At 41.5% G+C, this 115,343-nt stretch carries 121 protein-coding genes (2 of these 121 cut by a window edge); 102 read left to right on the top strand and 19 right to left on the bottom strand.

Annotated features, from left to right (window positions below; all coding sequences use genetic code 11):
• The 13 genes from yqiS to ACQCT8_RS13475 form a co-directional block, all read left to right on the top strand.
• Positions 1-41, top strand: partial view of a phosphate butyryltransferase gene (yqiS, locus tag ACQCT8_RS13535; protein ID WP_426871931.1) — the 3' end only. Its footprint begins 865 nt before the window's first position; only the last 41 of its 906 coding nucleotides appear in the window; its start codon lies beyond the left edge, outside the window; it ends in the stop codon at positions 39-41.
• Between the two features lie 28 nt (positions 42-69).
• Positions 70-1,164, top strand: coding sequence for a branched-chain amino acid dehydrogenase (gene bcd / locus ACQCT8_RS13530; protein WP_426871930.1), 1,095 nt, complete (start codon positions 70-72; stop codon positions 1,162-1,164).
• Positions 1,165-1,227: 63 nt separating this feature from the next.
• Positions 1,228-2,331, top strand: a complete 1,104-nt coding sequence (buk, locus tag ACQCT8_RS13525) for a butyrate kinase (protein ID WP_426871929.1) — start codon at positions 1,228-1,230, stop codon at positions 2,329-2,331.
• Between the two features lie 15 nt (positions 2,332-2,346).
• On the top strand, positions 2,347-3,771 hold the full coding sequence (gene lpdA / locus ACQCT8_RS13520) for a dihydrolipoyl dehydrogenase (RefSeq protein WP_426871928.1): 1,425 nt from the start codon (positions 2,347-2,349) through the stop codon (positions 3,769-3,771).
• A gap of 33 nt (positions 3,772-3,804) precedes the next feature.
• On the top strand, positions 3,805-4,803 hold the full coding sequence (locus ACQCT8_RS13515; protein ID WP_426871927.1) for a thiamine pyrophosphate-dependent dehydrogenase E1 component subunit alpha: 999 nt from the start codon (positions 3,805-3,807) through the stop codon (positions 4,801-4,803).
• Between the two features lie 15 nt (positions 4,804-4,818).
• Positions 4,819-5,802 carry an alpha-ketoacid dehydrogenase subunit beta gene (locus ACQCT8_RS13510; RefSeq protein WP_426871926.1) on the top strand — a complete coding sequence of 328 codons (984 nt, stop codon included), beginning with the start codon at positions 4,819-4,821 and terminating at the stop codon, positions 5,800-5,802.
• Between the two features lie 24 nt (positions 5,803-5,826).
• Positions 5,827-7,140: a dihydrolipoamide acetyltransferase family protein gene (locus ACQCT8_RS13505; protein WP_426871925.1), complete on the top strand. Its 1,314-nt coding sequence runs from the start codon at positions 5,827-5,829 to the stop codon at positions 7,138-7,140.
• 204 nt (positions 7,141-7,344) lie between these two features.
• On the top strand, positions 7,345-9,108 hold the full coding sequence (locus ACQCT8_RS13500; RefSeq protein WP_426871924.1) for a methylmalonyl-CoA mutase family protein: 1,764 nt from the start codon (positions 7,345-7,347) through the stop codon (positions 9,106-9,108).
• Entirely contained in the window at positions 9,092-11,251 is a 2,160-nt protein-coding gene (gene scpA / locus ACQCT8_RS13495; RefSeq protein ID WP_426871923.1) for a methylmalonyl-CoA mutase, read from the top strand. The genes ACQCT8_RS13500 and scpA overlap by 17 nt, the downstream gene beginning before the upstream one ends.
• On the top strand, positions 11,244-12,281 hold the full coding sequence (gene meaB / locus ACQCT8_RS13490; protein WP_426871922.1) for a methylmalonyl Co-A mutase-associated GTPase MeaB: 1,038 nt from the start codon (positions 11,244-11,246) through the stop codon (positions 12,279-12,281). Before scpA ends, meaB begins: the two co-directional genes overlap by 8 nt.
• A 193-nt stretch (positions 12,282-12,474) precedes the next feature.
• Positions 12,475-12,912 carry a BrxA/BrxB family bacilliredoxin gene (locus ACQCT8_RS13485; protein ID WP_426871921.1) on the top strand — a complete coding sequence of 146 codons (438 nt, stop codon included), beginning with the start codon at positions 12,475-12,477 and terminating at the stop codon, positions 12,910-12,912.
• Between the two features lie 104 nt (positions 12,913-13,016).
• Entirely contained in the window at positions 13,017-13,739 is a 723-nt protein-coding gene (locus ACQCT8_RS13480) for an amino acid ABC transporter ATP-binding protein (RefSeq protein ID WP_426871920.1), read from the top strand.
• Positions 13,740-13,795: 56 nt separating this feature from the next.
• Positions 13,796-14,773: an aromatic acid exporter family protein gene (locus tag ACQCT8_RS13475; RefSeq protein WP_426871919.1), complete on the top strand. Its 978-nt coding sequence runs from the start codon at positions 13,796-13,798 to the stop codon at positions 14,771-14,773.
• Between the two features lie 221 nt (positions 14,774-14,994).
• Here the strand turns inward: ACQCT8_RS13475 and ACQCT8_RS13470 are convergent, their stop codons facing one another.
• Positions 14,995-15,684: a GntR family transcriptional regulator gene (locus ACQCT8_RS13470; protein WP_426871918.1), complete on the bottom strand. Its 690-nt coding sequence runs from the start codon at positions 15,682-15,684 to the stop codon at positions 14,995-14,997.
• Positions 15,685-15,861: 177 nt separating this feature from the next.
• Between ACQCT8_RS13470 and ACQCT8_RS13465 the strand changes: the two genes are divergently transcribed.
• Positions 15,862-17,511 (top strand): SLC13 family permease, encoded by a 1,650-nt coding sequence (locus ACQCT8_RS13465; protein ID WP_426871917.1) that lies wholly within the window; start codon positions 15,862-15,864, stop codon positions 17,509-17,511.
• Positions 17,512-17,519: 8 nt separating this feature from the next.
• Positions 17,520-18,596, top strand: coding sequence for a tartrate dehydrogenase (locus tag ACQCT8_RS13460; protein WP_426871967.1), 1,077 nt, complete (start codon positions 17,520-17,522; stop codon positions 18,594-18,596).
• Positions 18,597-18,744: 148 nt separating this feature from the next.
• Here ACQCT8_RS13460 and prli42 read toward each other — a convergent pair whose 3' ends face one another.
• Positions 18,745-18,840 (bottom strand): stressosome-associated protein Prli42, encoded by a 96-nt coding sequence (prli42, locus tag ACQCT8_RS13455; protein ID WP_278239424.1) that lies wholly within the window; start codon positions 18,838-18,840, stop codon positions 18,745-18,747.
• Between the two features lie 132 nt (positions 18,841-18,972).
• Here prli42 and mce point away from each other — a divergent pair, with 132 nt between their 5' ends.
• The 7 genes from mce to ACQCT8_RS13420 all read left to right on the top strand — a co-directional run bounded on the left by mce (position 18,973) and on the right by ACQCT8_RS13420 (position 26,207).
• A complete protein-coding gene (gene mce, locus ACQCT8_RS13450; RefSeq protein WP_426871916.1) occupies positions 18,973-19,398 on the top strand; it encodes a methylmalonyl-CoA epimerase in 426 nt (141 codons plus the stop codon).
• The gene (locus tag ACQCT8_RS13445; RefSeq protein ID WP_426871915.1) at positions 19,391-20,941 is read left to right on the top strand and encodes an acyl-CoA carboxylase subunit beta; all 1,551 of its coding nucleotides are present in this window, start codon (positions 19,391-19,393) and stop codon (positions 20,939-20,941) included. The genes mce and ACQCT8_RS13445 overlap by 8 nt, the downstream gene beginning before the upstream one ends.
• A 72-nt stretch (positions 20,942-21,013) precedes the next feature.
• Positions 21,014-22,135: a M20/M25/M40 family metallo-hydrolase gene (locus tag ACQCT8_RS13440; protein ID WP_426871914.1), complete on the top strand. Its 1,122-nt coding sequence runs from the start codon at positions 21,014-21,016 to the stop codon at positions 22,133-22,135.
• Positions 22,136-22,215: 80 nt separating this feature from the next.
• Complete coding sequence (locus ACQCT8_RS13435; protein ID WP_426871913.1) at positions 22,216-22,704, top strand: chemotaxis protein CheW; 489 nt, start codon at positions 22,216-22,218, stop codon at positions 22,702-22,704.
• Between the two features lie 330 nt (positions 22,705-23,034).
• Entirely contained in the window at positions 23,035-24,273 is a 1,239-nt protein-coding gene (locus ACQCT8_RS13430; protein WP_426871912.1) for a DNA polymerase IV, read from the top strand.
• A 101-nt stretch (positions 24,274-24,374) separates the two neighbouring features.
• Entirely contained in the window at positions 24,375-25,784 is a 1,410-nt protein-coding gene (gene gndA, locus ACQCT8_RS13425; protein ID WP_426871911.1) for an NADP-dependent phosphogluconate dehydrogenase, read from the top strand.
• A gap of 60 nt (positions 25,785-25,844) precedes the next feature.
• Positions 25,845-26,207 carry a DoxX family protein gene (locus tag ACQCT8_RS13420; protein WP_426871910.1) on the top strand — a complete coding sequence of 121 codons (363 nt, stop codon included), beginning with the start codon at positions 25,845-25,847 and terminating at the stop codon, positions 26,205-26,207.
• Positions 26,208-26,396: 189 nt separating this feature from the next.
• On the opposite strand, the gene zwf is transcribed toward ACQCT8_RS13420, so the two are convergent.
• The gene (zwf, locus tag ACQCT8_RS13415; RefSeq protein WP_426871966.1) at positions 26,397-27,860 is read right to left on the bottom strand and encodes a glucose-6-phosphate dehydrogenase; all 1,464 of its coding nucleotides are present in this window, start codon (positions 27,858-27,860) and stop codon (positions 26,397-26,399) included.
• A 278-nt stretch (positions 27,861-28,138) separates the two neighbouring features.
• Here zwf and rnz point away from each other — a divergent pair, with 278 nt between their 5' ends.
• A complete protein-coding gene (gene rnz, locus ACQCT8_RS13410; protein WP_426871909.1) occupies positions 28,139-29,068 on the top strand; it encodes a ribonuclease Z in 930 nt (309 codons plus the stop codon).
• A 30-nt stretch (positions 29,069-29,098) separates the two neighbouring features.
• Here the strand turns inward: rnz and namA are convergent, their stop codons facing one another.
• From namA to proC, 3 genes are all read right to left on the bottom strand, one after another.
• Positions 29,099-30,121 carry an NADPH dehydrogenase NamA gene (namA, locus tag ACQCT8_RS13405; protein WP_426871908.1) on the bottom strand — a complete coding sequence of 341 codons (1,023 nt, stop codon included), beginning with the start codon at positions 30,119-30,121 and terminating at the stop codon, positions 29,099-29,101.
• Between the two features lie 68 nt (positions 30,122-30,189).
• The gene (locus ACQCT8_RS13400; RefSeq protein ID WP_426871907.1) at positions 30,190-31,335 is read right to left on the bottom strand and encodes a glycosyltransferase; all 1,146 of its coding nucleotides are present in this window, start codon (positions 31,333-31,335) and stop codon (positions 30,190-30,192) included.
• 63 nt (positions 31,336-31,398) lie between these two features.
• On the bottom strand, positions 31,399-32,220 hold the full coding sequence (gene proC / locus ACQCT8_RS13395) for a pyrroline-5-carboxylate reductase (RefSeq protein WP_426871906.1): 822 nt from the start codon (positions 32,218-32,220) through the stop codon (positions 31,399-31,401).
• A gap of 522 nt (positions 32,221-32,742) precedes the next feature.
• On the opposite strand from proC, the gene ACQCT8_RS13390 reads away from it, so the two are divergent.
• Both ACQCT8_RS13390 and ACQCT8_RS13385 read left to right on the top strand, forming a co-directional pair.
• A complete protein-coding gene (locus tag ACQCT8_RS13390; RefSeq protein WP_426871905.1) occupies positions 32,743-33,747 on the top strand; it encodes an MBL fold metallo-hydrolase in 1,005 nt (334 codons plus the stop codon).
• Positions 33,725-34,519, top strand: a complete 795-nt coding sequence (locus ACQCT8_RS13385) for an SDR family NAD(P)-dependent oxidoreductase (RefSeq protein ID WP_426871904.1) — start codon at positions 33,725-33,727, stop codon at positions 34,517-34,519. The genes ACQCT8_RS13390 and ACQCT8_RS13385 overlap by 23 nt, the downstream gene beginning before the upstream one ends.
• A gap of 9 nt (positions 34,520-34,528) precedes the next feature.
• Here ACQCT8_RS13385 and ACQCT8_RS13380 read toward each other — a convergent pair whose 3' ends face one another.
• Positions 34,529-34,741: a CDGSH iron-sulfur domain-containing protein gene (locus tag ACQCT8_RS13380; RefSeq protein ID WP_426871903.1), complete on the bottom strand. Its 213-nt coding sequence runs from the start codon at positions 34,739-34,741 to the stop codon at positions 34,529-34,531.
• 122 nt (positions 34,742-34,863) lie between these two features.
• On the opposite strand from ACQCT8_RS13380, the gene ACQCT8_RS13375 reads away from it, so the two are divergent.
• Positions 34,864-35,196, top strand: a complete 333-nt coding sequence (locus ACQCT8_RS13375) for an iron-sulfur cluster biosynthesis family protein (protein WP_426871902.1) — start codon at positions 34,864-34,866, stop codon at positions 35,194-35,196.
• A 195-nt stretch (positions 35,197-35,391) separates the two neighbouring features.
• Here the strand turns inward: ACQCT8_RS13375 and ACQCT8_RS13370 are convergent, their stop codons facing one another.
• Together ACQCT8_RS13370 and ACQCT8_RS13365 are read right to left on the bottom strand one after the other, a co-directional pair.
• Complete coding sequence (locus tag ACQCT8_RS13370; RefSeq protein WP_426871901.1) at positions 35,392-36,318, bottom strand: alpha/beta hydrolase; 927 nt, start codon at positions 36,316-36,318, stop codon at positions 35,392-35,394.
• 55 nt (positions 36,319-36,373) lie between these two features.
• Positions 36,374-37,276 (bottom strand): hydroxymethylglutaryl-CoA lyase, encoded by a 903-nt coding sequence (locus ACQCT8_RS13365; RefSeq protein ID WP_426871900.1) that lies wholly within the window; start codon positions 37,274-37,276, stop codon positions 36,374-36,376.
• 126 nt (positions 37,277-37,402) lie between these two features.
• Between ACQCT8_RS13365 and ACQCT8_RS13360 the strand changes: the two genes are divergently transcribed.
• The 4 genes from ACQCT8_RS13360 to ACQCT8_RS13345 are packed head-to-tail and all read left to right on the top strand — an operon-like array spanning position 37,403 to position 40,261.
• Positions 37,403-38,608, top strand: a complete 1,206-nt coding sequence (locus tag ACQCT8_RS13360) for an acetyl-CoA C-acetyltransferase (protein WP_426871899.1) — start codon at positions 37,403-37,405, stop codon at positions 38,606-38,608.
• Positions 38,605-39,297, top strand: coding sequence for a CoA transferase subunit A (locus ACQCT8_RS13355; protein ID WP_426871898.1), 693 nt, complete (start codon positions 38,605-38,607; stop codon positions 39,295-39,297). Before ACQCT8_RS13360 ends, ACQCT8_RS13355 begins: the two co-directional genes overlap by 4 nt.
• A gap of 29 nt (positions 39,298-39,326) precedes the next feature.
• Positions 39,327-39,989: a 3-oxoacid CoA-transferase subunit B gene (locus ACQCT8_RS13350; RefSeq protein ID WP_426871897.1), complete on the top strand. Its 663-nt coding sequence runs from the start codon at positions 39,327-39,329 to the stop codon at positions 39,987-39,989.
• A gap of 29 nt (positions 39,990-40,018) precedes the next feature.
• Positions 40,019-40,261 (top strand): YqkE family protein, encoded by a 243-nt coding sequence (locus ACQCT8_RS13345; RefSeq protein ID WP_426871896.1) that lies wholly within the window; start codon positions 40,019-40,021, stop codon positions 40,259-40,261.
• 57 nt (positions 40,262-40,318) lie between these two features.
• Here ACQCT8_RS13345 and ACQCT8_RS13340 read toward each other — a convergent pair whose 3' ends face one another.
• Positions 40,319-41,245, bottom strand: a complete 927-nt coding sequence (locus tag ACQCT8_RS13340; RefSeq protein ID WP_426871895.1) for an aldo/keto reductase — start codon at positions 41,243-41,245, stop codon at positions 40,319-40,321.
• 200 nt (positions 41,246-41,445) lie between these two features.
• Between ACQCT8_RS13340 and ACQCT8_RS13335 the strand changes: the two genes are divergently transcribed.
• The 15 genes from ACQCT8_RS13335 to ACQCT8_RS13265 all read left to right on the top strand — a co-directional run bounded on the left by ACQCT8_RS13335 (position 41,446) and on the right by ACQCT8_RS13265 (position 54,616).
• A complete protein-coding gene (locus tag ACQCT8_RS13335) occupies positions 41,446-42,009 on the top strand; it encodes an NUDIX hydrolase (protein ID WP_426871894.1) in 564 nt (187 codons plus the stop codon).
• A gap of 78 nt (positions 42,010-42,087) precedes the next feature.
• A complete protein-coding gene (gene spoIIM / locus ACQCT8_RS13330) occupies positions 42,088-42,726 on the top strand; it encodes a stage II sporulation protein M (RefSeq protein WP_426871893.1) in 639 nt (212 codons plus the stop codon).
• 112 nt (positions 42,727-42,838) lie between these two features.
• Entirely contained in the window at positions 42,839-43,309 is a 471-nt protein-coding gene (locus tag ACQCT8_RS13325) for a Fur family transcriptional regulator (RefSeq protein WP_426871892.1), read from the top strand.
• Positions 43,310-43,431: 122 nt separating this feature from the next.
• Entirely contained in the window at positions 43,432-44,319 is an 888-nt protein-coding gene (xerD, locus tag ACQCT8_RS13320) for a site-specific tyrosine recombinase XerD (protein ID WP_426871890.1), read from the top strand.
• A 102-nt stretch (positions 44,320-44,421) separates the two neighbouring features.
• Positions 44,422-45,606, top strand: a complete 1,185-nt coding sequence (gene deoB, locus ACQCT8_RS13315; RefSeq protein WP_426871888.1) for a phosphopentomutase — start codon at positions 44,422-44,424, stop codon at positions 45,604-45,606.
• Between the two features lie 28 nt (positions 45,607-45,634).
• Positions 45,635-46,948: a pyrimidine-nucleoside phosphorylase gene (locus tag ACQCT8_RS13310; protein ID WP_426871887.1), complete on the top strand. Its 1,314-nt coding sequence runs from the start codon at positions 45,635-45,637 to the stop codon at positions 46,946-46,948.
• A 313-nt stretch (positions 46,949-47,261) separates the two neighbouring features.
• Positions 47,262-48,422, top strand: coding sequence for a D-alanyl-D-alanine carboxypeptidase family protein (locus tag ACQCT8_RS13305; protein WP_426871885.1), 1,161 nt, complete (start codon positions 47,262-47,264; stop codon positions 48,420-48,422).
• A gap of 108 nt (positions 48,423-48,530) precedes the next feature.
• Positions 48,531-48,881, top strand: a complete 351-nt coding sequence (gene spoIIAA / locus ACQCT8_RS13300; RefSeq protein WP_426871883.1) for an anti-sigma F factor antagonist — start codon at positions 48,531-48,533, stop codon at positions 48,879-48,881.
• The gene (spoIIAB, locus tag ACQCT8_RS13295) at positions 48,881-49,321 is read left to right on the top strand and encodes an anti-sigma F factor (protein WP_426871881.1); all 441 of its coding nucleotides are present in this window, start codon (positions 48,881-48,883) and stop codon (positions 49,319-49,321) included. Before spoIIAA ends, spoIIAB begins: the two co-directional genes overlap by 1 nt.
• Positions 49,322-49,329: 8 nt before the next feature.
• A complete protein-coding gene (sigF, locus tag ACQCT8_RS13290) occupies positions 49,330-50,079 on the top strand; it encodes an RNA polymerase sporulation sigma factor SigF (protein WP_426871879.1) in 750 nt (249 codons plus the stop codon).
• 24 nt (positions 50,080-50,103) lie between these two features.
• Positions 50,104-50,721 carry a stage V sporulation protein AA gene (locus tag ACQCT8_RS13285; protein ID WP_426871877.1) on the top strand — a complete coding sequence of 206 codons (618 nt, stop codon included), beginning with the start codon at positions 50,104-50,106 and terminating at the stop codon, positions 50,719-50,721.
• Positions 50,711-51,142, top strand: a complete 432-nt coding sequence (locus ACQCT8_RS13280) for a stage V sporulation protein AB (RefSeq protein WP_426871875.1) — start codon at positions 50,711-50,713, stop codon at positions 51,140-51,142. Before ACQCT8_RS13285 ends, ACQCT8_RS13280 begins: the two co-directional genes overlap by 11 nt.
• Before the next feature lie 2 nt (positions 51,143-51,144).
• Positions 51,145-52,608: a spore germination protein gene (locus ACQCT8_RS13275; RefSeq protein WP_426871873.1), complete on the top strand. Its 1,464-nt coding sequence runs from the start codon at positions 51,145-51,147 to the stop codon at positions 52,606-52,608.
• Positions 52,609-52,689: 81 nt separating this feature from the next.
• Positions 52,690-54,003: a diaminopimelate decarboxylase gene (gene lysA / locus ACQCT8_RS13270; protein WP_426871871.1), complete on the top strand. Its 1,314-nt coding sequence runs from the start codon at positions 52,690-52,692 to the stop codon at positions 54,001-54,003.
• A 259-nt stretch (positions 54,004-54,262) separates the two neighbouring features.
• A complete protein-coding gene (locus ACQCT8_RS13265) occupies positions 54,263-54,616 on the top strand; it encodes a GNAT family N-acetyltransferase (RefSeq protein WP_426871869.1) in 354 nt (117 codons plus the stop codon).
• 50 nt (positions 54,617-54,666) lie between these two features.
• On the opposite strand, the gene ACQCT8_RS13260 is transcribed toward ACQCT8_RS13265, so the two are convergent.
• The 6 genes from ACQCT8_RS13260 to ACQCT8_RS13235 form a co-directional block, all read right to left on the bottom strand.
• Complete coding sequence (locus ACQCT8_RS13260) at positions 54,667-55,194, bottom strand: DUF309 domain-containing protein (protein WP_426871867.1); 528 nt, start codon at positions 55,192-55,194, stop codon at positions 54,667-54,669.
• A gap of 57 nt (positions 55,195-55,251) precedes the next feature.
• Positions 55,252-55,782 (bottom strand): spore maturation protein, encoded by a 531-nt coding sequence (locus ACQCT8_RS13255; RefSeq protein ID WP_426871865.1) that lies wholly within the window; start codon positions 55,780-55,782, stop codon positions 55,252-55,254.
• On the bottom strand, positions 55,782-56,381 hold the full coding sequence (locus tag ACQCT8_RS13250; protein ID WP_426871863.1) for a nucleoside recognition domain-containing protein: 600 nt from the start codon (positions 56,379-56,381) through the stop codon (positions 55,782-55,784). Before ACQCT8_RS13250 ends, ACQCT8_RS13255 begins: the two co-directional genes overlap by 1 nt.
• 6 nt (positions 56,382-56,387) lie before the next feature.
• Positions 56,388-57,476, bottom strand: a complete 1,089-nt coding sequence (locus ACQCT8_RS13245) for a D-alanyl-D-alanine carboxypeptidase family protein (RefSeq protein WP_426871861.1) — start codon at positions 57,474-57,476, stop codon at positions 56,388-56,390.
• A gap of 282 nt (positions 57,477-57,758) precedes the next feature.
• On the bottom strand, positions 57,759-58,367 hold the full coding sequence (gene scpB / locus ACQCT8_RS13240; protein WP_426871859.1) for an SMC-Scp complex subunit ScpB: 609 nt from the start codon (positions 58,365-58,367) through the stop codon (positions 57,759-57,761).
• Positions 58,354-59,118, bottom strand: coding sequence for a segregation/condensation protein A (locus ACQCT8_RS13235; RefSeq protein ID WP_426871857.1), 765 nt, complete (start codon positions 59,116-59,118; stop codon positions 58,354-58,356). Before ACQCT8_RS13235 ends, scpB begins: the two co-directional genes overlap by 14 nt.
• Positions 59,119-59,289: 171 nt before the next feature.
• Between ACQCT8_RS13235 and ACQCT8_RS13230 the strand changes: the two genes are divergently transcribed.
• From ACQCT8_RS13230 to ACQCT8_RS13195, 8 genes are all read left to right on the top strand, one after another.
• Complete coding sequence (locus ACQCT8_RS13230) at positions 59,290-60,018, top strand: pseudouridine synthase (protein WP_426871855.1); 729 nt, start codon at positions 59,290-59,292, stop codon at positions 60,016-60,018.
• Positions 60,019-60,181: 163 nt separating this feature from the next.
• A complete protein-coding gene (gene resA / locus ACQCT8_RS13225; RefSeq protein WP_426871853.1) occupies positions 60,182-60,745 on the top strand; it encodes a thiol-disulfide oxidoreductase ResA in 564 nt (187 codons plus the stop codon).
• A gap of 17 nt (positions 60,746-60,762) precedes the next feature.
• The gene (gene resB / locus ACQCT8_RS13220; RefSeq protein WP_426871851.1) at positions 60,763-62,439 is read left to right on the top strand and encodes a cytochrome c biogenesis protein ResB; all 1,677 of its coding nucleotides are present in this window, start codon (positions 60,763-60,765) and stop codon (positions 62,437-62,439) included.
• Entirely contained in the window at positions 62,423-63,610 is a 1,188-nt protein-coding gene (ccsB, locus tag ACQCT8_RS13215) for a c-type cytochrome biogenesis protein CcsB (protein ID WP_426871849.1), read from the top strand. Before resB ends, ccsB begins: the two co-directional genes overlap by 17 nt.
• Positions 63,611-63,877: 267 nt before the next feature.
• Entirely contained in the window at positions 63,878-64,594 is a 717-nt protein-coding gene (locus ACQCT8_RS13210; RefSeq protein ID WP_278239377.1) for a response regulator transcription factor, read from the top strand.
• Complete coding sequence (locus ACQCT8_RS13205) at positions 64,591-66,369, top strand: ATP-binding protein (protein WP_426871846.1); 1,779 nt, start codon at positions 64,591-64,593, stop codon at positions 66,367-66,369. Before ACQCT8_RS13210 ends, ACQCT8_RS13205 begins: the two co-directional genes overlap by 4 nt.
• Positions 66,370-66,649: 280 nt before the next feature.
• Positions 66,650-67,213, top strand: a complete 564-nt coding sequence (sigX, locus tag ACQCT8_RS13200) for an RNA polymerase sigma factor SigX (RefSeq protein WP_426871844.1) — start codon at positions 66,650-66,652, stop codon at positions 67,211-67,213.
• A complete protein-coding gene (locus ACQCT8_RS13195) occupies positions 67,191-68,519 on the top strand; it encodes a hypothetical protein (RefSeq protein WP_426871842.1) in 1,329 nt (442 codons plus the stop codon). Before sigX ends, ACQCT8_RS13195 begins: the two co-directional genes overlap by 23 nt.
• A gap of 57 nt (positions 68,520-68,576) precedes the next feature.
• Here ACQCT8_RS13195 and ACQCT8_RS13190 read toward each other — a convergent pair whose 3' ends face one another.
• On the bottom strand, positions 68,577-68,825 hold the full coding sequence (locus tag ACQCT8_RS13190) for a ferredoxin (protein ID WP_041058062.1): 249 nt from the start codon (positions 68,823-68,825) through the stop codon (positions 68,577-68,579).
• Between the two features lie 220 nt (positions 68,826-69,045).
• Between ACQCT8_RS13190 and ACQCT8_RS13185 the strand changes: the two genes are divergently transcribed.
• The 8 genes from ACQCT8_RS13185 (at position 69,046) to ACQCT8_RS13150 (ending at position 76,794) form a co-directional block, all read left to right on the top strand.
• Complete coding sequence (locus ACQCT8_RS13185; RefSeq protein WP_426871840.1) at positions 69,046-70,167, top strand: helix-turn-helix domain-containing protein; 1,122 nt, start codon at positions 69,046-69,048, stop codon at positions 70,165-70,167.
• Complete coding sequence (locus ACQCT8_RS13180; RefSeq protein WP_426871838.1) at positions 70,104-71,576, top strand: RecQ family ATP-dependent DNA helicase; 1,473 nt, start codon at positions 70,104-70,106, stop codon at positions 71,574-71,576. The genes ACQCT8_RS13185 and ACQCT8_RS13180 overlap by 64 nt, the downstream gene beginning before the upstream one ends.
• Positions 71,551-72,168, top strand: coding sequence for a CPBP family intramembrane glutamic endopeptidase (locus ACQCT8_RS13175; protein ID WP_426871836.1), 618 nt, complete (start codon positions 71,551-71,553; stop codon positions 72,166-72,168). Before ACQCT8_RS13180 ends, ACQCT8_RS13175 begins: the two co-directional genes overlap by 26 nt.
• Positions 72,146-72,889, top strand: a complete 744-nt coding sequence (locus ACQCT8_RS13170; protein ID WP_426871834.1) for a LysM peptidoglycan-binding domain-containing protein — start codon at positions 72,146-72,148, stop codon at positions 72,887-72,889. The genes ACQCT8_RS13175 and ACQCT8_RS13170 overlap by 23 nt, the downstream gene beginning before the upstream one ends.
• A gap of 85 nt (positions 72,890-72,974) precedes the next feature.
• Positions 72,975-73,607 carry a CBS domain-containing protein gene (locus ACQCT8_RS13165; protein WP_426871832.1) on the top strand — a complete coding sequence of 211 codons (633 nt, stop codon included), beginning with the start codon at positions 72,975-72,977 and terminating at the stop codon, positions 73,605-73,607.
• 287 nt (positions 73,608-73,894) lie between these two features.
• Positions 73,895-74,674 carry a metallophosphoesterase gene (locus ACQCT8_RS13160; RefSeq protein WP_426871830.1) on the top strand — a complete coding sequence of 260 codons (780 nt, stop codon included), beginning with the start codon at positions 73,895-73,897 and terminating at the stop codon, positions 74,672-74,674.
• 79 nt (positions 74,675-74,753) lie between these two features.
• A complete protein-coding gene (locus ACQCT8_RS13155; RefSeq protein ID WP_426871828.1) occupies positions 74,754-75,662 on the top strand; it encodes a MerR family transcriptional regulator in 909 nt (302 codons plus the stop codon).
• A gap of 148 nt (positions 75,663-75,810) precedes the next feature.
• Positions 75,811-76,794 carry a YpdA family putative bacillithiol disulfide reductase gene (locus tag ACQCT8_RS13150; RefSeq protein ID WP_426871826.1) on the top strand — a complete coding sequence of 328 codons (984 nt, stop codon included), beginning with the start codon at positions 75,811-75,813 and terminating at the stop codon, positions 76,792-76,794.
• 209 nt (positions 76,795-77,003) lie between these two features.
• On the opposite strand, the gene ACQCT8_RS13145 is transcribed toward ACQCT8_RS13150, so the two are convergent.
• A complete protein-coding gene (locus tag ACQCT8_RS13145; protein ID WP_426871824.1) occupies positions 77,004-77,975 on the bottom strand; it encodes an asparaginase in 972 nt (323 codons plus the stop codon).
• An 87-nt stretch (positions 77,976-78,062) separates the two neighbouring features.
• Between ACQCT8_RS13145 and prsW the strand changes: the two genes are divergently transcribed.
• From prsW to ACQCT8_RS12965, 36 genes are all read left to right on the top strand, one after another.
• On the top strand, positions 78,063-78,734 hold the full coding sequence (gene prsW / locus ACQCT8_RS13140; RefSeq protein ID WP_426871822.1) for a glutamic-type intramembrane protease PrsW: 672 nt from the start codon (positions 78,063-78,065) through the stop codon (positions 78,732-78,734).
• A gap of 112 nt (positions 78,735-78,846) precedes the next feature.
• The gene (gene sleB, locus ACQCT8_RS13135) at positions 78,847-79,626 is read left to right on the top strand and encodes a spore cortex-lytic enzyme (RefSeq protein WP_426871820.1); all 780 of its coding nucleotides are present in this window, start codon (positions 78,847-78,849) and stop codon (positions 79,624-79,626) included.
• A gap of 18 nt (positions 79,627-79,644) precedes the next feature.
• Positions 79,645-80,970, top strand: coding sequence for a germination protein YpeB (ypeB, locus tag ACQCT8_RS13130; RefSeq protein WP_426871818.1), 1,326 nt, complete (start codon positions 79,645-79,647; stop codon positions 80,968-80,970).
• 96 nt (positions 80,971-81,066) lie between these two features.
• Positions 81,067-81,714 (top strand): flagellar brake protein, encoded by a 648-nt coding sequence (locus ACQCT8_RS13125; RefSeq protein WP_426871816.1) that lies wholly within the window; start codon positions 81,067-81,069, stop codon positions 81,712-81,714.
• A 366-nt stretch (positions 81,715-82,080) separates the two neighbouring features.
• The gene (gene cmk / locus ACQCT8_RS13120) at positions 82,081-82,770 is read left to right on the top strand and encodes a (d)CMP kinase (protein ID WP_426871814.1); all 690 of its coding nucleotides are present in this window, start codon (positions 82,081-82,083) and stop codon (positions 82,768-82,770) included.
• Positions 82,767-83,348 (top strand): lysophospholipid acyltransferase family protein, encoded by a 582-nt coding sequence (locus ACQCT8_RS13115; protein ID WP_426871812.1) that lies wholly within the window; start codon positions 82,767-82,769, stop codon positions 83,346-83,348. The genes cmk and ACQCT8_RS13115 overlap by 4 nt, the downstream gene beginning before the upstream one ends.
• A 125-nt stretch (positions 83,349-83,473) precedes the next feature.
• Positions 83,474-84,625, top strand: a complete 1,152-nt coding sequence (gene rpsA / locus ACQCT8_RS13110; protein ID WP_426871810.1) for a 30S ribosomal protein S1 — start codon at positions 83,474-83,476, stop codon at positions 84,623-84,625.
• A gap of 14 nt (positions 84,626-84,639) precedes the next feature.
• Entirely contained in the window at positions 84,640-85,683 is a 1,044-nt protein-coding gene (gene fni / locus ACQCT8_RS13105; protein ID WP_426871808.1) for a type 2 isopentenyl-diphosphate Delta-isomerase, read from the top strand.
• 406 nt (positions 85,684-86,089) lie between these two features.
• Positions 86,090-87,400: a ribosome biogenesis GTPase Der gene (der, locus tag ACQCT8_RS13100; RefSeq protein ID WP_426871806.1), complete on the top strand. Its 1,311-nt coding sequence runs from the start codon at positions 86,090-86,092 to the stop codon at positions 87,398-87,400.
• 31 nt (positions 87,401-87,431) lie between these two features.
• Complete coding sequence (locus tag ACQCT8_RS13095) at positions 87,432-88,490, top strand: NAD(P)H-dependent glycerol-3-phosphate dehydrogenase (RefSeq protein WP_426871804.1); 1,059 nt, start codon at positions 87,432-87,434, stop codon at positions 88,488-88,490.
• A 139-nt stretch (positions 88,491-88,629) separates the two neighbouring features.
• The gene (locus ACQCT8_RS13090) at positions 88,630-88,827 is read left to right on the top strand and encodes a DUF2768 domain-containing protein (RefSeq protein WP_278239355.1); all 198 of its coding nucleotides are present in this window, start codon (positions 88,630-88,632) and stop codon (positions 88,825-88,827) included.
• Positions 88,828-88,851: 24 nt separating this feature from the next.
• On the top strand, positions 88,852-89,562 hold the full coding sequence (locus ACQCT8_RS13085; protein ID WP_426871801.1) for a hypothetical protein: 711 nt from the start codon (positions 88,852-88,854) through the stop codon (positions 89,560-89,562).
• A 123-nt stretch (positions 89,563-89,685) separates the two neighbouring features.
• On the top strand, positions 89,686-91,164 hold the full coding sequence (gene spoIVA, locus ACQCT8_RS13080; protein ID WP_426871799.1) for a stage IV sporulation protein A: 1,479 nt from the start codon (positions 89,686-89,688) through the stop codon (positions 91,162-91,164).
• A gap of 357 nt (positions 91,165-91,521) precedes the next feature.
• Positions 91,522-91,794 carry an HU family DNA-binding protein gene (locus tag ACQCT8_RS13075; RefSeq protein WP_278239352.1) on the top strand — a complete coding sequence of 91 codons (273 nt, stop codon included), beginning with the start codon at positions 91,522-91,524 and terminating at the stop codon, positions 91,792-91,794.
• A 477-nt stretch (positions 91,795-92,271) separates the two neighbouring features.
• The gene (folE, locus tag ACQCT8_RS13070) at positions 92,272-92,889 is read left to right on the top strand and encodes a GTP cyclohydrolase I FolE (RefSeq protein ID WP_426871797.1); all 618 of its coding nucleotides are present in this window, start codon (positions 92,272-92,274) and stop codon (positions 92,887-92,889) included.
• Between the two features lie 30 nt (positions 92,890-92,919).
• Positions 92,920-93,144, top strand: coding sequence for a trp RNA-binding attenuation protein MtrB (mtrB, locus tag ACQCT8_RS13065; RefSeq protein WP_278239351.1), 225 nt, complete (start codon positions 92,920-92,922; stop codon positions 93,142-93,144).
• A gap of 268 nt (positions 93,145-93,412) precedes the next feature.
• Positions 93,413-94,213, top strand: a complete 801-nt coding sequence (locus ACQCT8_RS13060; protein ID WP_426871795.1) for a heptaprenyl diphosphate synthase component 1 — start codon at positions 93,413-93,415, stop codon at positions 94,211-94,213.
• The gene (locus ACQCT8_RS13055; RefSeq protein WP_426871793.1) at positions 94,213-94,914 is read left to right on the top strand and encodes a demethylmenaquinone methyltransferase; all 702 of its coding nucleotides are present in this window, start codon (positions 94,213-94,215) and stop codon (positions 94,912-94,914) included. Before ACQCT8_RS13060 ends, ACQCT8_RS13055 begins: the two co-directional genes overlap by 1 nt.
• Positions 94,915-94,947: 33 nt before the next feature.
• Positions 94,948-95,910 carry a heptaprenyl diphosphate synthase component II gene (gene hepT / locus ACQCT8_RS13050; protein WP_426871791.1) on the top strand — a complete coding sequence of 321 codons (963 nt, stop codon included), beginning with the start codon at positions 94,948-94,950 and terminating at the stop codon, positions 95,908-95,910.
• Positions 95,911-96,003: 93 nt separating this feature from the next.
• Positions 96,004-96,450 carry a nucleoside-diphosphate kinase gene (gene ndk, locus ACQCT8_RS13045; RefSeq protein WP_426871789.1) on the top strand — a complete coding sequence of 149 codons (447 nt, stop codon included), beginning with the start codon at positions 96,004-96,006 and terminating at the stop codon, positions 96,448-96,450.
• A 172-nt stretch (positions 96,451-96,622) separates the two neighbouring features.
• Positions 96,623-97,402: a CheR family methyltransferase gene (locus ACQCT8_RS13040; protein WP_426871787.1), complete on the top strand. Its 780-nt coding sequence runs from the start codon at positions 96,623-96,625 to the stop codon at positions 97,400-97,402.
• A 281-nt stretch (positions 97,403-97,683) separates the two neighbouring features.
• On the top strand, positions 97,684-98,856 hold the full coding sequence (aroC, locus tag ACQCT8_RS13035) for a chorismate synthase (protein ID WP_426871785.1): 1,173 nt from the start codon (positions 97,684-97,686) through the stop codon (positions 98,854-98,856).
• Between the two features lies 1 nt (position 98,857).
• Positions 98,858-99,955, top strand: coding sequence for a 3-dehydroquinate synthase (gene aroB, locus ACQCT8_RS13030; RefSeq protein WP_426871783.1), 1,098 nt, complete (start codon positions 98,858-98,860; stop codon positions 99,953-99,955).
• Positions 99,952-100,326 (top strand): chorismate mutase, encoded by a 375-nt coding sequence (gene aroH / locus ACQCT8_RS13025; protein WP_426871781.1) that lies wholly within the window; start codon positions 99,952-99,954, stop codon positions 100,324-100,326. The genes aroB and aroH overlap by 4 nt, the downstream gene beginning before the upstream one ends.
• A gap of 54 nt (positions 100,327-100,380) precedes the next feature.
• The gene (gene hisC, locus ACQCT8_RS13020) at positions 100,381-101,466 is read left to right on the top strand and encodes a histidinol-phosphate transaminase (protein ID WP_426871780.1); all 1,086 of its coding nucleotides are present in this window, start codon (positions 100,381-100,383) and stop codon (positions 101,464-101,466) included.
• 91 nt (positions 101,467-101,557) lie between these two features.
• Positions 101,558-102,661, top strand: a complete 1,104-nt coding sequence (locus ACQCT8_RS13015; protein WP_426871778.1) for a prephenate dehydrogenase — start codon at positions 101,558-101,560, stop codon at positions 102,659-102,661.
• A 17-nt stretch (positions 102,662-102,678) separates the two neighbouring features.
• Positions 102,679-103,968, top strand: a complete 1,290-nt coding sequence (gene aroA / locus ACQCT8_RS13010) for a 3-phosphoshikimate 1-carboxyvinyltransferase (protein WP_426871776.1) — start codon at positions 102,679-102,681, stop codon at positions 103,966-103,968.
• 167 nt (positions 103,969-104,135) lie between these two features.
• On the top strand, positions 104,136-105,398 hold the full coding sequence (locus ACQCT8_RS13005) for a tetratricopeptide repeat protein (RefSeq protein WP_426871774.1): 1,263 nt from the start codon (positions 104,136-104,138) through the stop codon (positions 105,396-105,398).
• 43 nt (positions 105,399-105,441) lie between these two features.
• Complete coding sequence (locus ACQCT8_RS13000) at positions 105,442-105,987, top strand: ReoY family proteolytic degradation factor (RefSeq protein WP_426871772.1); 546 nt, start codon at positions 105,442-105,444, stop codon at positions 105,985-105,987.
• A gap of 284 nt (positions 105,988-106,271) precedes the next feature.
• Positions 106,272-106,730 (top strand): YpiF family protein, encoded by a 459-nt coding sequence (locus ACQCT8_RS12995; protein WP_426871770.1) that lies wholly within the window; start codon positions 106,272-106,274, stop codon positions 106,728-106,730.
• 150 nt (positions 106,731-106,880) lie between these two features.
• A complete protein-coding gene (locus ACQCT8_RS12990) occupies positions 106,881-107,390 on the top strand; it encodes a ubiquinol-cytochrome c reductase iron-sulfur subunit (RefSeq protein ID WP_426871768.1) in 510 nt (169 codons plus the stop codon).
• Between the two features lie 17 nt (positions 107,391-107,407).
• Positions 107,408-108,082: a menaquinol-cytochrome c reductase cytochrome b subunit gene (gene qcrB, locus ACQCT8_RS12985; protein ID WP_041057998.1), complete on the top strand. Its 675-nt coding sequence runs from the start codon at positions 107,408-107,410 to the stop codon at positions 108,080-108,082.
• A gap of 45 nt (positions 108,083-108,127) precedes the next feature.
• Positions 108,128-108,895, top strand: coding sequence for a c-type cytochrome (locus tag ACQCT8_RS12980; protein ID WP_426871765.1), 768 nt, complete (start codon positions 108,128-108,130; stop codon positions 108,893-108,895).
• Between the two features lie 63 nt (positions 108,896-108,958).
• Positions 108,959-109,567 (top strand): DUF1405 domain-containing protein, encoded by a 609-nt coding sequence (locus ACQCT8_RS12975; RefSeq protein ID WP_426871763.1) that lies wholly within the window; start codon positions 108,959-108,961, stop codon positions 109,565-109,567.
• A 40-nt stretch (positions 109,568-109,607) separates the two neighbouring features.
• On the top strand, positions 109,608-110,294 hold the full coding sequence (locus tag ACQCT8_RS12970) for a sporulation protein YpjB (protein WP_426871761.1): 687 nt from the start codon (positions 109,608-109,610) through the stop codon (positions 110,292-110,294).
• A 56-nt stretch (positions 110,295-110,350) separates the two neighbouring features.
• Entirely contained in the window at positions 110,351-111,028 is a 678-nt protein-coding gene (locus ACQCT8_RS12965) for a zinc metallopeptidase (protein WP_426871759.1), read from the top strand.
• A gap of 185 nt (positions 111,029-111,213) precedes the next feature.
• Here the strand turns inward: ACQCT8_RS12965 and ACQCT8_RS12960 are convergent, their stop codons facing one another.
• Positions 111,214-112,083, bottom strand: a complete 870-nt coding sequence (locus ACQCT8_RS12960; protein WP_426871757.1) for a YitT family protein — start codon at positions 112,081-112,083, stop codon at positions 111,214-111,216.
• Positions 112,084-112,164: 81 nt separating this feature from the next.
• Here ACQCT8_RS12960 and ACQCT8_RS12955 point away from each other — a divergent pair, with 81 nt between their 5' ends.
• The 5 genes in view from ACQCT8_RS12955 to bshA are tightly spaced (at most 21 nt apart) and all read left to right on the top strand, a layout consistent with a single transcriptional unit that may run on beyond the window.
• Positions 112,165-112,503, top strand: coding sequence for a nucleotide pyrophosphohydrolase (locus ACQCT8_RS12955; protein WP_426871755.1), 339 nt, complete (start codon positions 112,165-112,167; stop codon positions 112,501-112,503).
• 2 nt (positions 112,504-112,505) lie between these two features.
• The gene (gene dapB / locus ACQCT8_RS12950) at positions 112,506-113,315 is read left to right on the top strand and encodes a 4-hydroxy-tetrahydrodipicolinate reductase (RefSeq protein ID WP_426871753.1); all 810 of its coding nucleotides are present in this window, start codon (positions 112,506-112,508) and stop codon (positions 113,313-113,315) included.
• 21 nt (positions 113,316-113,336) lie between these two features.
• Positions 113,337-113,711 carry a methylglyoxal synthase gene (gene mgsA / locus ACQCT8_RS12945; RefSeq protein WP_426871750.1) on the top strand — a complete coding sequence of 125 codons (375 nt, stop codon included), beginning with the start codon at positions 113,337-113,339 and terminating at the stop codon, positions 113,709-113,711.
• Positions 113,712-113,728: 17 nt separating this feature from the next.
• Positions 113,729-114,427: a bacillithiol biosynthesis deacetylase BshB1 gene (bshB1, locus tag ACQCT8_RS12940; protein ID WP_426871965.1), complete on the top strand. Its 699-nt coding sequence runs from the start codon at positions 113,729-113,731 to the stop codon at positions 114,425-114,427.
• On the top strand, positions 114,427-115,343 hold the 5' portion of the coding sequence (gene bshA, locus ACQCT8_RS12935) for an N-acetyl-alpha-D-glucosaminyl L-malate synthase BshA (RefSeq protein WP_426871748.1). It continues 223 nt past the right edge of the window; 917 of the gene's 1,140 nt are visible here — the first part of the coding sequence; it begins with the start codon at positions 114,427-114,429; its stop codon lies off the right edge, out of view. The genes bshB1 and bshA overlap by 1 nt, the downstream gene beginning before the upstream one ends.

Below are 115,343 nucleotides of genomic sequence, written 5' to 3'. Positions count from 1 at the left end.
AACTGAATTCACTGGCAATGGCAATTTGTTCAGCTACTTAATACCAACATCCCTTAGGAGGAATTACAAATGGAACTATTTACTTATATGGAACAATACGATTATGAGCAGCTTGTTTTCTGTCAGGACAAGACATCTGGCTTAAAGGCCATCATTGCAATTCATGATACGACCCTTGGGCCAGCGCTTGGGGGAACTAGAATGTGGACTTATAACAATGAAGCAGCTGCTATTGAAGATGCACTGCGTCTTGCTAAGGGAATGACGTATAAAAATGCTGCTGCAGGCTTGAATCTTGGCGGCGGAAAAACAGTTATTATTGGAGATCCATTAAAAGATAAAAATGAAGAAATGTTTCGTGCCTTCGGAAGATATATACAGGGACTTGCAGGACGCTATATTACGGCTGAAGACGTAGGAACAACTGTAATGGATATGGATTTAATTCATGAAGAGACCGATTATGTAACAGGCATTTCTCCTGCATTTGGGTCGTCTGGTAATCCTTCACCTGTAACTGCTTACGGAGTTTACCGGGGAATTAAAGCGGCTGCGATGGAAGCCTTTGGTGATGATTCTCTTGAAGGAAAAACCATTGCCGTGCAAGGCGTTGGAAATGTTGCCTTTACCTTATGCCGCCATCTTCATGAAGAAGGCGCAAAGTTAATCGTTACAGATATCAATAAAACAGCAGTCATGCGGGCTGTAGAAGAATTTGGAGCAAAAGCAGTTGAACCGAATGAGATTTACGGAGTAGAATGTGATATTTTCACTCCTTGTGCGCTTGGTGCTGTAATCAATGATGACACGCTTGAGGTATTAAAAGCAAAAGTAGTTGCTGGTGCAGCAAACAATCAATTGAAAGAAACGCGTCATGGCGATATTCTGCATGAACGTGGAATTGTTTACGCACCGGATTATGTTATTAATGCCGGCGGAGTGATCAATGTGGCAGATGAATTGTACGGCTACAACCGTGAACGGGCAATGAAGAATGTAGAAAAAATTTACGATAACGTAGCTAAAGTGTTTGAGATCGCAAAACGCGATCATGTGCCAAGCTATGTTGCAGCTGACAGAATGGCGGAGGAGCGCATTTCAAGAATGAGCAAATCAAGAAGCCAGTTTCTACAACAGGGACATCATATTTTAAGCCGCAGATAAAAAGAGTTTTAGACTTATGCGCTAAAAAACAGCGCATAAGTCTGTTAGATTGGAGGAAATATCGTGCAGGAAACTCAATACCGTATTTTAGTCATTAACCCTGGCTCTACTTCTACAAAAATAGGGGTATTTGATGGAGAAACCGCTGTGCTTGAAAAAACAATTCGCCATGAAACGGTTCAGATTGAAACTTACTCAAAAATTATAGATCAATATGAATTCAGAAAAATGACGATATTAGAAGCGCTAGATGAAGAAGGCATCAACATTTCCAAATTAAATGCAGTATGTGGAAGAGGCGGTCTGCTCCGCCCGATAGAAGGCGGCACCTATGCAGTTAATGATGAAATGCTGAAGGATCTGCGTGCAGGGTATTCAGGTCAGCATGCTTCAAATTTAGGTGGGATTATTGCCTACGAAATTGCTGCAGGTCTGAATGTTCCAGCTTATATTGTGGACCCTGTAGTCGTGGATGAGCTTGATGATATTGCCCGAGTTTCAGGATTTTCACTGATTGAGAGAAAGAGTATTTTTCATGCACTGAATCAAAAAGCGGTGGCACGTCGTGTAGCAAAAGAGCTTGGCAGGAAATATGAGCAATCAACATTTCTTGTGACACATATGGGTGGCGGAATCACAGTAGGCGTTCATAAAAACGGCCGTGTGATTGATGTAAATAACGGACTGCACGGGGATGGGCCTTTCAGTCCTGAAAGAGCGGGAACAGTTCCAGCTGGCGACTTGGTTGAGCTGTGCTTTTCAGGAGATTATTATCGCGAAGAAATAATGAAAAAACTTGTAGGTCAAGGCGGGCTGGTAGGCTATCTTGGTACAAACGATGCTGTTCAAGTTGAAAAAATGATCAGTAAAGGCAATGAAGAAGCCAAAAAAGTTTATCATGCGATGGCCTATCAGGTAGCGAAAGAAATTGGCGGAGCAAGTGCAGTAGTTGCAGGAAAAGTGGATGCCATCATCCTCACTGGTGGACTGGCTTACGGCAAAGACTTTGTTCATGCGATCAGAGAAAAAATTGACTGGATTGCAGATGTAATTGTGCAGCCGGGTGAAAATGAACTTCAGGCTCTTGCTGAAGGCGCGTTGAGAGTGCTCAGAGAAGAGGAAGAAGCAAAAGAATATCCAAATGCTTTGCGGAAGGTACGTAATTAATTAGGAGGTTCATGTATGTCCAGAGAATATGATCTTGTGATTTTAGGCGGTGGAACCGGTGGATACGTTGCAGCGATCCGAGCTTCCCAGCTGGGTCTGACTACTGCAATCGTTGAAAAAGGAAAAATAGGCGGCACCTGTCTACATAGAGGCTGTATACCAAGTAAAGCTTTGCTCAGAAGCGCAGAAGTGTATGCAACTGCAAAACATGCTGATCAGTTTGGCGTACTGACAGGTGAGGTATCGCTGGATTTTAACAAAGTTCAGGAACGTAAGCAGGGAATTGTGGATCAGCTTCATAAAGGTGTGCAGCATTTGATGAAACAAGGAAAAATTGATGTTTACGACGGGTTTGGCCGGATTTTAGGCCCTTCCATCTTTTCTCCTATGCCGGGTACCGTTTCAGTAGAAATGACAGACGGAACGGAAAACGAAATGCTCATCCCAAAAAATGTAATTATTGCTACGGGCTCAAGACCAAAATCACTGCCAGGCCTTGAACTTGACGGCAATCAAATCCTGAGCTCTGATCAGACTCTTGAAATTGAACAGCTGCCTTCATCTATCATAATTGTCGGCGGAGGCGTTATTGGCATCGAGTGGGCTTCTATGATGAATGATTTTGGTGTAGACGTTACCGTACTGGAATATGCCGACCGTATTATTCCAACAGAAGATAGAGACGTTTCATCTGAAATGCTGAAGCTTTTAAAGAAAAAAGGAATTAAGATTGTAACAGGTGCTAAGGTTGATTCAGAAAGTGCGATGACAAAATCAGGCGAAGTATCGATTCAAGCTGAAGTAAAGGGGAAAGTTGAATCCTATACAGCGGAAAAAATGCTGGTTTCGGTTGGACGCCAGGCAAATGTTGAAGGAATCGGGCTGGAAAATACAGATATCCAGCTTGAAAATGGCTTTATAGCTGTAAATAAAGCGCTTCAAACCAAAGAGTCGCATATTTATGCCATTGGGGACGTGATTGGCGGTCTTCAGCTTGCTCATGTTGCTTCTCATGAAGGAATTCATGCTGTGGAGCATATCGCAAATATGGACGTTACACCAATTGATTATACACTGGTTTCTAAATGTATTTATTCAAGCCCTGAGGCTGCAAGTGTAGGATTGACCGAACAAGAAGCAAAGGATCAGGGATTTAATGTGAAAATCGGAAAATTTCCTTTTAAAGCGATTGGGAAAGCACTGGTATTCGGTGAATCAGACGGATTTGTTAAGATGATTGCAGACGCTAAAACCAACGATTTGCTCGGCGTACATATGATTGGTCCGCACGTAACAGATATGATATCAGAAGCAGGGCTTGCCCGTGTGCTCGATGCAACGCCGTGGGAAGTAGGACAAACTATCCATCCTCATCCTACGCTTAGTGAGGCGATAGGTGAAGCAGCGCTGGCAGTTGATGGAAAAGCAATCCATTCTTAAACGGCAAATGATAAAAAAAGGAGGTTCTAAACGATGACTAAAAATCGACATGAAGAGCTGGGTCTTACGAACGAAGAGGTAATTAAGATTTATGAAACCATGCTGATGGCCAGAAGAATAGATGAGCGGATGTGGCTTTTAAACCGTTCCGGTAAAATCCCATTTGTAATTTCCTGCCAAGGTCAGGAAGCTGCACAGGTTGGCGCTTCTTTTGCCTTAGATACCGAAAAGGATTTTGCTCTGCCATACTATCGTGATATGGGGGTAGTCCTGCATTTTGGCATGACAGCACGGGAGTTAATGCTTTCTGGTTTTGCAAAAGCAGAGGATCCAAATTCAGGCGGACGTCAAATGCCTGGGCATTTTGGTCAAAAGAAAAACCGGATCGTAACAGGTTCTTCTCCTGTAACGACGCAAGTCCCTCATGCAGTCGGCCTTGCTTTAGCCGGGAAGATGGAAAAGAAAGATCTGGTAACCTTTGTAACCTTTGGTGAGGGCTCTTCGAATCAGGGGGATTTTCATGAGGGAGCAAACTTTGCAGGGGTACATAAACTGCCGGTTATTTTTATGTGCGAAAACAATAAATACGCGATCTCAGTTCCAATTGAAAAGCAGCTGGCGTGTGAAAATGTATCTGACCGGGCGATTGGCTATGGCATGCCGGGTGTAACTGTAGATGGAAATGATCCGCTTGAAGTCTATCGAGTGGTAAAAGAAGCAGCAGAACGCGCCCGCCGCGGAGAAGGACCTACTCTAGTTGAAACGGTGTCCTATCGATTAACAGCTCATTCCTCTGATGATGATGACCGGGCATACCGTTCACCTGATGAAGTAGCAAAAGCTAAATCATTGGATCCAATTATTACATTCGGCGCGTATCTTAAAGAAGCCGGCGTAATGGATGATCAAACAGAAAAAGAAATTAATGACCGGATCATGAAAGAAGTGAATGAAGCCACAGACTACGCAGAAAAGGCACCATATGCAGAACCTGAGTCAGCCTTGAAATACGTGTATGCGGAAGAAAACTAAGGGAGGAACAAACCGATGCCGGTAATGTCTTATATTGACGCTGTTACATTAGCAATGAAAGAGGAAATGGAACGCGATGAGCGAGTGTTTGTTCTCGGAGAGGACGTTGGAAAAAAAGGCGGCGTATTCAAGGCCACACATGGTCTTTATGATCAATTTGGAGAAGAGCGGGTGATTGATACGCCTCTTGCTGAATCAGCTATAGCGGGTGTTGGAATCGGTGCTGCTATGTATGGAATGAGGCCGATTGCAGAAATGCAATTTGCGGACTTCATTATGCCGGCTATTAACCAGATCATTTCAGAAGCAGCGAAAATCAGATACCGCTCGAATAATGACTGGAGCTGTCCGATGGTGATTCGTGCTCCTTATGGAGGAGGCGTTCATGGAGCCCTTTATCATTCTCAATCGGTAGAAGCGATTTTTGCCAACCAGCCGGGTCTTAAGATTGTTATGCCTTCCACACCGTACGACGTGAAAGGGCTGCTGAAAGCGGCAATCCGCGATGAGGATCCTGTGCTGTTTTTTGAACATAAGCGTGCTTACCGCCTGATTAAAGGGGAAGTGCCTGAAGAGGATTATACGCTGGAAATCGGAAAAGCGGATGTGAAAAGAAAGGGAGAAGACATTACCGTTATTACTTACGGGTTATGTGTGCACTTCGCCCTCCAGGCAGCTGAACGACTGGCTCAGGATGGGTATGATGCTCATATCTTAGATCTTAGAACCGTGTATCCTCTGGATAAAGAAGCGATTATAGAAGCCGCTTCTAAAACGGGAAAAGTGCTGCTCTTAACCGAGGATACTAAAGAAGGCAGTATTATGGGTGAGGTTGCCGCAATTATTGCAGAAAACTGTTTGTTTGACCTTGACGCTCCAATAATGAGACTTTCCGGTCCTGATGTTCCGGCTATGCCTTATGCACCAACAATGGAAAAATATTTTATGGTGAATCCTGACAAAGTTGAAAAAGCAATGAAGGAATTAGCTGAATATTAATGAAGAATTAAGGAGGGCGTACGCGTGGCAGTTGAAAAAATGACGATGCCTCAGCTTGGAGAATCGGTTACAGAGGGCACAATTGAAAAGTGGCTGGTTTCCCCGGGGGATCACGTAAATAAATACGATCCAATTGCAGAGGTTAATACGGATAAAGTAAATGCTGAAGTACCTTCATCTTTTACAGGAATAATGAAAGAGCTTCTTGCGCAGGAGGGTGAGACGCTTGAAGTAGGGGAAGAAATCTGCACAATTGATGTAGAAGGAGAAGAGGGTTCTGAAAAACCGGCTGGGGATGAAGAAGAAACAGCTAAAGAAACACCCTCACCTGATTCAGGGAATTCAAAGACGGCTCAATCAAAGGAGTCCTCTTCATCTGTTCGTTATTCCCCCGCTGTTTTACGTTTATCACAAGAGCACAGTATAGATCTAACCCAAGTAACTGGTTCAGGAAAAGAAGGCCGAATAACGCGAAAAGACTTACAGAAGCTCATAGACAGCGGGGACATTCCACAGCCGAATGAAGCTCAAGACCGTGAGAAAAAAGAAAATAAACCTGCCCAAAAGGCAGCAAAATCAGACGAGGCTGCTGCAGCGAGAAAGAAAACCTCTCAGCCAGAGATTGCTTCTTCTGCCGGGGACATTGAAATACCTGTAACTGGAGTACGCAAAGCGATCGCAGCTAATATGCTGAAAAGCAAGCATGAAGCTCCTCACGCCTGGACGATGATGGAAGTAGATGTGACAAACTTAGTTGCATACCGGGATTCGTTGAAAGCTGAATTTAAAAGTAAAGAAGGATTTAATTTAACGTATTTTGCCTTCTTTGTGAAAGCTATTGCGCAGGCATTAAAGGAATCCCCGCAAATGAACAGTATGTGGGCAGGAGACAAAATTATTCAGAAGAAGGACATTAATATTTCAATTGCTGTGGCAACGGATGATGCCTTATTCGTTCCTGTGATTAAGCATGCTGATGAAAAAACAATAAAAGGGATCGGCAGAGAGATTAATGAACTTGCTCAAAAAGTTCGGGCTGGCAGATTAAAATCGGAAGAAATGCAAGGTGGTACTTTTACGGTAAATAATACTGGTTCATTTGGATCTGTTCAGTCTATGGGCATCATTAATCACCCGCAGGCGGCCATTTTGCAAGTAGAATCCATTGTAAAAAGACCAGTTGTTATGGACCATGGTATGATTGGAGTACGCGATATGGTGAATCTGTGCTTATCACTCGATCACCGTGTCCTTGATGGACTGGTTTGCGGGCGCTTCCTGCAAAGAGTAAAAGAAATACTCGAAACTATTTCGAAAGACAATACGTCAGTATACTAATAATCAGGGTGGACAGTTACGTGTTCATAAAAACCGGCTATCTTATGGATGCCGGTTTCTTCTTTTGTTTTAAAACGCAGCAAAGATTTGCGCCTGTCTATGATTATTCTTTTAAACCGCGCCGCTTTATACTAGAATGAGTATATATCAATCTGAAAACGATTACATATATATGAAGGAGGGAAGCTGCTGGGCAGCGATACGATGAGAGAACATGTGCAGTTTGAAAAGTATTCCGTTTCACAATGGCAGCAACTCGTGGAATCAACGTTAAAGGGACGCTCACTTCAGGATTTGCAAACTGAAACGTATGAAGGGTTGACTCTTGAACCCCTCTACACTGAACGTCCGTCTAGTGATGGGTTTCATCCTTCACGCGGCTGGAAATTAAACCATACATGGTATACAGCACAACAGGTATGGGCTAAAACACCGGAGGAAGCTTATAATGCTGTACAAAACGAGCTGATGAATGGTTCTGAAGTGATCGCTTTAAAAGAAGACGTGGAGGGGCAATGGTCCACAAAACAAATTAAAGAGTTATTATCTCTTCAGGAAAAACCTCATCTTTTCATTTTGGATAGCGAGGTGAGAAAAAAATGGCTTCCTTCTTTAATAGCGTTTAAAGATTCATGTCCGATAGAAGGTGTATTCGGCTATGATTTTATTTCCGGTGAAGCTCAATTGGGACGACTGGTAAATGAGCAGTTTTTAACTAATTGGGTGGAAGAAATCAACGAGCTATCGCATGCGCAGCCTTCCTTAAAATCGATTGTGGTTTCCACTGTACCTTACCACCATTCTGGCGCTTCAGCTGTTCAGGAATTAGCTGCCGCACTGTCTGAATCATCCTGGATTATTAATCATTTGGCTCAGGAAGGCTGGAAAGTGGAAGATATTGTTGAAAAAATGCATATCCAATTTGCAGCGGGATCAACATTTTTTCTTGAAATAGCTAAAATCAGAGCGTTTCGTGCCCTTTGGAGTCATTTTGCAGAGTGCTATCAGGTTGGAGATCTGCCCGTTTCGGTTGGAAGTCAAAGCTCTCCTCTGACCAAGACCATTCAGGATCCACAGGTTAATATCCTGCGCGCTGGCAATGAAGCATTTGCTGCAGCACTTGGCGGAGTTAATTATCAGCACGTCGAACCCTATGACTCGTTAAATAGCATACCCTCATCACTGGCAGTAAGAGTGGCCAGAAATATCCAGCTGCTTCTGAAAGAAGAGACCTTTTTAACTGGAATAGCTGACCCTGGCGGCGGCTCTTATTACATTGAAACGATCACAAAACAGCTTGCTGAAAAAGCCTGGACGTTTTTTCTTGAAATTGAGGAATTAGGCGGAGTGCAGGATGCCTTAAGTGAAGGCTTTATTCAAAACAAAATTAATGAAGTGTGGGAACAAAGAGTGATGGATACAGCTGTTAGAAAAGCCACAATCGTTGGTACAAACAAATATGCTCCTGTAAACAAATTACATGCAGAGCCGCAAAATAAAACAGATCAAGGAGGAGCAATTAAACCCCTCCAAAAACATAGATTAAGTGAGCAGTGGGAGGCGCTGTTATTCAGTCTGCAGGGCGAGACGCTGTCAGAAAACATGAGGCCCGTTGAGATCGTCTGCTTAGGTGAAGTAAAGGAGCATAAAGAAAGAATGGATTTTGTTACAGGCATCCTTAATACGGTCGGATTGCCCTATCAAATGACAACCGTTTTAAAGGGGTCTCCTGTTCAAATTATCTGCGGTACAAACGAAGCCTACACACTCGAATTAGACCGGCTTCTGTCTGAAAAACAAGTCAATCAATCCGTTTATGTTGCTGGGAAATTGCAGCCTGAACAAGTAGAAAAGTGGAAAAATTCAGGACTAACCGACTCGATATGTAACGGTAAAAACATCATTTCATTTTTGAAGAATGTTGTAAAACAGCTTAAAGAGGTGAGTTCAGATGAAACCAGTCTTTAGCCAGCATCCATTTCAATGGGAATCATTAAAACAAACTTCTATTCCTAAAGGGACTCCTGTAGAAACAAATGAAGGAATCCCATTGAAAAATGTATACCATCAAGATGATGTAGCATCCTTACAGCATCTTAACGATTTACCCGGACTAGCACCATTTACGCGCGGACCCTATCCGAGTATGTATGTTAACCGCCCGTGGACGATCAGACAATATGCAGGCTTTTCAACTGCAGAAGAAAGCAACAGCTTTTACAGAAGAAACCTTGAGATGGGTCAAAAAGGGCTTTCTGTCGCTTTTGATCTGGCTACGCACAGAGGGTATGATTCTGACCACTCACGGGTGGCAGGAGACGTGGGAAAAGCAGGGGTGGCAATTGACTCTGTAGAAGACATGAAGATTTTATTTGATGGAATCCCGCTTGATAAGATGTCTGTGTCTATGACGATGAATGGTGCAGTATTGCCCATTCTCGCATTTTATATAGTAGCTGCAGAAGAACAGGGAGTTTCTCCTGAAAAACTCTCAGGTACCATTCAAAATGACATTTTAAAAGAATATATGGTAAGAAATACATATATCTATCCCCCTGAAGTATCCATGAAAATTATAGCTGATATATTTTCTTTTACCGCTTCCCGGATGCCAAAATTCAACTCAATCTCCATATCAGGCTATCATATGCAGGAAGCAGGTGCTCCAGCTGATTTGGAGCTTGCTTATACACTGGCAGATGGCCTGGAATATGTTAAAACCGGTTTGAAAGCCGGCATCAATATAGATGAGTTCGCACCGAGGCTGTCTTTTTTTTGGGGAATTGGGATGAATTATTTTATGGAAGTAGCCAAAATGCGGGCAGCAAGAAGAATGTGGGCAGTACTGATGAAAGAATTTCAACCGCAGAATCAGAAATCACTCGCGCTGAGAACCCATTCCCAAACTTCAGGCTGGTCGCTGACTGAGCAAGATCCCTATAACAATGTAATGCGAACACTTATAGAGGCCCATGCGGCTGTGATGGGGCATACTCAATCACTTCATACCAATGCACTTGATGAAGCGATCGCCCTCCCAACTGATTTTTCAGCGAGAATTGCAAGAAATACACAGCTGTTTTTACAGGAAGAAGCAGGGTTAACTCCGGTTATAGATCCATGGGGCGGTTCCTATTATGTTGAGAAGCTTACAAACCAGCTAATGGAAAAGGCATGGAAGCATATTAATGAGATTGAAGAACTTGGCGGCATGACAAAGGCTATCGAAACCGGTCTGCCGAAAATGAAAATCGAAGAGGCGGCGGCTAAACGCCAGGCAAAAATCGATTCAGCCAAAGAAATTATTATCGGGGTGAATAAGTTCCGTCTAAAGCAGGAAGATCAAATTGAAATTTTATCAATCGATAATGAAACCGTTCGAAATAACCAGATTAAGCGTCTGAATGATTTAAAAAGAGAAAGGAACAGCCAGGAAGTACAAAATAGATTAGATCAATTAACAAAAGCGGTTGAAAGCGGTGAGGAGAATCTCTTGGAACTCGCCGTTCATGCAGCAAGAGCGAGAGCTACCCTTGGAGAAATTTCAAAAGCGGTTGAACATGTAAAAGGGAGGCACCGTGCTGTCATTCGCTCCATTAGCGGAGTTTACAGCCAGTCGTATTCTGAAGGAGGCAGTGACATTCAGCACGTGAAGGACATGGCAGATGAATTTCTGGAAGCGGAAGGAAGACGGCCGAGGATTTTAATTGCAAAAATGGGACAGGATGGACATGACAGAGGAGCAAAAGTAATTGCTACTGCTTTTGCAGATCTTGGATTTGATGTGGATATTGGTCCGCTGTTTCAAACGCCTGAAGAAACTGCCGCCCAGGCTGTGGAAAATGATGTCCATGTTATTGGAGTCAGTTCACTCGCAGCAGGTCATAAGACGCTATTGCCGCAATTGATGAAAGCGCTTAAAAAATGGGGGAAAGAAGATATTATTGTAGTCATCGGCGGTGTCATTCCGGCTCAGGATTATCCGTTTCTGCTGCAAAATGGAGCAACAGCTATTTTTGGACCGGGTACGGTTATACCTGCTGCCGCAGAAAAAGTGATTGAAGAAATATACAAGCGTCTTGGCTATGAGGAAGTGGAGCAAAATGAGTGACTCAAAGGGTCATGAAACGGGGCCAGGAAAGAAGAAACGTGTTTTCAGAAAAAAGGGATTATCCCTAGTGCAGGTGGATGATCTTGTAGCGAAACTGCGCACCGGAGATCGAAAGGCACTGGCGCAGAGCATCACATTGGTTGAAAGCCGCTCGCCTGATCATCGCAGTCAGGCAGCTGAACTCATTCAGCGAGTTTTACCGTTTACGGGTGAAAGTATTCGAATTGGCATTACAGGTGTACCCGGCGCCGGGAAAAGTACATGGATCGAAGCGCTGGGAAAAAAACTGATCAAAAAAGATTATGCTATAGCCATACTCGCCGTTGACCCGAGCTCGACTTTATCAGGCGGAAGCATCCTGGGAGATAAAACTAGAATGGAACAGCTTGCTCATGAACCAGATGTGTTTATTAGACCGTCACCAGCAGCAGGTACACTCGGAGGCGTCCACAGAATGACTCGTGAAACCATTTTACTATGTGAAGCAGCAGGTTACGATGTAATTATAGTAGAAACAGTGGGTGTCGGGCAAAGTGAAAGTACAGTAAGGGGAATGGTGGATTTTTTTATGCTGCTTGCTTTAACAGGAGGCGGAGACGAACTGCAGGGCATGAAAAAAGGAATTTTGGAACTGGTCGATGGCATTGTCATTAATAAAGCAGATGGGGATAATGTATGGAAAGCCGAACAGGCAAAAGGAGATTACCGTCAACTCCTTCATTTTCTGCAGCCTGCCACAGAAGGCTGGAAAACGCCGTCTTTTACATCCTCAGCGATTACTGGAGCAGGAATTGATGATATATGGAAGACCATTCTGCAATTTAAAAAAGAAACGCAGGAAAACGGAATATTTGAAAGACGGAGGTCATCACAGGCAATAGAGTGGATGAATCAAATGATGATGGATAGGCTAATGAATGAGTTCATGGAAAAAGAGGGTAGAAAAGAGCAGCTTGAACATTTAAAACAGCAGGTGCGTTCAAAAAATATCTCTCCTGCAGATGCGATAGAACAGCTTTTTACCGAATAAGAAAAGGGATGACCTCTAAAAGAAGTCATCCAATCATCTAGGGAGTTTTGGGGTTAAAGCTAGATTCTTTTTCAGTTTACCCAAGTTTTTAACTCACAAACCTTTTTTTATAAAAAATTCAATTAGTTGATTCAGTCTGAAATTTCTACTATTATAAATAGGCAGATACCTTTTTAAAAGGAGAGAACGTATTATGAGCATGGATTTTAATATTTTTATGAATGACGTCGTACGTCAGGCGCGGGAAGAAATTGAATCAGCAGGGTACACGCAGCTGACGACTCCTGAAGAAGTGGAAGCCGCTGTCGAAGAAAAAGGTACAACACTTGTGATGGTTAATTCAGTTTGTGGTTGTGCCGGGGGCATTGCAAGACCGGCAGCTGCACATTCTATTCATTATGATAAACGTCCAGACAGACTGGTTACCGTTTTTGCAGGCCAGGATAAAGAAGCAACTGCAAAGGCGCGGAGTTATTTTGAAGGATACCCGCCATCTTCACCATCATTTGCTCTTTTAAAAGACGGAAAAATCTTATCTATGGTAGAGCGTCATGAAATTGAAGGGCATGATCCTATGTCCGTTATCACACATCTTCAGGGATTGTTTGAAGTACACTGTGAGGAAATTTAAATAAGCGTAAAAAACGTATGCAAACGCATACGTTTTTTATATTGAATTTATATTCACATATAAAACTATGAGCTAACCATGTTTGATCGGAAAGGAATACGTATATGATTAAAATAGAGGGATTAACTAAACAATTTGGGGAACACAAGGTATTATCGAGTATACATACTGCTGTGCACGCAGGAGAGGCTGCGGTTGTGATTGGTCCTTCAGGCTCAGGCAAATCAACGCTTCTAAGGTGCATGAACCTGCTCGAAACGCCGTCTTCCGGATTTATTCAAATTAACGGAAACGATATAACAGCCAAAGGGTTTAATCCACTAAAACTCAGATCTGAAGCAGGCATGGTTTTTCAGCACTTTCACTTATTTCCTCATATGACGGCACTGGAAAATGTTGCATATGGACCAAGAAAGGTAAAAAAATATAAAAAACCAGAAGCTGAGCAAAAAGCGATGGAGCTCTTAAAAAAAGTAGGATTAAGTGAAAAAGCAAAAGAGTATCCAAACCGGCTGTCAGGCGGGCAGAAGCAGCGTGTTGCCATAGCTAGAGCCCTTGCAATGGAGCCTTCTCTGCTGCTTTTTGATGAACCTACATCTGCCCTTGATCCTGAAATGGTAAAGGAAGTTCTCGATGTTATTAAAGCCCTCTCCGTTACGGGAATAACGATGGTTATTGTGACACACGAGATGGGGTTTGCTAAAGAAGTAGGGGACAGAATACTTTTTATGGATGAAGGGAAATTGATTGAAGAAGGAAAACCTGCTGAGTTTTTTTCTGCACCAAAAAGTGAAAGGGCAAGAGCTTTCCTGCAGAAAGTACTTTAACAAAATCCTGCTTGTAGATACTGATGGCGAGAAGGATGAATGAAGGGAGGAAGAAAATGCTTAAAATCGGATACCGTACATTAAAAACAGCAATTGGGACCGCTATTGCCATTATGATTGCACAGTTTTTTGATTTAAATAATTTCGCTTCAGCCGGTATTATAACCATCCTTTGTATTCAAAGCACAAAAAGAAAATCAGTAGATGCTTCGTGGAGCAGGTTTGCAGCCTGCATGCTGGCGATGGTTTTTTCATCTGTCTTTTTTGAAGGAATAGGCTATCACCCCATCGTAATAGGGCTGATGCTTTTGCTTTTTATACCAGTCACTGTGTCGCTAAATATAAAAGAGGGAATTGTGACCAGCAGCGTAATCATTCTTCATATTTTTATGGACGGCCGCGTGACAATTGATTCTCTTCTGAATGAGTTTCTTTTGATCATAATAGGAATTGGAATTGCCCTAATTATGAATTTATATATGCCAAGTGTAGACGCAAAGCTGATAAAATTTCAGCAAAAGATTGAAGCCAACTTTCACACAATTTTTTTGCAAATGGCGGCTTATTTAAAAGATGAAAACGCAGAATGGAGCGGCAGGGAAATTACTTCTACAGATCAGATGATTAAAGAAGCAAAGACACTGGCTTTCCAGGATGTAGAAAATCATTTTTTACGGAATGAAAATCACTATTATTTATATTTCTCAATGAGACAAAAGCAATTTGAGCTGATAGAGAGAATGCTCCCGCTTATATCTTCACTTTCTTCCTCTGTTGAACAGCGTGAAATGATTGGAGATTTTGTAGAGGACCTGAGTGAGCATATTCACCCAGGGAATACAGCGATTTTATATTTAAAGAAACTATATGATATGAAAATTCGTTTTGAAGACATGGAAATGCCAAAAAATCGTGAGGAATTTGAAACGAGAGCAGCTTTGTATCAATTTATACGTGAAATGGAAGAATATTTGCAATTAAAGCAGTCTTTTAGAGGAATCCCTTCTAAAAAAATGAATAAACAGTTTGTATGAGTTAATCACACAAACTGTTTTTATTTTGTTCTCTAAAAAAGACTGGTTTAAACCACATCGGTGAGCTTCAGGCAGTCGATTTCAGTTTGGACCGCACAGAGCTTTTAAGGTGAATTGCCCTCAAAATCTCAAAACAACTATCTTTTACTGTTGCTGCTGATGTCCTCTCCGCTCTCACCTTACAACAGGATACCTACCGCCTCCCGCTTTCTACTTTTTAGTTAATTTTCATCTTCATTTTCACTTATCTCCTTAAACATAGTCATCAAGAAGTGTTTGTCACGGATGATGTGGTTCTTCATCATCAAAGATGCCTGCTCCGAATCCCTGTTCATTAAAACTTCAGCCATTTGAATATGCTGATCGGCAATTTCTTTTCTTCTGCTGAAATCGCTCATATTCATTCTCCTGTAAACAAACGTCAGCGTTCTTAAGTCATCGAGCTGTTTTACGAGCCGTTTATTTTGACTTGAGCGAATAATTAAATCGTGGAACAAACTATTCAGTTCAATTAATCGATGCATGTCTTTCTCCCGGCTTGAGTGGACGAACTGCAGAGAAATAACGGCTGTATCGAGAATTTCTTTAAGCTCTTTTTTTTCAGCTTTTTTTGCACATAGAGAGACAGCCAGTGATTCAAGCACTTCTCTGCATTGATAGATTTGCTCCACATCTTCGATACTCGGGGAGTAAACAAAGAGCATGGATTGTTCATTTTGAGTAATCAGACTTTCCTGTTCAAGCATTCGTATCGCTTCTCTTACGGGACTTCTGCTGACAGAGAATTCCCTTGCCAATTGTGCCTCAAATAGACGTTGATTAGGCCTGTATTCTCCTTTAATGATCCGTTCTTTTAAAAGAGAATAGACTTGTTCGTGAATCGTTTTATATTTTTTAATTGGATTATCCATTTGCCCCCACCTTTATACGTGCTAAAAAAGCTAAACAATGAGAATATTGTCGGAATTTTAAATTAATTATTGACGTAACGGATTTGAATTTGTATCCTTGAACATATACCTGTCGACAGTCGACAGTTTTTATTTCATTATATATGTAAGCGCTTTAAAAACAAAGGGGGTAATCTTTTGTTCTATCAGAATTTGTCAGATTCACTTTGGCGTGCACACAGAAAAACGAAAAATTTATTGTTCTTCTCACTGGATGGAAAAGAAAACGTAAATGAAGAGCCTTCACAAGCAAAAACAAAAAATGGAAACACACAGCCATCACAAAATGGACCCAGCTATACGACTCCACAGCGGACCGGGTTAATTCTGGGGCCACTTTTATTTTTCCTTACCGTCCTGTTTTTTCAGCCGGAAACTCTCTCCCTGGGCGGAGTCATGGTGCTTGCGACCACATTATGGGTAGCAACGTGGTGGATTACAGAAGCCATCCCCATCCCGGCAGCTTCTCTCCTTCCTATCGTCCTTTTGCCAGTGACTGGGGCTCTTGATGGATCCGCTGTCACAGCAAGCTATGGAGATCCCATCGTATTTTTATTTCTGGGCGGCTTTATGATTGCATTAGCAATGGAAAGATGGGACCTGCACAAGAGAATTGCTTTAAATATTATCTCTGTAGTAGGTACATCCACCTCCAATATCATCCTTGGATTCATGATTGCAACAGGTTTCCTGTCCATGTGGGTTTCAAATACAGCTGCAGTCATGATGATGGTGCCTATTGCAACCGCGATAACCTATCAGGTCTCGCAAAGCTTAAAAAATTCTGATCAGGACTATTCTGGTGAAGAGGAGAAATTCTCTAAAGCACTGCTGTTCGCTGTTGGGTACGCAGGAACAATTGGTGGGCTCGGGACCCTAATCGGAACACCGCCAAACCTTCTCCTTGCCGGCATCGTAAGTGAACTATATGATATTCAGATATCTTTTGCGATGTGGCTGTTATTTGCTGCCCCGGTCGTGATTATTTTGCTGTTTTGTACGTGGCTATACTTAACAAGAGTGGCGCATCCGATAAAGCTTAAGCAATTACCGGGAGGAAAAGAGCTGATCCAATCGGAGAAAAAGAAACTTGGCCAAACATCGTATGAGGAGAAAATGGTAGCAGCCGTTTTTGCTTTTGCCGCATTTATGTGGATTACCCGATCTTTTTTATGGGAAAATGAAAACTTTTTTGTTATCCCTGGCATCAATGATACCATGATCGCGATAACAGCAGGAATTCTGCTATTTTTAATCCCAGCAAAATCAGGGAGCGGAAAGCTGCTTGACTGGTCTGTAACTAAAGACATCCCATGGGGAATACTACTTTTATTTGGAGGCGGCTTGGCCATAGCAGCAGGTTTCAGGGAAACCGGGCTTGCAAGCTGGATCGGGGAACAGCTCACTGTTCTTGAAGGTGTAAGTTTTATTTTAATGATTGTCATCACCGCAGCGCTTGTCCTTTTCCTTACTGAAATCACTTCAAATACTGCAACGGCGACGATGATCCTTCCTGTTTTAGCATCATTAGCAGTCGCGATAAATGTGCATCCTTACGCTTTAATGGTACCGGCTGCAATGGCTGCGAATTGTGCGTTTATGCTTCCGGTTGGGACACCTCCCAATGCAATTATTTTTGCTACCGGGAAGCTCAAAATCATTGAAATGGTTAAAAACGGATTTTGGGTCAATATAGCGTGCGTCATTTTTATTACGATTGCGGTGTATTTTTATCTGCCAATCATATTTGATATCGATCTTACAGTGTTTCCGGAAAGCTTTAGATAAACGGAGGGATTTTATTGTCTACTAAAACCATTGCATGCCTGCCAGGAGATGGAATCGGGCTGGAAGTTATGGCTTCAGCGAAAGAAGTTATACAATCATGGGTACACACTCAGGATGATTGTAAGATTGAAATGCAGGACTTTTATTGGGGATCGGATCATTATGTTAAAACCGGCCAGATGATGCCTGAAGATGCAATCAGCAAGCTGAAAGAGTTTGATGCGGTATTTCTAGGAGCAGTTGGAAATCCGGCTATCGTACCCGACCATATATCATTATGGGGCATGTTAATTAAAATTAGACGTGAATTAGAGCTTTCCCTGAACATCCGGCCTGCACGGGTAATCGACGGAATCCAATCTCCTTTACACTCACCTGAAAATTTCGATTTTGTTGTCGTGCGTGAAAACAGCGAGGGTGAATACAGTGAATCAGGCGGGGTGATTCACAACGGCAAGGATGAAATTGCAGTACAGAATGCTATATTTACTAGAAAGGCTACTGAACGGACCATTCGCTATGCTTTTGAACTTGCCAGGAAAAGAAATTCAAAGGTAACGAGCGCCACCAAATCAAATGGCATTGTTCACTCTATGCCCTTTTGGGATCGGATCTTTCAGGAGACTGCGGCTGATTATCCCGATGTTAAAACAGAATCCGTGCATATAGATGCACTGGCTGCGTTCCTGGTTACAAAACCACAAACCTTTGATGTCATTGTGGCTTCAAATTTGTTTGGAGATATTTTGACAGATATCGGAGGAGCCGTGATGGGAAGCATTGGCATTGCACCTTCTGCTAATTTAAATCCTGAAGGCAGATTCCCGTCCATGTTTGAACCGGTTCATGGTTCAGCTCCAGATATAGCCGGACAGGAAAAAGCGAACCCAATCGGACAAATATGGACAGCCGCCTTGATGCTTGATCATCTTGGCTATTCAAATGGGGCTGAATCTATCATTCAAGCGATTAATGAAGTGACTCGTCAGGAAATTAAAACCGCTGACGTCGGGGGCTCTTATTCAACAAAAGAAGTGACTCAGGCAGTCTGTCATCATCTTCAATCCATTTCAACTGAAAAATAGAAATGGAAAAAAACAAGATAAAAAAGAGGGTGGGACAAATATGTCTCACCCTCTTTTAACCGGTTTACTGCACATAAGGCTGGCAGCTTTGCAGTGCTCAAGTCACACCCTGCAGGAGTGACTTGAGCTGTCCTCACATTTACTTAAATTATAATACCATTGATAATCCAATTGCCAGAGTGGATGCCAGCATGGCAAAGATCATTAAATAAACAACAATTTTTCTGAAAGTACGATTACGCAAGAAGCTCTCTCCTTATTAATAGGCATTGTAATTCTATTTTATCTTCCTATCGGAAAAACTGCAAGCAGGTAGTCAATAGATAAAGATAACGGTATCATAAGAGAAGAGAAGAAAAAAGCAGGAGGGAAAGGCATGAAAAAAGTAGATCATATTGGGATTGCTGTGCAGTCAATTACAGAATCACTTCCTTTTTACACCGGAATGTTAGCGCTTACTTTTATTAAAGAAGAGATCATTGCAAATCAGGGAGTTAAAGTGGCATTTATTGATGCAGGCAATATCAAGCTTGAACTTCTCGAGCCACTGACCGCCGAGTCGCCTGTTGCAAAATTTTTAACAAAAAAAGGAGAGGGCATTCATCATATTGCATTTCAGGTGGAGGGAATTGAACAAAGGATAGAAGAACTTAACGAAAAAGGACTGATCTTCATCTCAGATAAACCCAAAAAAGGAGCTGGAGGAGCTGATGTAGCTTTTCTGCATCCTAAACAGGCGCATGGCGTTCTTTTTGAATTATGTGAGCATACAGGAGAAAAGGGAGAGTCGAATCATGAGTGATATGTTTGAAAAAATAAATGAGCTTTATGACAGAAGAAGAGAGATTGAATTGGGCGGCGGAGATGAGCGTATTGCCCGCCAGCATGACAAAGGAAAGCTCACAGCTAGGGAACGAATCGACCTTTTAGTGGATGAAGGAACGTTTATGGAGCTGAATCCGTTCATTGAGCACAGGTCAGCTGATTTCGGCATGGCAGGAATTAAAGGTCACGGAGACGGTGTAGTCACAGGGTATGGAAAAGTAAACGGAAGGCCGATTTATCTATTTTCACAGGATTTCACCGTGTTTGGCGGGGCGCTGGGTGAAATGCATGCTGAAAAAATTGCAAATGTAATGGATCTTGCTGCAAAAAATGGTGCACCTTTTATTGGGTTAAATGATTCCGGGGGTGCACGCATTCAGGAGGGCGTCGTTTCTCTTGATGGCTATGGACATATCTTTTACCGGAATGCCGTCTATTCTGGTGTCGTGCCGCAAATTTCTGTGATAATGGGACCTTGTGCGGGCGGAGCCGTTTATTCGCCAGCGATTACTGATTTTGTTTTTATGGTCGACAAAACGAGCCAAATGTTTATTACAGGTCCTAAAGTAATTGAAACCGTTACGGGTGAAAAGATTTCCTCTGAAGATCTTGGAGGTTCCAAAATACATAATTCCATTAGCGGAAATGCTCATTTCAGAGCCCAAACCGAAAAGGAAACACTAGAGCAGGTAAGAAAACTGTTAAGCTATCTTCCTCAATCTAATGAAGAAAAGCCGCCGAGAGAGGCTGCTGCATCCGCATCAGATGACAGACCGGACCTTGCCGATTCTATTCCATTCGATCCCGTACGCCCGTATGATGTACGGACCGTCATTGAACAAGTAACTGATGAAGATTCATTTATGGAAATACAAAAGGAGTTTGCGCGAAACATTGTTATTGGGCTTGCCCGTATTAAAGGCGAAGTGGTCGGCCTCGTCTGTAATCAGCCGAAGGTAATGGCTGGAGGGCTGGATATAGATTCAAGTGACAAAGCATCAAGATTTATCCGATTTTGCGATTCCTTTAATATTCCCATTATCACCTTTGAAGATGTAACGGGCTTTTTCCCTGGCATCAAGCAGGAGCATGGCGGAATCATCAGGCACGGCGCTAAAATCCTTTATGCTTATTCAGAAGCAACAGTACCCAAATTAACTGTCATACTGCGAAAAGCTTACGGAGGAGCTTATGTTGCTTTAAACAGTAAATCAATTGGAGCGGATTTGGTTTTTGCCTGGCCTAATGCTGAAATTGCCGTAATGGGTCCTCAAGGCGCAGCAAATATTATATTTGCAAAAGAAATTGCACAAAGTGAAAATCCTGAAGAGACAAGAGCCAAAAAAATTGAAGAATACCGGGAAAAATTCGCAAACCCATTTGTAGCAGCAGCAAGGGGGATGGTCGATGATGTAATTGATCCCCGTGAAACAAGGATCAAATTAATACAATCGCTTGAAATGCTCAGAAATAAGAAGGAAGATCGCCCTAAAAAGAAGCACGGAAATATCCCTCTTTAAGAGCAAGGCTTTGTGAATCACCGGGTTTCACGGTATACTAAGCACCGTGAATACATAATTGGAGGGAATAACATGATTAATGAGAAAAGATTGTTAGATGAATTTTTAGAGCTTGTTCAAGTGGACTCTGAGACGAAGTTTGAAGCTGAAATTGCGGAGCTACTGAAGAAGAAGTTCAGCGGTCTTGGGGTGCATGTGGAAGAGGACAGCAGTATGGGCGAAACCGGCCACGGAGCCAATAATTTGATTTGCACGCTTGAAGGAACGAAACAAGGGGCCGATCCGATCTATTTTACTTCCCATATGGATACTGTAACTCCAGGAAAAGGAATTAAGCCAGTCGTAAAAGATGGATATGTTCATTCTGACGGCACCACGATTCTCGGTGCCGACGATAAAGCCGGCATCGCAGCTATGATTGAATTAGTTCACCAGCTAAAAGAAAATCAGGTACCCCACGGCACCATCCAATTCATTATTACAGCAGGAGAAGAATCTGGTCTTGTCGGAGCTAAAGCCCTGGATCCTTCTTATGTAAAAGCGAAATACGGATTTGCTGTTGATAGTGACGGAGATGTTGGAGGCATCATCGTAGCAGCCCCAACACAGGCGAAAGTAAGAGCCGTGATTCACGGCAAAACAGCGCATGCGGGAGTTGCTCCTGAAAAAGGTATATCTGCTATTACGATTGCCTCTAAAGCAATTGCCTCCATGCCGCTTGGACGCATCGATGAAGAAACAACAGCGAATATCGGACGCTTTGAGGGAAGCAGTGCAACAAATATCGTTTGCGACAGAGTTGATATTTTGGCAGAAGCACGGTCTCTAGTTCCAGAGAAAATGGAAGCTCAGGCAGCTAAAATGAAAGAAGCGTTTGAAAACGCAGCAAATGAAATGGGCGGCAAGGCAGAAGTTGAAATTGAAATCATGTATCCAGGCTTTAAATTTGAAGAGCAGGACGAAGTGGTGCAAATTGCCTTAGCCGCAGTCGAAGCAATTGGCAGAACCTCATCTTTATTAACCAGCGGAGGCGGCAGCGATGCCAATGTCATTGCCGGAATGGGCGTGCCGACAGTGAACTTGGCGGTCGGATATGAAGAGATTCACACTAAAAATGAAAAAATGCCGATTAAAGAGCTGAATAAATTAGCTGAACTCCTGGTTTCAATTGTAAAAGAAGTTTCAAACCGCTAAGTTGCAAAAAAAGGTATCCTTCTCTTGGCAAGAATATGGTACATTAGACTTATCTATTCTAATCGGAGGGAAGTTCACACATGAATGACAGTCAAAAATATGTAGTATTTGCAAGTGGCAATGAAGAATATGCGGTTAAAATTGAATCCATACTTTCAATTGAGAAAGACGAACATCGCACTCCTCTTCCGCATCTGCCCTCGTATATGATCGGCATTACAAATGTGCGGGGAGATCTCCTTCCTGTTCTGGACTTTGAAAAAATTCTGGGTCAGCCTGAAGGAAATGAATTAACTCAAGCAAAAATTCTTGTGTTAAAAACGGATAATCTGCTGCTGGCACTTCGTGTAACAGAAGCCAGAGAAATTCTGGATATTCCTGCTGCTTCCATAAAGGAATTGGGTCTTATCGCGTATTCCAAAGCTAAGTATTTTACAGGAATTGCACAAGCAGGGGACCGGTTAATTACTGTTGTGGACCCGGGGGCTATGGCTCACAGTCTGGAAGGCATCAAAGAAATATTCGATTATATGGTTGAGGTTAAAGCTGAAATAAACGCACCGCAATAAATTTAATAGAGTTGGACATATACCGGAGAGCGACCGCTAAAGGCGTATTAATCCGGTCAAAGAGCCAGAGACGTTCATTTAGTCTCAGGCTCTTTTTATTTATGATCATGCTTCATAATAGATCCTAATCTCTACCTGTAGAAGGATTTTACTTTGATCAATAAAGACTCATGTCTGCAGCTTTAACAATAAAATGGCGAGAACGCCACCACTTTAAGCGACAAGTTATAGCCCGGTAAAAGAGGGGTGCTCAATGTATTGGTAGGTCCGATTCTTCTTCATTTAAGAACAAAAAAAATTGTTGTACAATAAGATGAAGGGGGTGCCGGTATGAAAAAAAGGGGAAAAATCATTTTGCATGTTGATATGAACAGTTTTTATGCATCTGTTGAAGCAGCGCATGATCCTTCTTTAAAAGGAAAACCCTTGGCCATTGCGGGCAACCCGGAAGAAAGAAAAGGAATTGTAGTGACGTGCAGCTATGAAGCACGATCGTATGGTGTGAAAACGACAATGCCGCTTTGGGAAGCAAAAAAGCTTTGCCCTTCTTTAATTGTGATGAGACCTAACTTTGACCGATACAGGGAAGCGTCTAAAGCCATGTTTGCCATCCTTTGCTCTTATACAGAACTCGTAGAGCCAGTATCTATCGATGAAGGGTATATGGACATGTCAGAGCTAATCGATCAAGACCCGATTGAGCTTATACAAACCATTCAGGAGCGAATACTGCGGGAACTTGATCTGCCATGCAGCATCGGTGTTGCGCCAAGTAAGTTTTTAGCTAAAATGGCTTCAAATATGAAAAAACCACTCGGTATTACCGTCCTTCGAAAAAGAGATGTCCCCCTCATTATGTGGCCCATGGATGTCCGTGCCATGCATGGAATTGGTGAAAAAACAGCCCAAAAGCTATACGGCATCGGAGTAAAGACCATAGGGGATCTTGCGAATGGAGAAGAGGTCCAGCTCAAAGCCCTGCTTGGCATAAACGGCAAAAGATTAAAGGACAGGGCAAATGGAGTGGATGAAAGAAAAGTAGATCCTGAAAGCGTCTATGATTTTAAAAGTGTAGGCAATTCGATGACCCTGCCAAAGGATGTTTCAAATCAATCTGAATTGATTTCTGTCTTATTTAAACTATCCCAAAAGGTGAGTCAGCGGCTTAAAGCGAAAGGAATGCTTTGCTACAGTCTATCTGTAATGATCCGCTTTAAAGATCGTAAAACCATTACCAGAAGCTGTACGCTGAATAGTCCGATTGATCATCAGGATGATTTGCTTGCTGCTGCAAAATCCCTGTTTTTGTCTCACTGGGATGGAACATCGATCAGGCTGCTTGGTGTAACAGGTCAGGAATTAGTGGAACGAAGGCAGGCTGTCAAGCAGCTGGATCTTTTTTCGTATGAAGAAGATGCCAGGCATGAACCTGTAGATAAAGTATTGGATGAGATTAAGAAACGGTATGGCACCGGTAAATTAAGCAGGGGAATGATGGTCAAAAAAAATAATCACTTTCCTGCTGCAGAAACGAGTTTCAGTAAAGATTTTCTAAAGGATCATGAATGAAGGCATTTTTTTCGCCTTTAGCTGAAATAGTGTTACAATAGTGATTGATTATTTGGATGCTTGTAAAAGCAATACATCTTGTAATAGAAAGGACGTTAAACATGTCAAAACAACAAATTGGTGTAGTGGGTCTTGCAGTTATGGGGAAAAACCTTGCCTGGAATATTGAAAGCAGAGGATTTTCAGTAGCTGTGTATAACCGTTCATCCTCCAAAGTGGATGATATGATTTCAGAATCCCAAGGAAAACAGATATATGGTACATACAGCCTTGAGGAATTTGTTGAATCACTTGAATCCCCAAGAAAAATTCTGTTAATGGTAAAAGCGGGTGCTGCAACGGATGCTACAATTAACAGCTTGCTGCCTTTGCTTGATCAAGGTGATATTTTAATAGATGGAGGAAACACGTTCTATAAAGATACCATCCGCCGCAATCAGGAATTGAGCGAGCATGGTGTTCATTTTATTGGAACTGGCGTGTCCGGCGGAGAAGAAGGAGCGCTGACCGGTCCATCTATTATGCCTGGCGGTCAAAAAGAAGCATACGATTTAGTGGCTCCTATTTTTGAACAGATTTCAGCTAAAGTAAACGGTGAAGCATGCAGCACATATATTGGACCGGACGGCGCAGGACATTACGTAAAAATGGTTCATAATGGCATAGAATACGCTGATATGCAGCTGATTGCAGAATCTTATTTCCTTATGAAAAATGTTCTGGGTCTTTCCGCAGAAGATCTGCACGAAGTTTTTGCAGATTGGAATAAAGGAGAGCTCGACAGTTATTTAATCGAGATTACTGCGGACATTTTCAGGAAAAAAGATGAAGAAACCGGTAAACCAATGGTCGATGTGATCTTGGATAAAGCAGGTCAAAAAGGAACAGGAAAATGGACAAGCCAAAGCGCTCTTGATCTGGGAACGCCGCTGCCTATTATTACTGAATCTGTTTTTGCCCGTTTTATATCAGCCATAAAAGAAGAGAGGGTTCATGCTAGCAAAGTGCTAAGCGGTCCAGCAGCTGTTGCTCCTCAAAAAGATAAAAAAGAAGTAATTGAAGCGATTCGTCGTGCCCTTTATATGTCTAAAATTGCTTCCTATGCTCAAGGCTTCGCTCAGATGAAAGCAGCATCAGAGGAGTACAACTGGGATCTTAAATTTGGAGATATTGCCATGATTTTCAGAGGTGGCTGCATTATTCGCGCTCAATTCCTTCAAAAAATCAAAGAGGCCTATGACCGTGAACCGGGATTAACTAACTTAATGCTGGATGAATATTTCAAAGAGATTGTTGAATCTTATCAGTCTGCTCTGCGTGAAGTGATTTCCCTTGCCGTTCAAAACGGAGTTCCTGTTCCAGGATTCTCAACGGCATTGGCATACTACGACAGCTACCGCACCGAAACTCTGCCTGCAAACCTGATTCAGGCTCAGCGTGATTACTTTGGTGCCCACACGTATCAGCGAGTAGATAAAGAAGGCACTTTCCACACAGAGTGGATGGAATAAAAAGTTCAGGATCAGACCTCTTTCACAGGAAAGAGGTCTTTTTACAAAGGAGATGTTGATATGACATTTTTGTCAAGAGTGTTCGGTGCCTTTATGGGATATGCCGGAATTATGCATTTTAAAAAACCAAAGATGTTTATGAGAATTGTTCCGCCTTTTCTGCCATTTAAAAAAATGCTTGTGATCGTATCAGGCATTGCAGAAGTTATGATCGGCTTATTACTCGTTATAAACAAAGGATCGAGGATGGCGGGTAAAATGCTGACTTGGCTGCTGCTAGCTGTATGGCCGGCCAACGTCTATATGGCAATTCAAAACAAACCATTGAAAAAGGGACATAAACCTATGCCTCTTCTGCTTTGGATAAGAGTGCTTCTTCAGTGGCCAATGATTCAGTGGGCAAGAAAAATAGGAGAGAAGTAAATTTTGACGTTATTTAAATAAAAATAAGCCTGAGACATATGTCTCAGGCTCTTTGTTTTTCTGCGCTTCAGGCGGGATCTTTTTGCAGGTTAGGCACTGAGACTTTCAAGGCCTTTACCTGCATAAGTCTCAAGCAGCTGTCATGTACTGCTGAATTGTGTCCCTTAGTCTTTTAGGGGCTTAAAATGGCTACTTGTTGTCGAGTTCTCCAACAGACCACCATTCATAGCCATCATCTTCAAGTAATTTAAAGCTTTTATCCGGCCCCATAGAACCAGGTGCATAATTAGGGAATGATTCTTCTTTTGTGGACTCCCAGTGATCTGAAATTTTGTCAACAAAACTCCACGATCTCCGCACTTCATCCCAGTGGGTGAAATTCGTGGCATCTCCCATAATACAGTCATAAAGCAGTTTTTCGTAAGCTTCAGGTGTATTGATGCCATCCACGCTGCTGGCTGAGTAACTAAGCTTTACAGGCTTAGTATTTACGCCCTCGCTTGTTTTCTTAGCATTTAAATGCAGCGTTACACCCTCATCTGGCTGAATGTGTATCACAAGCAGATTAGGGTCGAGAGAGTGTTCTTTATTATAGTAAAGATTCATTGGTATGTCCTTAAATTGAACGACAATTTTTGTAGATTTTACAGCCATCCTTTTTCCTGTGCGAATGAAAAATGGCACTCCTGCCCATCTGAAATTGTCAATTAACACTTTACCTGCAACAAAGGTTTCTGTATTGGACAATGAATCCACATTTTCTCCGTCACGGTATCCATCTACCGGTTCATCATTTACTGTGCCTCTGCCATACTGCCCCCGCACGAAATAATCATCTACTTCTTTGCCTTCTACCGGACGCATTGCCCGAAGCACACGAACTTTTTCACTTCTGATTTCATCGGTGCTGAGGCTGATTGGCGGCTCCATGGCAAGAAGGGCAACCATTTGCAGCATGTGATTCTGCACCATATCCCTAAGTGCGCCGCTTGTTTCGTAATATCTGCCTCGCTCCTCCACGCCGAGTGTTTCGGATGATGTAATCTGGATATTTGATATAAATCGGTTATTCCATAACGGTTCAAAGATTGCATTGGCAAATCGGATCACTTCAATATTTTGCACCATTTCCTTGCCAAGATAGTGGTCAATCCGGTAAATCTGCTCTTCAGAAAATGACTGACGGATTTGTTTATTCAGGGCTGATGCTGACGGCAGGTCATGACCAAATGGCTTTTCGATGACCAGGCGGCAGAATCCCTTCGTATCTGTCAGACCGTCCTGCTTTAGATGATCTGTTATGGTGCCGAAAAATTCCGGAGCCATTGCAAGATAAAAAATCCGGTTTCCGTTCAGCGCAAAGGTTTCATCAAGCTGATCTGCGAGTGTTTTTAGTTGTATGTAGGAGTCGGAATCAGAAACATCATGAGACTGATAAAAACTGTGCTCAATAAAGGTTTCAATATGCTCTTTTGAGTGGGAAGAGGCTTCAAGCGATTCCCGCACATGCTCTTTAAAGCGGTCATGCGACCATTCTCTTCTGCCGACGCCAAGCAGTGCGAAGCTGTTAGACAAGCTTCCTTTTAAATACAGCTGATAAAGAGATGGAAACAGTTTTCGTTTCGCAAGGTCGCCTGTTGCACCAAAAATCATAATTAATGTAGGTTGTGTTTTTTCTTGTGTCACGTTCAGGACCTCACTTTTATAGTTATCATACTTCGTTCAGCTAATCAAACTAACTGCAAAAATTACAATATCTAAATTGTATAGATGGAGGCGAGGATATGCAACCGTTTTGCAATGAGCGTAAGCAATTCATAGTCATTTACTAATAATTAACAAAATAATTCATAATAATATTATGTAAACTTACTAATTCTTCACAGAAAAATAAATCTTATGGTATGATATTGCTCGAACGGAGGTGCAGCATGCAATTATTATTTTTAGGAACTGGGGCAGGGGTGCCTGCAAAGCATCGAAATGTATCTGCTATTGCCTTAAAACGGCTGAATAAAAAAGGAGCCATTTGGCTTTTTGACTGCGGGGAAGCGACCCAGCATCAAATTTTACATACAGTGATAAAACCAAGGAGAATTGAAAAAATTTTTATTACACACCTCCATGGCGATCACCTTTTCGGGTTGCCGGGATTTCTTTCCAGCCGGTCCTTTCAGGGTGGCGAAGACCCGCTGACAGTATATGGTCCTAAAGGAATCAAAGCTTTTATCGAAACATCTCTTCAAGTCAGTTCAACTCATCTGAAGTACCAAGTAGAAATAGTTGAAGTGCATGACGGAATGATTATTGAGGATGATGAGACTCAAATAGAAGTGGGAGAACTTGATCATGCAATCCAATCATTCGGCTACCGCATTGCAGAAAAAGACCGGCCTGGGGAGTTGCAGGCAGATCGCTTGATGAAACTTGGTATACATCCAGGACCGATTTATAAAAAGCTGAAAGAAAAACAGATTGTTGAATGGAATGGAATGAAACTGAATGGCTCCGATTTTCTTGGTGAGGATAAAAAGGGGCTTATTATAACTGTTCTTGGAGACACCCGCTTGTGCAATCGTTCGATAGAACTGGCAAAAGATGCGAATCTTTTAGTCCATGAAGCGACGTTTGAACGCTCAAGTGAAAAGATGGCGCATGAATATTATCATTCAACCACTGCCCAGGCAGCCTTTGTTGCTCAAGAAGCTGGTGCTCATGAATTGTGGATTTCCCACATCAGTTCCCGCTATACTGAGGACGACTGCGAAAGGCTGGCAGAAGAAGCAAAAGCCATTTTCCCCAATAGCCATCTTGCTCATGATTTTAGTGAAACCTCCATTGTTACACGTAAAAACACCTGAAGCCGCATAAAAGCAGCTCCAGGTGTTTTATTAGTTGTTCCAGCCTCGTTCATATTGAACCGGCGACTTGATTTCAGTTTTTAGCTCTTTTGCGGCAGTTCTCGGCCAATATGGGTCACGCAGCAGTTCACGTGCAAGAAAAATAAGATCAGCTCTCTCGTTTTGAAGAATTTCTTCTGCTTGAATCCCGCTTGTAATCAGGCCGACAGCCCCAACGGGAATCCCGGCACCCTGACGGATGGTTTCAGCCATTTTCACCTGGTAACCAGGGTACACCTGAATTCTCGCAGGCACCACTGCCCCGGAGCTGACATCGACTAAATCCACACCCTGTTCTTTCATCCACTGTGCATAAGGAATATAATCTTCAGCAGATAAACCGCGATCATCCCAGTCGCTGGCTGAAACACGAACAAGTAATGGACCGGTCCACACCTCTTTAACAGCATCAATAATTTCTCTTAAAAAGCGATATTGATTTTCCTTAGATCCGCCATACTGATCCGTTCTATGGTTGGATAGGGGGGATAAAAATTCATTAATCAAATAACCGTGGGCTGCATGAATTTCGATGATGTCAAATCCAGCTTCAGCCGCTCTTCTTGCGCCTTGTTTAAAAGCTTCCACCGTCTCCTGAATATCCTCAATCGACATTTCAACCGGTGTTTTCATTTGATCGTTAAAAGGAATGCTGCTTGGAGCGATACTGTCTCCGTCAGCCATGGATTTTCTTCCCGCATGAGCAATTTGAATCGCGGTTTTAGAGCCAAGCTCCTTGATAAGAGAAACAAGCTCCTTCAAACCTTCAACATGATCATCGCTCCAGATCCCAAGGTCTTCATTGGAGATTCTCCCCTGCGGCGTAACTGCTGAAGCTTCCAGCATAATCAGTCCGACCTGTCCTGCTGCCCGGCTGCTGTAATGTATTTTATGCCAGTTTTCAACTTTTCCATCCTGATTATGGCTCGAATACATACACATAGGCGCCATGACGATTCGATTTTTTAATGTTACATTTTTGATTGTATAAGGTGAAAATAGAGCGGTTGTCATTTTTATGCCTCCTGCACTGTTTAGAGTTCCTAAGTAGTATACCAAGCAGGCCTGGCAGAACCAAAAGATTAGCTTTTTTTCAGCTGTTTTTTGATTTCCTTAATCGGATAAGTAGTATCTCGCCATTTAATCCCGCCCCTAATCAGTGTTAGAAAAACTGCTCTGCTTATCGCATAGATAAATAAGAGAACGGAAAGCGGAAACATCGCTACTGTCCAGGGTGAAAATAAAGTGAGTTTTTTTGTAATCGCCAGGCTTATAGCGGCTAGTAAAAGGATCGTTAAAATGCTCATCATTCGAACTGGGAGCGCACTGTGGAATAAAGTGATAAAAGGAAGAAATTGTGAAGCAAACACACCTGTGACTGCGGCTGCAGCTAGCAGATAGCTGTAATGTAGACCTGCAAAAGTATTTTTCTCTAAGCCACGGATCGCTTCTTTAAGTGAAGGATACCATTCAACATGAAGGAGCGACAGACCCGTCACCATCCGCTGTTTGAGCCTGTGTCTTTTTACAAGCATCCCCAGCTGTAAATCGTCATCCGGACGCATTCTGATTTTCTGATGACCGCCTAGTTCCTGATACGCTTTCCGGCTCAGCATATTAAAAGCACCAATTCCCATCCCCGTTTTCTTATGATCTTGGTTTGCAGACCATGGACGCTTAAAATAGGAAAAACCGAATAGAAAAAAAGAAATAAATCCTTGTAATACAAAAGTCTTTGCTACCAAATTTGGTGAAATAGTTAAATGATGAAGTGCATTTCTTGAAAAAAAAGCAACTGCCTTCGCAAGCAGGTCCGGTTCATATCGAACATCAGCATCGGTAAAAACCAGCAGATTGCCTGCAGACTTTCTGGCTCCTGTGTGAAGAGCGTAATTTTTGCCAAGCCAGCCCTCAGGGAGTTTTTCAATATGCACGACATGAATTCTGGAATCATGCTGAGCGAGCCTTTCCATTATTCTTCCGGTTGCATCTGTTGACCGGTCATTCACTAAAATCCATTCCACAGGCTGATACGTTTGTTCAAGCTGAGAGCGGATGCTTTTTTCAATGGTATGTTCTTCATTTCTCGCGGCTATGACAAAGCTGACCATTCCTGCTGAAACCGTTGGAGATTCATTTGAGAGGTCCTGCAGCTGTGAAAGCCCCTTAAATGTATCAATCGCAACAAAAAGCCAGAAAAGCGTAATAAGACTTAATAATATAAACATCGCGATTTCTTCCTTTTTAATTAATGGTACCGGAATAAAAGACCGGCTTGCAAATGTAAGTGCTTAATCAGCCTGCTCGAATAAAGTACGCAGCCTTCCTGAATGTTCAGTGGCTTCTTTAATACAGGCTTTAAATGCTTCTTTCACATGATGTTTTTCAAGCTCCCTGATTCCAGCTTCTGTTGTTCCGCCTTCACTTGTAATGGCTTTTCTTAGATGTGATGGGGACTGGTTTGTCATTATCAGCATTTTAGATGCCCCTTCAAGTGTCTGAAGAATAAACGGTTTGGCTTCTTCCGGCGAGAGGCCAAGTTCAACAGCAGCTTGTTCCATTGCTTCGACTACATAATAAATGTAAGCAGGACCGCTTCCGGATAATCCCGTCACAAGATCAAGTCTGCTTTCTTCCACGATTGTCACGGTGCCTACAGCAGAAAAAACAGAAATAGCCAGTCCCTGCTGTCTTGGGGAAACATGATTATTAAAAGCCAGGCCTGTTGCTGATTGCTGAATGGAAGCGGAAGTGTTAGGCATAGCTCTTGCAATTGGTACGGAATAAGTAAGCCGGTCTGAAATAAACTCAATCGATAATCCCGCAAGAACCGAGATAATCAGCTGATCCTGCGTGACATAAGATCGAATACTCTCAAGAGCTGCTTTGGCATCTTTAGGTTTCATTGCCAGTAGAATGACTTCTGCCCCTTTCATCATTTCACCCAGATCGTAGCTGATATTAACCCGGTACAAATCTTTCATTTTCTGAAGACGTGCAAAGTCAGAGCGGTTTGTTACCCAAAGATTAATATCTTTTAAATTTGGTGCTTGAACCATTCCCTGAATCAGTGATTCTGCCATCGAACCGGCTCCGAGAAAAACAACTTTCATGTTTATTCCTCCTTATATTAGTCTTATCCAATGTGCAAATTAAGAGTGTTCCATATGGTTTTATTCTCTGCCTTTCATGTGCATGTTCTTAATTGCATGAAAAATAAAGCCTAAATAAAAGTAATGATCACACTTTTCGAAATGCAAAAAAGCCCATTCATCCCATATAAAAGGACGAAAGAGCTGCTTCCGTGGTACCACCTTAGTTTGCCGGATCTTAAAGATTCGGCACTCTCTAATTCCCGTAACGAGGGAGAACGGACAGGTTTTCCTGTCACTCAAAGGCAGGTTCGATAATGTGATAAACGTCGAAGTTTTTCAGCCTGTGAACTCCGGTCTCTTTCGCTTCAGCATTATCTACTAGTCCTTGTCATTGCATTAGCAGATGATTTGATTATAAGTGATTATGCGCACCATCCATCTTTCTGTCAAGCCTTTTTAGGAAGAAGATGACTTTTCTTAAAATAAGGGATAAACTAGAGAAGAAGTGAATGACTATTCATTTAATTAGGGAGGCACCAGATGACCATTTTTAACCATGAGATTGCTCAGTTAACCATCCCTACTCCGTTTGCTGTAGGAGATGTTCATGTATATGTGTTAAGAGGAGAGTGTATCACTTTAGTCGATACAGGACCCAAGACAAAGGAGGCCTGGGAAGAAGTCCAAAGACAGCTCTCAGAAATTGGTCTTGCTGCTGATGATATTGATCAGATTGTCCTGACGCATCATCATCCTGACCACGCAGGCTTAATCGAGAAGTTTCCGAAGGCAGAAATTATTGGATCCAGGCAGGGAGAAAGGTTTTTAGTTCGCAATGATGATTTTTTTACTCTTCATGATGCTTTTTATAATGAGTTTTTCCGGTCGATGGGGCTCCCCGACTCGTATTTAGTGCTCATTGAAAAAATGAAGGAACCGCTGCTCACACTGGGAAACAGAGGACTTGATAGAGCCGTATCAGAAGGGGACGTGCTGAAAGGTTTACCTAAGTGGAAAATTATTGAGACACCCGGCCATTCACAAGGACATATCTCTTTATATCGAGAAAATGATGGCTTGTTAATTGGAGGGGATGTATTGCTTGCTAAAGTCTCATCCAACCCCTTAATCGAACCTCCATTTACTTCTTTTGAGAAAAGGCCATTCCCTCAGCTGCAATATAATGAATCGCTGAAACGACTTCAAAAGATGAAGCTTTCTGCCGTGCTTCCTGGTCATGGTTCGCTGGTGACAGATGTTGTTTCACTGATTTCTCACAGGCTGAAAAAACAGCATGAACGGGCTATGTATGTGAAAGGGCTGATTCTGCTTAAAGAGTTAACAGCATTTGATATATGCAGGCAATTGTTTCCTTCAGTTTACCGCAGGCAGCTGGGGTTAACACTTTCTGAAACGATGGGTCAAATTGATTATTTAATGGCAATTGGGGAAATAGAAACAGTAGACCGCCGGGGGGATGCGTATCTTTACCGGGCGTTGACAAAAATGAAGGAGCCAGTAAATGAACCGCAAATTGGAAGGTAAAAAGATTATAATCACTGGCGCATCGAGCGGACTTGGAGGTGAAATTGCCAAAAAATGCGCTGAGCAGGGATCCATCCTTTTTTTGGTTGGAAGAAATCAAGAAAGGCTTGAGGCGATTGTACAGGAAACCTCTTTGCTTGGCTCCCCTGAAGTTCAGGCTTATGCTTTGGACCTGAAAGAAACGAAAAACATTCAAACACTGATCGAATCAATTGATCAGCAAGCTGGCGGAATCGATGTATTAATCAATAACGCAGGTTTTGGACTTTTTGAAAAGCTTGAGCAAACCTCAATCGAAATCATACAAGACATGTTTAATGTTAACGTTCTTTCTATGATTGCACTAACTAAATCCATTCTTCCCTTAATGAAACGGGGAAGTGAAGGGCATATCATTAATATTGCTTCTCAGGCAGGTAAACTTGCCACACCTAAATCTAGCATTTATTCTGCCACCAAGTTTGCAGTGATCGGTTTTTCCAACAGTCTTCGAATGGAATTGGCAGATGAAAATATAAGAGTGACAGTTATTAATCCCGGGCCGATCAATACTTCCTTTTTTGATCAGGCAGATTCATCAGGTACATATGCGCAAAGCGTCAAGCGGTGGATGCTTGATCCTGAAAAAGTTGCAGCTAAAACCGTCAGCTCTATTTATACAAATAAGAGGGAAATTAATATGCCGGTATGGATGAATGCCCTGTCTGTCATCCATACCCTGTTTCCTTCTATAGTGGAAACGGTCGGCAAAAAAGGTTTTCATACAAAATAACCATGCTAATTATTCGTCGAGAATTTTTTCAGCACGGACGCAGGATTCAAACTTCCCTTTATGAGACGCATCACAAAAAGGCATATTCCCGGATAGACCGCATCTGCAAAGCGAAAACACTTTTTTTGTTTGATACAGATTTCCTTCTGCATCGATAAGCTCGACATCACCGGTTACTTTTAATGAACCATTGTCCATCACTTTAATTTGCGCTTTTTCCATTGATCAAACCTCCATTTTAGTATCCATTTTCACTTAAATCATGAGGCAAATTAGGTTAAAAAGCAAGTTGCTCTTAAAGTGGCCCAACAGGTGATATACTAAAAAAATAGGAGGGATCGATGATGAAAATTGAAATAACAGAACGAGCTGCTGAAAAGATTCGTGAAAAGATGATAAATAAAAATGGCTTTGTAAAATTAAAATATGATACGGAAGGAACCGGATGTGTGATGAATGGAGTGCCGGTGCTTTGGTATGTGGATGAGGCAGAAGAAGGGGATGTATCGATTGAAACGAATCTCTTTCCGATCCTTGTGGAAAAGCCCAAGATGGTCTTTTACGATAAAGAATTAAAGATTGACTATTCGGAAGGCTCTAAAATGTTTCAGTTAAAGAGTCCTGGTCAGACGATTAACGGCCGAATGGGCTTTAAAAATCAATCATCATTAACTTGAAAATTTGTTTAAAGCATGAAATAAGAACCGTAAATGAAGCCTGATAGAGACAGCCTCTCAGGTTTTTTTACGGTTCAATGTTTTTTATGATGGGATTTTTGCAGAGACAGAAGCTTGAACCTTCCCAAAACCCGCCTCAGACTTAATCTGCCCATCCATCAAGAGAATCTGTTTTTCCTCTCTTACAAGACGTTCCTACAAACCATTCTCGGCCAGAAAATCATCTATACATCTGCTGTATTCTTCTTCATTAGCGACATAGGACTGAGCATGGTCCCCGTTTTCAGCAATAAAAAGCTTTTTAGGGCCTATTTTTATTTCATATAATTGTTCTGTCATATGAGAGGGTATAAATCCGTCATTTTTACTGTGAATAAACAGGACCGGTTTTTTTATGCTGGCAGTGGCTTCTTTAGGAGAAACAGAATGGATGCTGTAGCCGTCTCTGAGCCTGATAAAAAAAGCGGCCAGCGAGATAGCAAGCCTTGGGGAGCCAACCACTTCTCTATCTTTTTGAATCATAAAGGCCAGTTGTTCTCTGAAATCGGAGAAGGGGCAGTCTGCAATATAAAAATCGGCACGGTCTTCTACAGATCCTGCATACAGCAGCGCAGTAGCTGCTCCCATGGACTCGCCATGAATGCCAAAAATAACATCCTCTCCTTCCCGTTGGATTAAAGTGTCTACAACTGCTTTTAAATCAAGCTTTTCATAAAAGCCATAGCTTGTCGTTCTTCCCCCGGACTCACCATGCCGCCTGTGATCGAAAATGATGGCGTTGAACCCTTTGGACAAAAAAAGGTTCATGTATTTAATAGAGTTTACTTTATTTTCAGTTACGCCATGGCAAAAAATTACGTACCTTTTTGAAGGGTGAGGATGGACGATAATAGTTTTAATTTGATAGCCCTGAGGAGATTGAATCCATATTTCTTCTTTAGGGAGAGAATCATACTCCTTTAGAATAAGACGCTTAGCGGAGACCTCACGCTCAAGAATGACAGTATCTTCTTTTATCGCCATATACATGATCCGGTTTGATAAATAGAAGCCAAGACCTGCAGTTAATGCTCCGGCTGCTCCGGCGACTGCACTGCCAATCAATAGTGCCCTCTTTTTCATCCGATCACCTCAAACGCTGTATTTTTATATATGCTGAAAAGGTCACCTTACATATTCAAGTCCCTTTTTCAATTGTACTGCTAATATAATACCCGCTTAGGATGGGTCTGGATACATAAGGCTTTACGATTGAGATTGCTTCTACAAGCACGTCGGGATTAATGCCGGTTTGAATCCCCATATTCTCCAGCATATAGACCACATCCTCTGTAGCTACGTTGCCGCTCGCTCCAGGTGCAAACGGGCAGCCTCCAAGCCCCCCGGCTGAACTGTCAAAACGGTCAATTCCAGCAAGCAGTGATGCATAGATATTGGCCAGGGCCATTTTTTTCGTATCATGAAAGTGAGCAGTCAGCAGCATTTCAGGCAGCCTGCTTTTCAACAGGGAAAAAAGCTCGAAAGCTTCCTTAGGAGTTGCCCTGCCGATGGTATCAGCTACACTAAGCTCATCTGCACCCGCTTCAGCGAATTGACGGCATAGATCCAGTGTGCTCTGTGGCTCAATCCGGCCTTCATAGGGGCAATAAAAAGCGGTGGAGATACAAGCTCTTACAAAAACACCTTTCGTTTTCAAAATTTTTATTTGGGGGATGAGATCTTCCATCGCTTCTTTAGTGGATTTATTTATATTTTTCTGATTAAAGGTAGAACTGACTCCAAGAAAAACGGCGATTGATTTTGCTCCGGAAGATAAAGCAGCCTCAATTCCTTTTTTATTCGGGGCGAGGACAATGGTTCCTTTTTGATTGCCCGCTAGATGCATTATTTCTTTTGAATCCATCATTTGAGGAACCCACTTTGGTGAGACAAAAGAAGTTACCTCCATCTCTTTAAAACCTGCAGACCATAAATGCCGGATAAACGCCAATTTCGTGTCCGTTGGCACAAATTGTGCTTCATTTTGCAGACCATCACGTGGACCCACTTCGATTAAAGTAACAGAGTCAGGCAGCTTCATTGTTTTTCCCCCTTGTTTAATCGGTACTAAATTTATCGTAACAGAAAGTTTTATAGCGAAAAAGAAGGAATTAAAGCGTTTTCATAGAAACTTATATAATGAGATTCTATTTAAGGAGGGTGCTGCATGTCAAGAGAAGCAGTTATTGTAAGTGCAACCAGAACCGCAATCGGAACCTTTAATGGAGCGCTTAAGGAAGTGAGCGCTGTAACACTTGGAGCAATTGTGATTAAAGAAGCGATATCAAGAGCGGGAATTCAGCCAGAACAAGTAAATGAAGTCATCATGGGCAATGTGTTGCAGGCCGGACTGGGGCAAAATCCTGCACGACAGGCAGCAGTTAAGGCTGGACTGCCTAACCATGTTTCTGCTATGACCATCAACAAAGTATGCGGATCCGGTTTGAAATCAGTGCATCTGGCTGCTCAAGCTATTTTTTCAGGTGATGCGGATATTATCGTTGCAGGCGGCATGGAAAATATGAGCAGAGCCCCCTACCTGATCGAGAATGGCAGAGAAGGCTTTAAAATGGGCGATCAAACCATCAAAGACAGTATGATTAAAGACGGCTTGTGGTGTGCTTTTAATGATTATCATATGGGTCAGACAGCTGAAAATTTATGCGACCGATACTCAGTAAGCAGAGATGAGCAAGATGAATTTGCTGCTGCGAGCCAGCAAAAAGCAGCAGATGCGATTCAGAGCGGAAGATTTGAAGATGAGATTACACCTGTCAGCATTCCTCAGAAAAAAGGAGATCCGATTCTTTTTAACGTGGATGAATACCCCCGAAAAGGAACGACAGCAGAATCACTCGGAAAGCTTCGTCCTGCATTTAAAAAGGATGGAACTGTAACAGCCGGAAATTCATCAGGCATTAATGACGGGGCAGCAGCCGTTGTGGTAATGGCAAGAGAAACAGCAGACAGGCTGGGAATTGTTCCGCTTGTAACCATTCAAGCAAATGCAAGCTCTGGAGTAGATCCTGCAGTCATGGGTCTTGGTCCTGTGGAAGCGGTAAACAAAGCTCTGCAAAAAGCCTCTCTATCATTGCAGGATATTGAACTGATCGAAGCAAACGAAGCATTTGCTGCACAGTCATTGGCGGTCGATCGGGAACTTTCATTTAATAAGGAAATTTTAAATGTAAATGGCGGTGCCATCGCTCTCGGACATCCAATCGGAGCAAGCGGAGCGAGGATCTTAGTTACACTGATACACGAAATGATCAAACGTGATGCAAAATCAGGTCTTGCTGCTCTATGTATAGGCGGGGGACAGGGAGTGGCGACTGTTGTATCGAGAGCCGAGTCAAAGGAGGAATCCCATTGAAAACAATCTATGAAACTGCAAGTGAAGCAGCGCTGCATGTAAAAGACGGAGATACCATCATGGTTGGGGGATTTGGTTTGTGCGGAATCCCTGAAAATTTAATTCTCGCTTTGCGTGACAGCGGAGTGAAGGATTTAACAGTGATTTCAAATAATTGCGGTGTAGATGACTGGGGATTAGGCTTATTGCTGCATAATAAGCAAATAAAAAAGATGATCGGCTCTTATGTAGGTGAAAATAAAGAGTTTGAACGGCAGGTTCTTTCAGGAGAGCTTGAGGTTGAACTGGTTCCACAGGGAACGCTTGCTGAAAAAATTCGAGCAGGAGGTGCTGGTATTCCCGCTTTTTATACACCAGCAGGCGTCGGAACACCGGTTGCAGAAGGAAAAGAAACGAGAGAATTTGATGGAAAAGAGTATGTACTCGAAGAGGCATTAGCAGCGGATGTGAGCTTTGTCAGGGCATGGAAAGGAGATCGTATGGGTAATTTAATTTACCGCAAAACCGCGAGAAACTTCAATCCTATGATGGCTGCTGCAGGGAAAATCACTGTAGCTGAAGTAGAAGAGCTTCTAGATAAAGGCGCGTTTGATCCGAATGAAGTACATACCCCGAGTATTTATATCCAATATTTGTTCGAGGGAAATCAGGAAAAGAGAATTGAAAGAAGAACGATTACTAACAAATGAAATAACTTGATTACGAGGGGGCAGCATGTATGGATAAAGCAAAAATCCGGGAGACGATAGCAAAAAGAGCTGAAAAAGAGATTAATGACGGAGACTATGTGAATTTAGGGATTGGCATGCCTACGCTGGTCGCAAATCATTTATCACCCCAAAAAGAGGTTGTACTGCAATCGGAAAACGGACTCCTCGGCATCGGTCGTTATCCAACAGAAGAAGAGGTGGATGCCGATCTTATTAATGCTGGAAAAGAAACTGTGACAGCGGTTAGCGGCGCCTCTTATTTTGACAGTGCCGAATCCTTTGGAATGATACGGGGAGGTCATGTTGATATTGCCATATTAGGTGGAATGGAAGTATCCGAACAAGGGGATCTCGCAAATTGGATGATTCCCGGCAAAATGATTAAAGGAATGGGCGGTGCTATGGATCTCGTTCACGGCGCCAGAAAAATCATTGTAATAATGGATCATGTTAACCGTGAAGGACAGTCGAAAATTTTAAAAACCTGTTCTCTTCCATTGACAGGGAAAAGTGTAGTGGACCGAATCATTACGGAGCGTGCGGTGATAGATGTCACAGAAAACGGATTACGTTTGACGGAAGTTGCAAAGGGTTATACGATTGAAGAAGTTGTGCAGTCCACTGAACCTGAACTGGATGTTTCAGGTGTTATTAAATTAGATGCGTTTTAACAGCAAACACAAATTAGAGGGGGAGCGGAATGAAGCGAAAAGGGAAAGCGAGTGAGCGTGAAGACCGGACTCCAACCCTGAGAGACTCCCTGAATGAGGAAATGCTCTCAAAGCTGAAAGAAACAAAGAAAAATCTTGCCGATCTTGAAGCAGTGAGGGAAGAGGAAAAACAGAAGGAACGAGAAAAAGCACGTCTTCTCAGAGAACAAAACAAGTCATTTGAAGAATTACTGGAAGAAAGTCAGATGAACTGGCAGGATTACAAAAAATAGAAAAAAAGTCCACTTACGAAGGCTTACAGCATCCGTAAGAGGACTTTTTTAATCATGTTACAAACGATGTTCCGTATAGCCTTTATTGTTTGTTATTTCTTTCAGCAGTTCATATTCAGCTTCTGTAAGCGGATCTCCAGCTATTGCTTCAATATTGGATCTTACCTGATCAGGAGAACTGGCTCCTGCTATAATTGATGCCACTAGAGGATTAGCAGCATTGAATTTTAAAGCGACTTCATTCATTGACCGGCTGTCCTTAAATTTTTGATGCAGCGTGTCAAGAGTGTATTCCAACGCTTCATATGTATAATGAAGATATCCATCCTCTTTGATTTTTTCACTGGCTTTAGACAGCAATTTTTCACTCAGCAGCCCCTTTGCCAGCGGTCCTCTTGTTATGGCTGACACAGAATGCTCATTTAAGATCGGGAAAGCCTGTTCCTCAGGACGGCGGTCAAGTAAACTGTATTGCATCATATTTGAAACCATTCCTGATTTTTCAGCATATTCTTTTATCACATTTGGCCGAATAGAGGAAATCCCATATTCTTTTATATATCCTTGCGATTTTAACTGTTCAAATGCCTCAATGGTTTCATCGATTGGATCTTCCAAAGTGCCGCCATGGAGCTGATAAAGATCTATATAATCCACTTCAAGCCTCTTTAAACTGTTTTTCACTTGTTCGGTTATATACTCTTTGGAAGGATCCCATGTCCAGTCATCCCTTCCATCCTCCCAGCGGTTTCCAACTTTTGAGGCGATCACTACCTCGTCCCGGACACCTTTTAACGTTTTTCCTACCAGTTTTTCATTTACCCCGAAATCATAAAGATCGGCGGTATCAAAATATGTAATCCCGCCTTCAAGTGCTGCTTCTATGATAGACTGGGCTTTGTAATCGTCCTTGCCAATCGACATACAGCCAAGCCCTAATATGGAACTTTCAAGCTGGGATGAACCGATTTTCCGTTTCTCCACTTAAACCAACTCCTCAATTTGTCTTATTATAGTATATACTCCTTCTCGTACCGCTTTAAACAAGATTTAAAAAGGGGTGGATAAGGGTAAGGAAGCAAAGGAAGCAAAATGTTATTGAGTTTGTTAAAGCTGTCGCTGTACTTTAATAAGAGCTGATGGTTTCATTAAAAAGATGCGTGAATTAATCAGGAGGGTAAATAATGAAAAAATTTGAAGAAAAAACGATCGAAAAACAAGTGCTTTACGAAGGGAAAATTATAAATCTGCAAGTAGAGAAAGTGGAATTGCCTAATGGCAAGCAATCATCAAGAGAAATTATCAAACATCCTGGTGCAGTTTGTGTAATTGCCGTTACTGATGAAGGAAAGCTGGTCATGGTTGAACAATACAGAAAAGCACTTGAGCGCTCAATACTAGAAATTCCTGCAGGCAAGCTTGAGGAGGGAGAGGAACCTATTATTACTGCAGCAAGGGAGCTTGAAGAAGAAACAGGCTATGGCAGTGAGCAGCTCGTTCACCTGATATCTTTTTATACATCTCCCGGTTTTGCAGATGAACTGGTTCATGTCTTTGTTGCAAAAAATCTTTATAAGATTGAGAATGCAAGAGGTGCAGATGAAGATGAATTTGTGGAACTCGAGGAAATTACACTCGAAGAGGCAGAGCGCTATGTGGCTGAGCAAAGAATATTTGATGCAAAGACAGCCTATGCCGTTCAATATCTTCGCTTACAGCAGACGCTTGAAGAGGCAAAGCGGGCTTAATAGGTACGAAAATGTTATTCATGTTCCCTGAGTACCCATCATACAATGAGGAGAATTTATCCTTCTGGGGGGCATAACATGAAAAAATCCATTGCACGTTCCATACTGAACCATATCCAGCAGAATGCATCCCTTTACATTTTCGTGATGGCACTTTTAGGTGGAGGCGTCGTCACCGGCGCACTGCTCGTCAACCGCCTGCCGGAAGAACAGCTTCAAAAGCTGCTTCTCCCATTTCTTTCTTTCGAGTCAGAAGGCAAGCTTCAGGCACTGTCGCTGCTAAGTGAGCAGGTCCGCGGATATATGCTAATCGATATCGCTCTAATATCCATTATTTGGTGTACTGGTTTTATGCTCATCGGCATCCCGGCAGCCTGGCTGATTGTATTTTTAAAAGGAATGATGTTTGGATTCACTACAGGTTTATTTATTTCAGAGTTCGGGTGGGAAGGTCTGTGGATTGCAGTTGGCGTGGTGCTGCCTCATAACCTGCTGTTGATTCCGGTATATGTAATCATTTGCGTTCATGCAATTAAAATTACTCTCCACTTATGGAGGCGTGTATTGACCAGGCAGTCGTTCTCACCTGCTTTCCGCACAGCCAGCTTAAACTATACTGTTTTATTTGGCTGCCTGCTCGTCTTTGTTTGCATCGGAGGTCTGATAGAAGCTTTTGTACCGCCATATTGGATAAAATGGTTCCATCCAGCGAGTTAAATATAATGATTATTATATAATAATATTTACAATTTCTTTATTGGAATGATTATTGTTTGCAATCATCCCTCCTTTTGATATAATGTTGTTGACAGGCGAGGGAGGGCAAAAAATGGAAAGCAGAATTGACCGAATCAAAAAACAACTGCATTCAGCCAGCTACAAATTGACTCCTCAGCGTGAAGCCACCGTAAGAGTACTTCTTGAAAATGAGGCTGATCACTTAAGTGCTGAAGATGTATACCTCCTCGTAAAGGAAAAAGCACCTGAAATAGGCCTTGCTACCGTTTATCGAACGCTTGAATTGCTGACTGAATTAAAAGTAGTCGATAAAATAAATTTTGGAGACGGCGTATCACGTTACGATCTTAGAAAAGAAGGGGCAGCTCATTTTCATCACCACCTTATTTGTATAGAATGCGGTTCTGTTGATGAAATTCAGGAAGACTTGCTTGAGGACGTAGAAGATATAGTTGAAAGAGACTGGAAGTTTAAAATAAAAGACCACCGCCTTACATTTCATGGGATTTGTTACAGGTGTCAGGAATTGTCTGATGATGACAGATCATCCAATAAAAGCTAAAACCATGCAGAATAGCATGGTTTTTTGCATGTGAATTTTTCTTTCACTTTCCTTTAAAACAGATGACTTTAAAATGAAAGCGTACTACAATAGATTCATAGGAATGAACAGGGGTGGAAGGGATGAAGGATCAGCTTCTTGACTTTATACAGTTCATGATCGTAGAAAAGGGCCTATCTGAAAATACAGTCCAGTCATATGAGAGAGACTTAAAAAACTATCTGAATTACATTGAAAAAGTGGAACAAATTGAGTCAGTTTGTGATGTGAAAAGAACACATATTCTTCAATTCTTCTCTCATCTTAAATCTCAAGGAAAGTCTGCCAAAACGATCGCCAGGCATACTTCTTCTATTCGTTCTTTTCACCATTTTCTTATAAGAAATAGAAGATGTGATGGGGATCCGACTGAACATCTTGACACACCTAAATCAGAAAAAACGCTGCCAAAAGTGCTAAACATTGAAGAAGTGGAACAGCTTTTGCAGGCTGCGGATTTATCAAAAGCAAGCGGGTACCGGGATCGTGCGATGATGGAGGTTTTATACGCCACCGGAATGCGTGTAAGTGAGCTGACTGGCCTGCAGCTTGATGATGTCAATTTGGATATGGGTTTTATTCGCTGTATAGGAAAAGGCAATAAAGAACGTATTATTCCGGTGGGTAAAACAGCGACAGAAATCCTCGAAGTGTACATAAGACAATCCAGAAGCAAGTTTGTCCGTACTTCAACAAACGCTTTATTTCTGAACCAGAAAGGAAATTCGTTAACGAGACAGGGGTTCTGGAAAATTTTAAAGGCTCTTGCTGTGAAAGCGAATATTCAAAAAGAATTAACACCGCATACGTTAAGACACTCCTTCGCGACGCATTTAATTGAAAATGGTGCAGATCTCAGGGCCGTACAGGAAATGCTTGGCCACGCAGATATTTCCACCACTCAAATCTATACCCACGTTTCCACCAGAAGGATTAGGGAAGTGTATGCTAAGTTTCACCCGAGAGCTTAAATCTCGGTGTAATTTAAGTTGTCAGACTTCAGACCATTCTCTTGTTTAAAATGATCAATTAAAGGTAGAATAAAGACGTATAAATGAGGAGGACAAGGACTAATGACAAATAACAGCTATAAAAGAATCCATTTAGTTGTAATGGATTCAGTTGGAATCGGAGAAGCACCTGATGCTATCGAATATCATGATGAAGGCTCAAATACTTTGGGCCACATCGCTGAACATATGAACGGATTACACATGCCGAATATGGCCAAGCTGGGTCTTTCAAACATTGAAGAAATTCAAGGGATTGCAACAGCGGAAAATCCAAAGGCATTTTACACAAAAATGGCAGAGGCATCTGTTGGAAAAGATACGATGACAGGCCATTGGGAACTAATGGGGTTAAATATTAAAACTCCTTTCAAGGTCTATCCTGAAGGATTCCCGGAAGAATTGATTTCACTGCTTGAAGAAAAAACAGGCAGAAAAGTAATTGGAAATAAGCCTGCAAGCGGTACTGCGATCCTGGAAGAGCTGGGAGAAGAACATATGCAAAGCGGGGCTCTAATCGTTTATACTTCTGCAGATCCTGTTCTTCAAATCGCTGCTCATGAAGACATTATTCCCATTGATGAACTCTACCGTATATGTGAAATAGCGAGAGAAATTACGCTGGATGAAAAATTTTTAGTTGGACGAATTATCGCTCGGCCTTTTATAGGGGAGCCTGGACAATTTAAAAGGACCTCAAACCGTCACGATTATGCTCTCAAACCATTTGAGCGAACGGTTATGAATGAATTAAAAGATGAGAATCTTGACGTAATTGCCATTGGCAAAATATCAGATATCTTCAACGGTGAAGGGGTAACTGAATCCATAAGAACCACTGATAATATGGATGGAATGGATAAGTTTATTGACACGTTTGATAAAAAATTTACCGGCCTCAGCTTTTTAAATCTTGTAGACTTTGATGCACTTTATGGTCACAGGCGGGATCCTGCAGGATATGGAAAAGCTCTCGAGGACTTTGATGCGCGGCTGTCGGAGGTCTTTGAAAAAATGACAGAGGACGATCTTCTTATTTTAACTGCAGACCATGGGAACGATCCTGTTCATGAAGGCACAGACCATACTCGTGAATTTGTTCCTTTGCTTGTATACACGACAAGAAAAGAACAGGGAAAAAAGCTTGAGGTCCGCGATACTTTTGCAGATGTCGGAGCCACTATTGCCGATAATTTCAATGTAAAAAAACCTGTCTACGGTAAAAGCTTTTTAACGGACTTAAACTAAAACAAGTGATGAAAAGAGGTACAGCATTATGAGAATGGTAGACCTAATTGAAAAAAAGAGGGACGGCAAGCCGTTGAGCACGGAAGAAATTCAATTCGTTGTAAATGGCTACACAACAGGGGAGATTCCGGATTATCAAGTAAGTGCGCTCCTGATGGCAATTTACTTCCAGGGTATGACTGAACAGGAACGTGCAGATTTAACGCTGTCTATGGTAGAGTCCGGTGATCAGATTGATTTATCCGCCATTGAGGGAATAAAAGTCGACAAGCACTCTACAGGCGGTGTAGGCGACACAACTACACTAATACTTGGTCCTCTTGTTGCAGCAGTGGATGTTCCCGTAGCTAAGATGAGCGGCAGAGGTCTTGGGCATACAGGAGGTACGATTGATAAACTGGAGGCAGTTCCCGGGTTTAACGTGGAATTGACAAGCGATGAGTTTACAAAGCTGGTCAATGAAATTAAAGTCGCCGTAATGGGGCAAAGCGGAAATCTTACGCCTGCCGATAAAAAACTGTATGCACTTCGGGATGTGACAGCGACAGTCAACAGCATTCCGCTTATCGCCTCTTCCATTATGAGCAAGAAAATTGCGGCCGGTGCAGATGCAATTGTTTTAGATGTTAAAACAGGAGCAGGAGCATTCATGAAGGATGAAGAGCAGGCACGCGAACTGGCTCAGGCGATGGTCCGCATCGGAAACAACGTAGGACGCAAAACGATGGCAGTCATTTCAGACATGAGCCAGCCGCTAGGTCTTGCAATCGGAAATGCATTGGAAATTAAAGAAGCAATAGATACATTAAAAGGGGAAGGGCCTGAAGATCTGACTGAGCTTTGTTTAGTGCTCGGCAGTTATATGGTCTACCTGGCAGAAAAAGCATCCTCTTTGCAGGAAGCGCGTGAAAAATTAGAAGAAGCGATTGCGAATGGCAAAGCACTCGAACGCTTTAAGGGATTTTTAGCAGGTCAAGGCGGGGATGCAAGTGTCGTAGACGATCCAGCGAAGCTGCCGCAGGCGGAACATAAAATTGATCTTCCTTCTCAACATAGCGGGACAGTGTATGACATTGTAGCAGACGACGTGGGTACTGCAGCCATGTGGCTTGGAGCAGGAAGAGCTACAAAAGATTCACAGATTGACCTGGCTGTGGGCTTAATGCTTAATAAAAAGGTCGGTGATGAAGTTCAAGCTGGTGAAACACTTGTGACCATTTATGCAAATGATCTTTCACAACTGGAAAAAGTGAAAGAAAAGCTTTTGGAAAGTATTAAAGTATCAAAAGATAAAGTGGATGCTCCCACTTTAATTGTGGGCCAAATTACTGGAGAAGAATAAGAGACCGGGTTAAAGTAAATAAAGATAAAACATATCTTGATTATTCGACTTCAGAACATATATTTCTATAGCAAAGAGCGCCTCATGAATGCAATGGCATTTATGAGGCGCTCTTTTTGTTGTATTCAGGCTGGCGGTATATTTCTGACAAGTAAATGACATGACGAGAGAATAAATTCCGCTCTTTTTCCTTCCTAGGCTCATTATGAAAGAAGAGTAAAAATGTTTTTTTATTGTAAGTTACATCCTTTGCGTATAAAAACGGCTCACAAGGAAAAAATAAACAAAAAGAATTTGAAAGGTGTGAGCTATCATGAAAACCCTGATTCAAACAACTTTATGCATATTGTTAGTATTTTCAATCTTTCCATCTATGAGCACACAGGCGAACGAAGAAACAAAATTACCGCTAGACGAAGTGAAATCAGCGATTTTAATTGACCAGCATACAGGCATGATTGTACTGGATAAAAACAGCAAAGAATCACTTTCTCCTGCGTCCATGACGAAAATTGCCACGATGCTGTTAATTATGGAAGCGATTGACGATAAAAAAATAACATGGGATGACAAAGTTAAAACAAGTGAGTATGCAGCTTCCATGGGTGGATCTCAAATTTTCCTGAAGGCAGGAGAAGAAATGACCGTAAGAGATATGGTGAAGGGAATCGCAGTGGCATCAGCTAATGATGCTTCCGTTGCCATGGCAGAACATCTGGCAGGTTCTGAGAAGGATTTTGTCCGGTTGATGAATGACAAGGTTAGGGAACTTGGTTTAAAAAATACTGTTTTCCACAATCCAACCGGTCTGCCGGCTGATGGCCACGTCAGTTCAGCCTATGATATGGCTCAACTTGCAAAAGAGCTGCTGAAACATGAAGAAATTATTGAATTCACAGGCACCTATGAAGATTACTTGAGAAAAGACAGCGAAGACCCATTTTGGCTTGTGAATACTAACAAACTGGTTCGTTTTTATAAAGGAGCAGATGGCTTAAAAACAGGCTTTACAAAAGAAGCGATGTATTGCTTAACAGCTACTGCACAAAAGAAAGACATGCGTTTTATTGCGGTTGTTTTTGGTGCGCCAACCTCAAAAGCAAGAAATGAGATTGTCAGCTCCATGCTGGACTTTGGTTTTTCCCAGTATAAAAGCAAAACTCTTGCCAAAGAGGGAGATAAAGTCGTAAAAATACGGGTGGAAAAAGGTTCTCCATTTACCATGTCGGGTGTATTGAGTGAACCGTTAAAATGGCTGTCACCTGTTCAGGGTTCGGAACAGCAGGTGAAAAAAAATGTAACGATTGACCGTGAATTAACTGCTCCAGTTAAAAAAGGAGAGAAAATTGGGGAAATGTCCTTAATTGTGGATGGAAAAGAGCTCTCTTCAGTACCGATAGTGGCAGAAAGCGACAGTGTGAAAGCTTCTTGGGGAGAATTGCTTGTCAGATCCATGAATGAAATGGCCAGATAAGGAAAAGCAGTCGAATAAACACTAGTTTCTTCTATTATTGTCACCATGCAGGAATAAAGAAAAACGATCATGAATACTCCCTTTGTATGAAAAAAAGGAGGGAGTCATATGGCTTTTACTGTTCAGGCTGAGATAAAAAAGAATGTGCTTTTGCTTCGTATGCAGGGAGAGCTTGATCACCACGCAACTGAAAAAATCAGAGAAGAATTGCTGAATCTAATGGAAGAGCACGACATAGCTCATCTTGTGCTGAACCTTGAAGAGTTGGAATTTATGGATAGTTCAGGACTCGGTCTTATGCTCGGAAGATACAAGCATCTTCAAAAAAAGAACGGAAGTATGATTATCTGTGCTATTTCAGAACCGGTCAAGCGGCTTTTTGAAATGTCGGGATTATTTCGCATCATGATTATTGAATCCTCTGAAGATCAGGCATTAATGAGATTGGGGGTGGCGTAATGAATAATGAAGCGGTATTTAAATTCCGTTCAATTAGTGAAAATGAAGCGTTTGCGCGCATGGTGGTCGCCTCTTTTATTGCTCCATACGATCCGACTATAGGTGAATTAACAGATTTAAAAACGGTTGTGTCTGAAGCTGTGACGAATGCCATCATCCACGGCTATGATGGGAAAAATGATCAGTGGGTATACATGACACTGATGATGGAAGAGAATGTTTTAACTATTGAGGTAAGAGATGAAGGCATTGGAATGAGTGATATTGAAGAAGCCATGCAGCCTCTTTACACAACCAAACCTGAAATGGAACGATCCGGTATGGGATTTACGATTATGGAGCATTTTATGGATGCGGTTGAAGTGACGTCAGTTTCCTCACAGGGGACAACAATTCGAATGAGCAAACATTTAGCCTCTGTCCAGGCTGAGTGTCATTAGGTGCTCATATGAGTGCGAAAACGACGACGAGCCATGAAACGGTCAGGGAATGGATCCGGTTAAGTCAGGCGGGAGATCAGGAAGCAAGAAGCCGTATGGTCGAGACAAATGTCCGGTTAGTCTGGTCAGTAGTCCAGCGCTTCTTAAACCGGGGGCATGATCCGGATGACTTGTTTCAAATAGGATCAATCGGTTTGCTGAAGGCAGTGGATAAATTTGACCTTAGCTACAGCGTAAAGTTTTCGACCTATGCAGTTCCGATGATTATCGGGGAAATACAACGTTTTTTAAGAGATGACGGGGCAATTAAAGTAAGCCGGTCTGTAAAAGAGCTCGCGATCAAAGTGAGGCGTGCCAGAGAAAAGCTAAGCAGTCAGTATGGCAGACTTCCCACTTTATCAGAGATTGCAGAGGAGCTTGACGTAACTGTAGATGATATCGTGCTGTCACAGGAAGCATCCAAATCTCCTGCATCCATCCATGAGACGGTTTATGAAAATGAAGGGGATCCAATCACGCTTCTCGATCAGATGGCTTCTAAAGATGAAGAGCAGTGGTTTCAGCAGCTCGCGCTGAAAGAAGCGCTGCTGACGCTTGAAAAACGTGACAGAGTGATTATTTTCCTAAGGTATTACAAAGACTATACACAGTCGGAAGTAGCCGAAAAGCTTGGCATTTCGCAAGTGCAGGTATCGAGAATTGAAAAAAGAGTTTTGCAGTCCATCAGAGAATGGATGGATGACGTAAAAGAGGCATGAGAAATCAGAAAGGAGGAAGAGAGCATGTCACAAACTGTGTATATAAGGCTGAGGCGGAAAATTAATATCCAAAAAGGAAAACCGATCTTCGTTAAAGATGTAGCAGACATTCAAGCTCCTCATATTAAAATGGATCGATTCTTAAAAATGAAAGTAGTGGAAACAGATGTTAGTTCGTCTGAAACCTACGTTCTGATCGATCAGCTGGATATGATTGAGCTTATGAGAAAACATATGCCGAGTGCAGAAATTGAGCTTCTCGGGGCCTCTGCTACGCTTGTAGAATTAAGGAATGTTGAAAAAAAAGGCTCTCTTCCTCTTTTTCTTTTTGTTTGGAGTCTGTTATTTGTCGGTGCAGGTCTGACGATTATGTATTTTCATGAAGACGTCAGCATGAAGGAAACACAGATCACAATGGTTCAGATGATGACCGGCAAAAGACTTGAGCATCCGTTATGGTTTCAGATACCCTATTCGTTCGGCCTTGGCATTGGAATGATTTTATTTTTTAATCATATTTTTCAGAAAAAGTTTAATGAAGAACCAAGTCCTCTTGATGTTGAAGTGTATAACTATGAGCAATCGCTGGAAGATTATATTGTAGATCAGGAAAGAAAGAAAGCCGCACAATATGATCATTAATCTTTTCGTGATTTTTGTCGGCCTTGCTTCAGGGCTCGCTGTAGGCGGAGGATTTGTTGCTTTTTTAAGTGTTCTTGGAATTGTTCCGCGGCTTATTCAATTGACAAAAAATAAAAACCATTTAAGGGCCCTTGAATGGGCAGTCATATTAGGTGCCCTGACAGGACTTGCAGGCAGCTTGTATGAAGTAAAGACTCTTTATGGGTTTCTATTTGTCCCATATGTCGGTTTGCTGGCCGGGGCTTTTATTGGAATGCTGGCAGCGGCTTTAACGGAAGTGCTCGACGTCATACCTTTAGTTACAAGAAGGCTTGGCATGGCTGCAAAGCTGCAGTCCATCATGTTTGCGATTGTGTTAGGAAAGGTTTCAGGATCACTATTTTACTGGTTGTTTTTTATTCCATATCATAAAGGAGATTAACTATGCAGTCCCTACCTTTAAAAGCAGGACAATTAGATGAGATATTAACAGCACGAGCTGGATTAGGTGAAAGCTTCGACTTTATGGTAAGAAAGTTTGTTATCTCAGACATACCCGTTCATCTGTACGCAGTCAATGGGTTATGTGAGACAAGATTCATCATGCCGCTGCTGGAAGAAATTGTGGAAATTGACATTCCGAAAAATGACAGGTCTCATCTTTCTTCACTCATACATAATCGCTTAATTCATCAATCGGTTGAAACTGTTGACACAGTTGAGGATTTAATCCGTCAGGTTTTTTCTGGACTTATTGCCATTAAGGTTGAAGGGGACAGGCATGCCTATATTGTGGATGTCCGAAGTTATCCGGGAAGACAGCCGGAAGAACCTGATACTGAAAAAGTAGTACGTGGCTCCCGTGATGGATTTGTTGAAAATATTATTGTAAATACAGCATTGACGAGAAGGCGTATAAGGGATGAAAGAATCCGTTTCGATATGATGGAGGTAGGGCAAAGATCCAAAGCTGATGTGGCGGTAGGCTACATTAAGGACTTGGCGAATCAGGACTTAATCGATGCAATAAAAAAAGAATTAAAAGGCATTGATGTGGACGGCCTGACGATGACAGATAAATCGCTCGAAGAATATATTGTTAAACAGGGATTCAACCCTTATCCATTAGTGAGGTTTACTGAAAGGGCAGATATTGCAGCCACTCATCTGCTAGAAGGACATGTATGTATATATGTTGATACCTCGCCTAGCGTAATGATAACGCCGACTACTTATTTTCACCATGTGCAGCATGCTGAAGAATTCCGCCAGTCTCCTGCTGTAGGTACATTTATAAGATGGATTCGTCTCATGGGAATCATTGCATCCCTGATTCTATTGCCTCTATGGTACCTGCTTGCCATTGACCCTGCTCTCAGACCGGATTCACTGGATTTTCTAGGTATGAAAGAAGATACGAATGTGCCGCTGATTCTTCAGCTTCTAATAGCGGATATAGGAATTGAATTTTTACGAATCGCTGCTATCCATACGCCTACACCGCTGTCAACCGCCATGGGTTTAATTGCTGCCGTTCTGATCGGTCAAATCGCAATCGATGTGGGGTTATTCGTACCAGAGGTCATTTTATACGTAGCGATTGCCGCTATTGGTACATTCGCAACCCCGAGTTATGAGCTGAGTGTTGCGAATAAAATGGTAAGGGTTATGCTGCTGCTGCTGGTTTGGATCTTTCATATAGATGGTCTGGTTGTAGGATTGACTATTTATATATTATACCTTATGAATATAAAATCGTTTTCAACCCCATATCTTTGGCCGCTTGTCCCGTTCAGACCTAAGGCTATGCTTAGAATAATTATGAGGCTTCCTATGACCAGCGCCATGCTGAGACCTATGATTGTCAAAACAAAAGACCGTGTAAGACAAAAGCCTACAGGAGAATGAAATTGATTTATAATGCGTGGTTATGGTACAGTTCAACTATTCAGTAAAGGATATTTTGTCCGGAAAGAAAGGAACTGTATTATGCATTATTATGGCACATCTGGTACAAATGAAAACGGTCACTTAACCATTGGCGGGGTGGATACCATTGAACTTGCAAAAGAGTACGGCACTCCTCTTTATGTATACGATATTGCGCTTATTCGTGAGCGCGCAAAAGGATTTAAACAGACTTTTGACGATTTAGGTGTAACATCCCAGGTGGCTTATGCCAGCAAGGCGTTTTCATCTATTGCAATGATTCAAATTATTGAAGAAGAAGGATTGAGCTTAGACGTAGTTTCAGGCGGGGAGCTTTTCACGGCTATTCAGGCAGGGTTTAATCCGGACCGCATTCATTTTCATGGCAATAATAAAAGTAAAGAAGAAATTGAAATGGCCATTGACTACGGGATTGGTTGTTTTGTTGTGGATAATTTTCTCGAGCTGGAGATGTTAGCGGAAGTCTGCCGATCTAAAAAAGCACAAGCTTCCATCCTGCTGCGCGTAACCCCTGGCATTGAAGCGCATACCCATGATTATATTCTGACAGGGCAGGAAGATTCGAAATTTGGATTTGATCTTCAAAACGGTCAGGCAGAAGAAGCGTTGAAGCTGGCTTTGGAAAAAAGTGAACTGCATGTTCTCGGATTGCACTGCCATATCGGATCGCAAATTTTTGAAACAACAGGCTTTAAAAAAGCAGCGCAGAAAATGATTGAAAAACTTGCTTCCTGGAAAGCAAAGTACAAGTACACCTCTCAAGTGCTTAATTTAGGCGGCGGGTTTGGGATCCGCTACACAAAGGAAGATACTCCGATCGCTCCATCTGAATATGTGCAGGATATAATATCTGAAGTAAAAGCGCTGATGAAGAATGCATCGCTTTCCATGCCTGAGATTTGGATAGAGCCTGGCCGTTCTCTCGTAGGAGATGCAGGTACGACACTTTACACAGTTGGATCATCTAAAATTGTACCGGATATCAGGAAATATTTGGCGGTTGATGGCGGAATGAGTGATAACATAAGACCTGCATTGTACGATGCCAGGTACGAAGCTGTGATTGCAAACCGTCCGGAAGCTGATTATGAAGAAACTGTAGCCATTGCAGGTAAATGCTGTGAATCAGGGGATATGCTGATCTGGGATCTGCCGATTGCTAAGGCACAGCCCGGGGATATTTTAGCTGTTTTCTGTACAGGAGCATACGGATACGCGATGGCAAACAATTACAACCGAATCCCGAGACCAGCAGTGGTGTTTGCAGAAAATGGAAAGGCTTCACTGGTGATTAAAAGGGAATCTTACGCTGATTTAGTTCGGCAGGATCTGCCCCTCTACGCACACAAATAAGCGGCAGTTATTGATTTAGGGACGCTTATGACGTAAGGGAGTGATGAAGTTGAAATCAAAGAATGGCTTGCTGTTTGGAGTATTAGTAGCAGGTGGAATCGTTTGGGGAATTATTTATTGGGCGTTTATCGTTTAGGGGATTTGGGTCTATAGTTGAATTACCTCTCTTTTTTTAGTATGATTAAGTACGGTTGCAGAGGAAGTGCGGATCCCTGCTTGTAATGAATGTATACTATCACGACCACAATGAGGGGTAACTATGCTAATCAGATACAAAAAATCCTTTGAAAAGATTGCCATGGGCTTAATGTCCTTTATGCCAACAGAAAAGGATATTAAACAATTGCAGTTATCGATGAAAATGTATGAAGAAGACAAGGCGAATCGGCTTTTCTTATGGAAAGAAGAAGATATAATCGGCTTAGTCGGCATAAAAGCGGAAGAAGATAAAATTCTTGTTCAGCATATATCAGTCAGTCCTTCCCATCGAAACGAAGGGATTGGCAAAAAGATGATCTCAACGCTGCGGGAAATGCACCCGGACAAGCGGTTTGAAAGTACGGATTACACTGAGCGATTTCTGTCCAAGTGTATGTATGAAGAAACTGAATAATCGGCAAGGCAGCAGAAGCGAAAAAACAGGTCAGCATCTTATTCAGATGCTTACCTGTTTTTTCGTTTGATTAATTCTTTTTCTCTTAACAGAATGACATCCTGCCGATCTCTGAGTCTGTGGCGATCGGTTATCATTTGATTGCTCAGATCACTTTCTTTGCCCCACTGAAACCCTTTTTCAGCACTTCTATGCAGACATATTTGATTTAATTCATGATCCGTAATAGGCAGCTGCAAGCTTGTATAGGGAGTATGAGCTTGAATAGCGGCTTTTAGTTCCTGCAATTGCTCCATAAAATAGCTGCTGTCGACTCCAAACGTCTTGAGTTCTTCATAATGAAGCCTGAATTTCTCAAGTGCTTTATTAATCATTCGACCGGCTCCGGAGAAATTATTTCTTCTCTGATGGTATAGGGCCACAGCCAGCTGGATCCAGCCAACCCAAATCGAATCTCTTCTCATGGGTGTATTTTCTTTCCAATACTCTTCAAGTATTTCATGGCATTCAAAATAGTCCCGATCACCATGGAAATGAACCAGGTAGTCAATATAGGATTGAGGATATTGATAAATCACCCTTACACCTCCAATCTTCCTACCATAGTAGCACATAAGTTCAAGAATCAAAAAGATTTAAGCAAAATACCAAATAGTGATCAGGATCGCTACAGTCATGCCCGCTAGATCTGCCAGTAAACCGATTGTCAGCGCCCGTCCCATCTTCTTAATGCCAACAGCACCAAAATAAACCGTTAATACATAAAGAGTCGTGTCTGTGCTTCCCTGAATGACAGCAGCCGCTCTTGAAATAAAATGTTCCGTCCCGTATGTAGCAGTTAAGTCTGCAACCATGCCAAGTGACGCTGACCCGGATATAGGTCTTATAAACAAAAGAGGAAGTAAATCCGGCGGAATCGAAAGCCAGATTAAAACAGGTGACAGCGCCTGATTCATTGCATCCAAAAATCCCGAAGCCCTTAATATATTGATTGCTACAAGCATCCCCAGTAAAAAAGGAAGAAGTGAAACGGATAGCCGGATGCCTTCTTTGCCTCCTTCAGTAAAGGCTCCGTAAGCATCTGTTTTTTTAATAAGGGCATAAAGCAGGATTCCGCCTACCAAAACCGGGAGAAAAAAGGTGGATATAGCTGCTATGGTATTCATTATCTCCTCCTACGGCTGCGTTTCACTGTGAAAATATAAAATAACCGGTCTAATGTTATCGCAATGACACAGGAAAAGCAGGTTGCTAAAAAAGCGGGTACAACAATGTCCATTGGATCAGGCGCTCCATGCGTCATTCGCAAAGAAATGACAGTTGTGGGAAACAAAGTAAGAGCAGCTGTATTCAGGCATAAAAAAGTAATCATAGATCTCGTTGGCACTGCAGGATCAGGATTATTTGCCTGCAGGGCAGTCATCGCTTTTAACCCGAAAGGTGTAGCTGCATTTCCAAGACCAAAAAAATTAGCTGTCATATTTGACATAATAAATCCGAGAGCAGGATCTTTAGGAGAAAGATCAGGGAAAAGCTTTAATAGAATGGGTCGTGAAAAGGCAGTCAGCTTATCTAATAGTCCGGACTGCTTGGCAATTTCCATCATGCCAAGCCAGAAAGTAAAAACCGCTATAAACCCAATTACCAGCTGAACAGCCTGAGTAGAAGCATCAAACATGGCTGTATTGACCTTTGAGGTTGTGCCATTCACAACACTATAAACAAGACCGACCACGATCATTCCGATCCAAATTAAATTAACCATCAGCTGTCACTGCCAAAAGATCACCTTCTCGAGAAATTTCTCCCAATTTGAAAAAAAGGAGGTGCGTGTTTCCCTTATAAGCTCCTGTTCATGAATGACCTCTTCATCCAGTTTTACGGTTACAACTGGGGGAGAAGTTCTGCTGTAAGGAATTTTCCCTTCAATGGTTACGAGCGGCTTTTCTTTGTCTGACAAAGGATATTCAAAGGGTTCCACAAGCGAGTAAAATTCATTTTTATTTTGACCGGGAAAAGGGGGTAGTGTGTCCGGGTGAAGAATGGCTGTTTTCTTATAATTCGCAAATCCGTATTCAAACAGATTCATGTGATCGTTCCAATCATTTGATGCCCGGATCGTGACAACAATCAGCGTCATGCCATCTCTTTTTGCTGTGGTTACGAGCGTACGTCCAGCCTGTTTAGTAAAACCTGTTTTCCCTCCTGTGGCGTGGGGATACATTCCTGTAATAAGCCGGTGTTTATTATTCCAGACAGGGGAAGGATCAAGGGATTCTGCTTTATGACTTTTAGTGCCGAAGATTTCCGCAAATAAGTCGTCTTTCATTGCCTCCTTTGTTAGCAAAGCCATATCGTAGGATGAGGAATAGTGCTCGTTGTCCAGGTCTAGTCCATGAGGGTTAGTAAAATGAGAGTTCTTCATCCCGATTTTTTTTGCTTCTTCATTCATCAGCTTTGAAAAGTCTTCAATACTTCCACTGATATGTTCTGCAATTGCCACGGCTGAGTCATTTCCTGAGCGAAGAAGCAGTCCATAGACCAGGTCAGAAAGAGAGACTTTTTGCCCTGCCTTAAGATAGAGGCTTGACCCTTCCGTAACAGAAGCTTCGGGACTGATCTTTACTAATGAAGCAGGGTCGCCATGCTTTAAAGCCAAGTGTGCAGTCATGATTTTAGTTATGCTCGCGATCTTTTGCTCCCTGTGTGCATTTTTTTCAAACAGAACCCGTCCGCTTTCTGCTTCTATCAGGATGGCCTGATCAGCTGAAGCAGAAGGAGCAGGGGAAGCGTGTGCATTGAATGAGATGGACGGAAAACAAAAAACGAATATCAGGAGTAATTTGCCAATTTGCTTCACTATTTTCACCATCCAACATTAATGTATAGAATAGCGTATGTGCAAACTTGTCCTTCATGACAAAAAAGAGGCTGTGCCATGATCAGGATAAAGATCAGCAAATAGTATATGCAGCCAGAATTTTATAGACATTAGTGCGCTCTAATAGAACACATTTTTACGTTATGTTGGAAACATGTTCGATAAAATGAAAATAAAAAAGAATGTTTTTAGAACGATGAACAAACATTCAATCATTCTTAAAAACATTCTTCTATTAAGCATTTTACAGTATGAGTATACTTATTCTTTATTCTCTATTGGCTCTTCTCCTAAGCTGTTTTGCAAAGATCTGAAAAATAAATCGGTTTCTTCTTCACCATCTGCACCATCTAAATCCTCTGTCAGCGGGGGGAGCTGCGATAAGTCGTTTAAGCCAAAATAATCTAAAAATTCGTGTGTAGTGCCATACAGAATAGCTCGTCCTGCACCCTCAGCACGGCCGGCATCTTTAATCAGTCCTTTTGAAACGAGTGTCTGCAAAGGTCTGTCCGTTTTTACGCCCCTGATTTCTTCAATGCTGATTCTCGTAATAGGCTGTCTGTAGGCTACGATGGCCAATGTTTCAAGAGCTGCTTGTGACAGGGTGGAAGTTGCCGGACTTTCAACAAGTTTTTTTATGTAAGGTGTCATCTCTCTTTTGGTAGCCAGCTGATAGGTGCCCGCTAATTCTACAAGATGAATGCCTCGGTTTTTTTGATCAGAATAGGACTCTTTTAATGTATTGATCTCGATTTCCGCTTCCTGCATGGAAATATCCAGTACAGCGGACAATTGGGAGATGCTTAACCCTTCATCGCCGGCAGCAAAAAGAAGACTTTCAATGACGGCGTCAAATTTATGGTTGTGCAACTAAGTTCACTCCTTCAAATGCTTCCACTAAAATAGCAGAAAAATTACCTTCCTGTTTAATCGTAATTTCATTTCGTTTCATAAGCTCCAGCACCGCTAAAAAAGAAACAACCATATGCGGTTTCTCTGTGACGGGGAACATTTCATGAAACAATGAAGGTGTTCTGCGGCTTCTTAAATCTGATAAAATTTCTTCCATTCTTTTTTCAATCGATATCTCCTGTCTGGAGATTCTGGCTGACATGGGTTTTTTTAATTTCTTTCTTCTTAATAATTTATTAAAGGCACCCAGCAGATCATGAAGGTCAATCTGCATATCCTCAAGTGTATCTTGTTTTTGTGTTTCAAATTGAGAAAGATCAACCGGAGCTTTCGTGTAGAAGCTTCCTCGTTCCTGTTCTTTTTCCTTTAATTCTGCGGCTGCTTGCTTATATTTTCTGTACTCAATTAATCTTTCCACTAGTTCATCACGAGGATCCTCTTCGTCAAAGGCCTCTTCATCCTGTTCCCATGATTCTTCGTGCTTGGGAAGAAGCATACGGCTTTTAATAGCCAGCAGTGTGGAAGCCATGACAAGATATTCACTCGCAAGATTTAATTCAAGCACCTTCATTGCACGGATATAGAGCATGTATTGTTCAGAAATATCCGCCATCGGGATATCATAAATATCAATTTCAAGTCCCTGAATAAGATGAAGCAATAAGTCCAGTGGACCTTCAAACGCATCTACTTTTACGCTGTATTCCATTTTAACCACCATTTCCTTTAATCATCTTCACTTTAGTATAAAACATCCCAGCGGAGGTTCCAATAGGAGAAAACCTTCAATTAGCCTATATAAATTGACAGAGAGTTTGCTTTTAAGACGTTATGTGCCATAATGCACTAAGGACGACAACAAGTAAAATGAGGTGCACGAATGGAACGTTTACAAAAAGTAATTGCTCACGCGGGAATCGCGTCACGAAGAAAAGCAGAAGACATGATTTCATCTGGAAAAGTTAAAGTCAACGGCAAAGTCATTACTGAACTTGGCACAAGAGTTACTCCTTCGGATGTAATTGAAGTTGAAGGTATAAAAATTGAACGTGAAAATAAAGTTTATTTTCTCTTATATAAACCAACAGGGGTCATTTCAGCTGTAAGTGATGATAAGAATCGAAAAGTAGTTACAGATTTTCTTCCATATGTAGATGAGCGTATTTATCCAGTGGGAAGACTGGACTATGACACATCAGGTCTTTTGCTTCTTACAAACGATGGGGAGTTTGCTAATCTGCTGACTCACCCGAAGTACGAAGTGCATAAAACGTATATTGCACGAGTAAAAGGTCTTGTGTCAAGGGAATCCCTCAGAAAGCTTGAGAAGGGTATAAAGCTTGAGGATGGGATGACAGCACCTGCAAAAGCCAAAGTGGTTTCAGCAGACAAAGCAAAAAACAAAACCATTGTGGAACTAACCATCCATGAAGGGAGAAATCGACAGGTAAGAAGAATGTTTGATGCAATCGGCCACCCTGTGCAAAAGCTGAAGCGGGAGCGATATGCTTTTCTTCATTTAGGCGGACTAAGCACGGGGGATTCTAGAGAATTGACTCCGCACGAAGTTAAGCAGCTGCGTGCTCTGGCAGAAAGCGGCACAAAATAATGAACGGCTGAATCTGCAATCCTTCATCGGGATTGTGGTTTTATCTTGTATTTAGGGTCAATACTGACTATATAAGACTAGTTTTCACAGTTCATTCAAATACTGAACCCTTAAGCTCCTTAAACAAGTGCTATAATGGCTAGGAATCTATCCGAGCTTTGAAATGAACTATGCTGTATCAGGAGGTCTAACATTGAATAAACGCAAAAAGAAACGCCTGCTTATACGGGTGTCCATTTTGTCAGTATTAATTGCAGCAGTTGTTTATACACTGTACTCAACTTTAACAGATGACGAAAAAATGCTGGTAAAGGCAGGAGACGCCGCACCGGACTTTGAACTGACAGATATTAACGGGGAAACTCATCGTCTATCCGATTATAAAGGTCAGGGAGTTTTTCTGAATTTTTGGGGCACTTGGTGTAAACCGTGTGAAAAAGAGATGCCATATATGGAGAATCAGTATCAAAAGTATGAAGATGAAGGGGTTCAGATTCTTGCCGTTAATGTGGGGGAATCAGAATTTCAGGTTGCTAATTTTGTGAATGAGTATAACTTATCATTTCCTGTAGTCCGCGATGCCCAAAAAGATGTTATGGATGCCTATTCAATCGGACCGCTGCCTACAACCCTGCTGGTGAATCCGGATGGTGAGGTAGTGAAGGTGGTTACAGGTGAAATGACAGAGGAAACGATAGCTGAATACATGGAAATGATTAAGCCATAAGGTAAGGGGTCTTACGCATGAATGAAATAACCTGCAAGTGCGGTCATGTGAATCCGGAAGGAACAGAGCTATGCTTATCATGTGGGCGCGCTTTAACAAAAAATGCAGAAAACAAAAAAACAGCAGATGTAATGCGGTATGAAGGCATGGCAAGAAGGTCTCAAACATACAACCTTTCTGTTATAGATAAAATTTGGAATTTTTTCTCATCCGTTAAAGTAGGTGTATGGCTTATTGTCATTACGTTAATTGCCTCTTCACTCGGAACCATTTTCCCGCAGGCACTGTTTATTCCAGATGGAACAGAAAATGTTTACTACGAAGAACGATACGGATTAGCCGGAAAAATCTATTACGTGCTCGGTTTTCACGACTTATACAGTTCATGGTGGTATCTTCTGTTAATAGGAGCAATTGGGACATCTATTATTATTGCTAGTCTTGACCGCGTTATACCTCTTTATAAAGCACTGAAACATCAGCGGATTAACCGCCATGAATCATTTATGAAAAGACAAAGGGTTTTTTCAGACTACTCAACAGAATCGCCTGAAAAATCGATTGCTCAAATAAAAGAACGCCTTCAAAAAAAGCGCTATCGCATTCGTGAAGAAGAAGGCCACCTGCTTGCTGAAAAAGGAAGATTCGCAAGATGGGGTCCGTATATAAATCACATTGGTCTTATTATCTTTTTAATCGGTGGAATGCTGCGTTTTGTTCCCGGAATGTATGTGGATGAAAATATGTGGATCCGCGAAGGTGAAACAGTGGCAATTCCCGGTACAGGGCAGGAATACTTTTTAAAAAGCGACGGATTTACAGTTGAGACATACCAGCAGGGGGAAGATTCTGAGGTATTTAACAATACGATCGAGCGTGAAGGTGCCATTGCAAAAAACTATCAGACTGACGCCCATCTTTATAAAAGAGAAGAAGGCAGTATTGCCGGACAGCAGGGAGAACTGGTTGAAGTTCAGCAGGGAGCCATTCAGGTTAACCAGCCATTTAAGTTTGATCAATTTGCTCTTTATCAGGTTGACTTCCGGCAGGATGAATACTTATCTATGAGTTTTAATATGACAGAGAAAGCTTCAGAGGAATCAGTCGGGTCCTTTACGATACGATTCGATAACCCGGAAAAAGTATATGAATTGGATAATGGCTACAGCGTCGAACTTACTGAGTATTACCCTGACTTTTCGGGGTTTGAAGATGGTGAACCTCAGTCCGTTTCACCGATCCCCAATAACCCCGCTTTTCTGGTCAAATTATATTCACCTGAAAACCCGGATGGAGAAGTAGCGTTTATCGGCATCCAGCGGAACTTGGAACCTCTTGGTGAAAATGACTATGCTTTGGAATTTGCGGGGGTTGAAACAAGAGATGTATCCGGGTTAACCGTTCGGAAAGATTTAACACTTTGGATCTTAGGTCTTGGAGGAGCAGTCTTTATGATCGGAGTTGTCCAGGGCGCTTATTGGAACCATAGAAGATTGTGGCTGAAAAAGACGGCTGATGGAAGACTTTTAGCTGCAGGCCATACGAACAAAAACTGGTTTGGGTTCCGGAAAGATCTCGAATTTGCATTTGAAGCTACCGGTTTAGAAAAGCCGAAAGACCACCAGGAAGAAAACCTGAATAAAAAAGAATCCGCTGACGCAAAGGAGGAAAATAACCGTGACTCAACTAGTTAGTATTAGCAGTACCTTGCTTTACGCAGCGTTCGTGCTGTATTTAATCGCTACTGTTTTTTTCGCTGGTTCGATTAAATCAAAAAAGCATACAAACCAGACGGGGAAAAATAAATGGGCATCCATTGCCATTATTATTACCATTACGGGATTCATTTCACAGCTCGGCTATTTTATTACAAGATGGATTGCAGCCGGACATGCCCCTGTAAGTAATTTATTTGAATTTATCACATTTTTCGGCATGATGCTTGTTGCAGCTTTCATCATCATTTATTTCATTTACCGCACCCATGTTTTAGGGGTTTTTGCTCTGCCAATTGCGCTTCTCGTTATAGCGTATTCGAGCATGTTTCCACGGGATGTGTCTCCGCTGATCCCCGCACTGCAGAGTGACTGGCTGGCTATACATGTTTCTACAGTCGCTGCGGGTGAAGCGATTCTTGCTGTGAGTTTTGTGGCCGGGTTAATTTATCTTTTAAAAGATGTGGATTTAACCAGAAGAGGAAAACAAAGATTTTGGCTGGAGGCCGTTCTATTCAGCTTAGTGATAGTGGTTGGGTTTATTGTGTCAACGACTGCAGGATCTCTTGCAGGTTATGAAACAGAATTCTCTTATATAAATCCAGAAGAGCAAACGGAAACAGCTCAGTTTGCTCTCCCTGCTCTTGTAGTTCCGCATCAGGCGGAGCTGCTGACAGAAGGGCAGTTTGCCACTTCGCTCGAAATGCCGGCTATTGTCAATGCAAGCAGACTGAATACAGTGTTATGGTCCATTCTTACAGGTACAGCTCTTTACGTAATACTGCGGTTAGTAACAAGAAAAAGTATTTCAGCGTTGCTTCAGCCGCTTGTTAAACGTGTAAACTTAAATCTGATGGACGAAATAGGCTACCGTTCAATTCTTATTGGATTTCCTGTATTTACGTTAGGCGGTCTTGTGTTCGCTATGATTTGGGCGCAAATTGCCTGGACACGATTCTGGGGCTGGGACCCCAAAGAGGTATGGGCATTAATTACCTGGCTTTTTTACGCCGCATTCCTTCATTTAAGATTATCAAAGGGCTGGGAAGGAAACCGTTCTGCTTGGCTTGCTGTTATAGGATTTGCTATTATTATGTTTAATCTGGTCGCAGTTAATTTAATCATTGCCGGTTTGCATTCCTACGCGTAAAACATATAAGGCTGTTGCAAAACTAAAAAAGATTGAAGAATAAAGATGTATTTTTGAATAGAAAGAGGAGAGCGGAACGGAAGGTGGCGACTCCAGCAGGATTTGACGGCAAGCTGAGACTTACAGGGCATAGCTCTGGAAAGGCTCAGCGCCGTCCCTGCGGAAAGCGTCCGCCTGAAGCGCAGCGAACCGGTTAAAGAGCTTGAGACACATTTGTCCCAAGCTCTCTATTTAAATGACCGGACAACGTCATAAGGAGGCAACAAAATGAGTGAAATGGGCCATATTCTAGTTGTGGATGATGAGGAAAGAATCAGACGCCTTTTAAAAATGTATCTTGAGCGCGAGGGCTATTCAATCGTTGAAGCAGAAGACGGGGACCAGGCACTTTCTCTTGCCCTTGAAGAAAACTTTGATTGCATTTTACTTGATTTAATGATGCCCGGTAAAGATGGCATCCAGGTATGCAGCGAATTAAGAGAAGTGAAAGCGACACCAGTGATTATGCTGACAGCCAAGGGAGAAGAGGGAAACCGGGTGCAGGGGTTTGAGGTTGGAACAGACGACTATATTGTTAAACCATTCAGCCCAAGGGAAGTAGTGCTCAGAGTGAAAGCTTTGCTTCGCAGATCTTCTACTACAAACTATCTTCAAACAGATACAAAAGCGAAAGATATGATTGCCTACCCGCATCTCGTCATCGATAATGATGCACATCGCGTCACAGCTGACGGACATGAAGTAACCCTTACGCCAAAAGAGTATGAGTTATTGTTGTTTCTTGCGAAAAGTCCCGACAAAGTATATGACAGAGAGCAATTGTTGAAAGAAGTATGGCACTATGAATTTTTTGGCGATTTGAGAACGGTGGATACCCATGTTAAGCGTTTGCGTGAAAAATTAAACAGGGTGTCTGAACAAGCCGGAAAAATGATTGTTACTGTGTGGGGAGTAGGATATAAATTCGAGGTACTTGATGAATGAGAATATGGAGAAGTGTGGTTGGCAAGCTATGGATGACAATTCTATTGCTTGTCTGCTTTGTCCTGTTCATTTTAACTATACTGCTGCTTGAATTCTTTCAAAATTACCATGTGGAAGAAGTTGAGCAGTCATTGCAGTTTGAAGCTCAGAAAATATCCAGGATTTTAGAAGACCACAGTGATATGGATCTCAGCCTTCAAATTATCTCTGAGATTGTAGATGAGCCTGTTTATGCGCTGGTCACAATCGATAATGTTGGTACATTTGCTTCAGGTGGGAATACGGAATATCAGCAGGACGTTAGAGAGCTTATTGAAGAAAACAGGGTGTTTGCTGCTGTAACCGAGCAGCAGAAGTCTGTTCAGCAGGAGCTTTCAGTGGAGTCAGATACATCTACAAACCGGTATGATAACGTTATTATTACAGGTGTACCATTTACATTTACAGATGGAAGCACCGGGGCTGTTTACGTTTACCAATCGTTAGAAGCCATTCAGCAGACTACTGAGCAAACGACAAGAATCATTGTTCTTGCTGCAGGTATTGCTATAATTCTTACAACTATTTTCGCCTTTTTTCTTTCCACCAGAATTACCGCTCCCCTGAGAAGAATGCGGGAAGGAGCATTTGAAGTAGCAAGAGGTAAATTTGATACAAAGGTTCCCATTCTTACTCAGGATGAAATCGGAGAGCTTGCCACTGCTTTTAATCAAATGGGCAGACAGCTTAAGCATCATCTGGATGCATTGAGTCAGGAAAAAGAGCAGCTCTCGAGTATATTGAGTTCAATGGCAGATGGAGTCATTACGTTTAACAGGGATGGTACTATTTTAATTTCTAACCCGCCAGCTGACCGCTTTCTTCAATATTGGTATCAAGAGCAGGAATCAGGCAGAAATGAAGCTCTTCCTCCACAGCTCCAGGACCTTCTTGAGCGGGTAATGGAGACGGATGAAGAACAGGTGGGCGAAGTGTCTATTTTAGGAAGAACATTTGTGACGATTCTCAGCCCTCTCTACAGCGGAAATGCCGTTCGCGGCGCGGTAGCGGTTATACGGGATATGACAGAAGAAAGAGGGCTTGAGAAGCTGCGTAAAGATTTTATTGCAAATGTATCTCATGAGCTCCGGACCCCTATTTCAATGCTCCAGGGATACAGCGAAGCCATCGTGGACGATATTCCTCAGTCAGATGAAGAGAGGAAGGAAATCGCTCGAATTATTTACGATGAATCTCTGAGAATGGGACGTCTCGTAAATGAACTTCTTGATCTTGCCAGAATTGAAGCAGGTCATATTACCTTGCGTTATGAGACACTACCCGTGCTCCCTTTTATGGAGAGAATTATTAATAAATTTAATGTGGTATCAAAAGAAAAAGATATCAGGCTTACGATCAGCTCTGAACTTTCCAGCGAAGAGGAATGGAATTTTGACCCGGATCGAATGGAGCAGGTACTAACGAATCTTTTAGACAATGCACTTCGTCACACACATGATGGTGGACTGATTCAGCTTGCTTTATCCACTGATGCGCGGAGTTTAACCATTGAAGTAAGCGACTCTGGTATCGGAATTCCGGAAGAAGATCTGCCTTATATCTTTGAACGATTTTACAAAGCCGATAAGGCAAGGACGCGTGGACGTGCGGGTACAGGTCTTGGTCTTGCCATTGTAAAAAATCTGATTGAAGCACATAATGGTTCAATCGAAGTAGAAAGCAATGTAAATCAGGGTACAACGTTCAGATTTCGTTTACCTTACAAACAGCTGTAAAAAAAGAAAAAATTAGATTCAATAGCAAGATAGTAAGGAGAAAAATCCTTTGCGGCCTGGAAACAGCAAGCAAAGGATTTTTTCTTTCAGATCAACCCATCTTTCTTAAAAGCTCCCCAAGCAATATAAGATAGGTATTTTGGCAGGCTTTCCAACCTTTTAATGCAATCACCTAGCTTTCATTCACCGACTGGCAGTCTGTCCCCATTCATCTGTTTAATCGTTTGCACTTATAGTACACTAGATGTGAAACTTTTTTATTGTTCATACGACTAATGAATTGAACGGGGAGGAGACTGATATGGACTCCGTTTTTAAACGATTATATACGGATTATCATCAGGATGTTTTTCAATTCTTAATCTATCTTGTGAAAAATAGAGATATAGCAGAAGATCTTATGCAGGAGGTCTTTATACGTGTAATGAAATCCTATGAAGGGTTTCAGGGGAAGAGTTCTGAAAAAACCTGGCTGTTTTCCATTGCAAAAAACGTAGCCATAGATCATTTCAGAAAGCAGTCGACCATAAGAAAAAGGATCATGAGCAGTTTTGACGCGTCTAAAAAAGAGCAAGCTGCTGATTCCCTCTTACCATCTGAGATAGCTGAATTAAATGAAAGTATGAGAGAGTTGTATGCGTGTCTGGATCAATGCACGACCGATCAGAGGATGGTGGTCATTATGCGGTATATTCAAGAGTTGAGTATAGCTGAAACGGCACAGATTTTAGGATGGACAGAAGGAAAAGTGAAGACTACACAACATCGTGCGATAAAAAGCTTGAGAGATAAAATGTCTAAAAGAGAGGGGGAAGAAGGCAGTGAGCGGTTCAAAGTGGAATGAGAAGGAAATTGAAAAGATGCTGAATAAAATGCCTGTTATTAAAAGCAGTCAATCTGCCCAAGCAATGTACGAAAATATCAAAATAAACGAACGCAAGAAGGATAAAAAAAGAACACCCCTGATTCCCGTTGCAGCCAGTTTAGCTGCTGTACTGCTTCTCCTTCTTTTAATTCCTCCGTTTTTTGACAGCAGTGACCAGTATAACCTTTCTTCTGGCAATGAAGGGTCTGATTCTGCCGCTGATCGTTACGATGAGGAACAGGCAGAAAATTTTTCAGCGAACTCGATTGAAGAAGATCAAGAGGAACTTAATCTAGATGAAAGGGCAGCACAAGAACCTGAAGACCATACTAGCACTCAGGACCGGGAAGAAGACTTTTCAGAAGAAGATTCCAGCGGCAGCGGTGATTTTAAAGCTGATTCTTATACAGAGCCCAAAAGTGAGGAAGAGCAGTCAGAGGAAAATCAAGATGCAGCGGTTCAAACTCCCGCTGAAGAAGATCCTTCTCAAAGAACTTCGTTATTTCCTGCCGAAGCGGCCGGGCACACTTATTTAAAAACAGCTTTGGTAACGGAGGAAGGGTACGTCATCCCTTTCACTTTTCTCCTGCCGGATAAAGTAAATGAAGACAATGCTGTTAACTTGTATAACAGATGGGCAAATGAAATTGATGAAGAAGGAATGGGTTTTATTAATTACCATCCTGTAGCAAATCATTTGACAGAAACAGAGCAAAACGGCATCAATGGTGTAATCGATTCGAACATACAGAATTCTTTTTCTCCCGATTTAACGGAACAAGTGTTGTCGCAGACGTTTGGAAGCGAAAACTACACTGGATTTACTTTTGTTAATGAAGAGGGTGATAAGATCAATTTTGATGAGGAAGTGGAACAGGAAATTCCGTTGAATAATGACAATAAAGGTTATTATTTATTCAAAGATGAGCGTAATTCCCAAATTTATTTCGTTCAATCTGAAAAATCATTTGAGACAATTGAAGACGCTTTTATGGAAATGCAGCAAGACAATCCTAATAAAGATTTTAAGAAAGCTCTACCTGAAGATCTGACAATAGAAACGGCACATGAAAACGACTCGTTAACCGTAACTCCAAGTGAACAAATTAATGAATATTCAGTTGAAGAGAAGAATCGTTTTATAGAAGCAGTCCTCCTGACGGCTGAATCATTTGGGGTTCAAGAGGTACTGTTTGAAAATATAACAGACAGGGACGATCTTGGATTTGATCTTGAAAAACCACTCACAGTTCCAGTTGGCCCCAATAAGTACATGATCAAATAAAAAACTGCATCTAATAAAAAACTGCGAAAACCCATGGTTTTCGCAGTTTTTTACGATCTATTCGAACTTAAGCGCATCTCCATTAAATGGCTCATCGGCAACTTTAATGGAATCAGTAGGACAACCTTCAAAAGCATCCAGCATGTCGTCAAATAAAACGTCCGGGACTTCCACGGTACCCTCATTGTCATCGAGTGTGACAAAAGCGATCCCTTCATCATCATAATCATAAATATCTGGAGCGGCAGCCCCACATGCGCCGCAGGCTATGCATGTATCTTTGTCAACAATTGTATATTTCGCCAATTAAATTCCCTCCTAATTCAGTAAATCCTCTGAAAACAAGAAAAAAGTATCATGTATCATTCTAAACATGTCATTGGAGATTTTCAATAGAAAGATGTTTAATCTTAGATGGAAATCACCTTTATACGTAAATTTTACCCGATTCGACAAAAAGAAAACGGACAATGATCGACAAAAACATGGTAAAATGAAGCAATGACTTCTTGAAAGGAGAGCTTTTATGACGTATCTGGATGCGATCTTACTAGTCGGTTTTCGATTGTTCAATGGGGATCGAAGCCGCTCTGCAATTTTTCATTTGGTATCCGGAAAAAAAACCTCTCAAACGATTCAAGACGCTCATTTATATGGAGCGCAGGATTTTTTTCAACTTTTCCCGGGCATAACCAGAGAAGCGTTTGATGACAGCTGTTCACAGTTGGCGCAGAGAAACTATTTAATACAACTGGATGAACAAAGATGGAATGTTTCAAAAGAAGGGGATAAAGCGCTTATAAACTATTTTAATTTTCATCGTTTTCCTATTTATTTAAAAGGCTGGCTGTATCATGATCGTGCAGCGGTTTTCTGGAAGAGGCTCCTGCTTCTCACGCAGTCCCTGTCTAATTATGCTTACAGGGAAAATCGTTTCTATCCTGTTCAGCGTGATCCGGACGTTCAGCATTGGGTTAAATCGATGTTTTTAAAATGGGGAAACGATCGAATTGATTATACTAAAAGATTGCTTTCAGAACTTACAGACTTATGTTCGGATAAGAAATTCCCAGACCATCCTGATTTTATCATTCAGCAGATGACTGGTTATCAGCTAATTGGAATGACTTCGAACCAGCTGGCTGACTATTTCTCCATTGATGATTGGGAAGTACATATTCGTTTTTTAAACAGTCTTCATTTTATTTTTAGTGAAATCCAGAATCAGAATAAATATCCCATTCTTTACTCGATGCAGGACGATATTACACAAAAGGAATTTGTTCTGACCGTTTCCACGGAAAAAACGATGACGTACATTAACCAGGCGTATTCAGTGGAACAAATTGCGCAAATTCGTAATCTAAAGAACAGCACAATAGAAGATCATATAATTGAAATTGCCTTAATGATTCAATCTTTTTCTATAGACCGTTATGTACAGCGAAGGATGCAGGATGAAATTTGGCAGGCAGCTTCTCAGCTGAACCATAAAAGGATGAAAGAAATTAAAGAAATGGTGCCCGACGCAAGCTTTTTTCAAATCAGGCTGGTTCTTGTATCAAAAGGAAGGATGGACAGCGAATGGAAGAAACCTTATATAAACACTTTGGGTTCAGGTCTTTCAGAGATGGTCAAAAAGAAATAATCGAGAGCATAATGGCAGGAAAGGATACAGTAGCTATGCTGCCGACAGGCTCAGGTAAATCTTTGTGCTATCAATTTCCTTCTTATCTTTCACAATCACAGGTCCTCATCGTTTCCCCTTTACTTTCCCTCATGCAGGATCAGGTTGAGCAGATTAAATACAGAGGGGAAAAAAATGTAATCGCGCTTAATTCATTTTTAGCTTTTAAAGAAAGAAAACGGGCGCTGAAAAATCTCCGTTCTTACAGATTCATTTTTATATCACCAGAGATGTTGAATATTGCCGAAATTACAGAAGCGTTATCTTCCTGCAGCATTAAATTATTTGTAGTGGATGAGGCTCACTGCATTTCTCAATGGGGACCTGATTTCAGACCTGATTACCTCACTCTTGGGAAAATAAAAGAAGAATTAGGCAGTCCGGTTACACTCGCTTTAACCGCAACCGCTACAGTCAAGATCCGGGCTGACATCTGTCAAACCTTAAAAATGGATAACCCTGATGAATGGGTTTATTCAGTCAATCGCCCCAATATTGCGTTGAAGGTTGAGCAGCTTTCAACTTTTAAGGAAAAGGTTCTAAAATTAAAGGACTATATAGAATCTCTTGCTTCACCGGGTATTGTGTATTTTTCAAGTAAAAAATTAGCGGATGAACTTTCCGAAGAGCTGAATCAAACCACCACTAAAAAAATTTCAAGCTACCATGCAGGACTTGAGCAGGATCAGCGAATTCTTATCCAGCAGCAATTTATCACAGATCAGCTGGACTGGATTTTTGCTACAAGTGCCTTTGGAATGGGCGTTAACAAAGAGAATATCCGGACGGTCATCCATTTTCACATGCCCTCGAGCATGGAAGCGTTCGTTCAGGAAATTGGCAGAGCCGGCCGCGACGGTAATAAAAGTTTGTCAATCCTGTTATACTTATCTAAGGATGAACAAATTACGACAAATTTACTGGAACTTGAAAGACCTTCCATACGTCAAATAGGCGAGTTTGAAAAAATGTTTACTACAGCCTCTGATTTCAAGAAGATTGAAGAACAAGTAGGCTTATCAGAAATTCAAAACAGAGTTCTACATTATTACGCTAAAAATGACAGCATGAGAAATAATTGGGTTAATCGTGTTGATCAGCAGATTTCAACTCGGATTTTAGAAAAAAAAAGCAAAATGATTCAAATGACTGAATATGTGACTGCAGATGCCTGCAGGAGACATAAGATTACCCAGTGTTTTGATGAAGAGCAGCCTGCTCCTCAGCTGCTTTGCTGTGATCAATGCGGTTTGCCGCTTGATCCATTTAAAAGAAAATCGGAATCTTTGAATACGTATTTAACCTGGCAGGAGAGGCTGTCAACAATCTTTAAGGAGAGTGAAAATGTCCGGTCAACAAAAAACTCTTGATCGTATTACGCACAAGCAGCTGCTGAACTCAGTTGTAGGAACTCAGCTTTTCTTTTTAACAGCTGCATTTTTACTCGGAACCTTTTTATTTAAAATGGATCACATCTTTACCGGGATAGGAGCCCTTTCACCTTCTATCATTCTGATTGGTCTTGCAGCAGGCCTGATTATTGTTTTCATCGACATCTGGCTGATGAAACTCCTTCCCCGAAGGTATTATGACGATGGGGGAATCAATGAAAAATTGTTTTCAAATGCGAGCATTGCTCAGCTTCTTTGGCTGGCAATGATTGTCGCGCTGTCAGAAGAACTGCTGTTTCGCGGAATTATTCAAACCAACACGAATTGGTTTTTTGCCAGTGTCCTTTTTGCCATTGTTCATTTTCGTTACTTAAATCATTGGTACCTCACCCTCAATATAGTGATTCTCAGTTTCATCATTGGGGGAATATATGAGTGGACTAATAATATATGGTCAACCATCTGTCTTCATTTTATTGTCAATTTACTATTAGGATTGTATATTCAGCAATCCGCAAAACATAAAAAAAGAAAAGAAGGGGAATTACATGAAACGAGATCCTTATCGTGATCAGGCAAATAAAACACGACAGGAAATTAGCGCAGTGGATCAACATAATCAATCGGAAATAGACGGGGGAGCTGAGACATCCAGGCTGTCACTGCATGGAAAAAAAAGAGAAGAAAAAGCTGCACAAAAAAAACCTTTTCCGCTTATTAGGGTGCTTGTTGGCTTGTTCGTACTTCTTCCCGTTACCGTTGCGATAGTATCTTTAATATTGAATAATTCGGAAAGTGGAATGACTAATGCGACAATGGACCGGGATAACACGGTTCAAGTTGAGCGGGCTCAAGGCACTGGGGAAAACCAGAACGCTCAGACTGAGGACCCTTCTCCATCATCTGCATCTGCTGCGGAGGATGAAGAAGAGGAAGAAGCTGATGAAACACCTGCGAGTGCGGAAACACCTGAGGAAAGTATAGAAGGTGAAAACAATGCAGCCCAGGCAGATGAAGCAGATGATGATTCCAGTGAAACGGCAGAAACAGTTCAGGAGACTCAAGAAGAACCTGAAGAAGAACCAGCAGTAGAACAAGAGGAGCCTGCTGCTGAAACGGAAGAGGAAACGACATCTTCTGCTACCCACACAGTTCAGTCAAGCGAAACGTTGTACCGGATTTCCGTTAATTATTTTGGAAACGGGGACTGGGTTGAAAAAATCAAAGAAATAAATGGACTCAGCAGCAACGAAATTTCAGAAGGACAGGTGCTGAAAATTCCTGCTCAATAATCTATTTAGGGAATCTATGATAAAAAGAAGGACTTAATCGTATTTAAAGCGAAGAAAGTACTATAAATTAAAAGAGGTGAAGTCAATGTTTGTTAAAAGTGCAATGGTGCCTGCAACTAAATGCTACACAGTTCAATCAACTGACTCGATTGAAAAAGTAATAACGCTTCTAGAAGAGCACGGGATTGACGGAGTCCCGGTTTTAAACGGATCTCAATACGAGGGCATAGCCACTAGATATCATATTTATAAGGCATTTTTTGAATCCGGAAGAGCCAGGCAGGAATTTAATACTTCTTTTACTGCACTGGATGTAGCAACACATCAGGATACATATTTAAAAGGGGACGAAATCTTTGAGACCACTCTATTTGAATTAAACGACTTTCCTTTATTATCCGTTGTAGACGAAGCAGGTGATTTTAAAGGAATTGTTACACGTTATGATGTTTTTAACCAGTTTCGGAGTGCTTTTGGAATGCACAGAAAAGGGATCAGGATTGCGTTTACTTCTGTTGAAACGGAGGGCAGGATCTCACGTCTGGCAGATATCATCCAGCAGTTCCACGAATCCGTCATTTCTCTGGTCACGTTCGATGAAACGGATAAGCTTGTGAGAAGAATTGTATTAAAAATCGAAAAAAAGGATAATATAGATCGTTTCCTGAAAAAATTAGAGAAATCCGGCTTCAGAATTTTAGATATTAAAGAAGACTAAAAACTTGAACTAGCTTTGTAATCGTTTGTTCCGTTATGTTTACAGCAGAGGAGGGCAGCTTGAGACCTTGCCGGGCAAGTCCCTAAGAAATCTCAGCTTCCGTTCCTGCAGAAAAGTATTCGCTTAAAATCAAAGAAACGGCCCAGGAGCCTGAGACACTATGTCCCAGGCTTCTATTATGTGCAGCTTTATGAAGTTGAAAGGCCGGATTTTCAGAAAAATGCAATTTGCTATCTAAGCCTCCTCATCTTATCGAGCAGCAGGCTTTTTTAGAATGGAGGAATTTTTTGTTGAAGTATATGGCAGCGACCCTTCTGTCCTTCCTGTTACTGGCTGGATGGATGGTAAAAAGAGCATTTGAAAATAATGTTACCTATATAAACATTCCATTAAAAACCTATACGTCCGAAAAAGACTTTTCGATTTTCTTTATTTCTGATATTCATCGCAGAATACTGGATATTAATTGGATAAAAACAATTCCCTCAGCCGACGCAGTCATCATAGGCGGAGATTTAATTGAAAAAGGAGTTCCTTTTTCAAGAGTGGAGAAAAACATTCAACTTTTATCAAAGCTTGGACCAGTTTATTTTGTATACGGCAATAATGATGAGGAAGTTGATTTGAAAAAGCTTAATAAGTTATTAAGGGAAAATGATGTAACGATCCTTGACAATAAAGCAGTAAAGCTGCAAATTGAAAACGATCATATCCTTTGGATTGCGGGAGTTGGTGATATCAGTTATCAAAAAGACGATGTCCAAAAAGCTCTGCAAATGGTTCATTCATCATATCCTGTTGTTTTAGTAAGTCATGAACCAGTCATCATTCATAAGCTGGCAAATATAAACAAAAAAGTTGATTTAATTCTAAGCGGTCATACGCATGGAGGACAAATACGCTTTTTTGGAGCCGGCCCTTACGAACCTGGAACTCTGAAAAAAATAAATACAACCTATCAGCTGATTAGTAACGGGTTTGGAACAACCTTCATCCCTTTGCGGCTGGGCGCCAGGTCTGAAACTCATTATATCTCTCTTTCTAAAAAGAACGGAAGCGTTGTATAAAACCTATACAAAGTTTACACAAAATTAATTGAGAGATATAATTTGGAAGAACGATCATAGCCGCAGGAGGACAAATGTAATGAATAATGAAGAAGGCAAGTACAATATTAAAGCTGTCTCCACAATGGTCGGCATACAGCCAGGCACTATGCGTGCGTGGGAAAGAAGATATAAAATTATCGAACCTGTCCGAAATGATTCCGGTCACAGGCTTTATACGGATGAACACGTAAAAAAATTAAAGTGGCTTGTTCAAAAGATAAACTCAGGCTTTACCATCAGCCAGGCAGTTACTCTGCTTGAAAAACAGGATGTTAAACAGCCTAAAGAAACGTTTGAAGGTCCTGTAGATAGAATCCAGAATTTCCAGGACGAGTTGGTTGCAGCCCTTTTAAATTTTGAAGAAAATAAGGCTCATGATTTGATAAATCAGGCTTTTTCACTTTATACAATTGATAAAGTACTTATCGACATTTTAGGCACCGTTCTTATCAGAATTGGAGAACAGTGGGAAACCGGTCAGATCACAACGGCTCATGAGCATTTTGCGACTTCCATTCTCCGCTCTAGAATAGGAATTTTAATGCACTCTTTTCCACATAATGAGCTTCTTCCAAAAGTGGTGGCTGTTTGTGCACCAGGAGAATGGCATGAGCTGGGATTATTAATCTTTACGTTATATGTTCGAAGGAAAGGATTTGAAGTCATTTATCTTGGTGCAAGCATAAAAAAAGGCGATATTGAGGTTGTTCTGGATACAGTAGAACCAAAATTTTTGTTTCTTTCATGTACACTTCAGGAAAACCTGAAGGCTGCGTTTGAATTAATCAGCAGGCTCTCTGCTTATCGCCCGGATTTATATGTGGGGATTGGAGGTCATGCTGTAGATTTTCTATCTCAAGATGACCAGCTGACATACAGAGACCACCTCGTTGGAAGATCAAAAGAAGAATGGGACAACTGGCTTTCAACAAAAATTCACATGTAGTCCGGGGTTCATGTCTTTAATCAGGAAAAAACAAACTGTACTATTGAATAAAATCAGGATCATTGAAAAGCGCTTCAAAATCCCCTATCATGAATTAAGATATGGGGTTTTTTAATTAAGATCGTAACATGGGCAGGAGTGACGCATAATGGAGCATAGGGAAGTCATTATTGTTGGGGGAGGCCCGTGCGGCCTGGCCGCTTCAATTGCATTGCATAAGAACGGCATTGATGCGCTTATCATTGAAAAAGGTAATATAGTGAATACGATTTATCATTATCCGACGCACCAAACCTTTTTTTCATCCAGTGAAAAACTGGCAATAGGCGAAGTGCCATTTATTATTGAGGATCATAAACCTAAAAGAAACCAGGCGCTCGTATATTACAGAGAAGTCGTTAAGCAAATGGATCTTCCGGTTAACCGGTTTGAAGAAGTAAAGTCGATAGAAAAAACGAGCGGAAGATTCCTCGTAACGACTGCAAAGCAGTCCTACACTGCTGAACATATTGTGATTGCAACCGGTTATTATGACCACCCGAATGAGCTTAAGGTGCCTGGAGCGAAACTCCCTAAAGTTCACCATTATTTTAAAGAGGCACATCCTTACTTTGATATGGACGTGGCAATTATCGGAGGGAAGAATTCTGCTGTGGATGCTGCCATCGAACTTGAAAAAGCGGGAGCGAGAGTTTCGGTATTTTATAGAGGGAGTGATTATTCTCCCAGCATTAAACCGTGGATACTGCCGCAGTTTGAAGGCTTAGTTAAAAATCAGTCCGTGGATATGCATTTTGATGCATCGGTTACTAAGATCAATGAAGAATCGATTGAATACATCAAAAATGGTGAACTTTTCACTGTTAAAAATGACTTTGTCTTTGCAATGATCGGGTATCACCCGGATCATGCCTTTTTGAAAAACATAGGCGTACGAATAGATGAATGCTCGGGCAGACCTATTTATCATCCGGAAACGATGGAAACGAACATCGAAAGCATTTATATCGCGGGTGTAATTGCAGCAGGAAATAATGCCAATGAAATTTTCATCGAAAATGGACGCTTTCATGGAGAACAAATAGCCAAAGCGGTTATCGAAAAAAAGAATCATGATCAGGGTAGAACATAACAAAACAAGATGAAAAATGAGTCATTAAATATCAGTAATATGAGGTGAGCGGAGCGAAAAGCTGCGGCTTCTGCAGAAGATGACGACGGCTTGAGACTTTAGAGGGCAGAGCGCTGAAAAAGCTCAAGCCACCTGTCCTGCAGAAAGCTTCTTTCCAGTGCGCAGTGAACCTCTCAAAAAGCCTGAGACACGTCGTCCCAGGCTTTTCTTCATTTAAACATATTGGAGATAAACTGATGATCACACGATTGTGCTAATCCAATCATTAATTTAATTCGTGCCTTTTGACCGTTTAAACCGTTTGAAAAAATGACACCCATTTCCTTTAAGTGTCTGCCGCCGCCTTCATACCCGTATACATCCTGAGCGATGCCGTTGAAACATCTGGAAACGAGCACGATGGGGATGTTTTCTTTGATCAAACTCTGGATTCCTTCCACAGTGCCAGGCGGTAGATTACCTTGTCCCAGTGCTTCTATTACTACCCCGTCAAATCCCAATTCCGACAAGCTTGTAAAAAGCCTTGAATCCATTCCAGCATATGCTTTTATGATGACGACTTTTTTAGATGGCTCCTGTAGTGAATACTTAAGATCAAGTTTTGGGGTGTGGTGAAAAACGACACCTCCTTTTGTTACGATTCCAATTGGACCATATTGAGGACTTTGAAAGGTGGATACGTTGCTTGCATGTGTTTTCGTAACATTAACAGCCGTGTGTATTTCATCATTTAATACAACGAGAACACCTTTTCCGTATGCCTCATCACAGCAGGCTGTGCGAATTGAACTGATTAGATTATAAAGACCGTCCGATCCGATTTCATTCGAAGATCTCATCGCACCTGTTAAAACCACTGGGATGGAAAGGCGCAAGGTCAAATCAAGGAAATAAGCAGTTTCCTCAAGCGTATCCGTGCCATGGGTGATGACCACACCTTCAATACCTGAATCAAGGTAGTATTTTTCAATGAGCTTCTTTATCTGCAGCATATGCTCCGGTGTGATATGCGGAGAAGGAAGTGTAAAAGGAGACTCCACAATCAGATTTGCGTAGTCACTCACTTGAGCAGATTGTTCTGCTATTGGATTTTCTTTCCCTGGTATAACGGCCCCAGTCTGATCCTGCGCCATCGAAATGGTTCCACCTGTATGTATCAGTAAAATAAGTTTTTTTGCCATTTCCTTTCCCTCCAAGCCCTTTTCACTATGTAAAACACGTCTTCTACATGATACGATGAGTAAAACAGATTGAAAAGAGGCACTTTTATGTTTGCCATTATCTCAGCCGCAATTGCACCTGGTCTGGCTCTTTTAAGTTACTTTTATTTAAGAGACCAATATGACACAGAGCCTGTCCAAACGGTGTTCCGGGCCTTTATTTTAGGAATATCTATTACATTTCCGATCATGTTTGTTCAGTATGTTATTGAAACTGAGCAGATTTTTTCGTCGGCTTTGCTCAAATCCATTGTATCCTATGGTTTATTAGAAGAATTTTTTAAATGGTTTATTTTATATTTTTTTATTTTTCATCTTATTGAGTTTGATGAGCCATATGATGGAATCGTCTATGGAGCAGCAGTTTCGTTAGGCTTTGCAACGCTTGAAAATGTTCTGTTTCTTGCAGTAAATGGACTTGAAACAGCGTTTGGCAGGGCATTGCTTCCAGTTTCGAGTCATGCATTATTTGGTGTAGTTATGGGGTTTTATATTGGAAAAGCTAAATTTTCTTTACCCCCTGCCAGAAAAAAAATATTATGTTTATCAATCGTCATTCCAGTAGCTTTACATAGTTTTTATGATTTTATCTTATTAAGTTTTCACAACTGGATCTATTTTATAATCCCATTCATGCTCTTTTTATGGTGGCTGGGTCTTTGGAAAGTTAAAAAAGCACATATCTTAACACATCTTCACCATAAGCAGTTCAAAATATAAAGCTGGTTCTTTTTTAATAAAAAAAGAGCCGGCTTTTTGTTTTATGTATAGCAGACAAATGAATCGCTAAAACTAACTTCGATCAATTACTCGTTTAGAACGGAGGCAGTGTATGAAAAGGTGTGGATTGTTAATCGTGTGTTTGTTAATCTTTCAGGGTGTTTTCCCAAGTGCAGAGAGCGGCGCGTTCAGCGGACAAACGATTCAGCGCGGGGCTTATGGAGATGATGTCATTGAACTTCAGGCAAGACTTCAATATATAGGCTACTATGAAGGGCAGATTGATGGTGATTTCGGCTGGGGCACTTATTGGGCCTTGAGAAACTTTCAACAGGACTATGGTCTGGATATTGACGGTCTTGCCGGAGAAACCACTAGAACAAAACTTGTAAATAATACAGACTACGATGAAAACTATGTGCGTACAAATATCGAAAAAGGAAATCGCTTTACATACTATGGCGGTGTTCCTCTTGACCAGCAGGTGAAAAAAGAAGAATCAGTCCCGAAAAAGGCTCCAAAGTATCCATCAGGATACTCTGAAAATGACATTCAGCTGATGGCTAATGCCGTTTATGGAGAAGCAAGAGGTGAGCCATATATAGGTCAGGTGGCAGTAGCGGCCGTTATTTTAAATCGGATTGAGGATGAGGATTTTCCGAATACTGTATCCGGGGTTATTTTTGAACCACTTGCCTTTACGGCAGTAGCAGATGGCCAAATCTGGCTTGAACCGAATGAACAGGCTAAAGAAGCTGTAATAGATGCAATTAATGGGTGGGATCCATCTGAAAATGCGCTGTATTATTTTAATCCTGATACAGCGACAAGCGGCTGGATTTGGACAAGACCGCAAATAAAACAAATAGGTGAGCATATTTTCTGCCTATAACAGAGGGAGTGAGTTCCAATGATGAAAAAAACAATACTCTTTTCACTAATCTTCATCGGTATCTTCTCTGCTGTCACATGGGGAGCATATCAAAAGCAGGAGAAAGAAGTTTTAAGAAGCCATATGGAAAATGAATACCAGAGAGCATTTCATGAGATAAATTATCAAATGGATTTGCTTCATGACCAGATTGGTTCTGCACTGGCAATGAATGCAGGAAAGAATTTGACACCTGCGCTAACAGAAGTATGGAGATTAACCTCTTTAATTCACGCAGATATCGGCCAGCTTCCATTGGGGCTGCTTCCTTTTAATGAAATGGAAGGTTTCCTTACAAGCATCGGAAACTTCAGTTATCAGACGGCTGTAAGAGATCTGAATTCTGCACCTATGACCGAAGAAGAATATGAAAAACTTGAAACATTATATAGTCAGTCTGAACAGCTGCAAAATGAGTTGAGAGGAATACAGGAAAAAGTACTTGCGGATAACCTGGAATGGCTGGAACTCGAGAGCCTGCTTGCTTCAGGTGACGACATTAAAAATAATTCAGTGATTGATGGATTTAAAAAAGTGGATAAGTCAGTGAAGGGGTACGCGATTGAAACGTTTGTGATGACGGAGCAGGAAACGACAGAGATTCGAAAAAAACAGCTGAAACATATAAAAGGAGATAACTTAACAGAAGAAGAAGCTGTCAAAAAGGTAAAAGACTTCACTTCAGTTAATAAAGATCAAGAAATGCAAGTCTCCAAAAGTTTAGATGGAGCAGATTATCCGTTTTACTCAGTTTCATGGGAATCAGAGGATGGAAACCAGTCAAATATGGACGTAACAGTTAAAGGCGGATATCCTTTATACTATCTGAATAATCGCAAGGTAGGAAAAGAAACCTTAAGTTTATATGATGCAGGAGAAAAAGCAGCAAAATTTTTAAAAGAACAAGGGTTTGAGGACGTAGTTCTTGAAAACAGCCGTCAGGATAACGGCATTGCCATGCTGACTTTCATCCGTTTGATTGAGCCGGAGCAGGTGTATGTGAACTCAGATTCCATTCATATTAAAGTGGCATTAGATAATGGGGACGTCATCGGGTTTTTAGGCGTAGATTATCTTCAAAATGGTGAGGACAGGGACGTTGGAGAGCCAAGCATCTCTGAAGATGAAGCAATCGAACTCCTGCATTCAAAGTTCACTGTACAGGAATCAAGACTCGCGATTATACGAAATGAAATGGGTGAAGAAGTACTGTGCAGAGAATTTATCGGGACGCTGGGAGAAGACACGTATCGAATATTTATAAATGGTGAAACAGGCCAGGAAGAAAAAGTAGAGAAACTGTAAAATCTTTTTATCAAAAAAATAAAATATTGGAACTGCTTTCAAATCGTGGCATAATAGAAATCAGAAATGAAAGAATACGATTGGAAGTGCTTAGGGATGCTGACTATAGGAATGCCATTGACGCTTGAACCTTTATACAGCCGGAACAGCGACGAATATAGAAGCAAGGTTGTAGAAATGTCTGCCACGTCTATTTATATTGATTATCCTGTTAATTCTGCTACTGATAAAACAACTTTTCTGGTTAACGGCACTCGTCTCAAAGTCACTTTCACTCTTGATAACCGTGATTCGTTTACTTTTGAGACTGAGGTGAAAGGGAGAGTCAAAGGAGAAATCCCAATGATTTCATTGTTCTTTCCTGAAGCTGATGCTATTTTTAAAATTCAGCGCAGACAGTATGTACGAGTTGAAGCAGCTGTGGATATAGCAGTAAAAAAGAACAATCAGTTTTATCATTTTATCAGTGTGGATTTAAGTGCCGGAGGACTTTCATTTATTCTCCGCCAAAGGGCGGTTTTTGAAAAAGACGAAGAGATGGATCTATTTCTGGTGCTGCCGATGAAAAGCGGAGAAAATCAGTATGTAAAAGTAAGAGGGAAATTTATCCGGACGAAAGACAGAAATGGAGCTCAGATTGCTTCTGTTAATTTTATTGAAGCAACCAGCATGCAGCAGCAGCAGATCATGCGGTATACTTTCGAGCGTCAGCTTTCATTGAAACAAAAGGATCGTGTTATGTAAATTTGTGATGTATCTAAAGCTGAGAGGCAGCGACAAAACTCAAAAAAGTTTAAAAAACGAGGCAGTATTTATAATTAGTAAGAGGTGAGCGTAGCGAATGGCGGCTCCCTGCAGGAGATAACGGAAAGCTGAGTCTTTATGGGCACCGCCCTGAAAAAGGCTCAAGCCCCCTCCCTGCGGAAAGCGTCTTCCTGAAGTGCAGCGAACCGGTCAAAGAGGCTGAGACACTTGTCCCAGGCTCTTTTTTTATTTAAAAATTCATGCTGAAGAGCTGGTTATTGCTGGTGCAAGAATAAGGTCAAAACTCATTTTCAACACGAATTATGGTACAATATTTTTGAATAAGGAAATGAAGGAGAATGTTTGGTGAAAGAGAAAAGAAAGAACATAAGGATTGCGCTTGACGGTCCTGCAGCAGCAGGGAAAAGCACCATTGCTAAAAAGCTGGCAGAAAAACTCGGCTTTATTTATATAGATACGGGTGCGATGTACAGAACACTGACCTACAAAGCAATTCAGCAGAAAATAGATGTTGAGGATGAGGAGGAATTATCCAAACTTCTATTGAATACACTTATAGAGCTCATTCCAGGCGAAACTGGACAAAGAGTGTTCCTTGATGGACAGGAAGTTACGGAAAAAATCCGGTCTAACGAAGTTACCAGCCAGGTATCATTCGTAGCAAAGCATAAATCTGTCCGCGCAGAAATGGTTAGAAGACAGCAAATGCTTGTAGAAGACGGCGGAATTGTAATGGATGGCAGAGATATCGGAACCCATGTTATACCTGATGCAGAAGTAAAAGTGTTTATGGTTGCATCAGTTGAGGAACGTGCCCGCAGGAGATTTGAGGATCATAAAGATCAAGGGATCAAATCAAGTCTTGAAGGGCTGAAAAAAGAAATAGCAGAACGCGATCATCTGGACTCTACCAGAGCTGAATCGCCTTTACGAAAAGCACAAGATGCAGTTGAACTTGATACTACTTCCATGAAAATTGACGAGGTAGTAGAAAAGATTATGCACATGGTTAATACACGCGGAGGTTTACTATGAATTTATATCATTTTGCAAGATCATTGGTAAAAACGGTTTTGACGCCTATTTACCGATTTAAAATAATTGGAAGAGAAAATTTCCCCAAAGACGGTGGAGTGCTTTTGTGTGCCAACCACATCAAGCTTCTGGATCCTCCTGTTGTGGGCGTTACGGCTCCGAGACCTGTTTCCTTTATGGCAAAGGAAGAATTGTTTCGAATGCCCGTTTTAAAAAGGCTGCTGCCTAATTTAAGGGCTTTCCCGGTAAAGCGCGGCATGAGTGATCGGGAGGCTTTGCGAAAAGGTTTATCAATTTTAAAAGAAAATAATGTTATAGGACTGTTCCCAGAGGGTACACGTAGTAAAGACGGGGAATTAAAAAAAGGACTCGCAGGAGCAGGATTTTTTGCTCTCCGCTCCCAGGCTGCAGTGGTGCCCTGTGCTATTATCGGCCCCTATAAGAGGTTTCGAAGATTAAAAGTCGTCTATGGCAAGCCAATTCCGATGGAAGATTTAAGAAGCCGCAGAGCTTCAGCAGAAGAAGCAACCGAAGTAATCATGAGCCATATTCAGCAGCTCATAAATGATCATCGCTAAAAGTTCCCGCTTGACAAACTGATCAGTTTATTAGAAGTTAGTAGTATATTCTGAATTTTAATTATAATGTGATAATATTCACATTAAATACTATTTCAGTAGTCATGGATTAAGGAGGAGTACATATGGCAGAAGACATGAATCATATCGAAGTAAACTCTCTCGAGGTGGGAGACCGTGTGACCGGTACCGTAACGAAAGTGGAGGAAAAGCAGGTTCTTGTTGATGTCAAGGACAGTAAAGTAGATGGAATTATCCCCATCAGTGAACTGTCGAGCCTCCATGTAGAAAAAGCTTCCGATGTAGTGAAAGAAGGAGACAGCCTGGATCTGGTCGTCACTAAAGTAGAGGATGAACTGCTTGTTCTTTCAAAAAGGAAAGTGGAAGCTGAAAAAGCCTGGGACGAGATGAAGCGCCGCTATGAAGCTGAAGAAGTTTTTGATGCAGAAGTTAAAGACGTCGTCAAAGGCGGCCTTGTAGTTGACCTTGGGGTAAGGGGGTTTGTTCCCGCGTCTTTAGTTGAAGATTTTTATGTAGAGGATTTTGAGGATTATAGAGGCAAAAGCCTGGCATTTAAAATTGTTGAGCTTGATGAAGAAAAAAACAGGCTGATCCTTTCTCATCGTGCGGTGGTGGAAGGTGAAAAAGCCGAAAAGAAAAAAGCTCTGCTTGAAAACATTAAATCAGGTGACGTTTTAGACGGCACAGTTCAACGGATCACTGATTTTGGAGCATTTGTAGATATTGGCGGTGTAGATGGACTCGTTCATATTTCCCAGCTTTCCCATCAGCATGTAGAAAAGCCTTCTGATGTAGTGGAGGAAGGCCAGGAGGTGCAGGTGAAAGTTCTTTCCGTAGACCGTGACAATGAAAGAATATCCCTGTCAATTAAAGAAACACTGCCCGGACCCTGGTCAGATATAGAAGAAAAAGCTCCGAAGGGTTCAACACTTGAAGGAAAAGTGCGCCGGCTTGTATCATACGGTGCCTTTGTAGAGGTATTTCCAGGAGTGGAGGGTCTTGTCCATATTTCACAAATTTCTCACCAGCATATCGGCACTCCGCATGAAGTTCTCGATGAAGGCCAGGATGTAAAAGTAAAAGTGCTTGATGTTAATGTGAGTGATCAGCGCCTTTCTCTTTCCATAAAAGAACTCGAAGAAAATAAAAATGAATATAAGAAAGAACAATCATATGATCTGCCGGAGGAATCAAAAGGATTTCAGCTCGGTGAAATGATCGGAGATAAATTAAAAAATCTAAAAAATAATTCATAATAAAGGTGAGAGTTTTGAGCAGAGCAGACAGAAAAATTGATCATATAAATTATGCGCTGTCTACAGCTGCTGCTAGTGGAGCGGGCTTTGAGGATGTAAAATTCGTGCATCAAAGTCTTCCCAACAGCGCTGTAGATGACATCTCACTTCAAACCAACATGGGCGAGCTGACTTTGAGTTCGCCTTTTTTTATTAATGCGATGACTGGCGGAGGCGGAGAGCAGACTAAAACTCTTAATGAAGGTTTTGCTATTGCTGCCCGGGAAACCGGATTAATGCTGTCAGTAGGTTCTCAAATGGCAGCAGTTAAAGAGCCTGGTGAGAGAGATACGTATACAGTTACAAGAAAAGTTAATCCCAACGGAATGATCGCAGGAAACCTTGGAAGCGAGGCGTCTCTTGATCAGGCTAAGTACGCAGTGGATATGATTGAAGCCAATGCTCTTCAAATTCATTTGAACGTGGTTCAAGAGCTTGCGATGCCGGAAGGGGACAGAGCATTCACAGGAGCATTAAAGCGCATTGAAGCGATTGTGAACGGGCTGGATGTTCCGGTGATCGTAAAGGAAACCGGATTTGGCATGAGCAAAGAAACAGCCCGCAAATTAAAAGAAGCCGGTGTTTCGGTGATTGATGTAGGCGGTTATGGGGGAACCAATTTTTCAAAAATTGAAAACCACCGCCAAAAGCGACAGTTGACGTTTTTTAACGATTGGGGCATCCCGACGGTTCCATCCATTGTGGAAGCAGGAGAAGCATTTTCTTCCGTCATTGCTTCAGGCGGAATCAGTCAGAGCATTGACGTTATTAAAGCTTTAAGCCTCGGCGCCAGTGCTGCAGGTATAGCAGGATCATTTCTGAAAATTTTAACTGAGAATGGAACTGAAGGATTGATTGAAGAAATTAATGCCATGAAAATGGAGCAAAAAATTCTTATGACAGCACTCGGTGCAAAAAACGTAGAAGAACTACGGAAGCTTCCTCTTATTATCAGCGGTCAAACCTACCATTGGCTTCACATGCGGGATATGCAGCCTGAAAGATTTGCCAGAAGGTAGTAGCTGAGAGGTTGGGCAAAAAATCATGCATAATTTATTATTAATATTAGGTTAGCGGAGCGAAAGGGCGGGGGCTCCTGCAGGATATAATGGTGCCTGAGCCTTTACAGGGATGAACCCTGAAACGGCTTAAAGAACTGACTCTGCAGAAAGTGCCCGAGTGAAACGCAGTGAACCGGTCAGAGAGCCTGAGACACCTTGTCTCAGGCTCTCTTTAAATGACTTTCCATTTATTCAGCCATACAGTCAGGAATTCGGATTGTTTTTATGATGATTTATTGGTACAATTATGCGAGTCATTTTAGAAAAGGCAGAACCAACTTGCTGTCTTTTTACGGTAGTCTTATGTGGAAACGAACGGTTTGATATACTATAGATAAGTTGGATATAAGAAAGGGTGAACGTCATGGCAAAGCCAGTCGTTGCAATAGTAGGGCGTCCGAATGTTGGGAAGTCCACTATTTTTAACAGGATTGTAGGAGAAAGAATTTCCATCGTAGAAGATATACCCGGGATTACAAGGGATCGAATTTATAGCTCAGCAGAATGGTTAACGCATGATTTTAATATTATTGACACAGGTGGAATAGAAATCGGGGATGAACCATTTCTCGAACAAATTCGTCAGCAGGCGGAAATTGCGATCGATGAGGCTGATGTAATTATTTTCATGACAAATGGGCGTGAAGGAGTTACGTCTGCTGATGAGCAGGTGGCAAAAATCCTATACCGGTCAAGCAAACCCGTTGTTTTAGCGGTGAATAAAGTAGACAACCCGGATATGAAGGATCAGATTTATGATTTTTATTCACTGGGATTTGGCGAGCCCTATCCTATTTCCGGTTCTCACGGTCTTGGGTTGGGAGACATGCTCGATGCTGTGGCTGCCAGCTTTAACCCTCAGGAAGAAATAAAATATGGTGAGGAAGTTATTAAGTTTTCTCTGATTGGAAGACCAAATGTTGGTAAATCTTCCCTTGTTAATTCCCTTCTAGGTGAAGACCGGGTCATTGTATCCAACATAGCAGGAACGACCAGAGATGCGATTGATTCCCCTTATAAATATGATGGACAGGAATATGTCATTATTGACACAGCAGGTATGCGAAAAAAGGGTAAAGTATATGAAACAACCGAAAAATACAGTGTGTTAAGAGCTCTTAGAGCAATAGAGCGTTCAGATGTTGTACTAGTGGTCCTGGATGCCGATGAAGGCATTATTGAGCAGGACAAAAAAATTGCAGGCTATGCACATGATGCGGGACGGGCTGTCATTATTGTAGTAAACAAATGGGATGCAATAGAAAAAGATGAAAAGACAATGGATCGATTTGAAAAAAAGATACGGGATCATTTTCAATTTTTAGATTACGCACCAGTTGTTTTTCTTTCTGCTATGACTAAAAAACGTATCCATACACTTCTTCCTGTCATAAATATGGCAAGTGAAAATCATGCCATGCGTGTTCAGTCAAGCGTATTGAACGAAGTAGTAATGGATGCTGTTGCAATGAACCCGACACCAACTGACCATGGTAAGCGCCTAAAAATCTTCTATGCTACTCAGGTAGCAGTAAAACCGCCTACATTTGTGGTCTTTGTAAACGAGCCTGAATTGATGCATTTTTCTTATGAACGATTCTTGGAAAACCGTATAAGGGAAGCCTTTGGATTTGAAGGAACACCAATCCGTTTAATAGCGAGAGCCAGAAAGTAATGCTGCTTTAATATAAGGGAGGAGCCCAATTATGGTGAAATCAAGGCGAGTTGCAGTACTAGGTGCCGGAAGCTGGGGAACAGCTTTAGCCCTTGTTCTGGGAGACAATGCTCATGAGGTAAGGCTGTGGACGCACAATCCGTCTCAGTCAGATTTGATCAACCAGACAAGAAAAAATGACCGGTATCTTCCGGATACGATTCTTCCGGATGCCATTACCGCTTATTCAGATCTGTCTGCAGCCATTAAGGGAACAGACTGTATTATTTTTGCTGTACCAACCAAAGCGATTAGAGAAGTTGCCCATAAAGTAGAAGAAGTGAATCAGGGTCCTAAGACAATCGTTCATGTCAGTAAAGGAATTGAGCCGGATACACATCTGCGCATCTCTCAGATTCTGGACGAATTATTATCTTCTGAGACCATGAAGGATCTCGTGGTTTTATCTGGCCCCAGTCATGCTGAAGAAGTTGTAAAAAGACACCCGACAACAGTCACTTCTTCCTCTTACAATATAGAAGCAGCTGAGAACATTCAGGATTTATTTATGAATCAGCACTTCAGGGTGTATACAAATTCGGATGTGGTCGGGGTTGAAATTGGAGGAGCACTCAAGAATATTATCGCGCTGGCAGCAGGAATAACAGATGGCCTTGGATATGGGGACAATGCAAAAGCAGCTTTGATCACAAGAGGGCTTGCGGAGATAGCCAGATTAGGAACTACTCTTGGAGCCAATCCGTTAACATTCTCGGGACTGACGGGGATTGGGGACTTAATTGTAACATGTACAAGTGTTCACTCGCGAAACTGGCGGGCAGGGAATATGCTCGGAAAAGGCAAAAAGCTGGATGAAGTGCTGGACGAAATGGGAATGGTTGTGGAAGGAGTGCGAACCACAAAAGCTGCCTACCAATTGGCGCATAAGCATGAGGTTTCGATGCCGATCACTCAAGCACTGCACCGGGTGTTATTTAACGATGTCGAGCCTAAAGAAGCAGTAGATCAGCTCATGTCCAGAATGAAAACGCATGAAATGGAAGATTTAGTTGATATATTAGGCGAACAGCAGGAAACTGAGGGAAATTGACTCTCAGTTTTTCTTATGAAGATTATGAACGTTTTAAGAAAAATTGCCCTTCGCAGCCAGTTTAATGTTTTATCTATGCTATAATTCTGAGCAAATGACTGTTTTATAGCTGTGTCTCGCAGCTGGAGGAGTGAAATGAATGTCTGCCTTAACTAAGATGTGGATTTCTTTTGGATCCATGGGCTTTATGTTTTTTTCAATTATCACCATCTATTTCAGCCGGTATAAACTATCCAATAAGTTTTTAAAATTTTTTACGGCTCTTATTGCTTATGTTCTAATGATCCTGGCTGGATTGATTATGATTTTTGTGGTTTTCAGCGGTCCTACTTTATAGAGCCATTAAGAAGGAGAGTGCTTCATGAAAAAGGGTGTACGAACAGCATCCATTTTTCTTGTCTTTTTGCTTCAGGGATGTATGTATCCTTCTCAGCAAAAGTCTGAGAATGAAATTCCGTATGAAGATCAAATTCAGAATGTGCAAGAAGCTGTGGATAGGTTTCAAGAAGATTCTGGCGGATTGCTGCCTATAAAAACTTTGGAAGAAGATACACCAATTTATCAAAAGTATTTAATTGATTTTTCCAAGATCAAACCAAGATATATGGATCAGCTGCCGGGAAATGCATATGAAAATGGAGGCGTCTTTCAATATCTTCTTTTAGATGTGGAAGAAGATCCTACTGTTCATATTTTTGATTTGCGTATTGCTGAAGAAATCAGATCCCTTCAAATTAAAATTCAGGCTAATCGGGGAATTCCATTTGAATCTTCGCTTGGCGGAAAATATTACTCCATAAATTTTGAAAAACTTGGATACAAAGAGGATCCTAAGGTTCTGAGTCCATTTACCAATAAGGAGCTTCCAATTATCGCCGATGGAGACGGGACGATCTATGTAGATTATCTGACCGATCTTTATCAGTTTGCGCAGGAAAACGAGCTTCCGATTGATTCAATGGAGTCTGACGATATAAGAGAAATCCTTCATGAAGAATCTTCATTTGTGCCGGCCTATTCTCCTGAATATGAGGTTAATGAAGAAAACGAAATAACGTATTCCTCTTCTTAAAAAAAGAGCTGAATTCATTCGAATGAAAAATCCGAATGAAAATCAGCTCTTTTTTGTTCTTAAATATGCATGTCCTAAATACACTAATTATGCGAAGAACGTTCGAAAAGAGGGGGCGCTTTAATGGAGAAACAAAATGTGTTCGAACATATAGCTGAACGTACTGGCGGAGATATTTATATAGGTGTAGTGGGAGCAGTGCGTACTGGGAAATCTACATTCATAAAGAAAATGATGGAATTGGCTGTTATCCCTCATATGACAAATGAGGCGGAAAGAAACAGGGCTCAGGATGAATTGCCGCAGAGTGCAGCCGGCAGAACCATTATGACGACTGAACCGAAGTTTGTTCCAAATCAGGCAGTGCGCATACAGGTTGTGGACGGTCTTGAAGTCAATATCAGGCTCGTAGACTGTGTAGGCTATACGATCCCTGGTGCCAAGGGACATGAGGATGAATATGGCCCTCGCATGGTACACACACCCTGGTACGAGGAACCCATTCCTTTTCATGAAGCAGCAGAGGTTGGAACCAGAAAAGTTATACAGGATCATTCAACTATTGGTGTGCTGATGACAACGGATGGAACAATAGGTGAAATACCAAGGGAAAGCTATGTGGACGCAGAGGAGAGAATTGTTGCTGAATTAAAAGAAGTAGGCAAGCCTTTTATCATGGTACTGAACAGCGCTCGGCCGCACCAGTCAGAAACCGACCATCTGCGAAAAGAGCTTCAGGTAAAATACGACATACCAGTGATCGCACTCAGTGTGGAAAGTATGAGAGAATCTGATGTTTTGATGATCCTGAGAGAAGCATTGTATGAATTTCCTGTGCTTGAGGTTAACGTCAATCTGCCGAGCTGGGTAATGGTTCTGGATGAAAGACACTGGCTTCGTGAGCATTTTCAGGAAGCTGTGACAGAGGTCATACACGACATTAAACGGTTAAGGGATGTAGACCGTGTGGTCAGGCAGTTTGAGGAATTTGAACATGTTCAGGAGGCAAATTTAGCCGGGATGAATATGGGGCAGGGAGTTGCAAGCATTGATCTTCGTGCAGCAGATCATTTATTTGAAGATATATTGCATGAAATGATTGGGGAAAAGGTTTCTACTAAAGATCACTTTTTAGAATTGATACAGGATTATTCACATGCCAAGAAAGAATATGATCAATTTGCCGATGCACTCAAAATGGTAAGACAGACAGGGTACGGCATCGCAGCACCTGTATTGTCTGATATGAGCCTTGATGAGCCTGAAATCATACGCCAGGGAGCCAGGTTTGGAGTAAGGCTTAAAGCAGTAGCTCCATCTATCCACATGATTAAAGTAGATGTAGAATCAGAGTTTTCTCCGATTATCGGTACAGAAAAACAAAGTGAGGAGCTCGTACACTATCTAATGCAGGATTTTGAAGACGATCCTCTATCCATTTGGAGCTCCGATATATTCGGCAGAAGCTTAAGCTCCATTGTTCGGGAAGGTATTCAGGCCAAGCTTGCAATCATGCCTGAAAATGCCCGCTACAAGCTGAAAGAAACACTTGAAAGAGTCATCAATGAAGGTTCTGGCGGTATGATTGCGATTATTCTGTAACCAGCTTCAGACAGTACTTACATGTACTCATCTATCACTGAACCCAAGATTAGAAGTGTTAATTTACAAAAATGATTTGTAATCAGCTTAAACCTGAAGACAGCCCGTAAAAAGGCTGTCTTTGCGCGTTTTTACACAGAATACCTCTTGCCATGAAGAGATTCCCATTAAATATTCATTTATTCTTGCTTATGTTTTTTTTATATGATAATCTTTTAACAGAATTGATCTTAAACATTGATTCTATGGGCTTTACCGGGATTCTTTTATAGAATTACGTATGTATTAGTTGAAAAATGTTAATAAATGCAATAAAACTTGCCCATGTACGATTTCCATTGGGAGGAGGTGATTGGTGTGAACAAGACAGAACTTATCAACGCAGTAGCAGAATCAGCTGAACTTTCTAAGAAAGATGCAACAAAAGCTGTAGATGCTGTATTCGATTCAGTTCAAGACGCTCTTTCAAAGGGAGACAAAGTACAATTAATCGGCTTTGGTAACTTTGAAGTACGTGAGCGTGCTGCTCGTAAAGGACGCAACCCTCAAACTGGTCAAGAAATCGAGATTGCAGCAAGTAAAGTTCCTGCATTCAAACCAGGTAAAGCGCTTAAGGATGCTGTAAAATAAGTACATACCTTTTGCGTAAGATGAAGCCGCACATTATGTGCGGCTTTTTTAAGTAGAGAGAATCTCGAGCATTCTCTGCCGTTTGTTAGATGAACATAGGCAGGGCCGCTGCTCTTCAGAATGGAACTGCATGTTGAAACCGAAAAATGCACGCACAACTGCCCCCAGTTGCTGCTAAAAATGTCCAACTGAATGGAACCGTCCAAAGAACCTGAAACCAAATTTGTTTCAGGTTCTTTTAGCGGAAGGGAGCAAATCCAACTCCTTCTGCAAAATCGTTCAGCATGCATAAGGACATAGAAGCATCTTCAAACGTTTATATGGATGCAGCTCGATCAGATTATGTATCCAGTTTTATTTTGACGCCGGCATAGAGACAATGGGAAATGGAGAGCTTCACTTTGCGCACTTTAACCCTGTTATGCTAATATGAAGAGTGTTCAGCATCATGTGCAACAGAAGTAGGAGGATCTGAAGATGGATCAAAATAGCAAAGATTATACAGTTATGACAGTTAATGAAGAAAAAAATAAAGTAAATCGGCCTCAGATAGAAGCAGCCATTCGAATGCTTCTTGAAGCGGTTGGTGAAGATCCGAATAGAGAAGGTCTGATTGATACGCCTAAAAGAGTGGCTAAAATGTATGAAGAGTTATTTGAAGGTCTTCATAAAGATCCAAGAGAATATTTTAAAACGGTGTTTAATGAGGATCATGAAGAACTCGTTTTTGTGAAGGATATTCCTTTTTATTCAATGTGTGAGCATCATCTCATTCCTTTTTTCGGAAAAGCACATGTGGCTTATCTTCCAAAGGAAGGAAGGGTTACGGGTTTAAGTAAATTGGCACGTGCAGTTGAAACGACCGCGCGTAAACCGCAGCTGCAGGAGCGTATTACTTCAACAGTAGCTGATTCAATCATGGAAATGCTGTCTCCGCATGGAGCAATGGTGATTGTGGAGGCGGAGCATATGTGTATGACTATGCGTGGAGTTAAAAAGCCGGGAGCGATGACCATTACTACTGCTGCGAGAGGCGTTTTTGAAGACGATGCAATCAGACGCAACGAGGTTCTGGCTCTCATGAAAAATACTTAGTCCTATAAAAAGGATAAGGAGAGATTGATTATGTCATCTGAAAAAGATTTTATAACGATAAAAGCACTTGAAGATGGTGTGAACGTCATTGGCCTTACAAGAGGTACCGATACGAAGTTTCACCATTCAGAGAAACTTGATCAAGGAGAAGTGATGATCGCCCAGTTTACTGAGCATACTTCAGCAGTTAAGATCAGGGGCAAAGCTTCTATTCTCACTTCACATGGTGAAGTGCTCAGTGAGACAAAAAAATAATGGTGAATTTTTAATGAGAAATCAGGTCGGCACAGAGAACATTCTCTGGCTGACTTTTTCCTGTTATTACGGGAAAAATGGTCAATCATTTTGATTTTTCAAGAAGACTGGGCGTTAGCACCTGTGAGAATGGTTGTGATATAATAAAAATATCGCCTTAATCGTTCTTGTTTAGAAAAAAATATAGAACAAATGCTTACATACATATACTTGAATCTATATTCTTGAAAGCAGTAAAAGCAGGCAGAATGGAAGCGGGGAGAAAGAGATGAACACACAAATAAGCAGCCGCTGGATGGAAGAAACCCTTCAGTATATAAATAAACAACTTCATCATTCATACCTCCATAATGCTATAGGAGCTCCCGAAATAGACGAAAAAAGACTATCGCTGCTCCTTCTTCCTTTCCAACTAACGGGTTCATACTCTGAGCTGGATAAATTCTATGTGTCCACTGCCATGCTGATTCAAACGGCGCTTGACACTCATGAAAAAGTTTCGACCAGCGATTCGGATTCTTTAAAACAGCGCCAGCTGACCGTCCTTGCCGGCGACTTCTACAGCGGACTGTATTATCGAATATTAGCTCAGATTCCCGATATCCCTCTTATCAGAAGGATTGCACATGCCATTCAGGAAATTAATGAGCATAAAATTGATATTACTTCTAAAAAACTGAATAAAATTGAAGATATTCTGATCAGCTTAACGAAAATAGAAAGTGCCATCATTACTCAGGTCTATGCGCACAGAGGATTTGAAAAATACATTTCCCTTGCTGAAGACCTGCTTGTACTAAATCGTCTCACACGGGAAAAAGATCAATTCTTATCTGGTGAGCATTCTATTTTGTTTCACCAATTAGCTAAATTTTCATCCACTGTTCCTCCTGTGTATCCAAAAAAAGATTTTGATACGCACACTAACCTGTTAACTCAGAAGAAAAGTCAGATCGCTTCAAAAATAAATGAGCTGGGAATCCCTTTCGATTCATTAAAAGGCAGTGTGTTCACTCCTTTTTTTGAATCGGCAGTGCAGTCTAAAATATACGTAGAGGAAGGGTATTAATGCAGCCTTCGAAAGAACAGAGAGTTCACAATGTTTTTGAAAAAATACATGGTCAATACGATAAAATGAATTCTGTCATCTCCTTTCAGCAGCATGTGAAGTGGCGGAATTATACGATGAAAAAAATGAATGTCCAAAAAGGCTCAACTGCATTGGATGTATGCTGCGGCACCGCTGACTGGACCATTTCCCTAGCTAAAGAGGCGGGAATTGAAGGCAAAGTGATCGGTCTTGATTTCAGTAAAAATATGCTTAAGGTTGGTCATGAGAAGGTGCAGCCTTATCCGCAAATCTCATTAGTGCATGGAAACGCAATGGAACTTCCATACGAAGATCATTCTTTTGATTACGTTACGATCGGGTTTGGACTTAGAAATGTACCCGATTATCTGCAGGTGCTCAAAGAAATGAACCGTGTGCTGAAGCCCGGTGGAATGGCTGTATGCTTAGAAACCTCACAGCCTACAATGCCGATTTTCAAACAGGGATATAATTTGTACTTCAGATATATTATGCCGTTGTTTGGTAAAATTTTTGCTAAAAGCTTTCAGGAATACTCATGGCTTCAGGAATCAGCTAAAGATTTCCCGGGAATGCAGGAGCTCGCTCAATTGTTTCAGGAAGCAGGCTTTGGATCGATCGAATACAAAGGGTTCAGTGGCGGAGCGGCAGCCATGCATATAGGATACAAAAAAGCGTAAGCCGTGAAAAAAAGACAGCTAGGGTGAAATTGTATGAAACTCAAGATGCTGTATTCGTTCTTGAAAACGGATATTGATGAAATAGAAAAAGAATTAAATTTAGCGATTGAATCCGATGCAGCCCTATTAAAGGATGCATCCCTTCATCTTCTTCAGGCTGGGGGGAAACGGATCCGGCCTGTATTTGTATTGCTGTCAGCTAAAACGGGTGAATATGATATACACGTAATAAAAAACGTAGCAGTGGCGCTTGAACTTATACATATGGCATCTTTAGTACATGACGATGTGATTGATGATGCAGAACTAAGAAGAGGAAGAACGACGATTAAAGCTCAGTGGGATAATCAGGTAGCCATGTATACGGGTGATTATATGTTTGCACGGGCGCTGGATTATATGACTATTATAGATGAGCCTGTTGCCCATCGGATTTTATCCCATGCAATTGTAGAGCTTTGCATTGGTGAGATTGCCCAAATTGAAGATAAATATCGATTTGATCAGAATTTGCGCGACTATTTAAGAAGAATTAAAAGAAAAACTGCATTATTGATTGCAGTCAGCTGTCAATTAGGGGCCGTTGCAGGAAAAGTGCCTGAGGAAGTTCATACCCGTCTGTATCGCTTCGGGTACTATGTGGGGATGGCATATCAGATTACAGATGATATTTTAGATTTTACCTCATCAGAAGAAGAATTGGGTAAACCGGCTGGCGGCGATTTAATGCAAGGGAATATTACGCTTCCTGTTCTTTATGCATTAAATAACGAACATGTAGCTCCCAAGATTATGAGCGTGCAGGAAAATACCCGAAAAGAAGAAATGACTCATGTAATTGAAGAGATTTTGTCTACAGATGCGATTCAAAAATCTGCTCATCTCAGTCAGCTCTATCTTAAAAAGGCACTGAAAGAATTAGATGCACTGCCTCCGTCCAAAGCGAAAAAATCATTAAGGGATATTGCTCTCTTTATTGGAAAAAGAAAGTATTAAATTGGAATGAAAACGTTGCCAAAAAACATATGTAATGGTACTCTTTTAGAGGGTCGCTTTTGACTCACCATACATAATTTGGGGGAATGGAACGTGGAGAAAACGTTTTTGATGGTTAAGCCGGACGGAGTACAAAGAGGATTAATCGGTGAAATTGTAAATCGCTTTGAAAAAAAAGGATTTAAACTCTCAGCTGCAAAACTGATGGTTATTTCACAAGATCTTGCCGAAGAGCATTACGGAGAGCATTCAGAGCGTCCATTTTTTGGAGAGCTGGTGGACTTTATTACTTCCGGACCTGTGTTTGCGATGATTTGGGAAGGCGAAGAAGTTGTTAAAACAGCACGTCATATGATGGGCTCCACTAAGCCAAGTGAGGCTGCTCCCGGTACCATTCGAGGAGATTTAGGCTTGACTGTAGGGAAGAATATTATTCACGGTTCAGATTCCCTTGAAAGTGCAGAGCGAGAAATTGAATTATTTTTTGGCACCTCTAAAGAAGTTTCCTATGAAAAACCAATTGAACAATGGATCTACTAAAAGCGCCTGTCAGGGTGCTTTTTTATTTTAGCTGTTTTGGTGGTATTGTATAAATGGGGTGGACATAAAAGAGAGTTCACACACTCCCTTCTTACAAAAGGATTGCCATAGTGCCTGTGTGTTTTCTATAATTTAGTTAAGAGCTGGAGTATATTGAGATGGGAGTTTACGTATGTCAAAAGATTATTATGACTTTATTGAGGCAGTAGATAAAAAAACCGGTATCAATTTATCTCTTTATAAAGAAGCGCAAATGAAAAGAAGGCTCACTTCTCTTTATGAAAAAAAGGGCTATACGTCGTTTACAGACTTTTACAGCTCGCTTAACCAAAATGAAAAATTGTTAAAAGAATTTTTAGACAGAATAACCATTAATGTTTCCGAGTTTTATCGAAATGTAAAGAGATGGGAAGTACTGGAGCAAAAAATACTGCCGGATTTACTAAATGGGAATAATCATATTAAGATCTGGAGTGCCGCCTGTTCAACAGGTGAAGAGCCGTATTCATTAGCCATGGTGATGCTGAATCTTCTTCCAGCTTCCTCTTTCACCATCATCGCTACTGATCTCGATGCGTCCGCCATTGAAAAGGCCCAGATCGGCCTATATTCAGAACGATCACTAGCAGAAATTCCGATAAACATGAAGCGCAAGCATTTCATTAATCAGGGTGCTTACTATAAAATTTCAGACGAGATTAAAAGCTGTGTGTCGTTTAAACAGCAGAATTTACTCAAGGACCGGTTTGAATCTCAATTTGACTTAATTGTCTGCAGAAATGTTATGATTTATTTTACTGAGGAAGCGAAAGATTTACTGTATCATAAATTCAGCGGTGCGCTTAAAAAAAATGGCATATTATTTGTAGGCAGTACAGAGCAAATCTTCAGCGCTTCCAAATATGATTTACTATCAGCCGATACGTTTTTTTACAGGAAACAATCTAACTAAAAGAATTCAAAGGACAAATAGTCAGAGCTAAAGATAGATCCATCACCATCTTTGGGAATATCCTCTCATACAGGCAGAACGTATCGCCTGTCTTTCAGTTTATATAATCTTCAGTTACTTATGCTTATACACCCTCTTGAGAGAACATACAGGGATGAGAGGTAACAGTGGCACCAAGTACGTGCTGAAATTCAGAAGATGCTGTTATTGACTACATATAGCTTAAAAAGTATGATATAGTGTATCAAAATTGCTTTAGCGAGTTGAAGGGAGAAAGTGAAATGAGATATTTAACGGCAGGAGAATCACATGGACCCCAATTAACAACAATTATTGAAGGGCTTCCCGCAGGCTTGCTGCTTGCTTCAGAAGATATAAATAAACATTTGGCAAGAAGGCAAAAGGGCTATGGACGCGGAAGAAGAATGCAGATTGAGACAGATCAGGCACAAATCCAAAGCGGTGTGAGACATGGCAGGACACTAGGTTCTCCCGTAGCACTAGTAGTGGAAAACAAAGACTGGAAACATTGGACAAAAATTATGGGCGCAGAATCATTGTCTGAGAATGAAGAGGATGAAGTAAAAAGGAAAGTAACCCGTCCGCGACCCGGGCATGCCGATTTAAATGGAGGCATGAAATATGGTCATAGAGACATGCGAAATGTTTTGGAACGCTCCTCTGCAAGGGAAACCACAGTCAGGGTAGCAGCAGGCGCCGTTGCCCAGAAGCTTCTTGAGGAACTGGGCATAAAACTATCCTGCCATGTAAAGGAAATAGGCGGCATCACGGCGAATACGGAAGATGTTCATTCAGTTGAAGAAATTCGTCAGCGCGCAGAAAGCAGTGAAGTCCGCTGTGTGGATCCCGATGCTTCTGAAAAAATGAAAGAAGCTATTGATCAGGCCAAGAAAAAGGGGGATACCATCGGCGGAGTTGTTGAAGTCGTGATAGAGGGAGTGCCTGCCGGAGTAGGAAGCTATGTTCACTATGATCGAAAGCTCGATGCTAAAATAGCAGCTGCCGTTATGAGCATCAACGCTTTTAAAGGAGTTGAATTTGGCATGGGATTTGAAATGGCAAAGCGTTTCGGAAGCCAGGTTCACGATGAAATTGCGTGGTCTGAAGAAAAAGGGTATACAAGAAAAACAAATAACTTAGGCGGTTTTGAAGGCGGAATGACGACCGGCATGCCAATCGTTGTGAGGGGCGTAATGAAGCCCATCCCGACGTTATATAAACCACTTGAAAGTGTTGACATAGAAACGAAGGAGCCTTTTACAGCGAGCATTGAAAGATCAGATAGCTGTGCGGTCCCTGCGGCGGCTGTTGTTGCCGAAGCGGTTGTAGCGTGGGAAGTCGCATCTGCTTTGGTTGAACAGTTTGAAAGTGATCGAATGGATCACTTTAGTAAATCAGTCAGTCAGTACCGTGACTACACAAAGGGTTTTTAAAATGGAGACATTAACGGTAAAAACGGATCATTCATCCTATCCTGTCTATTTGGGCAAAGGTGCAATTGAGAAGCTTAGCGGCTATGTATCACAATTAAAGCCAGCTGTCACATCGGTGTTGCTGATCGCTGATGAAATCGTGTATACCATCCATGAGGACTATATTAAAGAATACTTGCCAAACCATGTTAAAGTATCAACGTTTATTACACCCCCGGGGGAAAAGGCAAAAACATTTGAAGTTTACCAGAATGCGATTGGCTTTGCTCTACAGGAGGGATTGGATAGGCACTCACTTATTATAGCCTGCGGGGGAGGAGCTACAGGAGATGTAGCGGGATTTACAGCAGCCACTTATATGCGCGGAATCCGCTTTATCCAGCTTCCTACAACCATCCTCGCTCACGATAGTGCGGTCGGTGGAAAGGTGGCCATTAACCACCCTTTGGGAAAAAATATGGCTGGCAGCTTTCATCAGCCTGAAGCTGTTATCTACGACAGTCATTTTTTGGAGTCTCTGCCGGTTAGGGAAGTCAGATCAGGATTTGCGGAAATTATTAAGCATGCCATGATTGCCGACCCGGACTGGCTTCAGGAATTAATGACTGAATTAAACACGCTGGATAATTTGGATCATCATCTGCTGATCGATTCGTTAAAGAAAGGAATCGAAATTAAATCAGCGATCGTCGAGAAAGATGAAAAAGAGCTGGGTATCAGAGCTTTTTTAAATTTCGGTCATACATATGGTCATGCATTAGAAGCCTGGGCCGGTTATGGAAAGTGGAGCCATGGGGAATCCATTATGGTGGGAATGATCTATTCCTTGCATTTAAGCAGGAAGTACAATAATCTCGCCTTTGATATTAACGAATTTATTCGATGGATCAAAAAATTAGGTTATGCAGCAGCACCTCCTGCACAAGCTGAATTTGACGCCCTGGTACAACTTATGTTAAAAGATAAAAAAACAATTGATAGTGAAATTCGATTCGTTCTGCTGAAGGATATTGGAAAGCCGGCGTTGCAGAAAATAGAAATCCGGGAATTGGCAGAAGCGGATCAACTGATTCGAAGCGCTAAAGGAGAGATAGAATGATTAGAGGAATACGAGGAGCAACAACCATAACAGCAGATCAGGAAGAATCCGTTCTTGCTGCATCCCAAAAGCTGTTAGAAGAAATGATAGAGAAAAACAAGGTGGATCCGGAAACTGTCGCATCTGTCTTTATCTCTGTTACTCCGGATATTTCTTCAGCTTTTCCGGCAAAAGCGATTCGGCAGTTTGAAAACTGGCGTCATGTTCCCGTTATGTGCATGCAGGAGATCCCGGTTAAAGACGCTTTGCCTTTTTGTGTAAGAGTGATGATGCATGTAAACACAGAAAAACCACAAAAAGAGATCCACCATGTCTATCAGGAAAATGCCATGCAATTAAGGCCGGATCTGACAATGGAGAATGGATCGTGAAAATAGCAGCACTATCATTTTAAACCTACTATATAAATAGATTGGATGATGTACATGAATATTAAAGCGCAGATCACAAATTTAGTTCCTTACAAACCTGGAAAACCCTCTGATGAAGTTAAGAAAGAATTCGGACTAAGTGAAATAGTAAAGCTTGCTTCTAATGAAAATCCATTTGGCTGTTCACCAAAGGTTAATGAATGGTTTAAGGAAAATGGAGTAAATCATGCTATATACCCGGATGGCTATGCAACTAATTTACGTGATTCTCTTGCTAAAAAATATTCACTTTCTCCAGAACAATTCATTTTGGGGAATGGATCAGATGAAATTATTCAAATCATTTCCCGTGCGATGCTCGAAAACGGAAAAAACACCATCATGCCTGCACCAAGTTTTCCACAGTATAAACATAATGCCATCATAGAGGGTGCTGAAGCAATCGAAATTCCTCTGATAAACGGTGCGCATGATCTTCAAAAAATGGCGGAGGCAATTAACGAGCAAACAGCCATTGTCTGGGTATGCAGCCCGAATAATCCTACAGGAAAATATATTAACAAAGAGGAGCTAATCTCGTTTTTTGATCTTGTGCCAAGTCATGTGCTTATTGTGCTTGATGAAGCCTATCATGAATATGCTGTTGCGGAGGATTATTATGATGCCATTTCACTGCTCGAGTCTTATCCGAATCTTTTAGTAACCAGAACGTTTTCCAAGGCATATGGACTTGCAGGCTTCAGGGTAGGCTATGGTATGGCTTCTCCTTCCATCATCCAGGCAATTGAACCTGTTCGTGAACCTTTTAACACCAATGTATTAGGACAAACCGCTGCTCAAATTGCTTTAGAAGATGAAACGTTTTTACAGAATTGCAGGGAGCAGAACCGTTTAGGATTAGAGCAGTACTATCAATTTTGCGAAGAGCAGGGACTGTCCTATTTTCCTTCGCAGGGCAACTTTATTTTAATTGATTTTAACCGCGATGGTGATCTCCTGTTTCAAGAGCTGATGAAAAAAGGCTATATTGTACGCAGCGGGCAGGCGCTGGGATACCCTACAGCTCTTAGAATCACCATTGGTTCAAAGGACCAGAATGAAAAAATTATCAGCGTCCTGAAAGAAATTCTTAAAAACTGAGCTCGATGCTGGCTGACCGCATAAGCCCGTTATTTAAATGATTTAGTTTATAGAAGCAAAAGTTTATAGCGCTAAAGTAAGGTGTGGTTATATGGAAGGAACGGTTGTAATTATCGGCTTGGGTCTAATTGGCGGTTCAATTGGATTATCAATTTTGCAGGAGAATCCCCGTGCACATGTTATCGGCTACGATTTAAACCGCAAAGAAATTCGCCTTGCTAAAGCGATGAACGCCATATCAGAAAAAGGCTCAGATTTACAGCGGGATGTGGAAAAAGCAGATTTGGTTTTTTTATGCACACCAGTTTTTCAAACTGAAAAATTGATTGATGAAATTTCTTCTTGGCAGTTAAAGCAAAATGCAATTATAACAGATGTAGGCAGTACTAAAAAAAGAATTATGCAAAAGGCCAAACTGTTCGCTGAGAAAGGGTACTCGTTTATTGGGGGACATCCTATGGCGGGCTCACATAAAAGCGGAGTTGCAGCATCAAAAGTGTTATTGTTTGAAAACGCATTTTATTTATTAACACCCGGAAGCAGAACGTCTGAACACCAGGTGGAGCAATTAAAGAAATGGCTGGCTGGAACCCGGGCGAAATTTTTGGTCGTAGATCCGATGGAGCATGACGAAATAACCGGCATGGTCAGTCACTTTCCTCATATAGTAGCCAGTTCTCTTGTTCATCAGGTTAAAAAAGTTCATGCAAAGCAGCCGCTGGTCTCCAGACTTGCAGCAGGCGGATTTCGTGACTTATCAAGGATCGCATCTTCTGATCCTGTTATGTGGCGGGATATTACCATGCATAATACAGGTGTATTAAAGAGTCTTCTTGAGGGCTGGCAGGAAGAAATGCAAAAAGTGGTTCAGCTGCTGGAAAAGGAAGACTCTGAAGCCATGTACCTATATTTTAAAGAAGCAAAAAATTTCAGAGATGATATGCCCATTCTTCAAAAAGGAGCCATCCCTTCATTTTATGACCTTTTTGTAGATATACCTGACTACCCGGGCATCATTCATGAAATAACCGGTCATTTGGCAAAAGAAGCAATTAGTATTGTCAATATCAGAATTATGGAAACAAGAGAAGATATATACGGCGTACTTGCGATCAGCTTTCAAACGGAGGAAGACCGTAAAAAAGGGGAAGCATGCTTAAGATCTGCTACACCATATGAAGTTTTTATAGTGTAATGAAAGGAGCTTTTCAGATGATTCATTCTCTTTTTTTTCAAAACCCTGTATTAAAAGGCTCCATCAAAGTCCCGGGGGATAAATCTATTTCTCACCGTTCCATCATGTTCGGAGCATTAGCGCATGGTAAGACGACAGTCAGGGGGTTTTTAAAAGGAGATGACTGTTTAAGTACAATCAAGTGCTTTCGGAGCATGGGTGTGCAGATTGACGAAATGGATGATGAAATTGTCATTCATGGTGTGGGTTTTCAGGGACTTAAAGAGCCAAAAGACTTGCTCGATGTTGGGAACTCAGGCACTACTACCCGTCTATTACTTGGAATATTAGCGGGGCTTCCATTTCACTCAGTTGTAATAGGTGATGACTCCATCGCTTCACGCCCTATGCGCCGTGTGACAGACCCTCTGAAGCAGATGGGGGCCGACATTGACGGAAGGGAGAATGGCCAGTATACGCCCATTTCGATCAGAGGAGGAAAGCTTTCCCCTATCGAATTTGTTATGCCGCATGCAAGTGCACAACTGAAATCTGCCATCATTTTTGCTGGGCTGCAAACAGAAGGCATTACGACGATTATTGAACCCGAAAAAACAAGAGATCATACTGAACGTATGATAAAACATTTTGGCGGGTCTATAAATCGTGAGCACAATCGTATAACAATCGAAGGCGGACAGCAGTTAAAAGGACAGACGGTCCAGGTTCCGGGTGATATTTCATCAGCAGCATTTTTCCTTGCAGCGGGTGCGGCAGTTAAAGGAAGTGAGCTGACGCTTACAGACGTAGGAGTTAACCCTACGCGGGATGGGATTATTGATGTTCTGATTAGGATGGGAGCAGATTTAACGATCCACACTGAAGAAGAAAAAGCAGAGCCGGTAGCAAACCTCGTAATCAAAGGCAGTCAGCTAAAGGCGGTTGATATAGGGGGAGCGATCATACCAAAACTGATAGATGAAATCCCTATCATTGCTTTGCTTGCTACCCAGGCGAATGGGACAACTACCATTAGAAACGCTGAAGAACTGAAAGTAAAAGAAACGAATCGCATCGATGCTGTCGTTCAGGAATTAAAAAAACTTGGGGCAGACATAGAGGCAACTGAAGACGGGATGAAAATTCATGGACCAGCACCTCTTCATGGAGGAAAAGTCAGTTCCAGAGGGGATCATCGTATTGGCATGATGCTTGCGGTAGCTTCCTTGCTGACCGGTGAAGAAGTTCAAATCGAAAACTTTGAAGCGATCAGTGTATCATATCCTGACTTTTTATCTCATTTGGAATCCATAACAAGTAATCAGTGAACGGTGTCGATCGGCATCGTTTACTTTTTTTAATTTTTAAAAGGATATTCATTGTGTTTTGACGAATTATCTTTTTAAGTGATTTCCAAAGGGTATAATTTGCTAATTGGCCGGATTTTTTTTAGGATATAAAATAGATTTAAAAGAAAGAAATGAGGGACCAAAGCGTGAGTGCATCAAATCGAATGATCCAATCATTGCACGATGGCAAATTAGAACAGGGTTTAAAAGAATTTACCGAAGTAAAAAAAACAGGCACAGACGATGAAAAATTTGAGCTGGCTGAAGAACTTTTTCAACTGGGCTTTCTGGAACAGGCGAAGGAATTATTTGAGCTTCTTATTCAGCGTTATCCAGATGAAGCAGAGCTGAAAATTCTGCTCGCAGAAACATTGGTTGAAATGGATCAGGCTGAAGAAGCATTGCTGCAGCTTGATAATATAAATAGCAATGATGAGTTTTACCCGAGATCATTGCTCCTTGCTGCTGATCTTTATCAAATGCAGGGTCTGTACGAGGTAAGTGAAAGAAAATTAAAGCAGGCAGTGCAAAAGCTTCCTGATGAACCGGTTATTCAGTTTGCACTCGCTGAACTATATAATGAGCAGGGACGCTTTCTAGAAGCAATCAGACACTACAAAGAAGTGCTCAATCAGGACATAAAAGAAATAGCTGGCGTTCATATTCAGCAGCGGCTGGGCGAATGCTACAGCGCAGGCGGTGCTTTTGAGGAATCCCTTCCATACTACGAAAAAGCACTTGAAGACAGCAGAGAGATCAATACGCTGTTTGGATATGGATTTACAGCTTTTCAGGCTTCACATCACAGAACCTCCATAGAAATTTTATCTGAAGTGATTGAGATTGACCCTGAGTACCATTCGGCATATCTTCTGCTTGCCAAAGCCTATGAGCATGAAGAACAGCTTGCAGAGGCATTGGAGGCAGCTGAAAAAGGATTAAAGGCCGACCCTTTTAACAAAGAACTTTATTTATATGCTGGAAAATTATATTTAAAAGAAGGAAATGAGCGTAACGCTGAGTCCAATCTCCGACAGGCGATCGCACTTGATCCAAATTTTTTAGAGGCCGCTCTTTTATTGAACCGGCTGCTTATCAAACAGGAAAAAGCAGAAGACATTTTGGAAGTGATCAGTCTGGTTGAAAATGCCGGGGAAAGTGACCCTCAATTTCACTGGGACGCCGCCAAGGCCTTTGAATGGCTAGAAGAATTTGAGAAGGCATCTAATGAATATACTCAAGCATATGTGGTATATAATGATCATATAGATTTTCTTGAGGATTATGGATTGTTTCTTTTAGAAGAAAGCAGGCTTTCAGAAGCCAGGGAAATCTTTCTGAAGCTAGCTGAAAAGGATCCTACTAACGAAGATTGGCAGCAAACACTTGAGCGTCTGGAGCAGATGTAAATACCTGTCGTCATACTGATCAATGGGTAAAGGGGGGAATCGCATGGCCGCACCAGTTTCAGTACACGAAAAAAAAGATTTTATTAGATGGTTCTTAAATCATTACCAGCTTAAAAGAAGAGAGTCCGTATGGATTTTAAATTACTTAATGAGTCACGATGAATTAATGGAAAATCTGCATTTTGTTGAGGAAGCCCAATATTGTCCGAGAGGAATCGTTATGTCAACTCAGTGTGTAGATGACGTGGCATTCCGGTTTTATAAAGGCAATATCATGACAACAGATGCTGAAAAATCATTTCATGATATACGCCTTCATCGAGATGAAGATATCTTTATACAGCTTAATTTCCATGCTTCCCATGCTACTCATCAGTATGCGGCAGTCATGGAGGAGAATCCTTTTATGCCGAAATATTTGCGTATTACGGAAAAAGATAGAATTGTCGCCGAACAGTTCTTAAAGGAAAGCATTGTCACATTTAAAAGACAAAAGCTGCTCGATGAGATAGACCGCGCATTGGATGCTCAGGACCATGAAACTTTTACAAAACTGACAGAAGAATTAAAAAATGTGACACTTTTATAAATAATTTTTTAGATGTTGTGGCAAACCTCAAAAAAGGTTAAATAAGAAGTAAGTATTTATCAATAATATGAGGTGAGCGGAGCAGATCGTGGCGGCTCCTGCAGGATATGATGGCTGCTTGAGACTATACAGGGTAAAGCCCTAAAAAGAATTGAGCCCCCTTCCCAGCAGAAAGCGTCCGCCTGAAGCGCAGCGAACCGTTCAACGAGCTTGAGACACTTTTGTCCCAGGCTCTTTTTTTTATGGTAAACTACAAAAGATGAAGAAATGGGGGTAATTTTGCTATGTTATGGAATGCTAAAGAAATCGGTTTATATTTAAAGGAAAAAGCCTATATTGATACTGTTATTGTTCCAATGATTCCGCTAAGCTTTTCTGACCGGACAAGACAGGAGGCCGAGCAGGCAGAGTTTATTACATTGCTGACAAGTCTATTGGAAAAACAGTTTAAGGGAAGAATGCTTCTGGTCCCGCCTTTTACGTATTTGAGCGGACAAGGTAAAGGAGAGGCTGAAAAACTGCAGGAATGGATCAAAGAACTTGAAGCGAATGAGTTTGAACATGTTTTTTGCCTGACTTCCGATTCCGAGTGGAAAGAATATGAACAAGAACTTGGCGGAAAATTGATTTGGATGCCATCCATTCCGCTTGAACATATGGAGGAGAAATATAAAAGAAAAATCATCGATGATCAAGTAAATCAATTGGTTAAATTAATTGTGCAGAAGTGGCAATCAAATTAACGTTCAAAAAAACTTCACATTGTTGAAATGAAAAGGGTCAACGCAATATTGACCTTGATAATATATTGATATATCATGAATATGTCCTAGTTATATATTTGTGCGAAATATGTCCGGACGGACTGACCTGAAGATAGAGGGGGGAAAATAATGAGTAACCAACGTGTTTCACGTCGTCAATTTTTAAATTATACACTCACGGGTGTAGGCGGTTTCATGGCGGCAGGAATGCTCATGCCGATGGTGCGGTTTGCTATCGATCCAGTTCTTACTGCTGAAGCAGGTGGGGACTTTATTACAACTGGCACATCTGAAGAGGAATTATCAGAGACGCCGATTCGTGTTGATTTCACTTTTGAACAAGTTGATGCATGGTATACTTCTGATGTTACACAAACTGCTTGGGTGTACCTTGACGAAGCGGGAGAAATTGTTGCACTCAGCCCGACATGCAAGCATTTGGGATGTACGGTAAGCTGGGAAGGAAGAGAGAGCGATCCAAATCGTTTCTTCTGTCCATGCCATAACGGTTTATATGAAAAAAGTGGTAAGAATGTACCGGGAACGCCGCCAACGGCTCCTCTGGATCAGTTTGAAGCCAGAGTAGGCGATGATGGGATTTTACAGCTCGGACAGGTTGTACCAAACAAGATTGTATAGTAAAGGGGGCGTAATTGGTGCTTAATAAGATTTATGATTGGGTCGACGAACGATTAGATATCACACCAATGTGGCGTGATATCGCGGACCATGAAGTGCCTGAGCACGTTAACCCTGCTCATCACTTTTCTGCGTTTGTGTACTGTTTCGGCGGTCTTACATTCTTTGTAACTGTCATCCAAATCCTGTCCGGTATGTTTTTAACAATGTACTATGTTCCGGATATCGAGAACGCATGGAGATCCGTTTATTATCTTCAAAATGAAGTAGCCTTTGGTGTTATTGTGCGTGGTATGCATCACTGGGGAGCGAGTTTGGTTATCGTTATGCTATTTCTTCATACCTTACGGGTATTTTTTACCGGGGCATATAAAAAGCCTCGTGAATTGAACTGGGTTGTAGGTGTACTTATTTTCTTCGTAATGCTTGGACTTGGTTTCACTGGATACCTGCTTCCATGGGACATGAAAGCACTATTTGCTACAAAAGTAGGAATCGAGATTGCGGCTGCTACTCCATTTATTGGAGAACAGATCAGAACGCTTCTTGCTGGTGATCCGACCATTTTAGGTGCTCAAACCTTAACGCGTTTCTTCGCGATTCATGTATTTTTCTTGCCTGGAGCTCTTCTTGGACTCATGGCAGCTCACTTTATCATGATTCGTAAACAAGGTATTTCGGGACCACTTTAAACTTGAGTTGCTCATCCATTTAGAGAAATAAAGGAGGGAAAAGCTATGCATCGCGGAAAAGGGATGAAATTTGTAGGTGATTCACGAGTACCTGCAAATCGTAAACCGAATATTCCGAAGGACTATTCGGAGTTCCCGGGTAAAACGGAAGCTTTCTGGCCAAACTTTTTACTTAAGGAATGGCTGGTAGGTGCAGTATTTTTAATTGGATACCTTTCTTTAACAGTGGCGCATGAGCCGCCTTTAGAGAAAATTGCAGATCCGACGGATGCTGGGTATACACCGTTGCCTGACTGGTACTTCTTATTTTTATATCAATTACTTAAGTATGATTTTGCATCAGGTCCTTACAATGTGATTGGAGCATTTGTTATTCCGGGTATTGCATTTGGAGCCCTGCTGCTTGCGCCGTTTATCGATCGAGGACCAGAACGCCGTCCAGGTAAACGCCCGCTTGCAACAAGCTTTATGCTGCTTGGTGTAGCTGCAACCATCTTCCTTACATGGGAATCTGTTGCGTATCATGATTGGGAAAAGCAGCGTTCACAAGGTGAAATTGTTGCCGAGGCGGAAGTAGATACGGAAGCTGAAGGCTATGCAATCTACGAGGAACAGGGATGCATAACCTGTCATGGTGATAACTTAGAGGGCGGTTCTGCTGCTCCTTCACTTGCCGGGTCAGGTTTGGAAGCAGATGAAATTGCTGACATAGCTGTAAACGGAAAAGGAAATATGCCTGCGGATCTCTTCCAGGGAAGCGATGAAGAATTGGAAGAACTAGCAGCATTTGTTGAAGAAGTTGGAGCTGAATAATAAAGACTAAAAAGAGCCGGTGCTGACTGGCTCTTTTTTTTGAAAGTGAGGATGAGCTGACATATGAAAGAACTGCTTTATGCGTGTCTGACAAACCGGACTTTTTTAATTATATTATTTACCGTGAATTTACTGGGCACTCTCTACGGGTATTACTGGTATGAGTATCAGCTGATGAACACCGAACCGATCTTTTTGCTTTTTGTTCCTGACTCTCCTACGGCGAGCTTATTTTTTACAATTGTCATTGGCTTTTTTCTTTTAGGTAAAAGATGGAAAATAATGGAGGCTCTGGCTCTGGTCACCCTTTTTAAATATGGAATTTGGGCTGTCGTCATGAATATTTTAACGGGCCAGGTAACAGGAAGCATTTCCCTTCAGGCTTGGATGCTGATTTTTTCTCATGGGGCAATGGCTTTGCAAGGGATTCTATATTCCCCGTTCTATCGTTTCTCATGGTGGCATTTAGTGCTGGCGTCTATCTGGACTTTACATAATGATGTTATAGACTATGTTTTTGGTCAGTATCCTGTGTATTCCAGCTTGGATCAATTTGTTATGGAGATTGGCTATTTCACATTTTGGCTCAGTATTGCCTCGATTGGATTGGCTTATTGGCTGGTGATTTATAAAAACAGCTCAAAGCGTAACTTGCTGAATTTCTCTTCTTAAAGACTTTCCTTCTGCATAGTTTAGTGCAGGGGGGATGAACGTGAAGAAAGGTTGCGCAGTATGGATGCTAGTTATATTGTTTATAGGATTTCCCTTTCAAACCACTTTTGCAGAAACAAAATTTAATGAAATTTTTCACTATATATCCAGCCACGATTATGAACAGGGTGTTTCAAGTTTAAATGACTGGTATCTTTCCCTTTCTGCTGTACAAAGAGAACCTTTGGAGGAACCATATTCAAAGCTGATATCGGTGCTTTCTTCAGAATATATGGTGCATGAGGATAAATTGCTTCAATTATGGTCATTTTTTTCTGCAGCTGAATATATCACCGAAGACAGGGTTGACTATTTAAGATATTTAAACAGTTATTTTCATTCCCTGGCTGATATAGATACCGGAAGCAATGAGGTAAAGGTTGAGGACATGAACAAAGTATATGATGCCATGCTCCCTGTATTGCAGATGATGGCACAAAATAATGATGTGGAAGCGATGAAACAAGCCTCGGTTTCTGAAAATGATCTGGTTATGGCTGCTGCTATTCAGCCCGGAAACTCAGTACCATCTTTTCACATTTGGTATGAAGATCATTTGGCAGGGTCAAACTTAATACTGGTGTCTGTGGTCACAGGCGGGGTTCTTATTTCCTCATTGACGTACGCTTCATGGCGAAAATATGTCGGAGAAAAAAGAAGAAAGCGAATACGAAATCATTCTGATTGACAATAAAACGAATCTAAAGGTAAAATTTAATCAAACATACTTCTTGGAGGGACACTATGGATTTTCTGATTTATTTTGCTGTTATTTTGCTTGTTCCTTTATGGGCAAACAGGAGAGTAAAAACCACGTATAAAAAATATTCTAAAATTGCAACAACCGCCAATATGACAGGGGCAGAAGTTGCCAGAAGAATTCTTGAGGACAATAATATTTACGATGTAACCGTTAAACCAGGAAGAGGTTTTTTGAGCGATCATTACAATCCAAGTTCAAAAGAAATTGTTTTATCACCTGATAATTATCACAAAATGTCAGTTGCAGGGGCTGCTGTAGCAGCGCATGAAGTAGGACATGCTATCCAGCATGCTGAAGGCTATGCATTTCTAAAATTCCGTTCTGCTTTAGCTCCTGTTGCAAGCTTGGGTTCTAACTTGTCGATCTTTTTAATCATAGGCGGGGCAATTTTACAGCTGACAGGACTTTATCTGGTAGGTATTCTCTTTTTTGCAGCAGCCGTGCTGTTTCAATTCGTTACTCTTCCAGTAGAGTTTGATGCATCATCGAGGGCGATGAATCAGATGGTCAGCAGTGGAATTATCCGCAATGAGGAAGAGCCGCATGCAAAAAAAGTTTTAAATGCTGCTGCGTTAACGTATGTAGCCGCTGCATTAATCGCATTGCTTGAATTAGTACGATTTATATTCATGTTTCTGGGAATGAATGGCGAAGAGTAAGCCGCCCTTTTTAAACAGAAAAAAATGAGTAGAAGCCAGATATAAACTGAAATCAGTTTAACTCAAGAGGAAGTCTAGAGACTGCGCCTTAAGTGAAGGACTAAACTATACAAGAGCCTGAGACACGACGTTGTCTCAGGCTCTTCTTTATTATTTGCTCCGCTGCACTGTCATTTAAATTTTGGTTACTCTAGTGGGTGTTTATTTTCATCTAAAGTAAAACCTTCCCCTAAAACATCGTGGACATCTGTTACAGAAACAAACGCATGAGGATCGATGGAGGTAATGATATTTTTTAAACGCACAATTTCATTTCTTCCCACTACGCAATAAAGTACAGACCTGGGCTCCTTTGAATAATGACCAGTTCCTTTCAGGACAGTAACACCCCTGTCCATTTCAAGTGTGATTCGGTCAGCTATCTCGGATTGAAGTGGAGAGATGATCATAGCTCCTTTTGCTGCATAAGCACCCTCCTGCATAAAGTCAATGACTCTGGCGCCGACAAATACCGCTACTAAGGTGTACATCGCCTCACGATAGTTTAAATACGTGATGAGAGAGAGAAGGATGACGACTGCGTCAAATAAAAACATGGTCCTGCCCATACTCCATCCGCTGTATTTATTAGCAAGACGTGCAATAATATCAACACCGCCTGTGGTGCCGCCATATCGAAATATGATGCCAAGGCCTACCCCTATAAAAGCTCCTGCGAATAAGGCCGCTAAAAACAAATCATCTGACAAAGGAATGGAAAACTGGTATCTGTAGAAGAGTTCCAGGAACACTGATACACTTATGGTGCCAAGGATCGTGTACAAAAAAGCTTTTCTGCCCAGGAGCCGCCATCCTATAATGAATATGGGAATATTAAGGAGTAAATTCGTTATAGAAGGTTTTATATCGAAAATAAAGTATAATAAAAGCGTAATTCCGGTAAAACCACCTTCAGCCAGATTGTTTTGAATGTTAAAATGAACGATACCGAAGCTGAAAATGGATGAACCAAGTAAAATAAACAAACAATTTTTCAATCTTAACCCAAATGGCATAAACATCTCCCCTTTGCTGTGCATACGAAGCAATTATAGTCAAATCGATGATTGAAAGCAATCTGATATTGGAGGGAAATCATGCAAAAAGATAAGACACTTAAAGATATTCAGCAGGAAGTGGATCAATACATAGGACAATTCAAAGAAGGATACTTCAGTCCTTTGTCAATGATGGCCAGATTGACAGAGGAGCTTGGTGAGTTAGCAAGAGAAGTCAATCATCACTACGGTGAAAAACCAAAAAAAACAGCTGAAGAGGAAAGTACGATTGAAGAAGAGCTTGGTGATCTGCTTTTTGTCATTACGTGCTTTGCAAACCAGCAAAATATCAGCCTCGAAAAAGCACATAACCGAGTAATGACTAAATTTAAAACAAGAGATAAAGACCGCTGGACGCGTATTGAAGGGAAGGAATAATTATGGCAGATAAAATAAAAGTTGTTATAGCAGGACCCAGAGGAAGGATGGGCCGGGAAGCAGTGAGAATGGTTTCAGAACAAGATGGAATGCAGCTTGTTTCGGTGATTGATTACAAGAATACAGGCAAAAATCTGAACGAGCTCGAGGGGTTTACCTATCTTCAGGATACTGCAATTGTCTACAGTGATCTGAACCAGTGTTTTGACGAGACGTCCCCTGATGTTTTAATTGACCTGACCACCCCTGAAACCGGATATGCACATACAAAAACGGCCTTAATGCACAATGTGCGCCCCGTAGTGGGGACCACCGGGTTTACAAGCGGACAATTGGATGAACTGACTGATCTTGCAGAGGAAAGAAACATTGGTGTGATCATTGCGCCAAACTTTGCTATTGGAGCAGTATTAATGATGAAGTTTTCTCAAATGGCAGCTAAATATTTTGAAGATGTAGAAATCATCGAAATGCATCACGATCAAAAACTGGATGCACCATCCGGAACCGGAATTAAAACGGCACAAATGATTAAAGAAAATCGAGAACCTAAAAAACAGGGCCATCCATCTGAAGAAGAAACTATTCCCGGAGCAAGGGGAGCGGATATTGATGGAATGAAAATTCACAGTGTACGCCTTCCAGGTCTTATTGCACATCAGCAGGTGCTGTTTGGCAGTGAGGGGCAGCTTTTAACCATTCGTCATGATTCCCATGATCGTGCTTCTTTCATGTCGGGTGTCCGTATTTGTGTAGAAACGGTTATGAATTTAAGTACACTTGTATATGGTTTGGAAAATATCTTAGATTAACACGACAATGGAGGGGTATCTGTGAAAATTGCTTTAATTGCACATGATAAGAAAAAAGAAGAGCTGCTGGACTTTGTCACCAGACATAAAGATGTTTTCAGCCAGCACGAACTGTTTGCAACCGGAACCACCGGGTTGAAGGTCAACGAGAGAACTGGTCTCCCAATTCATTGTTTTAAGTCAGGACCGCTTGGAGGAGATCAGGAGATTGGAGCTAAAATTGCCAATCAGGAGCTTGATGCAGTGTTTTTCTTTCGCGACCCGCTCACAGCCCAGCCTCATGAACCTGATGTATCTGCTTTAATCAGACTTGGAGATGTGTACCGAATCCCAATGGCAACAAATATTGGCATGGCTCATATTCTCGTTAAAGCGATAAAGGAAAACGAATTTTAAAAGGTGGTTTATATATGATCGAGCCAGTTGATATACTGGCAATCGGTGCTCATGCCGATGACATTGAAATAGGAATGGGCGGGACGATTGCCAAATGGGCTTCACGCAAAAAGAAAATTGTTATATGTGACTTAACTGCAGGGGAGCTTTCTTCAAATGGAACAGTTGAAATCCGCAAAAAGGAAGCGGAAGAAGCGGCTGAGATTCTGGGTGTAATGGAGAGGATAAATCTTGGGATTCCGGATCGCGGCATACAAAATTCGCAAGAGCAAATAAAAGCGGTAGTAAACGTGATAAGGAAATATCAGCCTAAAATAATCTTTGCTCCATATTTTGAAGACAGACACCCGGATCACGGAAATGCTTCTTCTCTTGTAAAAGAAGCTGCGTTTTCAGCAGGGATACGGAAATTCAATCCGGACTCTGCCCCGATATGTAAATCACCGGTTTATTATTATATGATTAATGGCATACATACACCTAATTTTGCTGCCAATATATCAGCAGAGATTGAACAGAAGAAAAAAGCTCTTGCTGCATATAAAAGCCAATTTGAACCCGCAGGAGGAGTCAGTACGCCTTTAACTGAAGGCTATGTGGACTCTGTCATAGCGAGAGATCTTTTGACGGGAAAGCAGGCAGGATGTTTATACGCAGAAGGATTTATAACGGACCGGGTGATTTTACTAGATCATGATTTATTAGGAGAATTTTAATGAAGTTAAAAATAGGCATTACCTGCTACCCGACTGTAGGAGGGTCGGGGATTGTTGCGACTGAACTCGGGAAACTCCTTGCTGAAAAAGGGCATGAAATACACTTTATTACATCAAGCATTCCATTCAGGCTGAATAAAATGTACTCCAATATATTTTTTCATCAGGTAGAGGTAAATCATTATTCCGTTTTTCAATATCCTCCCTATGATATTGCCCTTGCTAATAAAATGTCTGAAATCATAAAAAGAGAAGGGCTGGACATTCTCCATGTACACTATGCAATCCCGCATGCTGTGTGTGCCATTTTAGGGAAGCAAATGGCAAAGTCATCGGTTGGAATCGTGACGACTCTCCATGGCACTGATATAACAGTTCTGGGGTTTGATCCGTCTTTAACTGATGCGATCCGTTTTGGGATTGAAGAATCAGACCGGGTGACGACTGTGTCTCATGCTTTAGCGAAGCAGACGCATGAACTTATCTCACCTGACAAAACGCTGGATGTTATTCATAATTTTATTGATGAAAGAGTCTACCGTAAAGTTCCTGCTCAGGAATTGAAGAAGGAATACGGTATTTCATCACATGAGAAAGTAATTATTCATGTTTCAAACTTCAGAGCCGTTAAACGCGTGGAAGATGTTATTCAGTCATTTGCCCAAATCAGAAAAAGAACACCTGCCAAATTATTGCTTGTGGGCGATGGACCGGAAATGTCTGTGATTTGCAAAAAAGTGAATCAGCTTGGAATCAAAGAGCATGTGTTATTTCTGGGAAAAAAAGAAAATGTGGAAGAATTATATTCATTAAGTGATCTTATGCTCCTTCTGTCAGAAAAAGAAAGTTTTGGTTTAGTGGCTTTAGAGGCCATGGCGTGCGGTGTTCCATGTATAGGAACCAATGTAGGCGGTAT

Origin of the sequence: Jeotgalibacillus proteolyticus (assembly GCF_050107735.1) — a bacterium.
GTDB classification, from domain to species: Bacteria; Bacillota; Bacilli; order Bacillales; family Jeotgalibacillaceae; genus Jeotgalibacillus; species Jeotgalibacillus proteolyticus_A.
This window is presented reverse-complemented; position numbering and strand designations above follow the sequence as displayed.

Coding starts and splice junctions, on each gene's coding strand:
- mce (WP_426871916.1), top strand. CDS start 18,973: ATGAAAAAAGTAGATCATATTGGGATTGCTGTGCAGTCAATTACAGAA.
- ACQCT8_RS13485 (WP_426871921.1), top strand. CDS start 12,475: ATGAGCATGGATTTTAATATTTTTATGAATGACGTCGTACGTCAGGCG.
- mtrB (WP_278239351.1), top strand. CDS start 92,920: ATGTCATCTGAAAAAGATTTTATAACGATAAAAGCACTTGAAGATGGT.
- ACQCT8_RS13365 (WP_426871900.1), bottom strand. CDS start 37,276: ATGAAGCTGCCTGACTCTGTTACTTTAATCGAAGTGGGTCCACGTGAT.
- sigF (WP_426871879.1), top strand. CDS start 49,330: ATGAGTGCGAAAACGACGACGAGCCATGAAACGGTCAGGGAATGGATC.
- prsW (WP_426871822.1), top strand. CDS start 78,063: ATGTTTGCCATTATCTCAGCCGCAATTGCACCTGGTCTGGCTCTTTTA.
- ACQCT8_RS13235 (WP_426871857.1), bottom strand. CDS start 59,118: ATGGAATACAGCGTAAAAGTAGATGCGTTTGAAGGTCCACTGGACTTA.
- ACQCT8_RS13515 (WP_426871927.1), top strand. CDS start 3,805: ATGACTAAAAATCGACATGAAGAGCTGGGTCTTACGAACGAAGAGGTA.
- ACQCT8_RS13360 (WP_426871899.1), top strand. CDS start 37,403: ATGTCAAGAGAAGCAGTTATTGTAAGTGCAACCAGAACCGCAATCGGA.
- ACQCT8_RS13230 (WP_426871855.1), top strand. CDS start 59,290: ATGGAACGTTTACAAAAAGTAATTGCTCACGCGGGAATCGCGTCACGA.
- ACQCT8_RS13175 (WP_426871836.1), top strand. CDS start 71,551: ATGTCCGGTCAACAAAAAACTCTTGATCGTATTACGCACAAGCAGCTG.
- ACQCT8_RS13375 (WP_426871902.1), top strand. CDS start 34,864: ATGAAAATTGAAATAACAGAACGAGCTGCTGAAAAGATTCGTGAAAAG.
- ACQCT8_RS13210 (WP_278239377.1), top strand. CDS start 63,878: ATGAGTGAAATGGGCCATATTCTAGTTGTGGATGATGAGGAAAGAATC.
- ACQCT8_RS13155 (WP_426871828.1), top strand. CDS start 74,754: ATGAATAATGAAGAAGGCAAGTACAATATTAAAGCTGTCTCCACAATG.
- ACQCT8_RS13445 (WP_426871915.1), top strand. CDS start 19,391: ATGAGTGATATGTTTGAAAAAATAAATGAGCTTTATGACAGAAGAAGA.
- ACQCT8_RS13185 (WP_426871840.1), top strand. CDS start 69,046: ATGACGTATCTGGATGCGATCTTACTAGTCGGTTTTCGATTGTTCAAT.
- ACQCT8_RS13500 (WP_426871924.1), top strand. CDS start 7,345: ATGAGAGAACATGTGCAGTTTGAAAAGTATTCCGTTTCACAATGGCAG.
- ACQCT8_RS13085 (WP_426871801.1), top strand. CDS start 88,852: ATGAAAAAGGGTGTACGAACAGCATCCATTTTTCTTGTCTTTTTGCTT.
- ACQCT8_RS13060 (WP_426871795.1), top strand. CDS start 93,413: ATGAACACACAAATAAGCAGCCGCTGGATGGAAGAAACCCTTCAGTAT.
- ACQCT8_RS13265 (WP_426871869.1), top strand. CDS start 54,263: ATGCTAATCAGATACAAAAAATCCTTTGAAAAGATTGCCATGGGCTTA.
- hepT (WP_426871791.1), top strand. CDS start 94,948: ATGAAACTCAAGATGCTGTATTCGTTCTTGAAAACGGATATTGATGAA.
- spoIVA (WP_426871799.1), top strand. CDS start 89,686: ATGGAGAAACAAAATGTGTTCGAACATATAGCTGAACGTACTGGCGGA.
- proC (WP_426871906.1), bottom strand. CDS start 32,220: ATGAAAGTTGTTTTTCTCGGAGCCGGTTCGATGGCAGAATCACTGATT.
- gndA (WP_426871911.1), top strand. CDS start 24,375: ATGTCAAAACAACAAATTGGTGTAGTGGGTCTTGCAGTTATGGGGAAA.
- bcd (WP_426871930.1), top strand. CDS start 70: ATGGAACTATTTACTTATATGGAACAATACGATTATGAGCAGCTTGTT.
- ACQCT8_RS13370 (WP_426871901.1), bottom strand. CDS start 36,318: ATGAAAAAGAGGGCACTATTGATTGGCAGTGCAGTCGCCGGAGCAGCC.
- xerD (WP_426871890.1), top strand. CDS start 43,432: ATGAAGGATCAGCTTCTTGACTTTATACAGTTCATGATCGTAGAAAAG.
- ACQCT8_RS13335 (WP_426871894.1), top strand. CDS start 41,446: ATGAAAAAATTTGAAGAAAAAACGATCGAAAAACAAGTGCTTTACGAA.
- dapB (WP_426871753.1), top strand. CDS start 112,506: ATGGCAGATAAAATAAAAGTTGTTATAGCAGGACCCAGAGGAAGGATG.
- ACQCT8_RS13420 (WP_426871910.1), top strand. CDS start 25,845: ATGACATTTTTGTCAAGAGTGTTCGGTGCCTTTATGGGATATGCCGGA.
- ACQCT8_RS13475 (WP_426871919.1), top strand. CDS start 13,796: ATGCTTAAAATCGGATACCGTACATTAAAAACAGCAATTGGGACCGCT.
- aroA (WP_426871776.1), top strand. CDS start 102,679: ATGATTCATTCTCTTTTTTTTCAAAACCCTGTATTAAAAGGCTCCATC.
- rnz (WP_426871909.1), top strand. CDS start 28,139: ATGCAATTATTATTTTTAGGAACTGGGGCAGGGGTGCCTGCAAAGCAT.
- namA (WP_426871908.1), bottom strand. CDS start 30,121: ATGACAACCGCTCTATTTTCACCTTATACAATCAAAAATGTAACATTA.
- ACQCT8_RS12990 (WP_426871768.1), top strand. CDS start 106,881: ATGAGTAACCAACGTGTTTCACGTCGTCAATTTTTAAATTATACACTC.
- ACQCT8_RS12975 (WP_426871763.1), top strand. CDS start 108,959: ATGAAAGAACTGCTTTATGCGTGTCTGACAAACCGGACTTTTTTAATT.
- resA (WP_426871853.1), top strand. CDS start 60,182: ATGAACTATGCTGTATCAGGAGGTCTAACATTGAATAAACGCAAAAAG.
- ACQCT8_RS13285 (WP_426871877.1), top strand. CDS start 50,104: ATGTCACAAACTGTGTATATAAGGCTGAGGCGGAAAATTAATATCCAA.
- ACQCT8_RS13470 (WP_426871918.1), bottom strand. CDS start 15,684: ATGGATAATCCAATTAAAAAATATAAAACGATTCACGAACAAGTCTAT.
- ACQCT8_RS13115 (WP_426871812.1), top strand. CDS start 82,767: ATGAATTTATATCATTTTGCAAGATCATTGGTAAAAACGGTTTTGACG.
- deoB (WP_426871888.1), top strand. CDS start 44,422: ATGACAAATAACAGCTATAAAAGAATCCATTTAGTTGTAATGGATTCA.
- ACQCT8_RS13385 (WP_426871904.1), top strand. CDS start 33,725: ATGAACCGCAAATTGGAAGGTAAAAAGATTATAATCACTGGCGCATCG.
- ACQCT8_RS13040 (WP_426871787.1), top strand. CDS start 96,623: ATGTCAAAAGATTATTATGACTTTATTGAGGCAGTAGATAAAAAAACC.
- resB (WP_426871851.1), top strand. CDS start 60,763: ATGAATGAAATAACCTGCAAGTGCGGTCATGTGAATCCGGAAGGAACA.
- ACQCT8_RS13510 (WP_426871926.1), top strand. CDS start 4,819: ATGCCGGTAATGTCTTATATTGACGCTGTTACATTAGCAATGAAAGAG.
- ACQCT8_RS12960 (WP_426871757.1), bottom strand. CDS start 112,083: ATGCCATTTGGGTTAAGATTGAAAAATTGTTTGTTTATTTTACTTGGT.
- ACQCT8_RS13305 (WP_426871885.1), top strand. CDS start 47,262: ATGAAAACCCTGATTCAAACAACTTTATGCATATTGTTAGTATTTTCA.
- ACQCT8_RS12955 (WP_426871755.1), top strand. CDS start 112,165: ATGCAAAAAGATAAGACACTTAAAGATATTCAGCAGGAAGTGGATCAA.
- folE (WP_426871797.1), top strand. CDS start 92,272: ATGGATCAAAATAGCAAAGATTATACAGTTATGACAGTTAATGAAGAA.
- spoIIAB (WP_426871881.1), top strand. CDS start 48,881: ATGAATAATGAAGCGGTATTTAAATTCCGTTCAATTAGTGAAAATGAA.
- ACQCT8_RS13150 (WP_426871826.1), top strand. CDS start 75,811: ATGGAGCATAGGGAAGTCATTATTGTTGGGGGAGGCCCGTGCGGCCTG.
- ACQCT8_RS13400 (WP_426871907.1), bottom strand. CDS start 31,335: ATGTTTATATTATTAAGTCTTATTACGCTTTTCTGGCTTTTTGTTGCG.
- ACQCT8_RS13165 (WP_426871832.1), top strand. CDS start 72,975: ATGTTTGTTAAAAGTGCAATGGTGCCTGCAACTAAATGCTACACAGTT.
- ACQCT8_RS12980 (WP_426871765.1), top strand. CDS start 108,128: ATGCATCGCGGAAAAGGGATGAAATTTGTAGGTGATTCACGAGTACCT.
- ACQCT8_RS13440 (WP_426871914.1), top strand. CDS start 21,014: ATGATTAATGAGAAAAGATTGTTAGATGAATTTTTAGAGCTTGTTCAA.
- ACQCT8_RS13145 (WP_426871824.1), bottom strand. CDS start 77,975: ATGGCAAAAAAACTTATTTTACTGATACATACAGGTGGAACCATTTCG.
- sleB (WP_426871820.1), top strand. CDS start 78,847: ATGAAAAGGTGTGGATTGTTAATCGTGTGTTTGTTAATCTTTCAGGGT.
- ACQCT8_RS13345 (WP_426871896.1), top strand. CDS start 40,019: ATGAAGCGAAAAGGGAAAGCGAGTGAGCGTGAAGACCGGACTCCAACC.
- ACQCT8_RS13055 (WP_426871793.1), top strand. CDS start 94,213: ATGCAGCCTTCGAAAGAACAGAGAGTTCACAATGTTTTTGAAAAAATA.
- ACQCT8_RS13480 (WP_426871920.1), top strand. CDS start 13,017: ATGATTAAAATAGAGGGATTAACTAAACAATTTGGGGAACACAAGGTA.
- aroB (WP_426871783.1), top strand. CDS start 98,858: ATGGAGACATTAACGGTAAAAACGGATCATTCATCCTATCCTGTCTAT.
- meaB (WP_426871922.1), top strand. CDS start 11,244: ATGAGTGACTCAAAGGGTCATGAAACGGGGCCAGGAAAGAAGAAACGT.
- ACQCT8_RS13125 (WP_426871816.1), top strand. CDS start 81,067: ATGCTGACTATAGGAATGCCATTGACGCTTGAACCTTTATACAGCCGG.
- ACQCT8_RS13090 (WP_278239355.1), top strand. CDS start 88,630: ATGTCTGCCTTAACTAAGATGTGGATTTCTTTTGGATCCATGGGCTTT.
- scpA (WP_426871923.1), top strand. CDS start 9,092: ATGAAACCAGTCTTTAGCCAGCATCCATTTCAATGGGAATCATTAAAA.
- ACQCT8_RS13095 (WP_426871804.1), top strand. CDS start 87,432: ATGGTGAAATCAAGGCGAGTTGCAGTACTAGGTGCCGGAAGCTGGGGA.
- ACQCT8_RS13380 (WP_426871903.1), bottom strand. CDS start 34,741: ATGGAAAAAGCGCAAATTAAAGTGATGGACAATGGTTCATTAAAAGTA.
- rpsA (WP_426871810.1), top strand. CDS start 83,474: ATGGCAGAAGACATGAATCATATCGAAGTAAACTCTCTCGAGGTGGGA.
- ACQCT8_RS13435 (WP_426871913.1), top strand. CDS start 22,216: ATGAATGACAGTCAAAAATATGTAGTATTTGCAAGTGGCAATGAAGAA.
- ACQCT8_RS13280 (WP_426871875.1), top strand. CDS start 50,711: ATGATCATTAATCTTTTCGTGATTTTTGTCGGCCTTGCTTCAGGGCTC.
- hisC (WP_426871780.1), top strand. CDS start 100,381: ATGAATATTAAAGCGCAGATCACAAATTTAGTTCCTTACAAACCTGGA.
- ACQCT8_RS13000 (WP_426871772.1), top strand. CDS start 105,442: ATGGCCGCACCAGTTTCAGTACACGAAAAAAAAGATTTTATTAGATGG.
- ypeB (WP_426871818.1), top strand. CDS start 79,645: ATGATGAAAAAAACAATACTCTTTTCACTAATCTTCATCGGTATCTTC.
- aroH (WP_426871781.1), top strand. CDS start 99,952: ATGATTAGAGGAATACGAGGAGCAACAACCATAACAGCAGATCAGGAA.
- lysA (WP_426871871.1), top strand. CDS start 52,690: ATGCATTATTATGGCACATCTGGTACAAATGAAAACGGTCACTTAACC.
- ACQCT8_RS13015 (WP_426871778.1), top strand. CDS start 101,558: ATGGAAGGAACGGTTGTAATTATCGGCTTGGGTCTAATTGGCGGTTCA.
- spoIIM (WP_426871893.1), top strand. CDS start 42,088: ATGAAAAAATCCATTGCACGTTCCATACTGAACCATATCCAGCAGAAT.
- ACQCT8_RS13275 (WP_426871873.1), top strand. CDS start 51,145: ATGCAGTCCCTACCTTTAAAAGCAGGACAATTAGATGAGATATTAACA.
- aroC (WP_426871785.1), top strand. CDS start 97,684: ATGAGATATTTAACGGCAGGAGAATCACATGGACCCCAATTAACAACA.
- ACQCT8_RS13170 (WP_426871834.1), top strand. CDS start 72,146: ATGAAACGAGATCCTTATCGTGATCAGGCAAATAAAACACGACAGGAA.
- ACQCT8_RS13325 (WP_426871892.1), top strand. CDS start 42,839: ATGGAAAGCAGAATTGACCGAATCAAAAAACAACTGCATTCAGCCAGC.
- ACQCT8_RS13350 (WP_426871897.1), top strand. CDS start 39,327: ATGGATAAAGCAAAAATCCGGGAGACGATAGCAAAAAGAGCTGAAAAA.
- ACQCT8_RS13310 (WP_426871887.1), top strand. CDS start 45,635: ATGAGAATGGTAGACCTAATTGAAAAAAAGAGGGACGGCAAGCCGTTG.
- ACQCT8_RS13430 (WP_426871912.1), top strand. CDS start 23,035: ATGAAAAAAAGGGGAAAAATCATTTTGCATGTTGATATGAACAGTTTT.
- zwf (WP_426871966.1), bottom strand. CDS start 27,860: ATGATTTTTGGTGCAACAGGCGACCTTGCGAAACGAAAACTGTTTCCA.
- ACQCT8_RS12995 (WP_426871770.1), top strand. CDS start 106,272: ATGTTATGGAATGCTAAAGAAATCGGTTTATATTTAAAGGAAAAAGCC.
- der (WP_426871806.1), top strand. CDS start 86,090: ATGGCAAAGCCAGTCGTTGCAATAGTAGGGCGTCCGAATGTTGGGAAG.
- ACQCT8_RS13250 (WP_426871863.1), bottom strand. CDS start 56,381: ATGGTTAATTTAATTTGGATCGGAATGATCGTGGTCGGTCTTGTTTAT.
- ACQCT8_RS13205 (WP_426871846.1), top strand. CDS start 64,591: ATGAGAATATGGAGAAGTGTGGTTGGCAAGCTATGGATGACAATTCTA.
- ACQCT8_RS13390 (WP_426871905.1), top strand. CDS start 32,743: ATGACCATTTTTAACCATGAGATTGCTCAGTTAACCATCCCTACTCCG.
- ACQCT8_RS12965 (WP_426871759.1), top strand. CDS start 110,351: ATGGATTTTCTGATTTATTTTGCTGTTATTTTGCTTGTTCCTTTATGG.
- ACQCT8_RS13255 (WP_426871865.1), bottom strand. CDS start 55,782: ATGAATACCATAGCAGCTATATCCACCTTTTTTCTCCCGGTTTTGGTA.
- spoIIAA (WP_426871883.1), top strand. CDS start 48,531: ATGGCTTTTACTGTTCAGGCTGAGATAAAAAAGAATGTGCTTTTGCTT.
- ACQCT8_RS13180 (WP_426871838.1), top strand. CDS start 70,104: ATGGAAGAAACCTTATATAAACACTTTGGGTTCAGGTCTTTCAGAGAT.
- lpdA (WP_426871928.1), top strand. CDS start 2,347: ATGTCCAGAGAATATGATCTTGTGATTTTAGGCGGTGGAACCGGTGGA.